The 114868-nt window shown below is 44.4% G+C and carries 112 protein-coding genes, 4 tRNA genes and 1 pseudogene (2 of these 117 running past the window's edge); 69 read left to right on the forward strand and 48 right to left on the reverse strand.

Translation table 11 applies throughout. The features are described from left to right. The 5 genes in view from AZI86_RS06705 to AZI86_RS06725 are tightly spaced (at most 59 nt apart) and all read right to left on the reverse strand, a layout consistent with a single transcriptional unit that may run on beyond the window. A protein-coding gene (locus tag AZI86_RS06705; RefSeq protein WP_061834307.1) for a peptidyl-prolyl cis-trans isomerase crosses the window boundary here: on the reverse strand, nt 1–541 show its 5' portion. It extends 428 nt beyond the left edge of the window; only the first 541 of its 969 coding nucleotides appear in the window; it begins with the start codon at nt 539–541; the stop codon falls past the left edge of the window. Nucleotides 542–553: 12 nt separating this feature from the next. Next, entirely contained in the window at nt 554–1360 is an 807-nt protein-coding gene (locus tag AZI86_RS06710; RefSeq protein WP_061834308.1) for a peptidylprolyl isomerase, read from the reverse strand. A 59-nt stretch (nt 1361–1419) separates the two neighbouring features. Next, on the reverse strand, nt 1420–2076 hold the full coding sequence (locus tag AZI86_RS06715) for a lysophospholipid acyltransferase family protein (RefSeq protein WP_061834309.1): 657 nt from the start codon (nt 2074–2076) through the stop codon (nt 1420–1422). A 2-nt stretch (nt 2077–2078) separates the two neighbouring features. Beyond that, nucleotides 2079–3047 (reverse strand): electron transfer flavoprotein subunit alpha/FixB family protein, encoded by a 969-nt coding sequence (locus tag AZI86_RS06720; protein ID WP_061834310.1) that lies wholly within the window; start codon nt 3045–3047, stop codon nt 2079–2081. A 9-nt stretch (nt 3048–3056) separates the two neighbouring features. Then, entirely contained in the window at nt 3057–3830 is a 774-nt protein-coding gene (locus tag AZI86_RS06725) for an electron transfer flavoprotein subunit beta/FixA family protein (protein WP_061834311.1), read from the reverse strand. A gap of 179 nt (nt 3831–4009) precedes the next feature. Here AZI86_RS06725 and AZI86_RS06730 point away from each other — a divergent pair, with 179 nt between their 5' ends. The 7 genes from AZI86_RS06730 (at nt 4010) to AZI86_RS06760 (ending at nt 14302) form a co-directional block, all read left to right on the forward strand. After that, the gene (locus tag AZI86_RS06730) at nt 4010–4672 is read left to right on the forward strand and encodes a succinate dehydrogenase cytochrome b subunit (RefSeq protein WP_061834312.1); all 663 of its coding nucleotides are present in this window, start codon (nt 4010–4012) and stop codon (nt 4670–4672) included. Nucleotides 4673–4684: 12 nt separating this feature from the next. Then, nucleotides 4685–6601: a fumarate reductase/succinate dehydrogenase flavoprotein subunit gene (locus AZI86_RS06735; RefSeq protein ID WP_061834313.1), complete on the forward strand. Its 1917-nt coding sequence runs from the start codon at nt 4685–4687 to the stop codon at nt 6599–6601. Between the two features lie 10 nt (nt 6602–6611). Further along, nucleotides 6612–7403, forward strand: a complete 792-nt coding sequence (locus tag AZI86_RS06740) for a succinate dehydrogenase/fumarate reductase iron-sulfur subunit (RefSeq protein WP_061834314.1) — start codon at nt 6612–6614, stop codon at nt 7401–7403. A 197-nt stretch (nt 7404–7600) separates the two neighbouring features. Next, entirely contained in the window at nt 7601–10876 is a 3276-nt protein-coding gene (locus AZI86_RS06745; protein WP_061834315.1) for a tail fiber domain-containing protein, read from the forward strand. A gap of 84 nt (nt 10877–10960) precedes the next feature. Continuing rightward, the gene (gene trpS / locus AZI86_RS06750; protein WP_061834316.1) at nt 10961–11968 is read left to right on the forward strand and encodes a tryptophan--tRNA ligase; all 1008 of its coding nucleotides are present in this window, start codon (nt 10961–10963) and stop codon (nt 11966–11968) included. A gap of 233 nt (nt 11969–12201) precedes the next feature. Continuing rightward, entirely contained in the window at nt 12202–12471 is a 270-nt protein-coding gene (locus AZI86_RS06755; RefSeq protein WP_061834317.1) for a hypothetical protein, read from the forward strand. Nucleotides 12472–12667: 196 nt separating this feature from the next. After that, complete coding sequence (locus AZI86_RS06760; protein ID WP_061834318.1) at nt 12668–14302, forward strand: S8 family serine peptidase; 1635 nt, start codon at nt 12668–12670, stop codon at nt 14300–14302. Between the two features lie 65 nt (nt 14303–14367). Here AZI86_RS06760 and AZI86_RS06765 read toward each other — a convergent pair whose 3' ends face one another. Both AZI86_RS06765 and AZI86_RS06770 read right to left on the reverse strand, forming a co-directional pair. Further along, a complete protein-coding gene (locus AZI86_RS06765; protein WP_061834319.1) occupies nt 14368–15261 on the reverse strand; it encodes an alpha/beta fold hydrolase in 894 nt (297 codons plus the stop codon). Between the two features lie 8 nt (nt 15262–15269). Next, nucleotides 15270–15956: an FHA domain-containing protein gene (locus tag AZI86_RS06770; protein WP_061834320.1), complete on the reverse strand. Its 687-nt coding sequence runs from the start codon at nt 15954–15956 to the stop codon at nt 15270–15272. 172 nt (nt 15957–16128) lie between these two features. Here AZI86_RS06770 and rpsF point away from each other — a divergent pair, with 172 nt between their 5' ends. The 4 genes from rpsF (at nt 16129) to AZI86_RS06790 (ending at nt 19057) form a co-directional block, all read left to right on the forward strand. Beyond that, a complete protein-coding gene (gene rpsF, locus AZI86_RS06775) occupies nt 16129–16593 on the forward strand; it encodes a 30S ribosomal protein S6 (RefSeq protein ID WP_061834321.1) in 465 nt (154 codons plus the stop codon). A gap of 3 nt (nt 16594–16596) precedes the next feature. Then, nucleotides 16597–17490: a DUF2232 domain-containing protein gene (locus AZI86_RS06780; RefSeq protein WP_061834322.1), complete on the forward strand. Its 894-nt coding sequence runs from the start codon at nt 16597–16599 to the stop codon at nt 17488–17490. 36 nt (nt 17491–17526) lie between these two features. Further along, nucleotides 17527–17970, forward strand: a complete 444-nt coding sequence (gene rplI, locus AZI86_RS06785) for a 50S ribosomal protein L9 (protein ID WP_061834323.1) — start codon at nt 17527–17529, stop codon at nt 17968–17970. A 193-nt stretch (nt 17971–18163) separates the two neighbouring features. After that, complete coding sequence (locus AZI86_RS06790) at nt 18164–19057, forward strand: S1 family peptidase (RefSeq protein WP_081111802.1); 894 nt, start codon at nt 18164–18166, stop codon at nt 19055–19057. 58 nt (nt 19058–19115) lie between these two features. Here the strand turns inward: AZI86_RS06790 and AZI86_RS06795 are convergent, their stop codons facing one another. From AZI86_RS06795 to AZI86_RS06815, 5 genes are all read right to left on the reverse strand, one after another. Continuing rightward, nucleotides 19116–19319, reverse strand: coding sequence for a hypothetical protein (locus AZI86_RS06795; protein WP_061834324.1), 204 nt, complete (start codon nt 19317–19319; stop codon nt 19116–19118). 128 nt (nt 19320–19447) lie between these two features. Then, complete coding sequence (locus AZI86_RS06800; RefSeq protein ID WP_061834325.1) at nt 19448–20377, reverse strand: SDR family oxidoreductase; 930 nt, start codon at nt 20375–20377, stop codon at nt 19448–19450. 15 nt (nt 20378–20392) lie between these two features. Then, nucleotides 20393–21817: a replicative DNA helicase gene (gene dnaB / locus AZI86_RS06805; protein WP_061834326.1), complete on the reverse strand. Its 1425-nt coding sequence runs from the start codon at nt 21815–21817 to the stop codon at nt 20393–20395. A 91-nt stretch (nt 21818–21908) separates the two neighbouring features. Continuing rightward, nucleotides 21909–22208: a helix-turn-helix domain-containing protein gene (locus AZI86_RS06810; protein ID WP_061834327.1), complete on the reverse strand. Its 300-nt coding sequence runs from the start codon at nt 22206–22208 to the stop codon at nt 21909–21911. A gap of 38 nt (nt 22209–22246) precedes the next feature. Next, entirely contained in the window at nt 22247–22885 is a 639-nt protein-coding gene (locus AZI86_RS06815; RefSeq protein WP_061834328.1) for a radical SAM protein, read from the reverse strand. 106 nt (nt 22886–22991) lie between these two features. Here AZI86_RS06815 and AZI86_RS06820 point away from each other — a divergent pair, with 106 nt between their 5' ends. The 10 genes from AZI86_RS06820 (at nt 22992) to AZI86_RS06865 (ending at nt 33386) form a co-directional block, all read left to right on the forward strand. Beyond that, entirely contained in the window at nt 22992–25355 is a 2364-nt protein-coding gene (locus tag AZI86_RS06820; protein ID WP_061834329.1) for a DNA translocase FtsK, read from the forward strand. Between the two features lie 71 nt (nt 25356–25426). Beyond that, nucleotides 25427–25999 carry a hypothetical protein gene (locus tag AZI86_RS06825; RefSeq protein WP_061834330.1) on the forward strand — a complete coding sequence of 191 codons (573 nt, stop codon included), beginning with the start codon at nt 25427–25429 and terminating at the stop codon, nt 25997–25999. A gap of 3 nt (nt 26000–26002) precedes the next feature. Beyond that, a complete protein-coding gene (locus tag AZI86_RS06830; protein ID WP_061834331.1) occupies nt 26003–26869 on the forward strand; it encodes a tetratricopeptide repeat protein in 867 nt (288 codons plus the stop codon). A 123-nt stretch (nt 26870–26992) separates the two neighbouring features. Then, complete coding sequence (gene dapF / locus AZI86_RS06835) at nt 26993–27847, forward strand: diaminopimelate epimerase (protein WP_061834332.1); 855 nt, start codon at nt 26993–26995, stop codon at nt 27845–27847. Beyond that, a complete protein-coding gene (gene dapA, locus AZI86_RS06840; protein ID WP_061834333.1) occupies nt 27844–28725 on the forward strand; it encodes a 4-hydroxy-tetrahydrodipicolinate synthase in 882 nt (293 codons plus the stop codon). The genes dapF and dapA overlap by 4 nt, the downstream gene beginning before the upstream one ends. After that, nucleotides 28722–29408, forward strand: coding sequence for a 4-hydroxy-tetrahydrodipicolinate reductase (locus tag AZI86_RS06845; RefSeq protein WP_061834334.1), 687 nt, complete (start codon nt 28722–28724; stop codon nt 29406–29408). Before dapA ends, AZI86_RS06845 begins: the two co-directional genes overlap by 4 nt. Next, nucleotides 29405–29914: a hypothetical protein gene (locus tag AZI86_RS06850; RefSeq protein WP_061834335.1), complete on the forward strand. Its 510-nt coding sequence runs from the start codon at nt 29405–29407 to the stop codon at nt 29912–29914. Before AZI86_RS06845 ends, AZI86_RS06850 begins: the two co-directional genes overlap by 4 nt. A 58-nt stretch (nt 29915–29972) precedes the next feature. Then, complete coding sequence (gene fsa, locus AZI86_RS06855) at nt 29973–30620, forward strand: fructose-6-phosphate aldolase (RefSeq protein WP_061834336.1); 648 nt, start codon at nt 29973–29975, stop codon at nt 30618–30620. Then, nucleotides 30621–31061: a hypothetical protein gene (locus AZI86_RS06860; protein ID WP_061834337.1), complete on the forward strand. Its 441-nt coding sequence runs from the start codon at nt 30621–30623 to the stop codon at nt 31059–31061. It begins immediately after the preceding gene. 135 nt (nt 31062–31196) lie between these two features. Next, nucleotides 31197–33386: a hypothetical protein gene (locus tag AZI86_RS06865; protein ID WP_061835084.1), complete on the forward strand. Its 2190-nt coding sequence runs from the start codon at nt 31197–31199 to the stop codon at nt 33384–33386. Here AZI86_RS06865 and murD read toward each other — a convergent pair. Beyond that, nucleotides 33369–34709 carry a UDP-N-acetylmuramoyl-L-alanine--D-glutamate ligase gene (gene murD / locus AZI86_RS06870; RefSeq protein ID WP_367613521.1) on the reverse strand — a complete coding sequence of 447 codons (1341 nt, stop codon included), beginning with the start codon at nt 34707–34709 and terminating at the stop codon, nt 33369–33371. The genes AZI86_RS06865 and murD overlap by 18 nt on opposite strands. Between murD and AZI86_RS06875 the strand changes: the two genes are divergently transcribed. The 3 genes from AZI86_RS06875 to AZI86_RS06885 all read left to right on the forward strand — a co-directional run bounded on the left by AZI86_RS06875 (nt 34700) and on the right by AZI86_RS06885 (nt 38648). Next, nucleotides 34700–36160, forward strand: a complete 1461-nt coding sequence (locus tag AZI86_RS06875; protein ID WP_061834339.1) for a metallophosphoesterase — start codon at nt 34700–34702, stop codon at nt 36158–36160. The genes murD and AZI86_RS06875 overlap by 10 nt on opposite strands. Nucleotides 36161–36255: 95 nt before the next feature. Further along, entirely contained in the window at nt 36256–36450 is a 195-nt protein-coding gene (locus AZI86_RS06880; protein ID WP_011162677.1) for a histone-like protein, read from the forward strand. A gap of 158 nt (nt 36451–36608) precedes the next feature. Further along, entirely contained in the window at nt 36609–38648 is a 2040-nt protein-coding gene (locus tag AZI86_RS06885) for a hypothetical protein (protein WP_061834340.1), read from the forward strand. Here the strand turns inward: AZI86_RS06885 and ligA are convergent. Beyond that, nucleotides 38645–40636, reverse strand: coding sequence for an NAD-dependent DNA ligase LigA (ligA, locus tag AZI86_RS06890; protein WP_061834341.1), 1992 nt, complete (start codon nt 40634–40636; stop codon nt 38645–38647). The genes AZI86_RS06885 and ligA overlap by 4 nt on opposite strands. A 92-nt stretch (nt 40637–40728) precedes the next feature. On the opposite strand from ligA, the gene gatC reads away from it, so the two are divergent. The 6 genes from gatC (at nt 40729) to AZI86_RS06920 (ending at nt 46728) form a co-directional block, all read left to right on the forward strand. Further along, nucleotides 40729–41010: an Asp-tRNA(Asn)/Glu-tRNA(Gln) amidotransferase subunit GatC gene (gene gatC / locus AZI86_RS06895; protein WP_061834342.1), complete on the forward strand. Its 282-nt coding sequence runs from the start codon at nt 40729–40731 to the stop codon at nt 41008–41010. Nucleotide 41011: 1 nt separating this feature from the next. Next, nucleotides 41012–42484 carry an Asp-tRNA(Asn)/Glu-tRNA(Gln) amidotransferase subunit GatA gene (gene gatA / locus AZI86_RS06900; RefSeq protein WP_061834343.1) on the forward strand — a complete coding sequence of 491 codons (1473 nt, stop codon included), beginning with the start codon at nt 41012–41014 and terminating at the stop codon, nt 42482–42484. Further along, nucleotides 42474–43907, forward strand: coding sequence for an Asp-tRNA(Asn)/Glu-tRNA(Gln) amidotransferase subunit GatB (gene gatB / locus AZI86_RS06905; RefSeq protein ID WP_061834344.1), 1434 nt, complete (start codon nt 42474–42476; stop codon nt 43905–43907). Before gatA ends, gatB begins: the two co-directional genes overlap by 11 nt. After that, nucleotides 43907–44818 (forward strand): Ppx/GppA phosphatase family protein, encoded by a 912-nt coding sequence (locus AZI86_RS06910; protein ID WP_061834345.1) that lies wholly within the window; start codon nt 43907–43909, stop codon nt 44816–44818. The genes gatB and AZI86_RS06910 overlap by 1 nt, the downstream gene beginning before the upstream one ends. Continuing rightward, the gene (locus AZI86_RS06915; protein WP_081111805.1) at nt 44787–45257 is read left to right on the forward strand and encodes a DUF192 domain-containing protein; all 471 of its coding nucleotides are present in this window, start codon (nt 44787–44789) and stop codon (nt 45255–45257) included. The genes AZI86_RS06910 and AZI86_RS06915 overlap by 32 nt, the downstream gene beginning before the upstream one ends. 118 nt (nt 45258–45375) lie before the next feature. Continuing rightward, a complete protein-coding gene (locus tag AZI86_RS06920) occupies nt 45376–46728 on the forward strand; it encodes an LPXTG cell wall anchor domain-containing protein (RefSeq protein WP_253715808.1) in 1353 nt (450 codons plus the stop codon). An 85-nt stretch (nt 46729–46813) separates the two neighbouring features. Here AZI86_RS06920 and AZI86_RS06925 read toward each other — a convergent pair whose 3' ends face one another. After that, the gene (locus tag AZI86_RS06925) at nt 46814–47182 is read right to left on the reverse strand and encodes a PilZ domain-containing protein (protein WP_061834347.1); all 369 of its coding nucleotides are present in this window, start codon (nt 47180–47182) and stop codon (nt 46814–46816) included. A gap of 535 nt (nt 47183–47717) precedes the next feature. Here AZI86_RS06925 and rho point away from each other — a divergent pair. The 3 genes from rho to AZI86_RS06940 all read left to right on the forward strand — a co-directional run bounded on the left by rho (nt 47718) and on the right by AZI86_RS06940 (nt 52421). Continuing rightward, nucleotides 47718–49475 (forward strand): transcription termination factor Rho, encoded by a 1758-nt coding sequence (gene rho, locus AZI86_RS06930; RefSeq protein ID WP_437340122.1) that lies wholly within the window; start codon nt 47718–47720, stop codon nt 49473–49475. 103 nt (nt 49476–49578) lie between these two features. Beyond that, on the forward strand, nt 49579–51459 hold the full coding sequence (gene htpG, locus AZI86_RS06935; protein WP_061834348.1) for a molecular chaperone HtpG: 1881 nt from the start codon (nt 49579–49581) through the stop codon (nt 51457–51459). Continuing rightward, a complete protein-coding gene (locus AZI86_RS06940; RefSeq protein ID WP_061834349.1) occupies nt 51459–52421 on the forward strand; it encodes an asparaginase in 963 nt (320 codons plus the stop codon). The genes htpG and AZI86_RS06940 overlap by 1 nt, the downstream gene beginning before the upstream one ends. Here the strand turns inward: AZI86_RS06940 and AZI86_RS06945 are convergent. Together AZI86_RS06945 and AZI86_RS06950 are read right to left on the reverse strand one after the other, a co-directional pair. Beyond that, nucleotides 52418–55183 (reverse strand): hypothetical protein, encoded by a 2766-nt coding sequence (locus tag AZI86_RS06945; protein WP_061834350.1) that lies wholly within the window; start codon nt 55181–55183, stop codon nt 52418–52420. The genes AZI86_RS06940 and AZI86_RS06945 overlap by 4 nt on opposite strands. A gap of 157 nt (nt 55184–55340) precedes the next feature. After that, nucleotides 55341–56108: a hypothetical protein gene (locus AZI86_RS06950; protein ID WP_061834351.1), complete on the reverse strand. Its 768-nt coding sequence runs from the start codon at nt 56106–56108 to the stop codon at nt 55341–55343. Nucleotides 56109–56486: 378 nt separating this feature from the next. On the opposite strand from AZI86_RS06950, the gene AZI86_RS06955 reads away from it, so the two are divergent. The 5 genes from AZI86_RS06955 (at nt 56487) to AZI86_RS06975 (ending at nt 61652) form a co-directional block, all read left to right on the forward strand. Then, nucleotides 56487–56732 (forward strand): type B 50S ribosomal protein L31, encoded by a 246-nt coding sequence (locus tag AZI86_RS06955; protein WP_061834352.1) that lies wholly within the window; start codon nt 56487–56489, stop codon nt 56730–56732. A gap of 129 nt (nt 56733–56861) precedes the next feature. After that, entirely contained in the window at nt 56862–57935 is a 1074-nt protein-coding gene (gene prfA, locus AZI86_RS06960) for a peptide chain release factor 1 (protein WP_061834353.1), read from the forward strand. A 76-nt stretch (nt 57936–58011) separates the two neighbouring features. Beyond that, on the forward strand, nt 58012–58893 hold the full coding sequence (gene prmC / locus AZI86_RS06965; RefSeq protein ID WP_061834354.1) for a peptide chain release factor N(5)-glutamine methyltransferase: 882 nt from the start codon (nt 58012–58014) through the stop codon (nt 58891–58893). Continuing rightward, nucleotides 58886–60139 (forward strand): UDP-N-acetylglucosamine 1-carboxyvinyltransferase, encoded by a 1254-nt coding sequence (gene murA / locus AZI86_RS06970; RefSeq protein WP_061834355.1) that lies wholly within the window; start codon nt 58886–58888, stop codon nt 60137–60139. The genes prmC and murA overlap by 8 nt, the downstream gene beginning before the upstream one ends. A 130-nt stretch (nt 60140–60269) precedes the next feature. After that, nucleotides 60270–61652, forward strand: a complete 1383-nt coding sequence (locus tag AZI86_RS06975) for a hypothetical protein (protein WP_061834356.1) — start codon at nt 60270–60272, stop codon at nt 61650–61652. Nucleotides 61653–61757: 105 nt separating this feature from the next. On the opposite strand, the gene AZI86_RS06980 is transcribed toward AZI86_RS06975, so the two are convergent. Further along, nucleotides 61758–62156 (reverse strand): hypothetical protein, encoded by a 399-nt coding sequence (locus tag AZI86_RS06980; protein ID WP_061834357.1) that lies wholly within the window; start codon nt 62154–62156, stop codon nt 61758–61760. Between the two features lie 273 nt (nt 62157–62429). Here AZI86_RS06980 and AZI86_RS06985 point away from each other — a divergent pair, with 273 nt between their 5' ends. The 4 genes from AZI86_RS06985 to AZI86_RS07000 all read left to right on the forward strand — a co-directional run bounded on the left by AZI86_RS06985 (nt 62430) and on the right by AZI86_RS07000 (nt 67176). Beyond that, nucleotides 62430–65309 carry a tetratricopeptide repeat protein gene (locus AZI86_RS06985; RefSeq protein WP_061834358.1) on the forward strand — a complete coding sequence of 960 codons (2880 nt, stop codon included), beginning with the start codon at nt 62430–62432 and terminating at the stop codon, nt 65307–65309. Nucleotides 65310–65337: 28 nt separating this feature from the next. Next, nucleotides 65338–65646, forward strand: coding sequence for a hypothetical protein (locus AZI86_RS06990; protein WP_061834359.1), 309 nt, complete (start codon nt 65338–65340; stop codon nt 65644–65646). Nucleotides 65647–65706: 60 nt separating this feature from the next. Further along, complete coding sequence (gene serS / locus AZI86_RS06995) at nt 65707–66999, forward strand: serine--tRNA ligase (RefSeq protein WP_061834360.1); 1293 nt, start codon at nt 65707–65709, stop codon at nt 66997–66999. 87 nt (nt 67000–67086) lie between these two features. Continuing rightward, nucleotides 67087–67176, forward strand: a tRNA-Ser gene (locus AZI86_RS07000). A gap of 36 nt (nt 67177–67212) precedes the next feature. Here AZI86_RS07000 and AZI86_RS19185 read toward each other — a convergent pair. Further along, complete coding sequence (locus tag AZI86_RS19185) at nt 67213–67365, reverse strand: hypothetical protein (RefSeq protein WP_157684650.1); 153 nt, start codon at nt 67363–67365, stop codon at nt 67213–67215. Nucleotides 67366–67467: 102 nt separating this feature from the next. Then, complete coding sequence (locus tag AZI86_RS07005; protein ID WP_061834361.1) at nt 67468–67785, reverse strand: hypothetical protein; 318 nt, start codon at nt 67783–67785, stop codon at nt 67468–67470. Nucleotides 67786–67883: 98 nt separating this feature from the next. On the opposite strand from AZI86_RS07005, the gene AZI86_RS07010 reads away from it, so the two are divergent. Then, nucleotides 67884–68522 (forward strand): DedA family protein, encoded by a 639-nt coding sequence (locus AZI86_RS07010; protein ID WP_061835087.1) that lies wholly within the window; start codon nt 67884–67886, stop codon nt 68520–68522. On the opposite strand, the gene AZI86_RS07015 is transcribed toward AZI86_RS07010, so the two are convergent. Both AZI86_RS07015 and AZI86_RS07020 read right to left on the reverse strand, forming a co-directional pair. Further along, a complete protein-coding gene (locus AZI86_RS07015; protein ID WP_061834362.1) occupies nt 68519–70486 on the reverse strand; it encodes a hypothetical protein in 1968 nt (655 codons plus the stop codon). The two genes, AZI86_RS07010 and AZI86_RS07015, sit on opposite strands and share 4 nt — an antisense overlap. Then, on the reverse strand, nt 70464–72461 hold the full coding sequence (locus AZI86_RS07020; RefSeq protein ID WP_061834363.1) for a hypothetical protein: 1998 nt from the start codon (nt 72459–72461) through the stop codon (nt 70464–70466). The genes AZI86_RS07015 and AZI86_RS07020 overlap by 23 nt, the downstream gene beginning before the upstream one ends. Nucleotides 72462–72560: 99 nt before the next feature. Here AZI86_RS07020 and AZI86_RS07025 point away from each other — a divergent pair, with 99 nt between their 5' ends. Both AZI86_RS07025 and AZI86_RS07030 read left to right on the forward strand, forming a co-directional pair. Further along, the gene (locus AZI86_RS07025) at nt 72561–72974 is read left to right on the forward strand and encodes a DUF333 domain-containing protein (RefSeq protein WP_061834364.1); all 414 of its coding nucleotides are present in this window, start codon (nt 72561–72563) and stop codon (nt 72972–72974) included. Next, nucleotides 72955–74097, forward strand: coding sequence for a hypothetical protein (locus AZI86_RS07030; RefSeq protein WP_061834365.1), 1143 nt, complete (start codon nt 72955–72957; stop codon nt 74095–74097). The genes AZI86_RS07025 and AZI86_RS07030 overlap by 20 nt, the downstream gene beginning before the upstream one ends. Before the next feature lie 6 nt (nt 74098–74103). Here the strand turns inward: AZI86_RS07030 and AZI86_RS07035 are convergent, their stop codons facing one another. Next, nucleotides 74104–74901, reverse strand: coding sequence for a TIGR02147 family protein (locus AZI86_RS07035; protein ID WP_061834366.1), 798 nt, complete (start codon nt 74899–74901; stop codon nt 74104–74106). A gap of 203 nt (nt 74902–75104) precedes the next feature. Between AZI86_RS07035 and AZI86_RS07040 the strand changes: the two genes are divergently transcribed. The 4 genes from AZI86_RS07040 (at nt 75105) to AZI86_RS07055 (ending at nt 79484) form a co-directional block, all read left to right on the forward strand. After that, complete coding sequence (locus tag AZI86_RS07040; protein WP_061834367.1) at nt 75105–75806, forward strand: sensor histidine kinase; 702 nt, start codon at nt 75105–75107, stop codon at nt 75804–75806. Nucleotides 75807–75921: 115 nt separating this feature from the next. Continuing rightward, complete coding sequence (locus AZI86_RS07045; protein ID WP_061834368.1) at nt 75922–77892, forward strand: hypothetical protein; 1971 nt, start codon at nt 75922–75924, stop codon at nt 77890–77892. 40 nt (nt 77893–77932) lie between these two features. Further along, nucleotides 77933–78445 (forward strand): preQ(1) synthase, encoded by a 513-nt coding sequence (queF, locus tag AZI86_RS07050; protein WP_061834369.1) that lies wholly within the window; start codon nt 77933–77935, stop codon nt 78443–78445. Nucleotides 78446–78476: 31 nt separating this feature from the next. Then, the gene (locus AZI86_RS07055) at nt 78477–79484 is read left to right on the forward strand and encodes an alpha/beta hydrolase family esterase (RefSeq protein WP_061834370.1); all 1008 of its coding nucleotides are present in this window, start codon (nt 78477–78479) and stop codon (nt 79482–79484) included. Here the strand turns inward: AZI86_RS07055 and AZI86_RS07060 are convergent. Beyond that, a complete protein-coding gene (locus AZI86_RS07060; RefSeq protein ID WP_061834371.1) occupies nt 79481–79837 on the reverse strand; it encodes a hypothetical protein in 357 nt (118 codons plus the stop codon). The two genes, AZI86_RS07055 and AZI86_RS07060, sit on opposite strands and share 4 nt — an antisense overlap. Before the next feature lie 219 nt (nt 79838–80056). After that, nucleotides 80057–80147 (reverse strand) — tRNA-Ser (locus AZI86_RS07065). Nucleotides 80148–80291: 144 nt separating this feature from the next. Here AZI86_RS07065 and AZI86_RS07070 point away from each other — a divergent pair. The 4 genes from AZI86_RS07070 to AZI86_RS07085 all read left to right on the forward strand — a co-directional run bounded on the left by AZI86_RS07070 (nt 80292) and on the right by AZI86_RS07085 (nt 82793). Then, nucleotides 80292–80368, forward strand: a tRNA-Arg gene (locus AZI86_RS07070). A 129-nt stretch (nt 80369–80497) separates the two neighbouring features. After that, on the forward strand, nt 80498–81475 hold the full coding sequence (locus AZI86_RS07075) for a hypothetical protein (protein ID WP_061834372.1): 978 nt from the start codon (nt 80498–80500) through the stop codon (nt 81473–81475). Next, nucleotides 81472–82275: a metallophosphoesterase family protein gene (locus AZI86_RS07080; RefSeq protein WP_061834373.1), complete on the forward strand. Its 804-nt coding sequence runs from the start codon at nt 81472–81474 to the stop codon at nt 82273–82275. The genes AZI86_RS07075 and AZI86_RS07080 overlap by 4 nt, the downstream gene beginning before the upstream one ends. Next, nucleotides 82257–82793 carry a hypothetical protein gene (locus tag AZI86_RS07085; RefSeq protein ID WP_253715809.1) on the forward strand — a complete coding sequence of 179 codons (537 nt, stop codon included), beginning with the start codon at nt 82257–82259 and terminating at the stop codon, nt 82791–82793. The genes AZI86_RS07080 and AZI86_RS07085 overlap by 19 nt, the downstream gene beginning before the upstream one ends. Nucleotide 82794: 1 nt before the next feature. On the opposite strand, the gene AZI86_RS07090 is transcribed toward AZI86_RS07085, so the two are convergent. Continuing rightward, the gene (locus AZI86_RS07090; protein ID WP_061834374.1) at nt 82795–84261 is read right to left on the reverse strand and encodes a DASS family sodium-coupled anion symporter; all 1467 of its coding nucleotides are present in this window, start codon (nt 84259–84261) and stop codon (nt 82795–82797) included. Between the two features lie 98 nt (nt 84262–84359). Between AZI86_RS07090 and AZI86_RS07095 the strand changes: the two genes are divergently transcribed. Then, complete coding sequence (locus AZI86_RS07095) at nt 84360–84812, forward strand: hypothetical protein (protein ID WP_061834375.1); 453 nt, start codon at nt 84360–84362, stop codon at nt 84810–84812. 56 nt (nt 84813–84868) lie between these two features. Then, nucleotides 84869–84944: transfer RNA gene (locus tag AZI86_RS07100), tRNA-Asn, on the forward strand. A gap of 706 nt (nt 84945–85650) precedes the next feature. Here AZI86_RS07100 and AZI86_RS19505 read toward each other — a convergent pair. Together AZI86_RS19505 and AZI86_RS07110 are read right to left on the reverse strand one after the other, a co-directional pair. Beyond that, a pseudogene (locus tag AZI86_RS19505) lies at nt 85651–86550 on the reverse strand (recombinase family protein); the annotation flags it as partial. A gap of 608 nt (nt 86551–87158) precedes the next feature. Then, a complete protein-coding gene (locus AZI86_RS07110; protein WP_061834377.1) occupies nt 87159–88139 on the reverse strand; it encodes a hypothetical protein in 981 nt (326 codons plus the stop codon). A gap of 271 nt (nt 88140–88410) precedes the next feature. Here AZI86_RS07110 and AZI86_RS07115 point away from each other — a divergent pair, with 271 nt between their 5' ends. Next, the gene (locus tag AZI86_RS07115) at nt 88411–89889 is read left to right on the forward strand and encodes a hypothetical protein (RefSeq protein ID WP_061834378.1); all 1479 of its coding nucleotides are present in this window, start codon (nt 88411–88413) and stop codon (nt 89887–89889) included. Between the two features lie 33 nt (nt 89890–89922). On the opposite strand, the gene AZI86_RS19190 is transcribed toward AZI86_RS07115, so the two are convergent. Both AZI86_RS19190 and AZI86_RS07120 read right to left on the reverse strand, forming a co-directional pair. Continuing rightward, nucleotides 89923–90072 (reverse strand): hypothetical protein, encoded by a 150-nt coding sequence (locus AZI86_RS19190; protein WP_157684651.1) that lies wholly within the window; start codon nt 90070–90072, stop codon nt 89923–89925. Between the two features lie 84 nt (nt 90073–90156). Then, nucleotides 90157–90741 (reverse strand): hypothetical protein, encoded by a 585-nt coding sequence (locus tag AZI86_RS07120; RefSeq protein ID WP_157684652.1) that lies wholly within the window; start codon nt 90739–90741, stop codon nt 90157–90159. Between the two features lie 94 nt (nt 90742–90835). Here AZI86_RS07120 and AZI86_RS07125 point away from each other — a divergent pair, with 94 nt between their 5' ends. From AZI86_RS07125 to AZI86_RS07135, 4 genes are all read left to right on the forward strand, one after another. Continuing rightward, a complete protein-coding gene (locus AZI86_RS07125; protein ID WP_061834380.1) occupies nt 90836–91306 on the forward strand; it encodes a helix-turn-helix domain-containing protein in 471 nt (156 codons plus the stop codon). Nucleotides 91307–91326: 20 nt separating this feature from the next. Further along, the gene (locus AZI86_RS07130) at nt 91327–91920 is read left to right on the forward strand and encodes an ImmA/IrrE family metallo-endopeptidase (protein WP_061834381.1); all 594 of its coding nucleotides are present in this window, start codon (nt 91327–91329) and stop codon (nt 91918–91920) included. Between the two features lie 137 nt (nt 91921–92057). Further along, nucleotides 92058–92192, forward strand: a complete 135-nt coding sequence (locus tag AZI86_RS19450) for a hypothetical protein (protein ID WP_301335743.1) — start codon at nt 92058–92060, stop codon at nt 92190–92192. Nucleotides 92193–92271: 79 nt separating this feature from the next. Then, the gene (locus AZI86_RS07135; protein ID WP_061834382.1) at nt 92272–93036 is read left to right on the forward strand and encodes a hypothetical protein; all 765 of its coding nucleotides are present in this window, start codon (nt 92272–92274) and stop codon (nt 93034–93036) included. 25 nt (nt 93037–93061) lie between these two features. Here AZI86_RS07135 and AZI86_RS07140 read toward each other — a convergent pair whose 3' ends face one another. From AZI86_RS07140 to AZI86_RS07170, 7 genes are all read right to left on the reverse strand, one after another. Continuing rightward, nucleotides 93062–93772 (reverse strand): NAD-dependent deacylase, encoded by a 711-nt coding sequence (locus tag AZI86_RS07140; protein WP_061834383.1) that lies wholly within the window; start codon nt 93770–93772, stop codon nt 93062–93064. 173 nt (nt 93773–93945) lie between these two features. After that, entirely contained in the window at nt 93946–94743 is a 798-nt protein-coding gene (locus AZI86_RS07145) for a hypothetical protein (protein WP_061834384.1), read from the reverse strand. Nucleotides 94744–94833: 90 nt separating this feature from the next. Then, nucleotides 94834–95307 carry a hypothetical protein gene (locus tag AZI86_RS07150; protein WP_061834385.1) on the reverse strand — a complete coding sequence of 158 codons (474 nt, stop codon included), beginning with the start codon at nt 95305–95307 and terminating at the stop codon, nt 94834–94836. A 16-nt stretch (nt 95308–95323) separates the two neighbouring features. Next, nucleotides 95324–96070 carry a hypothetical protein gene (locus AZI86_RS07155; RefSeq protein ID WP_061834386.1) on the reverse strand — a complete coding sequence of 249 codons (747 nt, stop codon included), beginning with the start codon at nt 96068–96070 and terminating at the stop codon, nt 95324–95326. Nucleotides 96071–96092: 22 nt separating this feature from the next. Further along, entirely contained in the window at nt 96093–96275 is a 183-nt protein-coding gene (locus AZI86_RS07160; RefSeq protein WP_061834387.1) for a hypothetical protein, read from the reverse strand. A gap of 5 nt (nt 96276–96280) precedes the next feature. Further along, nucleotides 96281–96622, reverse strand: coding sequence for a helix-turn-helix domain-containing protein (locus AZI86_RS07165; protein ID WP_061834388.1), 342 nt, complete (start codon nt 96620–96622; stop codon nt 96281–96283). A gap of 87 nt (nt 96623–96709) precedes the next feature. Next, nucleotides 96710–97321, reverse strand: coding sequence for a recombinase family protein (locus AZI86_RS07170; protein ID WP_061834389.1), 612 nt, complete (start codon nt 97319–97321; stop codon nt 96710–96712). 294 nt (nt 97322–97615) lie between these two features. Between AZI86_RS07170 and AZI86_RS07180 the strand changes: the two genes are divergently transcribed. After that, nucleotides 97616–98476 (forward strand): DUF6615 family protein, encoded by an 861-nt coding sequence (locus tag AZI86_RS07180; protein ID WP_061834391.1) that lies wholly within the window; start codon nt 97616–97618, stop codon nt 98474–98476. 109 nt (nt 98477–98585) lie between these two features. Then, entirely contained in the window at nt 98586–99770 is a 1185-nt protein-coding gene (locus tag AZI86_RS07185; RefSeq protein ID WP_061834392.1) for a protein kinase family protein, read from the forward strand. A 190-nt stretch (nt 99771–99960) separates the two neighbouring features. On the opposite strand, the gene AZI86_RS07190 is transcribed toward AZI86_RS07185, so the two are convergent. The 5 genes from AZI86_RS07190 to AZI86_RS07215 all read right to left on the reverse strand — a co-directional run bounded on the left by AZI86_RS07190 (nt 99961) and on the right by AZI86_RS07215 (nt 103794). Next, nucleotides 99961–100548 (reverse strand): hypothetical protein, encoded by a 588-nt coding sequence (locus tag AZI86_RS07190; protein WP_061834393.1) that lies wholly within the window; start codon nt 100546–100548, stop codon nt 99961–99963. Further along, a complete protein-coding gene (locus AZI86_RS07195; protein WP_061834394.1) occupies nt 100548–100907 on the reverse strand; it encodes a PadR family transcriptional regulator in 360 nt (119 codons plus the stop codon). Before AZI86_RS07195 ends, AZI86_RS07190 begins: the two co-directional genes overlap by 1 nt. 85 nt (nt 100908–100992) lie before the next feature. Beyond that, nucleotides 100993–102015: a hypothetical protein gene (locus AZI86_RS07200; protein WP_061834395.1), complete on the reverse strand. Its 1023-nt coding sequence runs from the start codon at nt 102013–102015 to the stop codon at nt 100993–100995. 81 nt (nt 102016–102096) lie between these two features. Beyond that, nucleotides 102097–102924 (reverse strand): competence protein CoiA, encoded by an 828-nt coding sequence (locus tag AZI86_RS07205; RefSeq protein ID WP_216635892.1) that lies wholly within the window; start codon nt 102922–102924, stop codon nt 102097–102099. 555 nt (nt 102925–103479) lie between these two features. Next, nucleotides 103480–103794: a hypothetical protein gene (locus tag AZI86_RS07215; protein WP_061834398.1), complete on the reverse strand. Its 315-nt coding sequence runs from the start codon at nt 103792–103794 to the stop codon at nt 103480–103482. A 221-nt stretch (nt 103795–104015) separates the two neighbouring features. On the opposite strand from AZI86_RS07215, the gene AZI86_RS07220 reads away from it, so the two are divergent. From AZI86_RS07220 to AZI86_RS07235, 4 genes are all read left to right on the forward strand, one after another. Beyond that, a complete protein-coding gene (locus AZI86_RS07220) occupies nt 104016–104519 on the forward strand; it encodes a hypothetical protein (RefSeq protein WP_061834399.1) in 504 nt (167 codons plus the stop codon). 155 nt (nt 104520–104674) lie between these two features. Then, the gene (gene groES / locus AZI86_RS07225; protein WP_096000876.1) at nt 104675–104977 is read left to right on the forward strand and encodes a co-chaperone GroES; all 303 of its coding nucleotides are present in this window, start codon (nt 104675–104677) and stop codon (nt 104975–104977) included. A 30-nt stretch (nt 104978–105007) separates the two neighbouring features. Then, nucleotides 105008–106651, forward strand: a complete 1644-nt coding sequence (groL, locus tag AZI86_RS07230; protein ID WP_061834400.1) for a chaperonin GroEL — start codon at nt 105008–105010, stop codon at nt 106649–106651. Between the two features lie 227 nt (nt 106652–106878). Then, nucleotides 106879–107262 carry a type II toxin-antitoxin system death-on-curing family toxin gene (locus AZI86_RS07235; protein ID WP_061834401.1) on the forward strand — a complete coding sequence of 128 codons (384 nt, stop codon included), beginning with the start codon at nt 106879–106881 and terminating at the stop codon, nt 107260–107262. Nucleotides 107263–107276: 14 nt separating this feature from the next. Here AZI86_RS07235 and AZI86_RS07240 read toward each other — a convergent pair whose 3' ends face one another. Then, entirely contained in the window at nt 107277–108875 is a 1599-nt protein-coding gene (locus AZI86_RS07240; RefSeq protein ID WP_096000896.1) for a hypothetical protein, read from the reverse strand. Between the two features lie 77 nt (nt 108876–108952). Between AZI86_RS07240 and AZI86_RS07245 the strand changes: the two genes are divergently transcribed. Genes AZI86_RS07245 through AZI86_RS07255 form a run of 3 tightly spaced genes read left to right on the forward strand, consistent with a single transcriptional unit; the run spans nt 108953 to nt 110744 of the window. Then, nucleotides 108953–110059, forward strand: coding sequence for a hypothetical protein (locus tag AZI86_RS07245; protein ID WP_061834402.1), 1107 nt, complete (start codon nt 108953–108955; stop codon nt 110057–110059). A gap of 45 nt (nt 110060–110104) precedes the next feature. Continuing rightward, nucleotides 110105–110497 (forward strand): response regulator, encoded by a 393-nt coding sequence (locus tag AZI86_RS07250; protein ID WP_061834403.1) that lies wholly within the window; start codon nt 110105–110107, stop codon nt 110495–110497. Then, entirely contained in the window at nt 110484–110744 is a 261-nt protein-coding gene (locus AZI86_RS07255) for a hypothetical protein (protein WP_061834404.1), read from the forward strand. The genes AZI86_RS07250 and AZI86_RS07255 overlap by 14 nt, the downstream gene beginning before the upstream one ends. A gap of 79 nt (nt 110745–110823) precedes the next feature. On the opposite strand, the gene AZI86_RS19195 is transcribed toward AZI86_RS07255, so the two are convergent. The 5 genes from AZI86_RS19195 to AZI86_RS07275 form a co-directional block, all read right to left on the reverse strand. Further along, nucleotides 110824–110997, reverse strand: coding sequence for a hypothetical protein (locus AZI86_RS19195; RefSeq protein ID WP_157684653.1), 174 nt, complete (start codon nt 110995–110997; stop codon nt 110824–110826). 204 nt (nt 110998–111201) lie between these two features. Continuing rightward, the gene (locus AZI86_RS07260; RefSeq protein ID WP_061834405.1) at nt 111202–111492 is read right to left on the reverse strand and encodes a hypothetical protein; all 291 of its coding nucleotides are present in this window, start codon (nt 111490–111492) and stop codon (nt 111202–111204) included. A 15-nt stretch (nt 111493–111507) separates the two neighbouring features. After that, nucleotides 111508–113163 (reverse strand): DUF6531 domain-containing protein, encoded by a 1656-nt coding sequence (locus AZI86_RS07265; protein ID WP_253715810.1) that lies wholly within the window; start codon nt 113161–113163, stop codon nt 111508–111510. Nucleotides 113164–113191: 28 nt separating this feature from the next. Next, nucleotides 113192–114067: a type II secretion system F family protein gene (locus AZI86_RS07270; protein WP_061834406.1), complete on the reverse strand. Its 876-nt coding sequence runs from the start codon at nt 114065–114067 to the stop codon at nt 113192–113194. A gap of 3 nt (nt 114068–114070) precedes the next feature. Beyond that, nucleotides 114071–114868, reverse strand: the 3' portion of a protein-coding gene (locus AZI86_RS07275) for an ATPase, T2SS/T4P/T4SS family (RefSeq protein ID WP_061834407.1). The gene runs 1413 nt beyond the window's last position; 798 of the gene's 2211 nt are visible here — the last part of the coding sequence; its start codon lies off the right edge, out of view; the stop codon is at nt 114071–114073.

The following is a 114868-nucleotide window of genomic DNA, read 5'->3' on the forward strand; positions in this document are numbered from 1 at the left end:
AAACACGCTCCTTGCGTTTATAGCGATCTTTGTGATCATCGTAATAGCGCTTAATTTCTTCATCGGTGACGGCCTTAACTTTTTCATTAATTTTTTTGAAAACCTCTTTTTCGATCAGTGAATAACGAAGCGCTTCGCGCCACTCTGAAAAGGAAAGATTTTCTTGGGCCAAAGCTCTGCGGAACGAAAGATCATCGGGGTAATTAGCGCGAAGTTTGTCGACTTCTTTATCTAAAGTGGTGTCAGAAATCGTGATATTTTGGGCTTGGGCCCAATCTAGCGTTAAGCTTTTTACTAAAAAGTCTTTTAAAATTTCTTCTTTAATCCGGTGAATGTTGTTTGGATCTTTGGCTGCCAAAGCATCAAACTGACGTAAACGTCGCGCCAACAAATTTGCAAACTCACGGCTGGTAAGAACGTGATCGTTCACCTTTTCTACGGGCTTGGTAGAAATCTTTTGATAGCTTGACGGACAGCCGGCCAAGGCCAGGCTTAAAAAAACAAAAAGCCCCGTCAATGCGGGGCTCTTCTTTGAAATCATAAGAGAATATCCTTACCTAATTGCGCTCGCATTCTCTTTGATTGTGTACGATTTTTTCAATTTTGCGAAATATTCATTGAAGATTTGACGTCTTTTTTCGTCAAATACAGCAGCGCGGATTTGACGCTTGTTCGCATTCTCAAAACTTCTGCGGCCTGTCAGTTTTACGATGTGGAAGCCGAACTGAGTTTCGATCAGACCGCGGACATCACCGACTTTCATAGATTGCACAGTTTCGTAGTAATTTGGCACAAGCGTTACGCGGGATTGCCAGCCGATATCCCCACCGGCTTGTTTGGATAAAGCATCGTCTGAATAAAGTTTTACTAGTTCTTCAAAAGGTCTTTTGCTTGATTTCACTTCGGACCAGATTTCTTCCGCCCGTTTTTTTGCCTCTGCAATTTGTTGCGGAGTTGCGCCAGGTTTGAACTCAATCAAGATGTGGCTGGTGCGAAGCTCTGGATTTTTTGCGTACCATGCTTGCATCTCTTTGTCGTTCACTTGGATTTTTTGGATTCTTGGTCCTAATTCGCGCTCTAAAAGGGCTTTGTACATCTCTTGGTTAAGACGTTCTAAAACGATAGGATCTTTAGCAAAACCGCGTTTTTCAGCTTCTTGCAAACCCACTTCGTAACGAATTAGGTCTTCAAGGAAAAGTTCTTTTGTTGGTGGATTCACTGATTGGGCTTTGACCTCATTAAACTTTTTATTGAACTCTTCAAGAGTGATGGTCTTTTTTCCGACCTGAGCAACGACTTCATTTTTCTGTGCAAAAGAAGTCGAGGCGATAAGCAACATGATGCTGATAATAAGTTTCATACTTTAAAAGTCCCTCTTAAAAGTTGAAGACGCGTAGTACTAAAACGCTAGCACTAGGTTTAATTATCCGCAATGAATTTACGTGCTTGGTCCCTTGCCTGGTTCAAAAGAACCTCTAACTCTAGAGCAAGGTCTGGGTTTCTTGGGTCGGCATCTCTAGCGACGGGATTCATGGGCCCAACCCAATAGATAACGACCTTCGCAAACGGTTTTGGCAGAAAGGTTTTGTTCCATGATTTTGGAAAATGAAGGGCGCGATCAACCGCCACACCTGCTGCATACACAGGTCCTGAAATCATACGCGAGATCTCAAAAACACCGGGTTTTACTTTGTATATCGGACCCTTTGGGCCGTCGACAGCAAAACTGCAATTAGCCCCGTCTTTGATTAAACGAATAAGACCCTTGAGACCTTGAACGGCCCCGCGCGAGGAAGATCCCCGACTGGTTTTTGCCCCCAACCAACCAAGAACTTTAGACATCAACTCACCGTCTTTAGATTGCGAGGCAATGGTGGCAATGCGATAGCGTTTAACGATCGAAATAAGCGCCAGCTCATCCCCGTGCCAGTGCGCGAGCACGACCGGAGTTTTACCATCTTTATTTTCTAGGGCCTTTTTTAAAGAGTCAGGTTCGATGATTCGAACCCTCCAAGTGAATGTGAGGGTTCGATAAAAGACATAAACGATAATAGGAAGTAGGTATTTCCTAAACACGATTAGTGATGAAGAGCCTTTTTGAACTCTTCCGTCAACTTAGGAACGATTTCAAGAGCGTCACCCACAATTCCATAGGTGGCTTTTTGGAAGATCGGCGCATTGGCGTCGTTATTAATCGCAACGATCACTTTTGAACCACTCATCCCTGCTAAGTGTTGAATCGCACCTGAAATACCAACGGCGATGTACAATGAGGGAGCCACTGTTTTACCAGTTTGACCCACTTGCATACCGTGAGAAACCCAGCCCGCATCAACCACCGCGCGTGAAGCACCCACGGTCGCGCCCAAAACATCTGCTAAATCATTAAGAACTTTAAAGTTAGCAGCTTCTTTAAGACCACGACCACCGCTGACGATAACGTTAGCTTCAGTCAAATCTAGCTTTTCGCTAGTTCCTTTAACGATTTCTTTGATCAAAGTTTTAAGATCTGGTTTTGCTGCTGCGTGATCAGTAACAGTTGCTGACTTGCCAGCATCCGCCGGTGCCACTGGAAGTTGATTGGCGCGCATCAAAACGATTTTTAAAGAGCAGTTTTCAAAGCTTGTTTTTGCAAAACATTTTCCAGAATACAGAGGCTTCGTAGCCACAACGTTGTCACCAGAGATATTAAGCTCTGTACAATCTGAAGCAATCCCCGCACCCAGGCGTGCCGCAACCCTTGGGAAAAGGTCTTTTCCTGTTGAAGAAGCAGAAGCAAGCAGGATGCTTGGTTTTACATTTTCAATCACGGAAACCATGTTTGCCGTGAAAAGCTCTGGATTGTATTGATCAAGGGCGCCGTCTTTAACCGTGTAAACCTCAGCGGCCCCATTTTGACCAGCGGCCGCAGTTACGTCGCCTGCGTGAGAGCCAAAAACGGCAGCCACAACTTTGTTACCAGATTTAGCCGCGGCTTGAAGAAGTTCGATCGAGCTGCGTTTAAGTTTGCCATTTGTTTGTTCGGCGAAAACTAATACTGTACCCATTTCAAACTCCTAAAGAACCTTCGCTTCGTCGCGAAGAAGAGAAACTAGTTGAGCGGCTTGAGCTGAAGAATCACCGGAAAGCATTTTTACCGGTGGCTTATCTGCTGGCAATGTAAAGCCTGTGTATTTCAATTTGATGTCTGTGGCAGGAATGTTCAAAGAGCTGAACTCAACTTCCTTAATCACTTTTTTCTTAGCTTTCATGATGCCTGGCAAACTGGCGTAACGAGGCATATTTAAACCTTTGTTGGCCGCAACCACGGCCGGAGTCATCATCTGGACAACTTCTTTAGCGCCACCTTCAACGTCGCGTTCAACCACAACGTTCTCGCCGTTGAAAGCAAATTTTGAAACCACAGTTGTGTGAGGAACATTCAAAAATTCCGCCATCATTTGGCTGACGGAAGAGGCATTGTCGTCGATCGCAAGTTTTCCAGAGAAGATGACTTTCGCACCACCTTCGGCTTTGATCACCTCGGCCAAGGCTTTTGCTGTGGAATAGTTATCCAAATTTTCCGCATTAATCACGATGGCTTCATCGGCCCCCATCGCTAAAGCGGTACGCAAAGACTCGATAACGCGAGCTTTTGGTCCAGCACTTAGAACCCAAACCTGGGACCCGGCATTGGCATCGCGAAGCTTCACCGCTTCTTCAACAGCATATTCGTCATAGGGGTTCATAACCCATTTAACGCCAGCCGTATCAATACCGTTTTGGTCCGGAGTGATTTTGATTTTCGTTTCGGTGTCGGGTACCTGCTTGATACACACAAAAATTTTCATATTTTTACCCCGTATTTTAGAGTCTTTCTTCTATCCCAAGTCCAGGAAAGGGAAAACTAAATTACATATTTAACGTGTCGCGAAACATGACGGGTATCATGGACAACTTAAGCCCCCCAGGAGTAAGTTAGTTGTAAACTTATTGAGAAAATACTTTCAACTATGAAGGGGCTTCAACCATGTTAGCATTTCTCCGATCGACTGTCGGGAAAAAGTACATTATGGGAATCTCTGGACTTGTGTGGGCAGGTTTTGTTCTTACTCACATGGCCGGGAACTTACTTATCTTCGTCAGTAACGACGCCTACAACGCCTACGGGCATGCGATCACCAGTGGAAAATTGATTTACATTGCGGAAGCGATCCTGCTTGCGGCTTTGATCACACATGTGTACCTCGCGATTTCTTTAACGGTGCAAAATCGAGCGGCTAAAGGCAGCCGGTACGCTGTTTCCGCTAAAGGCGAAAAGCGTGTCACGCTGGCATCAAGAACAATGGCGATTCAAGGTTCATTGATTTTGGTTTTTATCATTTTGCATTTGATTACTTTCAAATACGGCGCCCATTATGAAACAACGGTGAATGGGGTGCCGATGCGTGACTTGGCTCGCCTGATGGAAGAAGTCTTTCAACAACCGGGTTACGTCGTTTGGTATCTGGTGGCTCTTTTCATTCTTGGTTTCCATTTAAAACATGGCGTCGGATCGACGTTTCAATCTTTGGGTCTGATGGAAGGCACCTACCGCGATATGTGGCGCAAACTTAGCATCACTTACGGAATCATCGTGGCGGCGGGCTTTATCGCGCAGCCTATTTATCTACTCATGAGATCGATGCAATAAGGAGCAATGGCAATGGCTAACAAATTAGACAGCAAAATTCCAAGTGGTCCTATTGAGTCTAAATGGACAAAAACAAAATTTAACTACAAACTTGTCAACCCGGCAAACAAACGTAAACACACCGTTATCGTTGTCGGAACAGGGCTTGCGGGTGGCGCTGCAGCCGCAACTTTAGGAGAGCTTGGCTATAAAGTAAAAGCTTTCTGTGTGCATGAATCCCCTCGCCGTGCCCATTCAGTGGCGGCGCAAGGTGGTATCAATGCTGCGAAAAATTATCAAAATGACGGCGACTCTACTTACCGACTTTTTTATGACACCGTAAAAGGTGGTGACTTCCGTGCGCGCGAAGCGAACGTTTATCGTTTGGCGGAAGTTTCGGCAAACATCATCGATCAGATGGTGGCTCAAGGCGTGCCATTTGCTCGGGAGTACGGCGGAACACTTGCCAATCGTTCATTTGGTGGTGCGCAAGTGTCTCGTACATTCTATGCGCGTGGGCAAACAGGTCAGCAGCTTCTTCTAGGTGCTTACTCTGAAATGATGAGACAAGTAGATTCAAAAAATGTCGAGCTTTACAGCCGTCGCGAAATGCTTGATGTCGTTGTGATTGACGGAAAAGCTCGCGGCATTATCGTGCGCAATCTTTTGACGGGCGAAATTGAATCACACGAAGCCGATGCGGTTGTTATCGCTTCTGGCGGTTATTCTAACGTCTTTTTCTTATCTACGAACGCGATGAATTGTGCGGTGACCGCGGCTTGGAAGGCCCATAAGCGCGGTGCTTACTTTGCAAATCCTTGCTACACCCAAATCCATCCAACGTGCATCCCAGTGCATGGTGAAAATCAATCCAAGCTCACTTTGATGTCAGAATCACTTCGTAATGACGGACGTGTTTGGGTTCCAAAGGCTGTAGGTGATAAACGTCATCCTTCACAAATTCCAGAAAACGAACGCGATTATTACTTAGAGCGTGTCTACCCGTCTTTTGGTAATCTAGCTCCACGTGACGTGGCTTCTCGTCAGGCGAAGTATCGTTGCGATGAAGGTCGCGGTGTGAATGAATCGGGTAAAGCTGTTTACTTAGACTTTGCGGATTCTATCAAACGCTTAGGTGAAGATAAAATTTCAGAGCGTTACGGAAATCTTTTTGAAATGTATGAAAAGATCACCGGACAAAATCCTTACAAACAGCCGATGATGATCTACCCTGCTCCTCACTACACAATGGGTGGCTTGTGGGTGGATTACAATTTGGAATCAACGATCCCAGGACTTTTTGTTGCCGGCGAAGCCAACTTCTCAGATCACGGCGCGAATCGTTTGGGCGCTTCGGCATTGATGCAAGGTTTGGCTGATGGTTACTTTGTTCTTCCGTACACTTTAGGTAACTACCTTGGTGGTACAAAACTTGAAAAAGTAACAAACACACACGACGCCTTTAAATCAGCTGCTGACGGTGTTAAAAACGAAATCAGCAAACTTATGAATATCAAAGGAAACCGCACGGTGGATAGCTTCCATAAAGAGCTAGGAAATATCATGTGGGAATACTGTGGTATGGGTCGTAACGAGGCCGGGCTTAAAAAAGCGCTTCAAGAAATTCCAAAAATCAAAGAGGAATTCTGGAATAACGTACGTATTCCAGGCGATGCAAATTACCTGAACGTCGAGCTTGAAAAAGCGGGGCGCGTGGCGGATTTCATCGAGCTGGGTGAGCTTATGTGCCGTGATGCTTTAGAGCGCAAAGAGTCTTGCGGTGGTCACTATCGTGAAGAGTATCAAGTGGATGGTGAAGCAAAACGTGATGATGAAAACTTCTGTCACGTGGCCGCTTGGGAGTACACAGGAGATAATAAACCTTCCGTGCGCCATCAAGAAGAGCTGACTTTTGAAAACGTACACTTAGCAACTCGTAGCTATAAATAAGAGGCGTAAAATGTCTGGTGGAAAAAATATTAATTTGACGTTAAAAGTATGGAGACAAAAAGGCCCTAAAGATCAGGGTAAGTTTGTTGAGCTTCAAGCCAAGAACGTGTCGGAAGACGCATCTTTCCTAGAAATGTTAGATGCCGTGAATGAAGAGCTGGTTTCTAAGGGTGATGAGCCTATCGCCTTTGACCATGACTGCCGTGAGGGTATCTGTGGTGCCTGCGGATTTGTGATTGATGGCGAGGCGCACGGTCCTCAGCGTGGAACCACAGTTTGTCAGTTGCATATGCGCAACTTTAAAAACGGTGAAACCTTAACGATCGAACCTTTCCGCGCGTCACCATTTCCGGTGATTAAAGACTTGATGGTCAATCGCTCTGCTTTTGACCGTATTATTTCTTCTGGCGGATTTATTTCACAAAATGCAGGGAATGCTGTTGATGCCAATGCGATCCTGGTCCCGAAAGCAGATGCCGACGAAGCGATGTCTTCAGCAACTTGCATTGGTTGCGGTGCTTGCGTAGCGGCCTGTAAGAATGCTTCGGCGGCGTTATTTACGTCGGCAAAGATTTCTCACATGGCGTTGCTTCCACAAGGTCAGGTGGAGCGTAAAGAGCGTGCGATGCGTATGGTAGGACAAATGGATGCCGAAGGCTTTGGATCTTGCACCACCACAGGTGCTTGTGAAGTGGCTTGTCCGAAGGACATCCAGCTTACCAATATCGCTCGTATGAATCGTGAATTCTTCGTCGCTCAGACAACAAAACGCGAAAAACACAAAGACGGCGGCGCTGGATAGCGCCCCGCTCTTTGCATACTAAAGGTGTACAAATAGTAATGCTTCTTGGCTATACGAACTGTTTTCATATCTATAACCGCATTTAAATCGAGCGGTACATAATCATACCCTTAAAAAATTTCATTAAGTACCGATAAATATATTGAACTACAACTTATTGGTGTCCGAATTTTCTCGGGCCTTGTGGAACGTTCAACATGCAATACAAAAAAATATTCCTATCATTGTTGTTGAGTGTCGCCGGAGTATCGCGCTCTGCCGAGGCCGTGGTTGGAGGCACCTCGAATGCCCTCACCTATCAAGGCAGAATAATTAAATCGGACGGATCTCCCCTTCAGTATTCCAATGTCAGTTTTATTTTCCAAATCACCGATCCGGCGGGGACGTGCTTAATTTATCAAGAGCAAGTCACCGGGTACAATATGGCCAACTCAGCCGGAGTTTTTGATGTTCCGATCGGAGCAGGTACCATCGTTTGGCCAAACACAGGTTCATTTACAGTTATTGACTCGTTTAACAATGCTAAAAATTATACCTGTGGCTCTTGTTCGGGATCTAGTTGTGTGGCTGGTTCAAGCACTTATACGGCCTCGAGTGCTGATGGACGTATGTTGAGAGTTCAATTTTACGATGGTAATGGGTGGAAGTTGATTTCCCCAGATACTGCAATCAGATCAGTTCCTTTTGCTGGGTACGCACAATCGTCCCAAAAGCTTGGCGCATATGGGGCTTCTGAGTTTGTGCTAAAATCAGCAATAAATAGCGGAACTAATTGTAGCGGGGGAAGTTTTTTGACCTGGAACGCCTCTTCCCAAACCTTCGGGTGCTCTGGGGTTAGCGGAGCATCGGGTGGTACAGTGACGGATTTGACGGTTTCTTCTCCATTAAGTGTTGTCAACGGGACATCTACTCCTCACATCACTATTCAGGCTGCGTCTAACTCACAAAATGGCTATCTCACCTCTACAGATTGGACGACCTTTAACAACAAGATCGGCACCTCTTTTACATTTGCTGGGGATATAAGCGGAAACGCTTCGGCGATCTCGGTCGATAAAATTAAGAACGTTTCCATTTCCAATACGGCCCCGACTTTAAATCAGGTTCTCCAGTTTGACGGATCAAAGTGGACCGCCACAACTTTATCAACCACTACCAGTGGTTCAGCTGGCGGGGATTTGTCTGGCTTCTACCCCAATCCTTCCGTCGCAAGCGTCGGCACATCCACAGCAGCAAATATTCACAGTGCGGAAATATTAGCAAACTCCGCAACCAACACCAACACCGCCAGCACCATCGTTAAGAGAGACTCCTCAGGAAATTTTACTGCGGGCAACATCACCGCTAGTTTGACAGGTGCGGCCTCTCTGAATGTTCTAAAGACCGGGGACTCCATCAGCGGAAATCTTGTGTATGCGGCAAACACCGGAAATGTGTACACCGCTGGCTCAGGTGGCAACACTGTGACGTTGCAGGGTCCATCAACGACTATAGGTACCAGTTATATACTTAGACTGCCGACTTCGCCCGCAAGCTCTACAGGACAGGCGCTGGTGTCTGACACCTCGGGAAATCTTTCTTGGCAGTCCTTAAACACGGGAGCGGTGACTTCTGTAACGGCGACCGCTCCTTTAGTATCGAGCGGCGGCTCAGCTCCGGTGCTTTCATTGACGGGCCTCACGGGCCTGGGAACTGCAAACCAAATTTTAGCAATGAACAGTGGGGCCACGGCTTACGAATATAAAACCGTATCCGGCACAAGCAATCAGATCGTCGTGAACAACGGGGCAAACTCTATCACTTTGTCGACACCTCAAAATATTCACACCGGAGCAAGTCCAACATTCTCAGCCCTCACTCTATCTAGCTTAACGACCGCTGGGTTTGTAAAAAACAATGCTTCTGGTGTGCTTTCCGGAGGAAACGCTATTTCTCTAGGCGCAGACATCACAGGCACCCTGCCGGTCGCTAACGGAGGAACAGGCGCAACGAGCTTTGCCAACTATAGCGTAATTGCTTCAAACTCTAACGGCACCTCGCTATCCGCGGTGTCCGGAAGTACCAGCGGATCGATTTTGCAATATGGTGTGACCGGACCCATCTTTAGCACCGCTAGTTACCCCTCCACAACCGCGGCAAACCAATTGCTTTATTCTTCTGCGAATAATGTAGTTGGGGGACTTGCCACTGCGAACAGTTCCGTGTTGACCACAAATTCCTCCGGAGTGCCAAGTTTTAGTGCGCTCTCTAGCGATCTTTTTTCGCAATATGCTCGTTTAGCAGGGCGCTCTGGCGGGCAGACCCTTTATGGAGGCACTAGTTCTGGCAACTCTTTAACACTGGATTCTTCGAGCAATGCTACCAAGGGAAATATTGTACTGAACCCTTCCGGGGGCAATGTAGGGATAGGGACCCCCAGTCCTTCCGCAAAACTGGAAACAAATCTGAATTCAACCGCCGCAACTACCTCTACGGGCATCTATTCGCTCTTAAATCTCAACCCGGCAGCCAATCAGAGCGCGGGAGTGGTAAATAGTTCCATATTAGGATACGTAACCATCGATGTGGACAGCATGTATAATATTGGCGAAGTTGATGCTGTAAAGGGTTCCATTAACGACAACAGTGACAGCTCTTCAGTGGCCCTCAGTGGTATCAGATCGGACGTGCGGTCTTCAACAATGCGTACCGTGACCGAAGTTAATTCATTTATTTCTTCGGGAGATTTACAAGGGCCTACGGTTACCAACTACAACGGCATTAAAATCAATGACTCAATCAGCGGCGCGACGGTCTCTAATTGGTATGGGCTTTATGTTAAACACACGGTGAACACGTCAGGCTCAATTGCCAACCGTTATGGTGTGTACCTTGCCGCCCCAACAGGATCCGCCACCAACGACTTCGCATTTTACTCGGCCAACAACAAGCCCTCTTACTTTAGTGGCACCTTAGGTATAGGCACCACCTCGCCGTCATACACTTTGGACGTCAATGGCAGTGTCCGGGGAACAAGTGCTTACGTGAACTCATCGGATGTAAGATACAAACGTCACATATCGAATATAGAAAATGCGCTTGATAAGATTCTGCAAATTAGAGGTGTGACATTTGACTGGCGCAACAATGAATTTCCAGAAAAAAGATTTAAAGAGACTCGAGACATGGGGGTGATTGCCCAAGAGATCGAAAAAGTCTTTCCCGAAGCTGTGGTAACAGACAGGGAGGGGTATAAATCCGTGGCATATCCAGAGCTAGTGGCTCCGCTTATCAATGCCACCAAAGAGCTTTATAAAAAATGGCTTACAGACAGCGCTGAAATACATAGAGGGGTGGCGTCTAACACCATAGAATTATCTCAACTCAAGTCCGAGAAAGACAACTTAAAGGACGAGGTACAAAAACTCAAAAATGAAAACGCCGTTTTCAGAGCTCGTCTTGAGAAGCTCGAAAAAATGCTAGTAGATAGATAATTTAATCGTTCTCTAGATCATTAGCCGCTGCTGACGCGCCGTTTAGCCCTAGGCCAAATTTGGCTGATTTGTTATGGTGGCCCTATGGGAAATAAAAAAACAGTTTTAAGCGGCAGTACGGTAACAGGGGATCTAACACTAGGTAACTATATTGGTGCGATCAATAACTGGACGAAACTGCAAGACGAATATGACTGTCTTTATTTCTTGGCTGATTTGCATGCGTTGACGGTGCATCAAGATCCGGAAGTTCTTAGAAAAAGAACTTACAGTTTTTTTGCGCAGTACTTGGCGCTTGGTCTTGATCCGCAAAAGAACACGATCTTTGCGCAATCTCACGTGTACCAACATACAGAGCTTTCCTGGATTCTGACGTGCTTAACTCCGATGGGTTATTTGAATCGCATGACTCAGTTTAAAGAAAAAGCGGAAAAACATGTAAAGAACGTTAATGCTGGTTTGTTTTCTTATCCGGTTTTGATGGCCGCAGATATTCTTTTGTATCAAGCCGATTTCGTACCGGTGGGTGAAGATCAAAAACAACATTTAGAGCTTTGTCGTGATCTTGTTGGCTATTTTGAAAACCGCTACACGAAGGGTGTATTCAAAATGCCAGAGCCGATGATTCCTAAAGAAGGCGCGCGCATTATGTCTTTGCAAGATCCGACAAAGAAAATGTCTAAGACGGATGAAAACGAAAAGAATTTCATACTGTGCATTGATGACGCAAAAAAAATCGAAAAGAAAATCAAGTCCGCGGCGACAGACTCGGGAACTGAAATCAAATTTGACGTTGAAAACAAAGCCGGCGTTTCAAATCTTTTGACGATTTATTCTGTATTAAGCGGAAAATCCATCGAACAGCTTGAAAAAGACTATGAAGGCAAAATGTACGGTCACTTGAAAGTAGACCTTGCGGAAGTCGTGGTGCAAACCCTGAAACCCGTGCGCGAAAAGTATGATGATCTTATGAAAAACCAAGATCATTTAGACCAGCTTTTGCTTCAAGGTGCTGAGCGTGCGGCGATCCGGGCCGAAGCAACGATTAAGAAAGTCTACGAGGCGGTAGGCCTTGTTCCTCGTCGCTCTTAACCCATCTAGTTTTTTAATTACTTAAACATTTCATACAGATATATCCCCGCATCGGCGGGGATTGTTTTTTGTGGCGTGAAGGTTTGAAAAAAAATACGCAACACGCTTTAAATTTTTAACCTGAGCGGCGCAGCGGACCGGTCGTTTTATTTAGAGACAGCTTGGTCCCTCACCTTTGATTTTCTTCTTAAGTTCCACATCCTAGATACCGAAACCTAGACTAAGGATTGGTTATGAAGAAGATAGATCAATTGATGGCTGAATTGGGTTTCAAAAAAGATGCTCCACAAGGAGTCAAAGAAGCCTTTATCAAACATCTTATTAAAGCATCTACAGGCGTGAATGTCGCAACACCTTCTGAAAAGCGCGAGATCGCGGAATCTCCAGAAAAGGTCGTGGTATTTCAAACTCCCCAGCAGTTGAGTTTTGATTTTATAGAGACCTCGCTTGCGCCACAGTCCGGAAAACCCCGACCATCGACTAAGAAAAAAGCGGTCTCCTAGCGTTTCGCACTAGACGATGGTCTAGTTCTAACTAGACTTTCTTACTAAAATTTAAGCTTTCCCCTTTATTTTCACAAAATCCAGTAACCAGGCCCTGGACGCGTTGGTACCATTTTGGAACTGCGTGGTCGGGGAAATATTTGCCTCCTCCGCGAAGTTTTTCTCGGGATTATTTTCTCTAAGAGGGAGGGGATTTATGAAGGGGCTTATCGGAAGAGCCGCATTGGCAACGTTGGGCGCTTTGATGGTAGCAGCGAATGTTTTCGCCGCAGAACCAGAAGCAGTACCAGGAGAATTCATCGTTAAATTGAAATCTCCAATTTCATCGCAATCACTGTCAGTTCTAAGCACAGAGCTTGGATATATTAAAGACGTGATTCCAAATCAAAACATCATCGTGATCAAACGTCCGATGTTTGAGATTCAATCAACAGTTGTAAAGTCTCTTTCAGAACATCCTGATGTTGATATTATTGAACCCAATTTCATTTATCGTATTAGTAAAACTCCGAATGATCCAATGTTGGGTCAATTGTGGGGTATGAAAAACATCGGCCAACCGGACTCTCAAAAGAAAGATGGTATCGCCGGCATGGACATCAATGCTGAAAAAGCGTGGGATATTCAAACGGGTTCTCGCGACGTGATCGTTGCAGTTATCGATACAGGTGTGGATTTCAATCATCCAGATCTTAAAGACAATATGTGGACTAATGAAGCAGAATTAAAAGGTCAAGCTGGCGTTGACGATGATGGCAACGGAATCGTAGACGATATCTATGGGGCAAGTTTCGTAAATGCCAATGCTCCGACTGGAAATCCTCTTGATGATCACGGTCACGGAACTCACTGCTCTGGCACTATCGGTGCTAAAGGTGACGACGGCAAAGGTATCGTGGGCGTTGCGTGGAATGTTCGTATCATGGGCGTGAAATTCCTTTCGGCAAGCGGATCAGGAAGTCTTGATGGCGCATTGAAAGCCATTGATTACGCAACCTCTAAAGGTGCAAAAGTTCTTTCAAACTCTTGGGGTGGCGGTGGCTACTCTGAAACGCTGAAACAGGCGATCGAACGATCTAATGCGGCGGGCGCTATTTTCGTAGCGGCTGCTGGCAATGAGTCAAACAATAACGATTCAAGCCCGACTTACCCTGCTACTTATGACGTACCTAACGTCCTTTCAGTGGCGGCGGTTGATAACCGTGGTCAAATCGCTTCATTCTCTAATTATGGTAAAACAAAAGTTCACGTCGGTGCGCCGGGTGTGAATGTTTATTCATCAGTAAAGGGTGGAACATACGATTCTTGGTCTGGAACATCAATGGCGGCTCCTCACGTGTCAGGTATGGCGGCGTTGTTGGCCTCTAATGAACCGACTTTGACTGGCGTGCAAATGAAAGATCGAATTCTTGCCACGTCTCGTCCGATTGCGGGTCTTCGCGGTAAAGCTAAAGGCGGTATGGCGGATGCTTGGGCGATGTTAACAAATACAACGCCTCCACCAGATGCCAATGATCCAATCAACTGGCAAACAGTAGCGGTGTCAGTTTCTTCTCCGCACCCATACAAAGAAAAATCATCTATGGAATTCGAAGTTCGTGTTCCAGGTGCAAAGCAAGTCGCTTTGTATTTCGAAAAATTTGATACGGAAAGAGAATACGACAAAGTAGAACTTTTCGATGCTAACGGTAAAAAAGTAGCAACGATGAGCGGAAAAAATGACGATTCATTCGCAACACCCGTTGATGGTGAATACGTAAAAATCAAATTCACCTCGGATGATTCAGTCAACCGTTACGGTTTTGATATTACGAAAGCGGCTTGGAGATAATATGTTTAGGGCGAAAGCCCTAAACCCTCTTAGCTAGGAAGAGCCACTGGGAAACCGGTGGCTTTTTATTTTTTAGTCTTAGAAGGCTTTTCAACAGATTGAAGGAATTTTTCCATCTTCAGATCGGTATAGTCAGGAAAATCAAGCTGCGTGCAATGGGAGCCATAAGGAACAAGCACGAACTCAGAATGTTTAATAGTTTCTTTAAAGTGATATTGAAACCGCAGTGGAGTCACCATGTCTTTTTCGCCTGCGATCACAAGCGCGGGCACTTCGATTGTTGGTAAGACCGTTTCACCGTCGTATCTCATCAGCTCTTCAAAAAGTTTTAAAAAGACTTGCAGGTTTAAGCGCGCCACTCCACGCATGTAAACTTCGATATCTTTAAAGTGAGTGACCTTAAGATTAAATCCACCCGCGAGCGCCGCCAGATACATCGACATCGGATTATCTACGGCCATTTTCCACAGGCTATTCCACAACAGGGGTTGATGTTCGTACTGGGATTTTACGAAATAAAAAAATGGCTCCACCACATCAAGACCAAACATGCCCTTAATCGGATTTTTCGCAAAACCGTTAATAAAGGTCATCGACAAAAACACATCGGGATTCATTGCGTAGGTATTTAAAATCACGGGGGCCCCAAAGCTGTGCCCGGCGAAATGCGCTTTTTTAATTCCTAAATGTTTAAGCATTCCTAAAATATCTTTAGAAAGTGCATCCATCGTAAGCTCGTCCATGTTGATCACGGGGTTGCTTTTTTGATGGCCACGCAAATCAAAGGTAATGACCTGATAGTTATTGGCGAAGTATTCGATTTGGTGATGCCAGTGATTGATGATGCACGCAATGCCGTAAACCAGAACTAAAGGCTCTCCCTGCCCGCGCACTTCGTAATAAATCGGAGTGCCATCAAAGCTGTCGAATGTTCCTGTCGTCTTCGGTGTGGTTTGCATGAATCCTTCTATAAGTAGGACACTTTAATAAGAGTGTTTCCTAACGCGATCAAGTCCCCATCTTTAAGCATGTCGGATTTTACAGACTTCTTATTTAGGGTGACTTTGTGAGAATGAATCCGAATTTCCACAGCACCCGGGCCGGCGTGCAGTTCGAAGGCTTCTTCGGGGGCTTCTTCATCTAAAAGTTCGATGTCTAAAGAATCTGAACCTGCTTGGCGAGGGCCATAACCTAAAATAATTTCCTCATCAGTTTGGATGCCTTGAACGAATTGCAGCCTTAGTGCGGGACTAAAACTTTGCAAAGTAAGCCCGGCCGTTCTTTCCGGAGCCTGCACTTCGTGGAGGTACCCACCCAGCATTGTGCGCCACGTTATGATTCTACTAAAGTCAGCGGCCTCGGTTTCTTCAACGGTGATGACCTTAAACACGGTCCGACCCACCTCAAAGATAACTCCTGGTAATAACGCGACTTTCTTTACACGGCGGCCGTTGATGTGAAGCCCGTTAGAGGACTCCAAATCAACCATTACGAACTGTCCTTTGCTGTTTATTGCGATCTGAGCATGGGTCGAAGAAATCTTCGGGTCTTTCACGACGATATCTGACTTCGATCTTCCGATCGTCATTCCGTCTTCAATTTTAAATCGAGAGCCTTCTGCCGCGCCTTCGATGATCTCAATAAACGTAACCATTTGATTATTCTAGGACCGGATTCTTTGGTATTCAAATGCCTAATCCTTGTGCTTGGGCCTTAGCCGTGCTAAACCCTCTAAACATTTTAATAAAAGTCGTCCTTGTGTCCGTCAAAAGGCGGATGCGAAACCTGGCCCCTCAAAAGGTCAGACCAACCGAAAGGATAAGTTCATGGAACTTTCTAAAACTACTGCAAAGATGCCATACGAAGTTGTGGTTCTAATGCATCCAGATGCTACCGCTGATGAGCAAAAAGAGCTTTTCAAAAAGAATAAAGCGACTATTGAATCTTTCAAAGGTTCAATCAACTCGCTGGAAACTTGGGGAAAACGCACTCTAGCAACTCCAATTGGTAAGCTAAAAAAAGCGATTTACTTCCACTCTACATTTGAAGCGGACACTCAAGCTATCGCTGAGCTTGAGCGTACAATGCGCATCAATGATAAAGTACTTCGCTTCATGCACACTCGCTTGGACGAGCGTGTATCACTAGGCAAATTCTTGGAAGGCTTCAAAAAAGGTCTTGCGGAATCTGCAGCTCGTGAAAAAGAGCGCGAAGCAAAAATGGCTGCTCGTAAAGCCGCTTTTGCTGCAGCTAAAGCTGAGCGTTCTGACCGTTACGATAAAGGCGAGTAATAGTTGAAAGCCTCACCCCAAAAGTTCATCACAATTGCGTCTCTCTCGATTTTGTTGTCGATGCTCACTTTGGTTCTTGGGGCTCCTCTTCTACGCGTTTTACGCAAAACTTATGGTCCCCGTGCCTTTTGGATTTTGGGACTGTTGGTGACAGGGGCCGCGTGGCTCCTCAACATTCAGCCGCTCGCGCTGTTCTTAGGCTCTGTTTGGATGACTTTAGGAGCTTATACCGAATTTGAGCGCAAGGGTTTTGGATGGTGGCATTCCGGGGTGTTAGGGGTTTTGATTGGGTCACTGACTGCGGTTGGTGGACTGATTATCGTCTTCAAGCAAAGCGGGATTAACACGTACGCTGAAGTTGTGAAACTTGCGGAGCAATTTACGACGAAGGTTCAAGAGATGAACCCGATGGCGAAGTTGGACCCAGAGATTCTGATTCAGCAGCTTCCTTCAACTGTAGTGATCCTTTTAATGATCGCTTTAGGAGTGGGATTAATGTTTGAGAGAAGGGTTTTTTCATGGCTCAATTTGCCCCATGAAAAGACGGCCTCTCAGCTCAAGTTGTTAGAATATCGTGTGCCTGAATATATGGTTTGGGTTGCGATGATTGCCTTCCTTCTAACGATGGTGAGTTTTGGCGGTAAGGCCATTGCTATTCCTGCAGTGAACATAGTGAACGTTTGTATCGTTCTTTATTTCTTTCAAGGGCTGGCGGTGTTGGAGGTATTTCTGAATTCGATGAAGGCCGGTGTCTTCACCCGAATTTTGACGTACATAATCTTGGTCGGACAACTTCTGCTCGTGTTGAGCGTGGTTGGTTGGGCTGACTACTGGTTGGATTTCAGACGGCGCATTCGCAAAATGATGAAGCCCGTTGAAAACCCACCTTCGAATTAATAGCGCTTTGGTTAAGGCCAAAGTTAAGGAGATCACATGAAAGTTATTCTTCAAAAAGACGTTAAAGATGTAGGCCGTGTAGGCGAACTAGTTAACGTATCAGAAGGTTTCGCACGTAACTTCTTGTTTCCACGTAAATTGGCAGCAGAAGCTACTGAAAAACGCGTAAAAGAATACGAACACTTGAAACGTGTTGCTGAAACTAAAAAGAAAAAAGCATTGGCAGAGCGCCAAGAGCTTTTGAACAAAATCAACGGCACTACTGTGACATTCAAATTGCCAGCTGGTGAAACAGATAAGCTTTTCGGTACTGTAACAACTACAGATATTTCTAAAGAGCTTCAAAAATCTGGTTACTCAATCGATCGTCGCGACATCCACTTGGAAGAGCCGATCAAAGTATTGGGTCAACACAAAGCTTTGGTAAAATACGCTGAAGGTTTGGAAGCAAAAATCCAAATTTCTGTAGAGCGCGCTTAATAGATTTACTGACGTAAATTTTAAAAAGGGAGTCGGAAACGGCTCCCTTTTTTTATTCCTAAAATCATTCAGCCTTTGTAAATTCTTCCCGGTTAACGGTTTCCATAACAAACGCTTATGATCAGCATTTGAAAAATTGTATTGCCCTGGTTCCAAATTGGGTGTTTAACCACCCACCAAGGGGAGGGGTTCCATGAATTCCATGAATCTTTTGAAAGCTGCGGTTCTTACAAGCGTTTTATCTTTGTCAGTCATAGCGTGTTCTCAGAAAGCGCAAAACACTGAGGAAATCGCGGCAGCCGGTTCTTCTATAATCGGAGGCGTTCAAGTTGAAGCCCAAGATACAATCTCTAAATCAACGGTGGCGATCATCGCTTCGGTGACGACAGAAGATGGTAAAGAAGGCCAATTCATCTGCACAGGTTCTCTTTTAAGCGATAATGTGGTTTTGACTGCGGGTCACTGCGTTCCTACCGAAAAAGAATATAAATCTATCGCTCTTTATGTGATCTTCAGTCGCGATCTAAATAAGATGGAACGCACGGACGTTCGTTTGGTGACGGATGCTCTTATTCACCCACAATATGGATCTTCGACGGAAGGGGCGGATGCCCATGACGTAGCCGTGATTCGTTTTGCCGGAGCTAAAGCGAGCGGTTATGAAATCGCAAAATTCCTTGATGACGAATCTGTTTTAACTGAAGGTGCGGTGGTTACTTTAGCTGGTTATGGTTTGAATAAAACTGATGGGGTGAATACCGAAAGCGACAACACTCTTCGCAAAGTAAACGTTGAAGTTGCTGGTAATTTGGGAAAAAACGAAATCATACTTGATCAACAAAATGGTCGCGGTGCTTGCCACGGGGACTCTGGCGGTCCAGCATTCATCAATGTTGCCGGTGTTGAGTATGTATGGGGTGTAACAAGCCGGGGTGCTGGTAAAAATGGTGTCGACGACTGCTCTCTTGCAAGTGTTTACACAAAAGTTAAATCAGAAAGAACATTCATCAATGCGGCTTTAACTCAGTTGTCTGTAAAACCGGGCTCTCTGTCAGATCTTGATGGACTTGATGGTGAAGGAATCTAAATCCTAAATTCAATTTAGGTGTTTTTTTGAAAAGGGCGCAACAGGGGCGCCCTTTTTTCTATGCGCTGAGTTCGCGATTTTCTTCGGCAAGTTCTAAGAATACGATTTGAAGGTAGTCAGCCATTACTTCGCGCAACTCTTCTAAAGTCAGCTCGTCTTGGCTTTTTCCGTAACGTTCTAAAATTTTATTGAACTCACGCTCAACCGGATCTTGTGGAAGTCCTGTTGCTGCGATCAGTTCCTGCGTCAAACCCTTAGCCATGATCAGCCTCCGTGCTTATCAAGCGTGTCTCTATCCATGAGACGCCCTTAGCAAATCAAGAGGTTAAAGGGAACTCAACAGCAAAGAAGCAAATAGGGCCTTGGTCCAGCAAAACCGCTCTGGGCAGGCTATCGGCGCCGATGGGTGTAGTTTTTGGCCCAGTGTCGTGCGTTGGGTAAACACCAAAAAAGAAAAGGTAAAAGCAAACGGCGCGGCAGCAATCGGCGCAGGTAATAAAAAACAATAGCATCAAGTGTAACCGGCACCCATAAGGGAGGGTTTTCGGTTTTAATAACTTTTAAAATTTGTTGAGCGACCTTTTCTGGCGTCGTACGCGAGAGATTCATCATCTTTCCCACAAAGGGATTCATATTCTGATAAAAATCACTGTACGGCCCGCTCCAATTCAAAGTCGGCTCAGAATGTTTGGTGTGATAAACATTTTTGAAAGAATCGCTGTGAATGAATCCGGGTTGCACAAGTACGATCCTGACACCAAAAGGTCGCATCTCGTACCAAAGAGCCTCGGACGCCCCCTCCAGAGCGAATTTGGAGGCGGTATAGGAGGCCATCGTCGGCATCGCTAGCATCCCGCTGACCGAAGAAATATTAATGATCTTTCCGCGGCCGGTATCGCGCATATGAGGAATGCAAAGGCGAATCAAACTCATGGGGCCGAGATAATTTGTGGCTAACTGCAATTTTTCATCTTCTTCGGTCATGTGTTCCACGACCGAACGATAAGAAATGCCGGCGTTGTTAATTAAAACATCCACCCCACCCCACAGCTTTTGGATATCATTGTAAAGTCGCGAACGATCTTCTTCGCTGGTCACATCCATCGGTAAAACTTGAAAGCGATCGTTTTGGGGAAATCGAGCCCTTGCTTCTTCCAGACTTTTTTCGCGAACCGTGGCGATCACGCGATATTCATGACAGTGATAAAGCATCTGGGCTAGGGCTAAACCAATGCCGCGATTACAACCCGTCACTAAGATGACGGGTTTGAAGTTCTGATCAATATTATTTCGGCGAAACCAATACAGTACGGACTTCATAGAAATCCATCATAACTATGCAGGAGCTCCTGGGGCAAAGTTTTTAGGTCTGCCGCCCGGCATAGGAGGTGGCGCTTGTGGTGGAGGCATTTGCGCAATGCCGCCCCCACTATGACCTTCTGGTTCCGCGTCACGGAATCTATTGTACTGAGCATCGAAACGTAATTTTACTGGGCCCGTGGCACCATTACGTTGCTTACCGACGATGACTTCCGCATGACCCTGTTTGTCGGGGTTTTCTTTGTCATAGTAGTCATCACGATAAAGCATCATGATAACGTCGGCATCTTGCTCGATCGATCCGGACTCACGCAGATCCGATAACATTGGTTTTTTCTCGGTACGCCCCTCAACCCCACGATTCAGCTGGGCAAGGGCGATGATTGGAATCTGCAGTTCTTTGGCAATAGACTTTAAAGATTTTGAGATCTCTGCAACCTCTTGTTCACGCGAAGAGAACTTTTGCTTCATGCTCATCAACTGCAAGTAGTCGATCATGATAACATCAAGACCATGCTCTGCCTTTAAACGACGCGCGCGAGAACGAATCTCAAAGGGTGACATCCCTGGTGTATCATCGATGAAAATCGAAGCTTCACTAAGAGCGCTGGCCGCGTTAATCAACTTGGGCCATGCCGAATCTTGAATACGACCATTACGGATTTCACTCATGCTGACTTTGGACTCCGCAGACAACATACGCATCATCATCGATTCTTTACCCATTTCTAAAGAGAAATAAGCAACCGTCTTTTTCAGACGAAGAGCAATATGTTGAGCGACGTTCAGAGAGAACGCGGTTTTACCCATTGACGGACGAGCGGCGATAATGGTCATTTCACCCGGGTGAAGACCCGCGGTCATTTCATCAAGCTTTTTAAAGCCTGTTCCGATACCGGTGATTTCGGCTTTATTTTTATAAAGCTCTTCGATTTTTTGAATCGAAGCCTTTACGATTTCCATTGAGCCCACAAGGCCCGTTTTGGTTTTGTTTTCGCCGATTTTAAAGATCTCGGATTCCGCTTGGTCTACGAAAGACTCCACGTCCGTAAAATCTTGTTCGTAAGCTTTTTCGATCAACTGGCTATTGATTTGGATCAAACGACGTAAAGTCGCCTTGTCTTTCACGATTTTAGCGTGTGAAGAAATATTAGCTGACGAAATGGTTTTATCTAAAAGACTGATTAAGTATTCAGGCCCACCGACCATATCCATGGAACCTTCGCCCTGAAGGACGTTGGTGACCGTGATGATATCAATCGGCTGATTTTTACTGTGCAGATCTTTAATCGCGTTATAGATCTTTTGATGAGCGGGCTTATAGAAATCATCGGCCATCAAAAGATCGCCGATCTGATCTAAAGCCTCGCGGTCTAGCATTAGACCGCCCAAGATGGATTGTTCTGCCTCAAGATTCTGAGGTGGAATTCTCGTACTCATTGAACCCCTCTAAGAGTAACGAAATTAAAGACCAAGAAAAACAATTGCGGGTCAAAAACAAGTTGGTGGTTCTAAGAAGGCCCGCTGCTGCTTAATTCAATTTTTTTACGCGAATCTTGTAGTTGTCAATTTTCTTTTTAAGCGTGTTGCGGTTGATGCCAAGCATTTGTGCGGTTTTCACTTGGTTGCCGTTGTAGGCGCGAAGCGCAAGTTCAAGAAGTGGTTTTTCAACTTGTTCAATAACGACATTGTACAAACCGTTCAGTTCCACTTGAGCTTCTTTTTGTTGAGCGAAAAGAACTTCTAGCTTGCTCTTCACGAGCTTCTCTAGGCTCACGGACTGAAGATTAGCGACAAAAAGATTATCTGAACTGTTTAGGTTCGGCGTCATGGAACTCCCTAAAAATGTCTGCTTGTGTTGGTTGGAGATTATACTCCGCGTGTTTCGGGAGACCAAATATACTTATGCAGCTGCAATTGCAACCTCGCAGATGATTTTTTTTGCAGGATGCGCTCGGCCAACCAGCGTTCAGATACTTGGCCGTATGATGGGCTGTATAAAACCACAAATTTTTCGAATAAATTATGTTGACGGCAGAATTCTTCAGACCAGTTCAGATCTTCGTCAGAACAGATCACGAACTTGTACTCCGTGCTGGGTGTGGAAAAGCGAATGTTGTCCATGATGAATGAATCTGCCGCACCACTGTCTGGTGTTTTCACATCTAAAATAATCTTTACGCGTGGATCAACATGCTCGATACTTTTTGAGCCACTTGTTTCTAAAGAAACTTTATAGCCGCGATCACACAAAATCTTCATCAAAGTGTGAACTTCTTTTTGTAACAAAGGTTCGCCGCCTGTAACACACACTGCAGGCGCTTGATGCGAGTCGATTTCGTTCAAAATCTTTTCCAGATCTTGCATCTCGCCTTCATAGTACGAATATTTGGTGTCGCAATAAGTGCAGCGCAGATTGCAGGCTGTTAGGCGCACAAAGACTGTGGGAATTCCCACATAAGTCGTTTCGCCTTGAATACTATAGAAAATCTCATTTATTTTAAGCATTTGATGGGCCTGCGTTAGGACTAACTATGTGCCGTACCACAGGGCCTAGGTCAAGGTTCGCCTCCAGGAGAATGACTAACCTGGCGAAATTTCGTAAATTTTTTAAATGAACCAATTCCTTAAAAAGTTTCGACAGGATGTCATCGCAATCAGCTTTTTAGGTATCGGGCTATTCCTTGCCCTATCCCTTGCCAGCTACAATCCATTTGATCCCTCTATGAATTCGATAGGTCAGGGCCTAAAGGCGCTGAATTATTGTGGGATTGTGGGAAGCTTTTTAGCGGATCTTTTGTACCAATTCTTGGGCTTAGCCGCTTGGGTGGTGGTATTTAGCTGTTTCCGTATGTCTTATGCGGCTTTTACTGGGGAATCTTTAAACCTGAAAAACATCCGTTTTGTCTGGTCGTTGCTTTTAATTGTGAATATCGCAGCGCTCTTTAGCCTGTATTTACCGACAACCAAGCTTTTCCGGGACCAAATTTATTTAGGCGGTCTATTGGGTTTAGGTGTTTCGGCGTCATTAATGCGCGCCTTTAACTCCGTGGGCGTTCAGGTGATCTTATGGTCTGTGATGGCTGTTCTTATCGTTTTCTATTTTGAAAAATCGGTCAAAGAATTGACCGAAGCGCCCCGGGCCTTGATCGGCTATATCCGCAAAAAGAAAATTTTAGCGGCCATTGGCGCATTCTTTGGTGGAATGTTTGTTCAAGAAAAAAAGGTCAAAGTTAAAAAGACCGAAGAAAAACCAAAAGCCATCTTCCCGCTTTCGGATAAAAAATTCCTTGAAGGCAAGCCTGAACAACTGCCATTAAAATCCTTAGCCGAAGACGATGAAGAAGAAGTCGAAGAGCTGGAAGAAGAAGAAGAGGATTTTGAGGATGAAGAAACGCCGGCCTTAAAGCTTGCGCAAAAACGCAAAGTCGTGATGAAGGCCAAGCCTCCTCGTCGTATCGAAAACTGGGACATGCCAAAGCTCGGGCTATTAGAAGACCCACCAGCCTCGCGTATTAAAATTGATAAAGCCGAAATTCAGCGTAAAGCGGATTTGCTGGTAGAAAAATTAAAAAACTTTTCTATCGAAGGACAAATTCAAGATGCCAAACCAGGTCCCCTGGTTACGATGTATGAATTTAAACCAAATGCGGACGTCAAGATTTCTAAGATCTCTGAGTTGGAAGATGACTTATCACTTGCCCTTTCATCTGAATCAGTGCGCGTTGTGGGTCATATTCCGGGAACGGATGTTGTCGGTATTGAAACTGCGAACTTAAAGCGTGAAACGGTTTATTATAAAGATTTGATCGCCGAAGATCAGTTTTGGAATGACGACTTAGCCTTGCCGATGGCCGTGGGTCGTGCGGTGGATGGTGAACCTAAAGTGGTGGATCTGCGCAAGATGCCGCATTTACTGATTGCCGGTACTACAGGTTCGGGTAAGTCGGTTTTTGTCGGATCCATCATTACCGGAATGCTGTTCCGTCATTCGCCCAAAACTTTGCGTTTAGTTTTGATCGATCCAAAAATGGTCGACTTAGCGCCGTTTGCGGGTGTTCCGCATTTGATTTTGCCACATGTGACGGAGCCCAAAAAAGCGGGAACGGCGTTAAAGTGGGCCGTGCGCGAAATGGAAAAGCGTTACAAATCGCTTTCTAAGTTCGGTGTCGGAAAAATTGAAGCGTTTAATGAAAAAACCGCGGGTCTTTCGAAAGACCAAATTGAAGAACACGAAAAAACCAATTTGGAATTAGAAGAGGGCAAAGCAAAACTAGATCAGTATTATTACCAACCACTTCCATATATCGTGATTGTCGTGGATGAGTTGGCCGATCTGATGATCGTTGAAAAACAAAATATTGAAGAGCCGATTCAGCGTTTAACGCAAAAAGCGCGTGCTTGCGGTATTCATCTTATTTTGGCCACACAATCTCCGCGTAAAGACGTGGTGACGGGTTTAATTAAGACGAATATTCCAGGTCGTGTGGCCTTAAAGGTCGCTTCTAAAATGGACTCGCGAATTATCATCGATGACTCCGGCGCGGAGCGCATGCTTCCAAACGGTGACATGCTTTTCCAAGCGCCAGGTGTCGGTAAACCCACTCGCCATCACGGTCCCTATTTGTCAGATAAAGAAATTGGCAATGTCGTTAAACATTGGGCGGATCAGGCAGAGCCTGAATATGACCCATTAGCAATGAAAGCCCTGGATGGTTTCTCTGGTGACGGAGCAGAAGCCGGGGGCGATGGCGGCGGCGGATTTGAAGAAGAAGAATACGACGAGCGTTATGATGAAATCTTAGCGTGGGCATCAGGACAAAAGGAAATTTCCGCATCCCTCATCCAGCGTAAATTCCGTTTGGGCTATCCACGGGCCGCGCGCATGATTGAACTGTTTGAAAAAGAAGGTGTTGTGGGCCCGGCGAATGGCAGCAAGCCGCGTCAAGTTTTAGTAAGTAGTTTTAGCGATCGGTGATTTGAGACTTGACCGTACCTCCCTTGGTCGTGGTGTGATTAAAACACTAAAAACCATTCAAGGAGGATTTTATGGTAAAGGCTTTAATCGCCGCTCTAGGTCTAGCGTTTTCATTGAACGCAGTTGCTGCACCATCTGCAGTAGAAGTAGTAACGTCTCTTCAACAACAAGCGATCATGGATCAAGCTCAAACAATGGGTTTGGACTGGAAAGTTGGCGACCGCGCTGACTACAGCATCGACATGGGTTTCATCAAAGGAACTATGGTCATGTCTGTCACTCAAATTGTTGCTGAAGGTATCTGGATGACTCAAGATGCTGATCTTGGTTTCGCTGGAAAACAAAAAATTGAAACTTTGATGGATCCAAACACGGGTGAAATCAAAAAAATGCTAGTTAACGGTAAAGAGCAAGCTCCACCAAAACAAGATGTTGAAATCATCGAAGTTAAAGAGGACAAAATCACGGTTCCTGCTGGTACTTTCGAGTGCATCCACGCACGTCTTAAAAACAAAGAAGACAACTCCGAAATCAACGCATGGATCAACCCACAAATCGTTCCACTTTCTGGAATGTTGAAACAAGTTGCTCCAAGCCAATTCGGTAACGTGACTGTTCTATTGAAATCTTTCAAAAAGAACTAATTAATGCGTTTACGTATGATAAGAGCCGTCCTTGCGACGGCTCTTTCATTTTCTAGTGTTGTTGTTTTGGCTCAAAGTAAAATGTCCCGCTCGGAAACCTATAAGGACATCATCGAAAAAGCCTACAACTTGAGTCTGCAAAAAGATCGACAGCAGGCTTTAAATATTCTTATGTCTGCTTTGCAGAAAGAGTCTCGTCCCGCCGCGGTGGCGGAAATCAAAAAAGCCGTCGATGAAATCGCGCATATTTTTTTTAGTGATAAAGCCCAGCAGTTATATGAGTCCGGAGTTTCTTTAAGAAAAAATGAACTTCCGCAGTCGTATGACAAGCTGATTGAAGCTTCGCGCATTGAACCTGACAACTTTGCTATTGCGGAAGAGCTGGCTCGGGTTATGATCGCGCGTAATGACTGTAAAAACGCACAAGAAACTGTCCAAAAGCAGCTTAACACAGTTAAGCATGATGAAGATCTTAAGCTCACGCTGGCTCAATCGTTGGCCTGCCAGGATAAATGGGCCGAATACCAAAAAGTTTTTGAGTCCTTTCCGGTAAAGAAGTCGCCGAATATGAAATATTGGCTCGCTTTGGAAGTTGAAAAGAACATGAGCTCTAAAAGTATGACCAAGGCTCAAGAAAACCTGGCGAGTCTTAAAAAAGCCGACGAAAAGTACCCCGAAGCATTCTATTGGAGCTGGCGTTTTGACATGGCTCAAAAGCGTTCAAACTTAGAAGAAGCTCAGAAATACGTGATGACCTGCAAAAACATTTCAGCCAACCAGTATAGACAGTATATGATAGACCCCATGCTCTGCCGACGCATTATTGAAGTCGAAGCCGAGATGAAGGGCGCTAATGGAAGACCTGAATAAAAAAATCATATTCCTTGGACTATCTTTATTGATCGCCGGCTGCGGCGTTAAAGGTAAACCAAACCCGCCGAAAAACCCGCCTCCTTTAGGTCGTGGGGAGCCGATGTATAAAGGCAATGGACGATGAAGTTCGCTTCAGGTTTAGCAATGACCAAGATGTCGGGGGCTGGGAACACATTTGCATTAATTGATGCGCGTGAAGGATCCGCATTTGCTAAACAAGAAGCTGGGTTAAAAAATTCTCGCCGTGAACTTGTGAAAAAAATCTGCAGTATCGTTGATGGAGTTTCAACCGACGGTGTTTTATTTATCGGCACAGGATCCTCTGGTTTTGACTTTAACTGGGATTTTTACAACTCAGATGGTTCTACGGCAGAGATGTGTGGAAACGCGGCTCGATGTGCCGCTCGATTTGTGGCAGATGGCTTGGGTTTTTCTTCCGCAGTGGTAAAGTTTAAAACAGGTGCCGGCCTTATCACGACGGAGTCCTTACCCGACCGCCGTATTCGCGTAATTATGTCGCCGGTAAAAATCGTGAATGAAAACTTAGAGCTTAAAACTCACACCGGTGCTTCAGAAAAGTTTTTTTTCGTAAATACCGGAGTTCCTCACTTAGTACAAAAAATTCACAACTTGGCAGACAGAGCAAATTTAAAAGAAATGGCCAAAGAGGTTCGTTCGCACACAGATCTTGGTCCCGCGGGATCGAATGTGACTTTCTATGTGGAAACATCCTCTGGAAAAATTGAGGCAGTGACTTACGAGCGCGGTGTTGAAGATTACACTCTGGCTTGTGGAACCGGAGCTGTTGCCGCGGCCATGGCTCACGCGAAAGAATCTAACAAAGAACATATCGAAGTGAAAATGCCGGGCGGACTTTTGGAGGTGGACTTCCCGTCTGCGGATCCGCATCCGCGGATGACGGGCGAAGCCGTGGCTATAGCTGATTTAATTTTTAATACAGAGGTATTTAGATGAAAAATTTCAAAGGGACTTTTACCGCCCTCGCAACCCCGTTTAAAGACGACAAGATTGATTATAAATCTTTAGATCGTCTTTTAAAGCAGCAACTTGAAGGGGGCGTCGACGGTTTTGTTGTGAATGGTACGACCGCGGAAAGTCCAACGCTTACTTCGGCGGAAGTGGCAGAACTTTATAAACATATCCGCAGTTTTGTTGGCGCGTCGGTCCCTCTGGTTGTGGGAACAGGTTCTAACAGCACAGCTAAGACCATCGAGGACTCGCAAAAAGCAGAACAATGGGGCGCGGATGCGTTGTTAGTCGTTGTGCCTTATTACAACAAACCACCGCAACGCGGGCTTGTTGAACATTTTAAAAAAGTAGCAAGCTCGGTGAAAATTCCGACAATTCTATATAATGTTCCGGGCCGTACGATCACGTCGCTTTCTACGGAATCCATTTTAGAACTTTCTAAAACTCCTGGTGTGGTCGGAATTAAAGAGGCTAGCGGCAAGGTTGATTTTGACGCCGAGATTGCACATGTCTGCGGCTCAAACTTTGTTCTGCTTTCGGGCGATGACGGTACTTATGTGGAATTTTTAGGAGTGGGCGGCCACGGAGTTATTTCGGTTGCTAGCCACGTGATTCCGAAACAAATGGTTCAGTGGAAAAAATGGGTGGCCGAAGGTCAAATCACGCAAGCCCGCCAGGACATCCAAAAATACATGAAGCTGATTGATTTGCTTTTCACCGAAGCAAATCCCATCCCGGTAAAAAAAGCGTTACAGCTGATGGGGATTTTTGAATCAGCAACGATGCGTCTGCCATTGATGGAGCTTACTCCTGTACATACGGAAGCTTTGAAAACTGAAATGCATAATCTAGGACTATTGTGAAAAAATTAAAAATCGGAATTGTCGGCGTCAACGGACGCATGGGTCAGGAAATTGCCAAGGTTGTAGAGCAAAGCGCTCATGATTTGTTTTATGCCCTGACTCGCGACGTGAAGCTAGATGAAAAGAAAGCGGCCAAAGTAGATGTATGGATTGATTTTACTTCTCCGCAAGCTTTGAAGTCCGTTTTACAAATGGCAGAAAAATATAAAAAGCCCGTGGTATGCGGAACGACAGGATTTTCCGCAGCGGAAAAAAAGCTTTTGGAAACATATTCTAAAAAGATTCCGGTTTTGTGGTCGTCAAACATGAGCTTGGGTGTAGCCTTACTAAATGAAGCTTTGAAGTCCTTTGCGGCGGTTTCTGATTTTGATTTTCAAATCGAAGAATTTCACCACAACAAGAAAAAAGATAAGCCTTCAGGCACGGCCATTACTCTGCAAGAAAATCTGGAAAAAGCCGTTGGACGTAAATTGCCAGAGCCGTTAGCGATTCGTGGGGGCGGTATTTTTGGTGTTCATAAAATTTACGCCATGAGCGATGAAGAGGTTCTTATGTTTGAACACACCGCTTTAAATCGCGCCGTTTTTGCCAAAGGCTCTGTGCAAGCGGCAGAATGGCTGGTTAAACAAAAGCCCGGACTTTACGGAATTCGCGATGTTCTTTTTGGGAAGAAGGCAAAATGAATGGAGGACCTCATAATGCCTTAATTTACCTCGCCATAGACCTTGTTGGCGGCGTAGAAAAAGCAAAAGAGATTTTAAAAAAGCTCTCTGAGGTTGGTGAGATCGCCGCGATTTCGTCGGTGTATAAAAGATTTCTGACACCCGAACAAAAAGATATCAGTGCGCGCATTGAATTTGTGGTTCGTCTGGAAACAGCCCGCAATGTGGATCAGGTTTTACATTTGATCCTTTCATTTTGCCAAGATGGACAGCCGGGACTAAATCGACAAAGCTTTGCGGAGCTCACGTTGCTTGCCTTTGATGATTTGATTTTGATGTCACCAAAACTGACACTTCCCCACCCGCAAATGCACCAAGATCCGCTGATTATTCGGGCGGCGGCGGAAGCGTGGGGTCAATATGCGCACCCCATCTACGAGAAAAACTTAAGTGAATTGTCAAAGAACGCGGCGCCCGCAAAGCAGGCGGAGTTTTATATGCAGGGAAAAAGCCTGGTTGATTTTTAGGCCCTGCCAACGTACAAATTGGGTATCTTAAAAACCCACACCCCTTAAGGGAGATTCCATGAAGTTTTTCATCGACACAGCTGAAATTGAAGAGATCCGCCAAGCCAATATGCGTGGTTGGGTTGATGGCGTAACGACAAACCCCTCTTTGATCGCAAAATCTGGAAAAGACTTTCACACTGTGATCAAAGAAATCTGCAAAGAAATCTCTGGACCTGTGTCTGCCGAAGTTATCAGCTTGCAACACGAAGAAATGTTCCGCGAAGGCAAAGAGCTAGCGAAACTGGCGTCAAACGTCGTAGTTAAAGTTCCTATGTGTGAAGATGGTATGATCGCCGTTAAGAAATTCACGGCAGAAGGCATCAAGACTAACGTCACGTTGGTATTTTCTCCCATGCAAGCGTTGTTGGCTGCTAAAGCCGGAGCAACGATGGTTTCACCGTTCGTAGGGCGCCTTGATGATATTGGCGTTGAAGGTATGACCATGGTTGATCAGGTTATCCAAATGTACCAAAACTATGATTTCCAGACAGAAGTATTGGTAGCCAGCGTGCGCAGCCCGATGCATATCCAAATTGCCGCGGAAATGGGGGCCGATATCGCAACGATTCCATTTAAAGTCATGCAACAAATGACCCATCATCCACTGACAGATAAAGGTATTAAGATGTTTATGGACGATTGGAACAAGGCCCAAAAGAAATAAATGAAAAAGACACTTTGCTTTCTAGCGATCTCATTCTCTCTGCTTTTGTCCAGTTGTCGAACTGGAGGGGTGATTTTGCGCGAAACGCCATTAAGTGTCAGTGAGACTCGCCGTACGATTGTGTCAGTTATCGGCGAGCCGCGATCGGTCAGTCAGAACGGTCGCGAAATCATTTCCAAATTTTATGATCGCAAAGATAAAGCCATTCCCCGCATGGAAATGGCCAAAGAACGCTATTACACGCATGTTACTGTTTTAGGTGATCGTCGTCCTTATGACATTCAGGTAGATGTCCTGGTCGAAGGTCGCAATCCTGATGGAGCATTTGAGGTGATAGGACGCGATGACAACAAAGCCACGATAATAGCGGAAAAGCTGCGTCAGGCACTTAACCAAAGTCGCGACACCCGTAACGTTATTGACGACTTCAGATCATTCTAAATACGATAGAGTTAAGAGTAGTCAGGATTGACTAACCTTTTGAAGAGGTGAAACTTGCAAGGAATGCGGCTCAAGCGGCTTATACCGTTTGTTGTTTTAGCTTTGGGCATATTCTGGTCAAGCTCCATGGGGGGCTTGCGGTTCACCCCTATTTACGAAGCTCTTAGTATTAAAGCGCAAAAAAATTCTCCGCCCCACATCGCCTTTGAAGAGCTTATTGAATCAGAACGCATCCAAAAAACAGCGCAAATGCAAATAGAGCCGGTACGTGTAGTTTTACTTGGATCAGATAAAAATTCTTCTGCTCCTTTATATAGTCAACGTGTGCAACTTGCAGAGATGGTGATCACAAAAAATGTTGAAACTCTTCACCATGCGACCACACAAGTAGCCTCTCTTCCCTCGCAAGATGCCAACTACACGGTGGCTTCAGAAGGTTCCACTTCTTGGATGAGTGAGCTTCCGCGCGAACAAGCTCATCGTTTACGCGAAGCTAATCAGCGCAGCGAAGTTCTAAATCAAGATTGGACCTCAGGAACGACATGGGCCGAAATGGCTAAAGACGTATTAGAAAAATCTGGTGCATTAAAAGAACAAGCACCTGCGGCTAGCACAAATAAAGTTTATGTCGCCTCCACGGACGCTAATGGACAAGTTCGCACTCGCCCATCACAAGCGCATGTCAGTGTTAGGGATGACGGCGGAAATAATAATTATAAAGACTACGAAGCCACATTTGCTTCTCCGGAAGATGAAAAAAGATACCTAGCCTCAATTGCTAACAAAACAGAGACAGCAGGTGAATCGGCGGGCTCAACAACTATTGCCAGTGTCGACTATGATAGATTCAAAGGGGCTAGCACCGTCGCGGATTTGCCGACGTTCTTAAGAATTCAAGGGCCTCTTGAAATCACGGGTGGCTTGGCAGTTACTAATGAACACCATATTGAAGTTCGTCGCAGCGACGAGGGTGTTTTAAAGGAATTAGGAAAAGTTGATTTAACTCAAGGTCTTTATAATATCCAAGTGGAAGGATCCACCGGAACTATCTTGGCTCGCCTTGTGAGCAAAGAAGGCAAGATCATGGGAGAAGGCTCTTTCCGTCTTAGTCAGTTGGCGATAGCTAAAGGCTTTAATCAAGGTCCGAAAATTAAAATTACTCCGCAACCGGATTTTTCAGGCGTAACTACAAGCGCTTATAATCCCGCGGTGATGGACAGTGCGCCGGCAAATACTCGAGTTACTTTTGTTAAAGGGGCTAGCGAAGTTTTAGCAAAAAAAGATGGCCTTGTGGCTATGGATAATGTTGCCAAAGGATCAAGCACGATCTTGCGGGCGGCCGCGCCTAAGCATTTGCAAACGGCATCAATTATTGTATCAGGTCAAGAATTCAAAGCACCCCTTTATCCGGAAACCATGATCGCGGCGTTACAAGACATCGTATCCCAACAGCGCGCCACATCGTTTGAAGGTGCGCCAACAATCGTCTGGGGAAAAACAAGTCTTGATGGTAAACCCGTCTCGGGAATCACTGTCAGTGTGGAATCCGATCCAAGTTTGCAGCCAGTTTACTTTGATCAATTCATGATTCCAAATCCACAACTTCAAGCTACCAGCGAGAACGGAATTTTTGCGTTCGTATCTGTAACGCCAGGATTTCACTCGTTACTAGCGACTCGCGGAGATGCGATCTTTGGTTATCAAAACGTGATGGTTGAAGAAGGTTCGGTGGCTTTAGGTGATGTGGAAGCCACGATGAAGTTTGAATCTGTTCCAATGCGCGTTTATGACGCCTTTACCGGTGAAGGAAGAGCGGCGCAAATTACGATGCAAAGCCTTTCAGACGAACTGGAAGTCAAAGACGGTTTAGCGATGATCAATCTACCGCAGATCAGTCGTTTAGGAATGATGCGCGTTCAGCCTGAAGGCTCCGACTATGTAGCAGCAAGATATATTTATAACGATAAAGACGCCTTCGTGCATCTACCCCTGGTTCACTGGTCATGGCTAAGTGCGATTAAGACATACTTAAAGATTGATGATGCGCCCAGCGCAGGGTTCATCGTGGGTTTTGTTCCGGATGAAAACTTTGAGGTTTATCTTGCGGGATATGATCAGTTTGATGCCCGACATATTGTTTATTTTGATATGCAAGGTCGCATTCTGCAAAACCGTAAAGGGATCGCGGGCGGCGGATTTATTCTTTACAATGTTCCCGAAGACACCCACGAAGTTGTTGTGGTGGGGGAGCGCACGCAGAAAATTTATTCTCGCGTGATCCCGGTTGATGCAAACTCTTTATCTGTATTAAACTTCCGCGAATAGTTTCACGCGAGATTTAAAAAAATCACCGCGATCTTCAAAAGATTTAAATTCATCCCAACTGGTTCCGCCAGGACTTAATAAGACCGTGTCACCGGCGCGAGCTTCTTTAAAAACATGATCTAAGGCCTCACCTAATTTTTCGTAAGAGGAGCCCGGAAGGCCGGACTTTTCTTTAGCAAGATCACGGCATTCGCCGAAGAAAACAAAAACACAGTCAGAATAGTTTTTTAAAGACGCTAAATCTTGCCAAGGCAGGCTTTTGTTTCGACCACCTAAAAGCATAAACATGCGACCGTTTTTTTCTTTAGTTTGATGAGCCGCTTCAGCCGCAATAAGAACGCTATCCATAGCGGTGGCTTTACTGTCGTTAATAAAACGAATGGATTTAAAATTTCCGACATTTTCAAGACGATGAACAAGGCCACCGAAATTCTTCATTCCATCAAACGCTTTTTGGGGCCAACCTGCGGCTAAGGCAATGGTAGCCGCAAGCGCTAAGTTGTCTTGATTGTGCTTACCAATCAGCCGCGCTTCTTCAAGATGCAAAGATTTTAGGAGCACATCATCTTTAGATACTACGCGCACCTTGGGCGATGCATTTTTTTCTGAATAACTAACCAGGTCACCGCCGCCGCTATTTAAGAACATATTTTTTGCGGTCATTGAAAGAATGTTCCATTTAGTTTGGTAATAATCTTCAAGACTGTCATAACGCTCAAGATGATTTGAAGTCAGATAGGTGATCGCCGAAAACTCTAAGCGCAGGTTTTCGCAGTTTTCTAACTGATAACTAGAAAGCTCTAAAACCACCCAGTCCGCGCGAGAACGTTTTCCCTCTAAAACCTCAACGGCGTATTGAGAAAAAGGAATTCCTAAGTTTCCGCCCACAAATCCTGAAGAAGAAAAGGCTTGCAAGCCGGCACCGATGAGGGAAACGGTCGTACTTTTTCCGACTGATCCTGTAACGCCAATGATTTTTTCGCTCTCAAGGCACGAGCACGCCAAAGAAAGTTCGCTTGTAATCTTCACCCCTGTGGTTTTAGCTCTTTGAATCCAATCGAGACCCAAAGGCACGCCGGGAGAAACGACCAGAGTCATGGGCTTACCTTGGTCCATTAAAACCTGAGGATCGTTGAAGTTAGCCGTGGGAAGTTTGGTATCAAACGTAAGAATTAAGCTAGGATCGACTCCATTGAGCAAAAGAAGCTGTTTTGCTGCCTCGCCACTTCTTGCCATGCCTACAATTGCGATTGGTGTTTTCAGGTTCTTGATAAATGTGCTCATCTCGAGGATCATATTCTTGGGAGGAAGCTTTGCCCACATCTTTTTCACAAGCCTTACCGGATTTTAAATCAGCAACTCACACGGCTATTATTAGCGATTTGCATCTTTGTGAAGCAGAGCCGGAAAATCCTAAATATCCGCTATGGAAGAAATTTAAAACTCGAGAATTCTTTTATGACGATATTTTTGAAAACTTCTTAAAACACTGTGAAGAAAAAGCCCAAAACCGCCCGGTGGAACTTGTTTTAAACGGAGATATTTTTGATTTTGATAGTGTTCTAAATTTACCCGAAGAGCCGGTATTTAACGTGAGCTGGATTGAGCGCCATCGCGGCCTTCATCCTCGCGAAGAACGTTCGCGCCATAAAATCGAAGTTATTTTAAAAGACCATGCAGAGTTTGTGCGCGCCCTAAGAGATTTTATCGTGCGCGGAAATCGTGCCGTTTTTGTTATTGGAAACCATGACCTGGAACTTCATTATCCAAGCGTCCAAGAAGAAATCTTGAGGCATTTGCATTTGCCAGAAGACAAGCGCCAAGAAGTGCGATTTGTTGAATGGTTTTATATCAGCAACCAAGACACATTGATTGAACATGGCAATCAATACGATCCTTATTGTATGTGTGAGGATCCGGTAAATCCCTACGTTCGGGGTTACAACTATGTTTCGCTAAAGTTGCCGTTTGGGAACTTGGCTTGTCGTTACATAATGAATGGGATGGGATTTTTTAATCCGCATGTGGATTCAAATTACATCATGACTTTGCCTCAATACGTTCGCTTCTTTTTTAAATATGTGGCAAAGGCGCAACCCGGATTGATCTTAACTTGGTTTTGGGGATCATTAGCGACTTTAGTTCATACGTTCTTTGATCGATTGTCGTCCCCGATTCGCAATCCCCTCAAAATCGAAGATCACGTTTCTTCTATTGCCGAAAGGGCGAACGCGGAACCGAGAATGGTGCGAGAGCTTAAGGAGCTTTTTGCCGCCCCGGCAGCCAGCAATCCGTTCTTATTAATGCGCGAACTTTGGCTAGACCGGGCTTTTATAATTTTTGTGGCCTTCTTTTTGATCTTTCAGCTGATGGCGTTTATTCGTTCGGTATATGAAATTTCGTTTTTTTGGGCGTTTATTCCCCTCTTTTTGTTGTTACCGTTTTTCTTGTTTTACAGTAAATCAATTGCCTCCCTTGTGTCCGGATACAAAGAGCCGGATGATCGCACACTGGCAATGGCCAGCGCGATTACCAAAGCGCAGCGCATCGTATTTGGACATACCCACCATGCACGGCACGAAATTATTGGTTCGGTTGAGCATTTGAACAGTGGTTGTTGGTCGCCGGCATTTTTGGATGTGGAATGTACTAAGCCACTGGATCAGAAAACCTTTGTGTGGATTTCACCTGGTGAAAACGGACCTCGCCAAGCCGAGCTGTTTAAATTCATTGATGGGAAATCAGAGCTTTTGACCAACCCGGGTCGCACATAAACATTGTGCGGCGCAAAAGGGATTTCATATTGTCATTCCTAGGACCCTATGCAACCCTTTTATTGTTTTAAACACAAGGATGGAGAGGTTTAATCATGGCAGAAGTACTTGTTGTCACCAGCAAAGTAAAAAAACTTATCAAAGAAAAAGGTCAAATGAACACCTCTGCTGAGACAATTGATGTTCTTAGCAAGGCGATCGAACAACTTTGCTTAAAAGGTGTTGAAAGCGCGAAAGCGGACGGTCGTAAGACAGTTATGGCTCGCGATATCGTTATCGATCATCTTTAATTTTTAAAATTTAAAGACGTTAAAAAACCCGCACCGATAAACGGTGGCGGGTTTTTTAGTTTTAAAGCCCGGAGCTTTTCGACCAAGGTCCAGTGTCTCAAGTGAGTGCATGTTTAATCCGATAAAATGAACTGAATAATTTTATCTGAGGACTAGTCATGAAGATGATGTTGGTTTTATTGGTACTTGTAGGGGGATCACCATTTGCGTGGGCAAATGATCTTTTTTATAAACCAACCGACAAAATCACCTTCACTTACGAAGAGTTCCGTAAGCTTTCGCCAGAACATCAAGCCCAATGGATTCAAGAACTTCGCAACTTTAATCGCAACGTCGACCTTATAATAGATGGCCAGCGTTTGACGGCGAAAAAACCAAAATATTGGTCCTTCATTGAAAATCTAAATTTAAAACTAAAGCCCGCAAATGCCGGCTTCTGCGCTTTGACTTCTGCGATGCTTGGACCGATGGAAGCGACGGCTCAGGACAAGAGCTGTTTTTTAAGAAAATACGTTCGCAATCAGCAGCCCGTGGTGTGTGTAATCTGTAAAACCAACGGCTTAGAAATTCTTAATAAGTGTGCGTTGAACGATAGAAAAAATCCAAGCAACACCGCCAACGGCATTCTTGCCGAGATTAATAGTAAAGAAAGTAAAGATGCAAAACTGACCATCGGTGCAGAGCTTCTGACGGAGCAAGTAGATAAAATTAATAAAGAAGGACATGCGAGTATCGAAACCAAATATCTTGCGCCTAACCCCCAAGCTATTTCGGGCGATAAAAAACCAGCGGGAACGGAATCAACAACGACCGTTGAAAAATTCCCTGTCGCGGTTAAAGGTGACCGTGTGGTTAAGTCTACCAAAACGGAGACTATCGTAACCCCACCAGTCGTGACATCTACAGACGAAAAAAGAGAACTGACGGCAGATGCCATCAGAGCCTCTTACGAAAGACAAGCGGCGGCAAAGGCTGCCATCACGGAAAAAGCAGCGTCGGTAAGCACGGAACGTAAAGAGACTGTGACTACCGCTAAAGGCCCTCGCTTACCAAGAGCAAAACAGTTGGGTGGAACAGGAAAGGCGGAAGCCTGTCAGGTAAGCCGAAGAGTCACGGCTGGCGTCAGAGAAATCTGCATGATTTGCCCGGGTGATGCCGTGAGTGGAGCCAAAGTTTGTACGGCTGAAAATAGCGACTCTAATAAAGTAGCTAAAAATTTGATTTCTGGCTTTAGTAAAAAAGACTATGAAGGCTCAAAAGTTAATATCGATGAAAAATCGCTGACAGAGTTAGTTGCAGTTACTAAGGGTGAAGCCGCAGATGTGAGCACCGAGACTCGCAATCGTCTGGGTATCAAGGGAGAGCTAAGCGAAGGGGCCGTTAACTTTGAAGCCCCAATCCTAAGAAGAAGAGTTATTACCGAAACGGTCACCACAGGCGCTGCCCCACTGCCCGTAACGAAGATATTGCCAGATAATACAGTGGTAGATTCAAAAAGTGTTGTAGAGCCAGGACCACTTTCCACCATTGAAAAGCGCGATGAAAATAATAAAGTTATTGAGCGTGTCAGCAACGATCCAAAAGTTGAAAACTTCCGTCGTCGTAATTTGCAAGACGTGGGTGATCGTGATGGAAATGAAAGTATAGACACTGACGAATTAACAAGAACAGATCGTTTGGCTTGTATTTATGCTGGATGGGCGGTTGAAAATGTTTCTAAGTGCAGCCCCATCTCTGAAAGATCCATCAACGATCCATCAGGAAAAAAGATCACGTATTCTTGTAAACGTGATGGTCAAACTTCAGAATCAACTATTTATGGTTCAAACGAAGACGGATCTACATCCGTTCTTTGTAATCCGGTGATTTTTGGTTTGCTCGAAGGAAAGCCTATTTGTATTAAAACCGCAAAAAATGCGACTGAAATCTGCGCAAGTTTAGCGCCCAAGGCAGATCAAGCTTTGGATTTTGCAAAACAAAACCCCAAAGAATACCGCTCACTCACCCGTCGCGTGGAACTGCTGTGCCAATCTGATGTCGACAAATTAAGAGAGCATTTTGTTAAACGTGGCAAGCCCGCGTCGCAAATTAACAATTCCATCAAAGATTTAAGTACCACCTGTCAGCACTTGCGCACCCGTATGGCGCAGTTGATGGAAGCAAATAACAATGCAAGTCCCGATGCCGGAACTCGCTAAAGCATTTTCTGTAAGTCGTCCCAGGAGATAATGGCGACCCCCAGGCTTTGAGCTTTTTCAACCTTAGAGCCCGGATCATCCCCGACGACAAGATAACTTAATTTTGAAGACACAGATCCCAGAATTTTGCCGCCGTTTTTTTCAATGATGTCTTTGGCGTCATCACGTTTTATGGGCAATGTGCCGGTGATTAAAAAACTCTTCCCGGAAAGTGGTCCGCTTTCTGCGCGCACCGGATTTGCGATGTTAACGCCCAAATCCAACATGTCGCGGACCTCTTGGACCAATTCTAGATTTGATGTCCAAGCGCCGATGGCCTTAGCGACCTTAGGCCCAATTTCAGGGACCGCCAAAAGATCTTCTTCGCTGGCCTTTAAGAAATTATCAATGGTGATAAAGTGATCAGCCAGATGCTTGGCGGTTTGCTCGCCGACAAAACGAATTCCCAAGGCAAAAATGAATCGCGCTAAGGTAGGTTTTTTACTTCCCTCGATGCTTTTTATAATGTTGTCTGCGGATTTATCGCCTTGGCGATCTAAGTTTAAAATATCTTCTTTCGTAATGCGATAGAAGTCTGAAAACCTAGAAAGCAATTTGTTATCAACCAACGTTTCAATCAGACGATCGCCGACTTTATCGATGTTCATGGCGCGTCTGGCGACAAAGTGTTTTAGGGATTCTTTCACGACCGCGATACAAAGTGGATTTGGGCAACGAGAGACCACCTCGTCCTCATTTTTTATTACTTCAGTGCCGCACACGGGACAATTCTTGGGAATAAAAAACGGAACACTGTTTTTTGGACGTTTTTCTAAAATCACCGAAACCACTTCGGGTATTACGTCACCGGCTCTTTGGATAACGATAGTGTCCCCAATGCGCACATCCTTGCGATTAATTTCGTCTTGGTTATGAAGTGTGGCGTTGGTTACCGTGACGCCACCGACTTTAACGGGCTTCATGATAGCAACCGGCGTTAAGGCCCCCGTGCGGCCCACTTGAATGACGATATTTTCTATGATGGTGGTGGACTGCTCAGGTTTAAATTTTGCGGCCGTTGCCCAGCGTGGGCTGCGGGCCACAAGCCCCAAGTCATCTTGCAGACGGAGTGAGTTCACTTTTACCACGATCCCGTCGATATCAAACGGAAGTTCAGGTCGAAGTTTCTCGACGTCGTGATAATAATCCACGACGGCTTGTGCCCCTTTACAAATGCGCACGAGCTCAGTGTTGCGCAAAGTAGGCAGACCGACTTCGGCAAAATAATCTTGAATGGATTTTTGTGTAGCAAACTCAATGCCGTCTGTGGCACCAAGAGCATAGGCATAAAACCTTAAAGGTCTTGAAGCCGTGATGCGCGAATCTAGCTGGCGCACGGACCCCGCCGAAGCATTCCTTGGGTTGGCAAAAGTCTGCTGACCGTTTTCTTGTTGAGCCTCATTTAAACGTGCAAAATCTTGTTTTAACATTAAAACTTCCCCGCGAACCTCTAATAGTTCGGGGGGGGTTTTCGTTGAAAGCTTTAAAGGTAAACTTTTGATGGTGCGAATATTTTGGGTGACGTCTTCACCGACTGTCCCATCACCGCGGGTCAAGGCTTTCACGAAGCGTCCTCCTTCATAGATCAGCTCCATGGAAAGGCCGTCGAACTTGGGTTCGCAAAGATATTCGATATCTTCGCTTTGATTTAAGAACTTTTTTACCCGTTCATCGAAGTCAAAAATGTCCTCAGGTGAATAACTATTGGCAAGAGACAACATCGGAAGGCGATGAGCGGCCTTTTCAAAGGCACTTAAAGGGGTGGATCCCACGCGTTGAGAGGGGGAATCTGAAATATCAAAGGACGCGTTCTTTTTTTCAAGCTCCAAAAGCTCATTGAAAAGTTTGTCGTATTCAAAATCCGTGATCTCGGGATTGTCCATGACGTGATAAAGATAATCATGGTGAGCAATAAGTTTTTTTAATTCTTCATGGCGCTTTTTGGACATTACAGTAACTTATCATTCTTAAAGGTCTAGTCACGAGCCGCTGCATCGAGCAATGCGTGACCTCTTTGCAATTTCGCCTGTAGGCTAAGGGCATGATTGATAAAAAAACCATCGAAAATGTAGCAAAATTGGCCCGCCTAAAAATTTCAGAGTCTGAGGCCCAGGAGTTCAGTCAACAGTTGGCAAAAGCCCTAGAACATTTTGCTAAAATCAGCCAAATCAACACCGAAGGTGTTGAAGCCCTAGTTACACCGACTGAAATTGAAGCTTATTGGCGCGAAGATGTCGTTGAACAAAATTATTCCGCAGAAGAAATGACTGCAAATGCGCCTGAAAAGTCAGGTCATCTTTTTAAAGTTCCGCCGGTGGTTTAATATGGATTTATTGAAAGCCTCTTTTTCTGACATTGCCGAAGCCGTTACATCTAAAGCCATCAGCGCAAAGGAAGTAAGTTCTTTCTTTCTTAAAAGAGCTCAGAGCTTAAATCCTAGAATCAACGCGATCACCTCGTTTAACGATCACGCCCTCGCGGAAGCAGAAAAGATTGATGAAAAAATCGCCAAGAAAGAAAGTGTCGGTCCATTAGCCGGAGTTCCTTTTGGAATTAAAGAGATGTTTTGCACTAAGGGCTTAAAGACCACGGCCGCTTCTAAAATGCTAGCGAACTTTGTGCCGCCTTATGACGCCACGGCCGTGGAACGACTTAAAAACGCGGGAGCCATCGTTCTTGGAAAATTAAATCAAGATGAGTTCGCGATGGGGTCTTCCAACGAAAACTCCCTTCACGGTGTCGTTCGCAATCCTTGGGATGTGACTTGTGTGCCGGGGGGCTCTTCCGGAGGATCTGCCGCCGCACAAGCCTCGCGGCTCATGGCGGGAACTTTGGGAACAGATACGGGTGGCTCGATTCGCCAGCCCGCCCATTTTTGTGGGGTGGTCGGGGTTAAACCCACTTATGGACGAGTCAGTCGTTTTGGAATCATCGCCTATGCCTCTTCATTAGACCAAGCGGGGCCGATTGTGAGTTCAGTGAAAGATGCCGCTTTATCATTAGAAGTTATTTCTGGATTTGATAAGAACGATGGCACAACATCACAAAAAGCGGTGCCCGCGTGGTCAAAGCAATTAAATGAAAATGTAAAAGGTTTGAAGGTCGGTCTTTTAAAACAGTGCATGAGTGGAGCGTTAAACGCCGACGTGCAAAAAGCTGTGGATAACTCGCTGGATATCTTAAAAAAGTCCGGGGCTGAGATCGTGGAAGTCTCGGTCCCGCTGATCGAGTATGCCGTCCCGGTTTATTATTTAATTGCCGCAAGTGAGGCCTCATCAAATTTAGCTAGATACGACGGTGTGAAGTACGGATATCGCGCCGAATTTAAAAATCTTTCGGCGATCCCTCTAGAAGATTTTTATGGAGAAACTCGAGGGCAGGGCTTCGGGGCCGAAGTAAAACGTCGGATCATGTTAGGAACCTACTGTCTTTCAAGCGGTTATTATGACGCCTACTATACGAAGGCCGGCCAAGTGCGACGCCTGATGGTGCAACAATATCAAGAGGCGTTTAAATCTTGTGACGTTATTCTAAGTCCGGTCACCACTTCCACGGCTTTTAAAATCGGCGAAAGAATTTCTGATCCGTTAGCGATGTACTTAAATGATATCTTTACGACGTCAACAAATCTAGCCGGTCTTCCAGGGATGAGTGTTCCGTTTTCACTTTCTGCTGAAGGATTACCTATCGGAATACAGCTAACTGCCAATCATTTTGATGAACAGCGCATGTTGAACGTAGGATTGGCCCTGGAAAACGCGTCATCGGTGAGAGGAAAAAATCCAAATGTCTTTTAGAGGGTTTGAAGCCGTCATCGGGATTGAAATTCACGTGCAACTAAGCACCCAGTCTAAAATATTTTCTGGTGATTCCACGCAATTCAATGCGGGGGATAACGAAAATACGTCCCCGGTCAGCGTGGGGATGCCCGGCAGTCTGCCCGTGCTCAACCGCAAGGCGGTTGAGTATTCTATTAAAACCGGCTTAGCCTTGGGCTGTAGGATTCGGGAAAAATCGGTCTTTGCGCGAAAAAATTATTTTTATCCCGATCTTGCTAAGGGTTATCAGATTTCGCAATATGACCAGCCAATCTGTGAAGACGGTGAAATAACTTTTAAAGTTAATGGAGAATCAAAAACAGTTTCCATCACACGTGCGCATATGGAAGAAGACGCTGGTAAATCAAACCATCACGGCGATTATACGTTAATTAATTATAATCGTGCGGGCATCCCGTTATTAGAAATCGTTTCGGGTCCTGATATGCATTCTGCCCAAGAAGCCGCCGAATATGCGCGCACCATTCGTCAAATTGTGCGCTATCTTGATGTTTGCGACGGCAATCTGGAAGAAGGTTCTTTAAGATGCGACTGCAATGTCTCCGTCCGCAAAGTCGGTGAAAAGAAACTGGGAACAAAAGTAGAATTAAAAAATATAAACTCATTTCGTTTTGTCGAAAAGGCCATTGAGTATGAAATCGAGCGTCAGATTGATGCCGTCGAAAGAAATGAAGCCATCATTCAAGAAACGCGTTTGTGGGACCCAGATAAGAACCGCACTTTTTCGATGCGCACCAAGGAAAACGCACAAGACTATCGCTATTTCCCTGACCCGGACTTGTTGCCGGTGACCGTTTCAAAAGAGATGATTGAAAAGTACCGCCAAAGCTTACCAGAACTACCTATTGCACGTGCAAAGAGATTTCAGGAAGAACAGGGTTTGCCGGAGCTCGACGCCTCGGTATTAACGACCGAAAAACCATTGGCCGATTTTTACGAAGCGGCAGCCAAGGTTTCTAAGAACTTCAAATCGACATCCAACTGGATCATGACGGAAGTTTTGCGCGAGCTCAATACTGCTAACAAGCTGATTCAAGATTCACCCATTAAGCCGGAACAGTTAGGTCAAATGATCGCCCTGATCGATAAGGGCGAGATCTCGGGTAAGATGGCAAAAACAGTTTTCCAGGAAATGTGGGCCAGCGGGAAAGATCCTGCGACCATAGTTAAAGAAAAGGGCTTAGTGCAAATTTCCGATGCCGGCGCGATTGAAAAATTGGTGGAAGAGGTTTTAGCGCAAAATGCGCAAGCCGTGGATGATCACCGCACCGGCAAGAAAAAAAATCTATTTGGATTTTTCGTCGGAGCTGTTATGAAAGCCTCCAAGGGCCAGGCAAATCCCGATATGGTAAATAAGATTCTGCAGGAGAAACTGAAGTAATGAAGGTCGCTGCGTTAGATTTAGGAACAAATACTTTCTTGTGCCTTATTGCTGAGGGAAATGAGAAAGAGGGCATTACCAAAGTTTATAAGGACTTAATGCAAGTCGTGCGTTTAGGCCAAGACATTGATAAGACCAAGCGCCTTCATCCCGAAGCATTAAAAAGAGCTCGCACCTGCTTAGAAGAATTTAAAAAAGAAATCGACGCGCAAAAGGTAGATAAAATTTTAGCGATGGCAACCTCGGCCGCACGAGATGCTGAAAACGGTGAAGAGCTTTTTAATATCGGTAAAGACTTAGGTATCCCCATTGAAATTATTCCCGGCGAGGATGAAGCGCGCATCACTTATCAGGGTGCCACCACGGGACGAGCGGCCGAAGGAAAAACCTTGTTGGTGGTTGATGTCGGCGGCGGTTCGACGGAATTTATTTTAGGAAAAGGAAATCAGATTCTTTTCGGTGAAAGCCTCAATATTGGTGGGGTTCGTTTGACGGAAAGACATGTGACCCACCAACCGATCTCTGAAAAAGATCAGGCGGCCGTTAACGAACACATTCAAAAAGAACTGGCGACCATTTTGCCGGAATTAAAAAAACACGACATCGATGAAGTCATTACCGTGGCCGGAACACCGACCTCGCTTGTGGCGATTGAGGTCGGTGGTTTTGATGAAAAAAAAGTGGACGGATATCAGCTGCCAAGAGAGCGATTAAAGTACTGGGTGGATGAATTTGCAAACACATCTGTGGAAGTAAAAAAAACGAAATACCAATTAGGTGGTCGCGCGGATATTATTTTTGCCGGCGCCTCAATTCTTTTAAAGGCTCTTGAAAGCTTAAATAAAAATACTATGGTAGTATCAACTAAAGGAGTTCGTTATGGCGTCGCGCTTGAGATGCTTCGTAAATAAAAGCCTCGCCCTTCTATTAGTTGCATTTGTTTTTCTGACAGGCAGCTATTCTTTCGCGGCGAGTGAATTTCAAAAGAAAAAAATCACCCTCGGAACCAAGACCTTGGTCGTGGAAATTGCCGAAACTCCTGCCCAGCATGAACGTGGACTTATGTTTAGGAACAAGCTTGGCGAAAATGACGGCATGTTATTTATCTTTGACGGAGAACAAACACGCTTTTTCTGGATGAAGAACACATTCATTGATCTTTCTATTGGATATTTTGATGGTTCGGGATCTTTGATCGATATCCAGGAAATGAAGTCGGGCAAAGGGATTCCGGACGCCGCCCTTGCCTCATACCCCAGTAGTAAGCCCGCCAAGTATGCTTTAGAAATGAATAAGGGTTGGTTTTCGAAAAATAAGATAAAATTGGGTACTAAATTGAAAATTAAGTAGCCCCTAAGTCTAGGGCTCTTGTTATTAGTGTTTGCCGACCCAATAGCTTGTGTTTTAGATTTATTAGTAAGGCTTTATTGAAACAGTATGTTTCATAGCATCAATCAAGGATGAAGATATGATGAAAAAACTAGTTATCGTGCTGGCGTTCTTAGGTCTTGTTTTACAAACAAGCTGTACGTCTAAAGACAGCCAACCGGAATCTGAAGTTGCTGCAGATTACGATTCAGCTGACCTCGAAAAGCTTGAGGGCGATGAAGCTCTGGAAATCGCGGGCGCTGACAACATGGCGAGCGACCAACTTCCTGAAGATGCTCTTGGCGAAACTACCACGACCACCGAGACAACCACCACTACTACTGAAACAAATCCCGGAGACAGCCTAGCAACAACCGAGCAAGTGGATGTTGCAACAAATACGGAAACGCTTCCGGCAGATCCGTTTGCAGAATCTTCACCATCAATTGACGCGCCATCTGATACTTCCACAACGATCGTCGATGCACCTACTTCATCATCTCCCGATCAAACGGCCATGGTTGAAAGTTCTACCAGCACAGAGACTCACACGACCATCACCGAAACAGAGGCTCCGAAAAAACCACTTCCGTCTTTGCAAAAAGTGGCAATGACTCCCTGGAAAGTGGGCGGAACTCTTTACAACACGGTTTATTTCGCGCGTCCTGGAGACACCCTTAAATCCATCAGCCAAACGATCTATGGATCTAGTAATAAAGTGTCGGAACTTAAAAAAGGGAACACGATGTTTGAAAGCCGCGGTGTAAAACCGGGCGATAAAGTGTATTACAACTCGCCTCACCGTCCAGATGACGCGGCTAAAGTGATCACTTATTTTGAAGATAACGGGATCGCTCCAGAAACATACGTTGCTAAAGAAGGCGACAATATTCGAAATATCGCTCCGCAACTTTTGGGTTACCCGCAAGCATGGAAAGAACTTTGGGCAAGTAACTCAGTGGATTCAAAACAAGAAATCCCTGCAGGTACTGAGCTTCGTTATTGGAAAGGCAGCCCAGTAGCCGCGGCTCCGCCGGCGCCAATGCCAGAAATGGCTCAGTCGCAACCTCCGCAAGAGGCATTGCCACCGCCGCCGGATATGCCACCACAAGATATGGCGCAAGCTCCGCCACCAGACATGGGTCAGCCGATGGGAGACCTTCCTCCTCCGCCGGACCAAGCCAGCATGGATATGCCACCTCCACCGCCGCCGATGGATATGGCTCAGCAAGAAGTTCCACCACCGCCACCACCTCCGCCAGCGGACCTGAATCCGCCGCACCAAGCTTCAACTGAAGAAGCGGCTCAGGGAATGGATAACGACACAACGATGGCTTTAGGAATCGTGGGTCTTGCGGCGGCTGGCTTAGCACTTCTGATCGTGGTCAGAAAAAAGCGTAAGCAAAAAGAGCTTGAGCAACAAGGTCTAGATAACACTCATGTCGGTACGTAAGTATAAAACGAAGTGATTAAAAAATAAAAAAGAGCGAGTAACAACTCGCTCTTTTTTTATTTCCCGTTTAAAGAGGAAACTCTAATTAGCCTACTTTTTTAAAGATCGTATCCATCAAAGAACGATTTTCAGTACGGCTGTTTTCTACGAAATAGATGAGATCATCGATGATTTGCACATCGCGATTGTTTGTCGGCATGAACTTCACGCCACAACCTGCTGAATTTTTCCAAATGACGTGCGCAGCAACTTTACGCTCGCGGCCAGCAACGATAAACACTAAATTGAGTTTTTCATTGGCCCGAACATCGGCACCTTCGAACTCCAAAAAAGCTCCGGAAAGGCTGATATTTTTAAGCGTACCTTTGGCTTCTTCACGCGCATAGTTGCGTTTGAAAGAAACTTCGAGATTCAGAGGTGTTCTAGGGGCTGGTACTGAAACAGTATCCTCCACGTTGGACTCCTTATGCTTAACATTTAACGATTCGTGATAATAACCTTTCGGAATTGGCCTAAAAAAATGTAGAGCTGTGAGGGGGAAAATTTTAAAAATGACTTAAAAAAGGGCAAAACTAGACTGAGGACGGTTCATTGTTAAACGCCTAATAAAACTACGATTTTCTTGAACTGTTAAGCAACATAAAGCAGTTGGGGTTTCTAAGGTCGAGTCCCATTTCGAGCCATCTTAAAGATGTAATGGAAAAAATCGGGAGGATTAAGATTCGCAATAAACCTTTATTTCTAAGGGGTTTCAAATAGTTACATAATTTTCCAAGATTCGAGCCTTATTCGCAAAACAGGGTCCATATTGCTCCCGATGGATTTCCGATTGACAGTCTAGCGAGCTTCAAGGAATAGTGAGGGCAAGCAAAACAAGTTAGATCCAATCGGATCAACCTCAAAAGGGATCTCTAAGGGATTTCGCATTAGAGACTGTCGTAAAGACGCCCCCACTTATTTCTTTATTTAATCCTACAAGGAGAAAATGTTTGTCTGAACCCAAAGATTCACAAGGTGTTGAAGTAGTTAAAAAACGTGGTCGCACAAAAGCAGCTGCCGAAGAAACTCCTGCCCCAGCCGCTGTAGCGCCAACTCCTCCCCCGGCGCCAGAACCCGTTGCTGCCGCAGCGCCACAAGCACCCGAAGCCGCAACTCCTCCTCCTGCAGCAAACCCCCCGGCTTCAAACAATGAAGATCGCCCACAAAGACAAGATCGTCCGCAGCATCAGCACCAACAACGTCGCGACTTCCGCCCCAATAACCGCGATAATAGAAATGATCGCAATGATCGCGGTGGACACCGTCATGGTGGTGACCGTGACCGCGGTGGGGATCGCGGTAATAACCAACGTCGTGACTTCCGTAATGATCGCAACGACCGTCATCGCGATGAAGGTCAACCAGGTGGTGATGATGTTCACGCAACACCTCCAGCACAAACTCAAGATGTGGACTTGGCAGATATCCAGTTAACCGATGAAGAAAAAAGCTGGTTGTCTTCAAAGGACTTAAAGTCAAAAAACATCACGCAGCTCACAGAGCTGGCAACTAAACTTAAAATTGAAAATGCCGCTGGTCTTCGCCGTCAAGACATGATCTTTGAGATCTTGAAACGTGCAGCAAAACTTGGACAGGATATTTACGGTTCAGGTGTTCTTGAAATCCTGCCCGATGGTTACGGTTTCTTGCGCTCGCCGGATTACAACTATCTTCCAGGTCCGGATGATATCTATGTTTCTCCGTCACAAATTCGTCGCTTCGGTTTAAGAACCGGTGACACGGTAACGGGAACAGTTCGTCCACCTAAAGAAGGCGAACGATACTTTGCTTTATTAAAAGTTGATTCATTGAACTTTGAAACAACTGAAAAAGGTAAAGATAAAATCCTTTTTGACAACTTAACGCCGCTTTATCCAAATGAGCGCCTTAAGCTTGAACACAGCCCTGGCGAATACACAACACGTGTTGTGGATTTGATGGCTCCACTTGGAAAGGGTCAACGTGCCCTTATTGTGGCACCGCCAAGAACTGGTAAAACAGTTTTGATGCAACAAATTGCCAATGCAATTACTCACAATCATCCCGAAGTTAAATTGATCGTACTATTGATCGATGAACGTCCGGAAGAGGTGACGGACATGCAACGCACCGTTAAGGGTGAAGTTGTGTCGTCAACATTTGATGAGCCACCCACTCGCCACGTTCAGGTTGCAGAAATGGTCATCGAAAAAGCAAAACGTTTGGTTGAACACAAGCATGACGTTGTTATCTTGTTAGACTCTATCACTCGTTTAGCGCGTGCTTACAATACGGTTGTTCCGCCTTCTGGTAAGATCTTATCGGGTGGTGTGGATTCCAATGCCCTTCACAAACCAAAGCGTTTCTTCGGCGCGGCTCGTAATATCGAAGAAGGTGGATCATTAACAATCATCGCGACCGCGTTGATCGATACCGGTTCTCGTATGGATGAGGTTATCTTCGAGGAATTTAAAGGTACTGGTAATGCCGAGATCCACTTGGATCGTAAGCTTATGGAGAAACGTATCTTCCCTTGTATGGACATCAACAAATCAGGAACTCGTAAAGAGGACTTGCTGGTTGAAAAAGGCGATCTGAACCGTCTGTGGATCTTGCGTAAGGTTCTTGCGCCAATGAATCCGATCGACGCGATGGAGTTCTTGTTGGATAAAGTGGAAAACACGAAAACCAATACGGACTTCTTGAAAGCCATGTCGGGTCCAGGTTAAAAATAAAACAAAAAGGAGGCCGCAAGCCTCCTTTTTTTATTCTAAGACTTGCCAAAACTTATTTCGGCCTTACATTAGCCCTATTGAAAAAGGAGCTTTTGTTATGGCTAAAACGGTTCAGAATTTTAACGCGGAAATTAAGCAACTTTTAGATATTGTTATTCACTCGCTGTATTCGCAAAAAGAGATTTTTTTGCGTGAACTTTTGTCCAATGCCTCGGACGCAATTGATAAATTAAAATTTCAATCCCTGACCAATTCTTCGATCTTACCTGCTGGCTGGGAACCCCAGATCCGCCTGGTTCCCAACAAAGAATCAAAAACCCTGAGCATTATTGATAATGGGATCGGCATGACCACGGCCGAGGTCAACGAATTCATCGGAACGATCGCGCGTTCTGGTGCTAAAGCCTTTATGAAAATGAATGAAGAAAATAAAACTAAGCCAGAGCTTATTGGGCAGTTCGGTGTCGGTTTCTATTCAGCTTTTATGGTGGCGGACCGCGTGACTTTGCATACCCAAAAAGCCGGTGAGAATGACGGCACTGTGTGGGAATCAACAGGAGATGGAACTTATTCAATTGATCAAGTACCACGCCCTGAAGGCACGGGCACGACCCTCACACTTCATCTTAAAGAATTTAAGAACGAGGATGAGGTTTCCGATTTCACCGATGCGTGGGTTTTAAAATCTCTGGTAAAAAAATATTCTGACTTCATCGCCTTTCCGATCAAGATGAAAAACGACAAAGGCGAAGAAGAAACTTTGAACTCACAAAAAGCTCTGTGGCTGCGTTCGCCCTCGGAAGTGACGGCCGAGGAACACAAAGAGTTCTATCAACATCTTAGCCATGACTGGAATGAGCCGCTTAAAACGATTCATTATAAAGCCGAAGGCACGATGGAATTTAATGCGTTATTATATATCCCAACCAAAAAGCCTTGGAATTTTAATACGGGCGACATGGCTTACGGATTAAGCCTTTACATTAAGCGTGTCTTTATCATGGCTGACTGCAAGGATCTTTTGCCGACGTATCTTAGATTTGTAAAAGGCCTGGTAGATAGCAGTGATCTTTCGCTGAATGTTTCCCGTGAGCTTTTGCAACAAGATCGTCAGGTTACACAAATTCGTAAAAACGTGACCACAAAAATTTTGAGCACTTTGAAAGAGCTTCTTTTAAAGGACAGATCTGCTTATGAAAACTTTTGGAATGAGTTTGGCGCAACTTTAAAAGAAGGCTTGCCCGCAGATCCAGGCAACAAAGAAAAACTTCAAGACCTTTGTTTATTTCATTCGACTCATTCAGATAAGATGACAACGCTTGAAGAATACGTCGGTCGCATGAAGAACGAACAAAAAGAAATTTTCTATATCACGGGCGACAACTTGGCGCAGATTCGCAACAGTCCTTATTTGGAGCGATTAAATGAAAAAGGTTTTGAAGTTCTTTTACTGGTAGACACGGTCGACGAGTGGATGATCGAAGCCTTAAGAGAATATAAAGAAAAGAAACTTCAATCTATCACCAAAGAAGGCTTAGATCTGGACACGGCCGAAGAAAAGGCTCGTCATGAAGAAGAAAAAAAGCAGTCGGAGGTCACGTTAAAGCCTGTTTTAGAAGTGATGAAAAAAACTTTGGAAAGTCAGGTTAAAGATGTCGTTATTTCGGATCGATTAACAACGACACCGGTGTGCCTTGTTTCTGCTTCGAATGATCCATCAGCGCACTTGCAAAAGCTGATGTCCCGTTTGGGACAAGAGCAGTCCATGATGAATGCGAAACGCATTATGGAAATTAATCCTAAGCATCCGGTATTCCAAAAAATGCTTGAAGCTGGCGCCGATCAGCAAGCAAAGTGGGCTGAAATTTTATACAACCAAGCCTTACTTACTGAAGGATCGGCCCTGCCAGATCCAGTGAAATTTTCCCACCAAATCGCCGATCTTATGATCCAGGCCGCATCAGGTGTAAAACACTGATGAAAATTGTTGTGGAACGTGGGTCCCATGTTGAATCAATGCACCAAGTTTCGTACGTGGTCATGGATCCTCAAGGAAAAATCTTAGACTCTTCAGGCGATGTTGAAGAAAAGTTTTTCCCGCGTTCCGCAATTAAGATGATTCAGGTTTTACCCTTAGTTCGGTTTAAAAGGGAACGGGGTCTTCCGTCATCACCTCATGAATTAGCGTGTGCTTGCGCTTCCCACGCAGGTGAGAAGGTTCACATCGAGATCGTTTCTAGCTGGTTAGAACGGCTCTCACTTAAAGAGTCGCATTTGATTTGTGGGGCGCATCTTCCGTTTAATGAAACGGCCGCGAAATTCTTTATCCAAAATAATGAAGCCCCCACTCGTTTGCATAACAACTGCTCTGGTAAACATACCGGCATGCTTGAATGGGCGCGGCTTTTAAATGCGTCCGTGGAAAATTACGCGGATATCAATCATCCCGTACAACAATCCATTCGTACGGAAATGCAGACGATGGCAGAAATTAAAATGCAAAACGAAGACTGGGCGATTGATGGTTGCGGAATTCCCGCCTGGCGAATGCCGTTAAAAAATATTGCGACAATGCTATGGCATTTTTCTTCCGAAGCGGCGATCAAGGGATCCGCTGAGGAAGAAGTGTTTCAAGCGTGCGTGCAAAATCCAGTTTTAACCGCCGGAAGTGATGAGTTCTGCACACAGGCCATGAAGCAGCTTTCAGGAGAAGTTTTTTTAAAAGTCGGCGCTGAAGGTTTTATGACCGCGATATTACCCCACCGAAAAAAAGTGATCGTCCTTAAAGTTCACGACGGAGCAGAACGAGCGTCCGAAGTGGCAATCAGCCATTTGCTGGCACGCCATGTTCCCGAAATGAAAACGGCCCTTTCCGCGTGGACAGAGCCTCCCCTTTTTAACTGGGCGGGAACGGCTGTGGGTAGGATCAAGGCGATCTAAAGACGATTTGCAATGAAATCTTTGATCTCCGGATTCTTGAATTCAGTCGCTAATGCTTTTATTTTTTGTACTTTTTCTAGATCACTCATCCCTAAGCCGAGGTGAAAATACATCAAGGTTTGTGTAAGGCCAAAGGAGCTAAATTTTTTTTCTTTGAGGTTCTTTTTGATTAAACCATAAAAATCAGATCCGCCGCTGTATTTTAAACACTCGTCGCTCGCCAAATTCTTTTCCACGAACTCTAGGCAGATAGACGCGGCCTTTTCCGGAGCTTGGAATAATAGGGCATCAAAAAGAAAGTTTTGACCATCGTCCGGTACGATATTCTTTCGTAGTTCTGTATTTATCGTATCGTCATTTAGATCAACCATGCGTAAAATTCCACTGGCGGTATAACGATCTTTACTCACAGCCAGCTTTACATCCGTATTTAGCTTTTTACGATCTTTATACATTTTGAGAATCGTTTCGAAGCTGTACCGCGGTGAAGATTGCCGGGCGAAAAGTAAAATCGTGTAAAGTTCTTTAACGCTTGAAACCGTTTCTTTAAACTGAACCATATTCTTGGTAATTTCAAGATTTGGAAAGTCTGATGCTTCAAAGAGCGGAAGACGATTGTCAAAATCAGCCAAGAGATAATTAAAAAGTCCCATAGTGACGGACTTTCTTTCGGCGAGATTGCCAGACTCTGCGCAATTAGAAAAATAGTTCTGGGCGGTTATTTGAACGACCATAACGTTATCTTCTTTAATGCGATTTACCACCGCCTTAGACAAGACAGAACAATACTCTGAAGCGGAGCGAGTTCGCTTCAAGATTTCAAAATATTTCTTCAAAGCATCGAAGGAGATATTTAATTGTTCGTTATTGATGACCTTAGTGCGAATATTGTTAATAACCTCTGCCGAAATTCGGCTCGATTTATCTAATGACTTGATAGCGACATCTCCACCAGGGGTGACCACAAATGAGAAATCAACCAGGGCTAACTGAACCTGTGGGTCGGCGAATACGGGATTGTTATTATCAATATTTCTTTCTAAAGTTTCTGCAACAGGGCTGCCAAGGCTGTCTGGTTTTTTCATAGCTCTGTTGATCAAATCTAAAATCATCGGCGCGTCTAAGCGGACGTAACAGCCGATATTCGCTAAATATTGCGTGTCTTCAATGAGGCCCGTATTTAGATTTTTGACCGGGATTAAAGGTCGGTGTTCCTCAGTTTCACAAAGAATTTGATTTTGAAATTCACTAAGAATTTTTGAAGCATCATTCAGCTTCAGTTCTTTGTAAAGTCGTCCCGATCCGGATTCAGGGATCGCGATATTTCGGAAAAGCAAATTGTAAGCTCCAGACATTCGGCTATCATTTTTCGCGAACTCTTGAAATTCTTTAAGGGCCTTAAAAAAGAACCCCTCATTATAAAGTGCTAAGCAGCTCATTGCCTCAACAAACTCTTCGTCTTTCCAGCGTGCGGCCGGTATGGTTTTTTCATCAATGCTAACTTTCAACGAATTGGACTGAGCATAAGAACAGATGAAATCTTTTTGATCGATACTAAAATCGCGATCCAAAGGCCCTAAAAGGTAAGAGACGATTTTTTGAGAATATTCTTCCTTCGGAAGCCAGCCAAAAAAATTCATAAATGTTAAAATTTTAAGCTGGACTGACAGCATCGAAGTGTCGCGTTTTTCGATGATGTGATGAAGCGAAGCCTTCAGGCGCTTGTCTCCCATGATCTTTTCTAAGGGCTCAAACTCTTTGTCTTCCCACTCATGCCCGCTGGCCGTGACTTGGCTCAGCCATTCGTTGATGGCCGGTAGGAACTGAAATGATTTTTCGGATCTTAAAGAAGAGGCCACCCAGTTTGCTTTTTGGGTCAAACTGACTTTAGGATTATTCAGATAGCACACGGGCATTTGATCGCCATTAAATTCTTTGGCGCCAGTGGACTGAGTTAAAGCAGTGCCCTTAAGCGCTTTTCCGAAAAGTTCATTAAACCCGCTGTTAAGATCATTGAGACCTTTTAAAGAATAGTACTGCTGGGGATTGATGGATTTAAAATAGCTTGTTAATAGCGGCTTTACGGTTTTCCCGGAAGGACCCACAGAATCAAAGCCATAGATTCTTGAAGCTCCACGGAAAACTCGGCGCATGCGGTCTGCGTAAGAATCGCCTAATGGGGAATAGCGGAATGCGACGATTTGCTCAGCCTGATCAGCGCTAAAGCCATCCTGCAAGAGCACGGCACGGTATTGTTCAGGCGTGCGGTGATCGCGACTTTTGCCAGCTAAGGTGTTGCAACCAAACAAATAGACCTCTTTAGGTTTTTGCAAAACCCCCGAACAAGCAGAGTCGCAGGACTTTTTTTCAAGTTCTTCCATGGAAAGATTCAATCCTGAGCTACCAAAAAAGCTGCCACCGAAATGGCCTGAAATCAGAAGCACATCGCAGCTGATCTTTTGTCGGCAGGCGCGACCTAAAAATTGCGCCTCATCGGCGACAGCTTGGGTTTCTATCGTGTCGGTTTCATCTTCCGGAAGCTCTGTCAGCTCAATGAAATTGGCGTTTTTTTCACCGATGTGCTTTTTGAAAAGTTCAATTTCATCATTGGAATTGATCGTGATGCTGCATATGTTGGGTTTGCCATTAGAAACGGCTGCAGCCCCAAAAGCATAAGATTGAAAGGCCAAGCATACGAACGCAACCATCGAAAAATAGAATTGTTTTTTCATCCCCAGTTTCAAAGCAGGTTCTATGCCCATACTTTGAGGGCTTTATATACGCCAAGCCGTTTATATGCGTAATAGGCATATATCGGTGACATTTTACAGGGGACTTGCCCCAAAATGGCACAGCTCAACAACTAAAAAGGGGATGAGCAATCATCCCCTTTTTAGTTAGAACTTTTGAAATTTAAAACTATGTTTTATTGGCCTTCGCCGTCATCTCGATCATCATCGTTTCGATTTGTTCAAGGTCGGTTTCGGTGATTTCATAAACTTGTTTGTCGCCCACTTTTGCCAAGATGGCTTCAAACAAATCTTTTTTAAAGAATGAAAGCACGTTTCCTGATTGATACTCGCGCTCCTTTTCATCGTAAAGACCTAAGAACGTTTCATCACGGAACCAGGATTGTTTGTTCGCTTTTTGGATAGTTGCAAGCTCGGAATCGCTTGGATCGCGTTGCAGGAACTCAAAGAAGAATCCTGAAGATTTGCTGCCCGGTAAGAACCACTCGCCAGAGAAAACTTGGATCAAGTTTTCGTGATCGTCTTTTAAGATCGGGGTTACGAATTGAACCCCACGCTCAACACAGTGTTTGTGGAAAGCGATCAAATCTGGAGTGCGCAAAGCCAAATGCTGAACGTGGGCCACGGCATCGTGACCTTCAAGCATGGTGCGAACATGTGAAGGTGTTCCCGCGGGCTCAGAAGGTTGAACCAATGCGAAGATGGTGTTGAGTGGATCATTTTTTTCTTTTGGTTGCCATTCGCCCAAGCGGGTGGCGTAGGTCATAGAAACGTCTTTTTGGCCGTCTTTCCCTTTACGCTTTTTTTCATACAAAAGATCTTCAGGAGTTGTTCCGAAAATAATACGGAAAACCACATAAGACATGATGTAAAGTTTTGGGTGGAAAAGCATCGTCGTATGATCGATGGTAAAGTTCTGAAAAGGATGTTTTTTCATCACGGGCTCCCCTTAAAGTTATTTAAACAAAACGTGATCTTAGGCGGTCATTTTCTCTAGTGCAAGAGCTCTGCCCGGCGTGACGGCAAGTCCCACGGGATTCCCACCCGGGGGGTTGGTTGCCGAGGTCCAATTTTTAAAATGAGTTTAACAATTGGAGTTGGCCCAGCGAAAGGGGGGGTGATTAATTTTGCGACTCCACTTAAGTAATTGAAATTATGCGGAAAAATATCGCATACTACACCTGGCAGGAGGGTTGCTTGGGGGTTGCTTGCTGCCAAAAAAAGCAGCGATTAATACTCGACACAGGGGGTCCCCTGTGTTACATCCTTTGAGCTTACGACCTATAGTTTTAGAAAATTTAGAAGGAAATCGGTCATGAAACAAAACATTCATCCAAAAGTTAACACAGTGGTATTCAAAGATATCTCTTGTGATTTCTCTTTCTTGGGCACTTCAACTCTTCACTCTAACGAAAAAGTTAAATGGGAAGATGGCCAAGAATATCCATTGATCAAAGTTGAGATCTCTTCTGAATCTCACCCTTTCTACACTGGTAAACAACGTGTAATGGATACTGAAGGTCGTATCGACCGTTTCAAAAAACGTTACGGCAAAAAGTAAATTCCAGACCTCCGTTCGGAGGACTTGTTTGCATGAAATGCGGTTCAAAATTCGAACCGCATTTTCATTTCCGATACTGGCGTTTTAGAATATCATCTTGAAGTACCAACAGATTTAGAGGCGGTTCTAATGTTTTCGAAGTTAGATGAGGTGGAATCTCGTTATGAAGAAGTCAACATGGCTCTTCAAAGACCGGATATTGCTTCCAATCAAACTCAGTACCGCGCTTTGATGAAGGAACTAGGCAATCTGGAAAAGATTGTTTTGGTTTATCGTGACTACAAAAAGAAAACTGAAAATCTAAAAGCCAGCAAAGAGCTTTTAACCGCAGAACAAGACGCTGAAATGCGTGAAATGATCCGCGAAGAAGTTAAAGAGCTTGAAGCGGCTTTGCCAGATCTTGAACAACAGCTAAAAATCGCTTTGATCCCTAAAGATCCTAACGATGATAAGAATATCATCCTAGAAATCCGTGCGGGCGCTGGTGGGGATGAGGCCTCGTTGTTTGCCGATGAACTTTTCCGCGGATATATGCACTATGCTTCACATCAGGGCTGGAAAGTCGAAATGCTTTCTTTTTCTGAAGGCAATGCCGGTGGCGCCAAAGAGATCATCGCAAGTATTTCTGGCGACTCAGTTTTCAGCAAACTGAAATTTGAATCTGGCGTACACCGTGTTCAGCGCGTTCCCAAAACGGAAGCCGCGGGACGTATTCACACGTCAACAGTTACGGTGGCCGTGATTCCTGAAGTGGAAATCAATGAAATCAAGATCCCGATGTCCGATGTGCGCATTGAAACCATGAGATCGCAAGGTTCGGGTGGTCAATCGGTCAATAGAACAGAATCGGCAGTTCGTGTGGTCCATATCCCCACAGGTATTGACGTAAAATGCCAAGAAGGTAAATCCCAATCGGCCAATCGTGAGCGGGCCTTCCAAATCCTTTACGCTAAATTACAGCAAATCGAAGACGACAGAGCTCGTAAAGAGGCTTCGGATGTGCGTTTAGATCAAATCGGTACTGGCGACCGTTCAGAGCGTATCCGTACTTACAACTTCCCTCAAACCCGCATCACTGATCACCGTATTGGTCTTACGATCCATCAATTGGATCAGGTGATGAGTGGCGAGTTCGAATACCTTATTGATCCATTGGTTGCTAACTTCCAAGCGGAAGCTTTAAAGCGCCAAACAAACAACTAAGAACGGTCCGGCTCTTAAGCGCTTTGAATTTGGGGCTTTTAAATGCTTTCTATCTGGAGTAGCTTATTGTTTAAGAATGAAGCTCAAAGAGATCCTGGATAAAACCACCCAATTTTTTAAAGACAAAGGCATTGAAACTCCGCGCCTGGATGCGGAATTGCTTTTGGCTCATGGATTAAAATTAGAGCGCATTCAACTTTACCTAAAATTCGATCAACCGATGAAAGAAGACGAGCTTGCGACTTTGCGCGAACTCGTTCGTCGTCGTGCTCAAGGCGAGCCGGTAGCTTATATTTTGGGTTACCGGGAATTTTATAAATATCGATTTGAAGTGAATAACCATGTGTTGATTCCTCGTCCTGAGACAGAGCATGTGATTGAAGAAGTTTTGGCCTGGGCGAAAGATCAAAAGTCGGATTTAGGTTTGATAGATTTAGGATTTGGTTCAGGTTGTATTGGCTTAACCTTGTTAAAAGAACTGCCTCAGGCGAAGCTCGTGGCCGTAGATATCTCCGCGGAAGCTTCGGCAGTTGCTAAGCGTAATGCCGAAAGCTTGGGCGTCCAAGATCGTGTCCGCTTCGTCAATGCGGATGCCGCAAATAGTGATGCGGTCTTGACGGCTTACAAAGAGTTAACTGGCAACGACAAAATAGATGTCTTAGTCTCTAATCCACCTTACATCGCTAGCGATGACCCGCAGGTAGAAGCGAACGTGAAAAAGTTCGAACCAAACCTGGCGCTTTTTGCTGATGATCAGGGACTAGCGCTACTAAAAAACTGGTCTAAGATTTATTCCTCGCATCTAGCGGCTAAAGCTTGCGTGGTGATGGAAATGGGAATGACTCAAGGATCTGTGATGAAAGATTATTTTTCTAATTTCAATGTGTTCAGTGAAGTGAAGGTGATTAAAGACCTTGCGGGTTTAGATCGCCTGATATGTGGAGTAAAAAATGGATAAAATGGTAGTGATGGGCAATGGCCCACTTAATGGAACAGTGGCAGCAAGTGGTGCAAAGAATGCAGCGTTGCCGTTGTTATTTTCAACATTGTTAGCTGAAGGCGAACATGTGTTTTCAAATGTCCCAAAACTAAAGGACATTGAATCCACATCTGCGCTTTTAGAAAGTTTAGGATGTACGACTCGCTGGGATGGCGACAAGTTCATCGTGAAGGTTTCAAAGATTGATTCTTATGAAGCCAGTTATGACCTGGTTCGCAAGATGCGCGCCAGTTTCTTGTGTATGGGACCCCTGCTTGCAAAATATGGCGAGGCCGTCGTGTCTCAACCCGGTGGTTGCGCGATCGGCAGTCGTCCGATTGATTTGCATTTAGATGGCTTTAAAGCCCTAGGCGCTGAGATCACGCAAAAAGAAGGTTACGTTCATGCGCAAGCAAAACGCCTTAAAGGCGGAAACTTTTTATTTGAAACCGTCACCGTGGGCGGCACTGAAAATGTGATGATGGCAGCGACTTTGGCGGAAGGACGAACAGTCTTAGAAAACGCCGCCAAAGAACCAGAAATCGTAGATCTTGCTGATTACCTTATTAAAATGGGCGCAAAAATCACGGGTCATGGGACAAGTGTCATCACTATTGATGGGGTTGAAAAATTAAAGCCTGCAGCTCATTCTGTTATGCCCGACCGTATCGAAGCGGGAACATTGCTTATCGCCGGCGCGATCACTAAAGGTGAAGTGACCGTGACAAAATGTATCCCGGCGCACTTAGAGCAATTAATCGCAAAAATGCGTGAAAGCGGATTTAAGATCGACACAACTAAAGACACAATGACAGTTCACAAGACCAACTCTTGGGAGGCTGTTGATATCACGACAGCTCCTCACCCACTTTTTGCAACCGATCTTCAAGCCCAATACATGGCTTTGATGACTGTGGCCGAAGGAAGATGTGTTATCACGGAAACCGTTTTTGAAAATCGCTTTATGCACGTTCAAGAGTTGATTCGCTTAGGTGCAGATATCACTCCGAAAACTCGCGTGGCGGTGGTGCGTGGTAAGCCGGGTCAGTTGACTGGTGCCCCAGTGATGGCAACAGACTTGCGTGCCAGTGCCTCATTGGTTCTTGCCGGCATGGTGGCCAGTGGTGAAACGGTGGTAAATCGTATTTACCATTTGGATCGTGGATACGAAAAGTTGGAAGATAAACTTTCAAGCCTGGGCGCTAAAATCCGCCGTATTGAATAAAGAGCTTTCAGGCTCCCGCTTCAGTGCCCAAATTGGGCGGGGGTTTGAAGTTTTAGGTGTATAAAATCCTGACACTCGCGAGGGGCGCTTGCCCAATGATAAATTCCTTCCTTTGACAGAGGGAGTTTTAATGAATGTTCGCACGTCCTCCGCAGCAGTTCTTTCTTTTGTTCTAATATCTTCAAATGCTTTTGCTCACGGTGCTTATCGAGATATTTGGCAAAACTCTGAATCGACAATTCAGTCATTCAAAAATGTTTCTAAATGTACGGAAAGAGTGTGGCCAGGTTTATCCTGGAAGGGCTATTCATTTCTTTCTGTGAATAATACCAAAGACCTTCAAGTGGCCTATGACGTGGATACCAATGAGACATATCGCATTTCTTTAAAAGATCTAGAAAACGCTAAAGGCGCATATCAGTCGTACGACTTTTTTAAAAGTAATGGAAAAGACTGGGTGTCTGTGAACGAAAGTTTTGTAAAACGGGGTGCAGGCAAGCAGGCGTTGTTTGCCCTTGGGGCGCATGAAAGCTTTCACTATATCGGGCAAAGAGGTTGGGCTTATAAAGAAGGCCGAGGAGGCCGTGGCACTGATATCCCCGTTCGCTGGGAACCTCGTTTTTATCGTGCAAAGCTTTACGCCAACTTGCGCGAAGCTTTTTTAAAGCCTTCAACACAACAAGAGGCTTTGGGGAAAGCCTCGTTCTGGTTTAATAAATGGAAAACAGAGTTTCCGGCCGAAGTTCTTGCCGCGACGGACGGTTATGAAGGAACGGCGAAATATGCTGATCATATTTCTCAAGGACTTGCGATTCATGGATGTAAGGCGACAGAAGAACAGTTGGCTCAAGTAGCTCGCGATTCTGTAGAGACCTCGCCGATCTTCAGGGACTTTATAAAATCTGATGGCGGGCTTGCCGCTGATCTTGAGGGTTACCCGATCGGCGCAGTGGCGTCGTTCCTATTAAGATGGCAATTTTCCGTAGATGGCTGGCAGTCGCGCGTGGCTTTAAAAGCAGATACTCCGTTGGAAATTCTTCTGGAAAACGTGGCACCCCTAAAGGATGATTTGTTAGCAAGCGAAACTGCGAAATTTATTAAATCTGCAGTTGCTGAGCAAAAGATCGTGGATGATTATATTGGCGATACGATAAATAAGCTTAAAGGCGACTATGTAGTTGTCTTAATTCCCCAAGACTACAAGCCTGGTGCCACTGGCTACTCGGGGTTTTATAACGATACCCAAAATGACTTCAGATACAGCATCTTGTCTCAGGCGTTGATGCTTAAAGGTAAGGCCGGATATTTCCGTACGGCTGAAAATGCCGTGCAGTTTTCTGGAACATCGTCTCCTTGCCAAGCCTGGGGATGGCAATTTGTGGTTGCCGCTGATGAACTTAAAGTTTCTGGTGACGCAGGATTTGTGCAAAGCCTTAAGATCGTCGGCCAAGCCAAAGGGTCTTTGAAAACCTCTTCAAAAAATTCCGTAAAATACTTTTGCGTGGGTGAGTAGAAAAAGAAAAAGGCCTAACAGGAGGGGGTCCGTAGGCCTTTTTAAGAGAAAAAAACAAGTCTCAGCCACCGGAGGGGATGGGGCTGAGACCCTATGATCAGAAGACTATTGAGTAATCTCCTTGATACCGAACACAAAGAAGATAACCGATTTGCTCTCAGAGTCGAAGCCAGGGAGGGGGTCCACAACTTCGTACCCAATATTGGGAGCAAGATGATGTTCAAGTTCAATACCACTCATCATAACTTTAGAACCAACAAAAGGTGTTAGATCCATTTGTGACTTCAATACGAAGAAAGTTTGCTGATCATCCATCGCCAACACTAGCGACCCATCAGCCAAAGCCACAACTTCACCAACATGTGTTTTGTAGTTATAATTTTGAAGATCCGTGTTCGCAGTTTCGTAATCTTGTGCATTGTTTGGAAGTACACCTGCGCGTGCAACAGCGGAAATCGCTAGTACGGCTATGATGTAGACTGCTATCAATGCGTTTCGAATCACGAAGAACCTCTCCCCAAAAAAACAACTGACGAAATCCTCTAAAGCAAGGCGTGTGCCAAACTGATACAGGTGTTAGGTCGGGTTATTTTTCATTTGAGGTGCGGAATTCGATCGACCCAACTCAATTCGGAACCAAAGCCAATTCCAAACTGGGTCGAAGGTTCTACTTTGGAACCATTTTAATGCGTACAAGCGCGACTTAAGGACAGACCTTAAAGCCTAGGCCCCAAGGCCATGGTCGTTTGTCAAATACCCCAGTATAATCAGGTGTCTATGTCGCGTATACAAGTCACTTGGGTCGTAAAAACAGGAAGGGGTCAGGTCAAAGGACCTTACTCCACAGAAGCCATTCTTAAAATGATTGGTGAGGGTGTTTTTTCGGGTCAAGAGATGATCTCTAAACTTCCCGACGGACAGTGGACTCTCATTTCTAAAGAACCTTCTTTTTACGACAAACTTTTGGAAGCCCTTGAAGGTGTTGTCGATGTGGATCCGCGAAAAGCGCAAAAGATGGAAGCGGAAACGGTTATTATCCGTCCTCCCCGTCAACAGCGAAATGATCCGTTAAATTCTGGAAATCCATCTTTATCTGGTATCGGCAATAGCCAACCAAAACCCAAAGTGGATGTTTACGAGCAAGCCCCAGTGGCGCCGGCGATGCCGTTACCCCAGACAAATCCGAATTCGGCCCACGAGGATTCCGTGATCGAGCTTTCCAACGTCAGCGAACACGCTAAAAAACTGATGATGGAAAATATCAAGATTCCATTGATTGCTTTAGCATTGATATTGCTAGTGGGCGTTTACTTCTTTTTAGACGACGGACCGGCTGATGGTGAAAAGATCCATCTTTTGGCGCCGAAAAAACCGACGGCGACACTTTCGGATGCTCAAGTAAAAGAAAAATTGAACGAAGCTTTATTTGCGATGGAGCAAGACACGTTTGAGTCCTACTATGCGGCCCAGAACAAACTTGTTTCTATAGTTGAAGGGTCACCTCTTAATATAGAAGTGCGCGCCCTTCTTTGTGTCGTCTATAAGGAGCTGTGGCCCTATGCTTATCAAGACGCGCAAGATATCAAAGCAGTGGCGGGATTAACTCAAGCCACAAGGGCTTTGAATGTCGTCAGTCCTTTTGGTCAAGTTTGTGAAGCGATCAAGCTTTTAACCTCGGGCCGCTTCAAAGAGGCCAAAGGTGTCGTTGAAGCGACGTTAGAAAGTAATGAACCATTTTCGCTGCTCCCCGTTTTATATTCTTTAAAAGCCGAACTTTTAGAGGGCGAAAAAGACTTTATGAACGCTGCCCCTTATTATGAAAAATCAGCTCAGCTTTGGGATAAATGGCTGCATCCTGTTTCTGCTTTGGGTCGCGTTTATATGCAGCAAGGTGATTATGCCTCAGCGTCGGCGGTGCTTAGCAAGGTGATTAAGAAAAATCCAAAACATCGTGAAGCAAAAATTCAAATGGGTATTATTGAATACCGTGGATTTAAAAAGATTGATGCAGCTTACGAATACTTACACACCTCTTTAGAAACGAAAGGGCGAGTCAATAAGCTGATTGAGTCTGAAGGCTATGCGGTTCTTGCAGAAATTTATGTTTTGCGGGGTGAAAAACCAAAAGCTCTTTCGGTGGCGGAAAAAGGATTTTCTTTAAATCCGAACAACTCGGAACTTCGTCAGTTGGTGATTCGCTTAGGTGGTTCGGATAAAGTTAAAGACAAAGGTCAAAATACCGAATTGATTTATGTCGGCGATCAGTACATGCGCCAGGGGGATTATTTAGCCGCTCAAGCGGAATACAAAGCTGCGTTTGAAGTCGATCCCAAAAACGGAACGGCCGCGATGAAGGCCGCTAAAGCGTTGTGGCAGCTAAATCAAAGTTTTGAGGCCATTGAGTGGTTAAATAAAGCGATTAAGGCCGAGCCCAAATTGTTGTCCGCTTATGTCCTGCAAGCTGACTATATGTCACAGCGTTTTGATTTTTTAAACGCGACTCAAGTTTTAACTAATGCCACCCGTATTGCGCCCACCAATTACGAAGTATTGCGTGGACTTGCTTTGCTTGAATACCGCAAAAACAATATGCAAGGGGCGATTAATTACGCCATTCGCGCGATGAAAAATTATGATGGCGATATCGAAACTTATATCTTGTTATCAAAGGCAAATGGGGTGCTGACTCGATCCATTATGCCCCTTAACAAGAAAGAAATTGAGCGCAAAGAAAATTCAGCTAAAGATGCCATTCGTTATGCCACGAAATCGGTGGAAATCGACGCGACCAATCCTGAGGCACAAATTAATTACGCGAAAACCTTGGCCCAGGCCAATGGGGTTGATTCGGGAATTGCCTATTTAAATGAACTGATCAAACGCTTTTCGTACACGATTGAATATCGAATTGCTTTAGCGGAAGTGTATAAGTCTGAAGACCGTTACAGCCAAGCCAAAGAGATCTATGAAAAGATCAATGAAATCGAGCCACGAAATAAAAAAGCCTGGCTAGGTTTGGGCGAATGCGAAAAGGCGATGGGCTTAAATGATAAAGCACTTCGGTCTTTTTTAAGCGCGGCGGCCTTAGATCCCACAGATGGTGAAGCGTTATTCCAAGCCGGAAAGCTGTACTTAGAAACCAGCCGCTTTGAAGAGGCTATCAACCAATTTAAGCGGGTTCAAAGATTGAATCCGAACTATCCGCGAACGTGGTATTACATTGGTAAGTCGGCCTTTTCGGCCGGGGATTTTGCGACGGCCTTAGAGGCCTCGAAGTCGGAAAAAAGATTAAACCCCAATGTGGCCGATTCTTATATTCTGGCCGCTGAAGTCTATACCGCAAGAAAACAATTTGGCGAATGCGCGGGAGAATATTCCCAAGCCATGAAGCTGCGCCCACAAGGGGCCGAGATTTATGTCAAAGCAGCGACTTGTTATCGTCAATCGGGTTCACTAGATGTCGCGGAAGATATGTTGGCCTTAGCCGCCGATCGAGAAAGTGGCTATGCCGAAATCTATCGGGAGCAAGGGGCGGTTTATGAACTTAAAGGGGATGCTCGCTCTGCGGCAAAATCTTATTATAAATATTTAGGACTCTCCCCAAATGCATTGGATCGTGCTGAAATAGAGAACAAGATTTCAAGACTCGGCAACTAGAGAGCGGGACTAGGGAAGGATCACAGCCATGGGAATCGGCGATAAAATGAGAGGTTTTGCAACCAGCGCACAGGACGGCGTTAAGTCCTCAACTCTTTCATTGATGCATATATCGGTGCGCTTGATCACGGGTCTTTTTCTAGGATTGGTTTTGGGGCTTATTGGTCAAGAACTTTTGGGATATGGTACTTTTGCTCTCATCTTCGTGATGGTTGTCGTTATTGGCTTGATCATGAAGTTTATGAGTGGCTGGTCGATGGGGAAAATTTTGATCTTTGATCTCATTTGCATCTTGGTCGCCATGTTACTGCGCATGTACATCCTAGTTGCACCTTAAAAAATACATTCTGCCATACATACTTTTGTGCTATCTGTTCTGAACGGAAGAGGAACTTTTATGATTGATATTAAACTTCTAGAGAAAAAAGCTGAAACTGGAACATCTTATTACGATGAATATAAGCAAAGTTTGATCAATCGTGGAGCGTCCGCGGACATCTTAGATACCGTGATGGGTCTTAGTAAAAAACGCCGTGAGATGATCACGGAGGCCGAAACGGCAAAAGCCAATCAAAACAAACTCAGCGGTGAAATTGGCAAACTAAAACGCGAGGGCAAAGATGCTTCGGCGATTTTAGCAGAAGTTGATAAACTAAAAAGCACGGTTAAAGATCTTGAAGCGAAAGCCGCGGAAGCGGATCTTGAAGTGACGAATTTGCTTTTGACGATGCCAAATAAACCGCACAGCTCTGTTCCGGTGGGGTCTGACGAAAAAGGAAATAAAATCCTTAAGACTGTCGGAACGCCGACAAGTTTTTCTTTTAAAGCAAAAGAGCATTTTGAGTTGGGTGAAAAATTAAACATCATCGATTTTGAACGCGCGGGTAAAACAACCGGAACTCGCTTTGCCTTTCTTAAGGGCGCGGCCGCGGCGATGGAGCGTGGCTTGATCCAGTTTATGATGGATCTGCACTCTCAAAAACATGGTTACACAGAAATGATTCCGCCATTCATGGTGAACAGCAACAGCTTGTTGGGCACGGGGCAGTTTCCAAAATTTAAAGAAGATGTTTTTAACTTAAGCGGGACAGATCTTTATTTGATTCCGACGGCGGAAGTGCCGGTCACTAACTATTATAACAACGAAATTTTGGATGAAAAAGATTTGCCACAAAGTTTCTGCGCGTATTCTCCATGCTTCCGTTCAGAGGCCGGCAGTGCGGGCCGTGATACAAGGGGTTTAATCCGTCAGCATCAGTTCGATAAGGTTGAGTTGATGACCTTCTGTCACCCGGATAAATCTTATGAGGTGCACGAGGCGTTGACCACGCATGCAGAACAGGTCCTTTTGGATTTAGAGCTTCCATTCCGTCGTATGCTTTTGTGTACGGGGGATATGGGTTTTGGAGCAGCGAAAACGCACGATTTAGAAGTGTGGTTGCCGGGTCAGGGGGCTTATCGCGAGATTAGCTCATGCTCTAACTTTGAAGATTTCCAAGCAAGAAGAGCGAATATTCGCTTCCGCTCGGCCGGTGGAAAGCCGCAATTTGTGCATACATTGAATGGATCGGGCTTAGCGGTGGGCAGAACTCTTGTCGCCATCTTAGAAAACAACCAACGCGAAGACGGTTCAATCGCCATTCCAAAGGCACTGCAAAAATATATGGCAGGAAAAACCGAAATCCGCTAAAAGGTGCCTGGCTATTTTTTCTGGCTATGCCGCGTCAAGAGCAACAACTGCTTGAATACCTTCGTCAAAACCCATAAAACGGTCGACGGAGAGTTGGTAGAGCGGTTGAATACACCAGTCTTGAAAACTGGCAGCCCTTCGCGGGGCTCGAGGGTTCGAATCCCTCACTCTCCGCCATTTAAAAACCCGCCTTGCAGCGGGTTTTTTCGTTTCTTATCTAGAGCCAAATACTAAAGCGATACAAACTGTGATGATAATTGGAACTAATGCGTACAATGCAAAAGGCGCCATTTCGCGCGCAGACTCGGCGGCATTTTTTGCTTTTCGTTCGCTAGCTGGTAATGTCTCATTATGTGAACTGTTCATTTCGAACCTCCGGAAATAATGATAAGCGGTAAACGATTGATTTTCAATACCACTACGGACATGAGACGAGCCTAAATTACTCATCTCACGTCTTTAGAATTTCTACTTTTGACGGCAGTTTTGAATTTCATCATTGATGAAATCAAAACGCAGTTGGGCCAACATCAAAATTTCTCTGTTTTCAGTGATGTGAGAAGTGGCAAAGCCTTTAGCTTCAGTTTGGATGATTTTTCCACCTTGTTGATAAGAGCGGCTCACCGTCATGTAAGGAACTTTAGCACTTCCTAAAGTGATGGTTTCAATTTTGATGACTCTGTCAGGAAGTCCAGAATCCCCAACTTTGCAATTGTAAGTGCCGTCTTTGTAGGCCAACGCTGTTGAAGTAATTAGTGTCGCAAGAACGCAAATGATAGCTTTCATGGTTATCTCCTATGGGCCCTATCAGATCATAATCTGACGTGCTGTCATCAGGAATTTTCTTGCCCTTCGCACCAAATCCGTCGATCTTTAAACCCATGATGGAATTTATCGATATCATGCTACATCTGGATAAACACATTCCTGAATGGATTGTGTTTTTTGGCCCATGGCTTTACGTAATCATGTTCTTAGTGATCTTTGCTGAGACCGGATTGGTAGTTACGCCATTCTTACCTGGGGACTCATTGCTATTTGCCTTGGGGGCTTTTACCACAATGGAAGGTGGCTTAAACCTTTGGGTGCTTTTAATATCGCTGACGATTGCGGGAATTTTGGGTGATACCGTCAACTATCACGTCGGTAAATATCTGGGACCAAAAGTTTTCGAAGGTAACTCTCGCATTTTCAAAAAATCATACTTGGAACAAACCCACGCCTTTTATGCAAAATGGGGAGCCTTCACGATTGTGGCGGCTCGCTTTGCGCCGATCGTTCGCACCTTTGCTCCGTTTGTCGCGGGTATCGGCGGGATGGATTATCGCAAATTCATCGTCTACAATATTTTTGGTGCAATATTGTGGGTTTTCACATTTATTTTAGCGGGCCATTTCTTTGGAAATCTTCCGATTGTTCAAAGAAACTTCCACATCGTGATCTTTGGTGTGATTGGCGTTTCTTTATTGCCTATGGTGTGGCCGTGGGTATCTTCGAAATTACAAAAAAAACCGTCGGTTTAAGCGGCGGTTTTTTTATTTCTTAATCTCTCCATATAAGGACTTGCGGCAAAGAATACGGGATCGGCGGCCTGATAGTGATCTAAGATATTCTGTAAAGCGTATTCGCCGGATTTACGAGCTAAAGGATTCGGACTGGTTAACAGCCTTTCTAAAGCACGCATCAAATCTTCATTAAGTTGCTGTTTGGCGACTTCAACAATGGTATCGGCGGCGACTCGATTGTTCGGGGAATACATTTTCTCCCAGATTTTACGTGCGGGATATCCGTAACCACCTAGGACCAAGATAGCATTGGCTTGAACGCGTGCATCTTTATGATCTAAAAGTTGAACCAAAGATTTAGTCATTGTTGGTGGAGCTTGTTCTTTTGAAATCACTCGTCCCACAAGGCTTACAAGCGCTGAAAGGGATCGTGTCCCTAAAAGATTCTCACCTTCAGAGTGGATAAAGTGTTCTAGGGCTAGATCAATTTCTTTAATGACCGCGTCACTTGTTTTGTGAAAGTGGAATGGTTTTAGGGCCGCAAGAATTTCTTCAACTTCTGAATCGCGCTTGGTCACGGCCATAAGACGAGCTTTTTTTAGTACAAAAAGAAGATGGCTGTCGCTACGGAAATAAGACAGGCGATCCCATTGCTTTGATTCATAAGCCCATTCGATCGAGTTAAAATCGCGCGAGCGGCAGATCATAGATTCTTCTTTAAAACCTTTAAGCTGATTCATTTTACGATCAAAGATAAAAGCTAAGCCGTCGACATTTGCGGAAGCCTCACTAAAGAACGCCATGACCTGGTGACTTTTATCATCAATCAGCGATAGCAGTCTCACCGATTCAATCAGCGGCAAGCCGCTTAATGCGTGTCCTTCATCAAGGGCGGTAAACCGCATCGTTCCGCGAGCAAAAGAGGCTTTTAGCTTAAAGTAATGACCTGCTTCCGGAGGCAAAGAATCTTCAATGATTTTTGCCTCTGCAAAAAGATCCCGAATACACGCGGCGGCCAGAGCTTCGCTTGAAAGGCCGTTAGCCATATCATCTTTAAAATGAAAAACGATTTCGTCACCCACGAATTGATAAATCAAACCATCATAGCGTTCGATCACATCGCGAGCTTTGGCGAAATACTTATTTAAAATTTCAATGAGATATTTATCAGATTTTTCTAAAAAGATCTGAGTATACCCATTTAGATCAACCCGGCACATCGTCGCTTGAAAAGTGTATGGAGGCTTGTTCCCACTTTTAAGCTCATGGCGCAATGCGGGCCCTACCGTTTCGCCGTAGGTTTCACTAAGTTCGGCCAAACGAACACGTTCGCCTTCAAAGCCTTTAGAGGCGTTGATCAGTGCGTGTGCCTCCGCGGAAGTGGCCTTGATGTTTTGGATTTCTTCGCGGGTGGTGCTAGTGGAGAGTGCTTTGGAGAGGCTGATGATGTCTTTAAGAAGCATGAAAACGATCAGTGCCACAATGGAGGTGACAATGGCGATATCTTGGACATACATCCATTTCATTAAGAGTGCTTGGTTCCAAATTAACTTGGAGCGATTTTGGAAGACACCTACAGTTAATTTAACGTCTAAGATATTAATAGTGCGAAAAGCTAAGTCTTCATTTTCAAGAATACGACCGTATTCCTGATAGTCCACATTAATGCCGTCCAGATTATTAAAATTATTGTACCAAGCCAGAACTCCTGATGGGCTTTGCACTATATAGAAATCGATAAAATTAACAGCTCGCGCTTTTTCTAAGTTAGATTTAAGGGCATCATAGCTTTCAGACACCATTAGCGGTGCCAATGATTCCTGTACGTAAGTCATCGACCGTTGTCGGTCTGAAATAATCATGTCTGCGACATCTTTGGCGGTTTTATAGAACACCAAGCCGGTGACGACCACGTAAGATATCCAGAATGCCAGCACGATTAGAATAACGACGGGTTTTTTACTTTTTGTTTTGGCGAACAAATCGTACCTCGTCGTCTAAGAATCTAACTTCACCCCTTCTCGCGCCATAGGAATTCCCTCTTGTATCAATGATCGTGATACTGTGAGTTTCAAGCTGGCGTATAAATCCAGGATCTTTGAGTCGTTGTTTGGTTTCTTGATATTCACGTTGAGAGATAAATGATACATACTCGTCCTGTGAACCTGTCTGAGAGGTGCCGCCACCGTTGCCACGATTTACGTTAGCTGGCTGTCTTTGGGTGTTTTGATTGCTAGCGCCAAGAGATACCTGCTGGTTGCTCCCCACTGGATTAACTTGTGCGGCGCCAGAGTCAGGCCGTTGAGAATTAAGGCCCGCTGCTTGAGGTATATTACCAGAAGTTTCTGCGGCTGAAGGCAGACTTCTAGACTCAGAGGCAGGTAGGCGGCTATTTTGAACTTGTGAAGAAGAAGCATCAGCACGTGTCGCCACCGCAGGTTTCTGTGAATCCAAAGTGATGCTTTCAACGACAGTTTCATCGGCACCGATTTTATTTCTCGAAATCAAACCACCTGTAGAACCAGTTTTGGCAACTGCGCTTGTCGTTCCTGTCGCTTGCGCGGTCGAAGCAATTTCACGAATCTGATTTTTGGCCTGTGCCAATGAGGCAGCTGCCTGCGTATTCATCGCACCGGCAATATTATTTGCCGTCGCTAAGATTCCGCTGCTTTGAGATGTGGATTTGGAATACGCATTCGAAATGCCAGTCTCGGTTTTTTGATGGTTTGTATAAATAGTTTCAGATAAAGCCTCGCTTGATGGAATCTTTGTCTGAGCGACAGTCATGGATTTTGGAATGTTGGCCGAAGTATCAGAACTGGCGTTGACAGCGCTCTTGTATACCTCAGAGGTTTGATTTGAAGTAACTTTCGTCTCGGTACCCTTTTTATTATTTGAAGCTGTTTGGGTTGACTTTACGTCAGGAATGGCTATTTTTGCATCTTCCTTTTTTGAATTTTCGGCTTGTGCTTGTTTGGCAATTGAAACACTAGCCGGAGTGGTACCCGTGCTAGCTTCCGATAGATTTGCGAGCGACTCCCCCGCAATGCCTTTATTTAGGTTTTCGCAATTTGTAGTAATCTGCTTAACGCTAGCCTCGGAAAAAAGGCCAACTTTGTGCAGCATCTCATGTTCAATTTTATCAGAACTAACACCGTAGTTTTTGACTGTGTCTGCAACGGTGACATTGATCTTTCCGCCTTCAACAGTGGAAATACCCGGCTGCTTTCCTCGTCTCTCGTCGACACTTTCGCACGTAATTAGCGGCTTTGTTTTTTCTGTGTCCTTCAGAAGCTTAGCTCTCTCCAGCGTGTAAGCCGTTTTAAGGACCTCTAGAGACAAGTCGTTCTCTTTCCCAGCAGGGAAAGTATTTCTAAATTTAGGCTCAGCAAGGCATTTTGAAATTTTGTCTTGTCCCTTTAGGAATTTTGTTAAGGACGAGCCAAGTAAATTATATCCAGAACCCAGAGTTTTTTTGCAGGATTCGTCAATAAGCGAGATGGCGATTGAGTTAGTAAAAAGGTTTTCGAAGCCGTCGTAAGAAGCTAGCTCTTTTTTTAATGGCTCGGACGACGTGGGACATTTATCATCGGGAGAAAAATGCATTAGAAATTTGCTTCGGGTTTGAGAAAACTCTAGGGATAAATTTGAACCTTCTTTAACATACAATATCTCAACGACATCTTTTTCATAAATTTTTCTAATAAAGAGTTGGGACACATCGGCCTTATCGAATTTTACGTCGACCATCAGCTCATCTTTTTTAACGCGCCAAAAATCTATTTTGCCGTCAAGATCTACGTCGAATCTCTGGTCCTCATATCCGTCTGAATACAAAACAAATTTTCCGGGTTTCTGCTCGGGGTTTAGGACTGCTAAGCCAAATTGATCAACAGCGGGATGCCCGGCCCCGAATGCGTTTTGTAAAAATATGACTAAGGAGATGGCTACTTTCACCTAATTCTTTTCGGAAGTTATCAGTAAAATTGAATACATATCTATAAATTGCTGGACGTTTGCCCAGGGGAAAAACTTGTTGTTTCTCTTTATGAGACAATGAAAGAAAATTTTTATATGAACATTAGAAATATAGCACTTATAGGGCTATTACTTACTCTGAGTAATCCGGTTTTAGCCAAGGACATAATACTTAAGAGATACATTCCTGCTAAAAAAGCCTCAATAGAAGTTAAGGCTGTAAGCTTTAAAGGATTTAGAATATCCAAAAATTGCGGTGGTAAAGAGCCCATGACTTGCATGGCGTGGAAATCCACCAGCATTAAAATTCAAAATAGAACGTCTGCCTCGGTTCCCCTGGTGGGTCATCCCGCCGCTAGAAACTGTCAAGATTTGCAAGGGGTGAGTTTAATTTTTCTGGATGATAAAAAAAATGAAGTCGATTATTGCGTTTTCAGAGACGAGTCATTTATAAATTCGTGGGATCTATATCATGCAACTAATAAAAATTAGTCTTTTTTGCCTGATCGCCCAGTTTGCATGGGGCCAACAAAAAGGTGAATATGGTTTGAACCCTGTTCAGGTTGGTGAAAGTGTCGGCGAATTCGAGATATCGGACATGCCAAGAGTTCGCAGCCAAGACAGCTTGGGAATTTGTTATTCGTTTGCCGCAGCAACCTTACTTGACCGGCAGACATGCGTGGATAACCCAGATAAGATAAAGAAGTGCTCTGAAATGCCCGACAATTTTCGCGTGTCTCCTATCGATATGGCCCGCTTTGCGAGTATGCCCGAAGAGGGAAAATCTCGAGATGTAAGAGATAATTATTCGGGCATTAGCGAGTCCGGAAAGCTAGATCTTACCCTAATAAATGCACTTGAAGCGGGTTCTATTGCTAGCGAAGCATGTGCTCCATTCTATCAAATTGTTGCGAATAATCCTGATCCCGTGAAAAGGGAGGAAATCGAAAGGAATTTTTGGCAAAGATTAAGACATTTATACGAGAAATCCAAGGCCAAGCCGGGATGTTCAGATTGTGAAATTGAAACCGCTACTGCTATCGACAATTTTAGAAAAGATTTTGCGTTGAAATCCACGAATGAGGAAATTCTTCGAGCTTTTGGCCAAGATACCTTTGCTAAGTTTCTAGATAAAGCGTTAATTCCAGAAGACTGTAATTTTGCGGGATTGGCGGAAACCAATCCAAAGTATAAGGTTAAAATATATCCGCCCGCAGACTTGCCAAGGAAACCCGGTAAACAATACGACGATAGTTATGAGAAATTGATTGGTCAGATAAAAACTATTCTGAAAGAAAAAAAAGTGCCGATGGGACTTAATTTTTGTGCTCAACAAGGACCATTGACCTTTAAAAGTTTAAAGGAATGTTCGCCCAAACCGGATGAAACATCTTCTGTGACCGGCTTTGGCCACAGCTTAGTCATTAGCGGCTATCGCAAAATCTGTAAGACTAAAAACCCAGAAAACTGCTATGAGGCCTTGAAAGTCGAAAATTCGTGGGGCCAGCAGTGGCAGGACGACAATAATAAAGGCTGGGTTGACGCCAAAGAGCTCTTGAAAAGAAGTTTCTTTGCCAAGGCTTCCCTCACATGGCTCGAAAAAAGAGCACAGTAAAGATCGCTAATACTCAAACCAATCAATATTCAAACAATAAGAAACCTCAGGCGTCTCTGTTAACGATGCATTAATCCGTTTAATCTCCTCCAAAAGCTCTCCACGCAAGCGAACCGCGGCGTCGTGGGAGATCGCCATGGGGCAAGTATAGTGCAAATGTGTATCGCGGTAATAATCCATGCGATGGATGGCGCGTTGGCGCCAGTTTTGGTGGTGGCGCAAGATAAGTGGATGATTGGCATCGATGTGCGAATAACCGCGGCGATAATGAAGGCCTTCGTCGTCTTTGCGTAAGAAGTCGATATCTAATAAAAACTGAACAACGGTTTCGATTTTTTCTTCGGATAAATTTAACTTAGCCGCGATGTCTTTGATGGATTTGCCGTTTGCTGTGGGAACTAAATTGCGAACGCCAGTGTAAACCCAACTGCTGTAATAGGTGGCTTTTTGTTCTTCGGTCAGATGCGCGCGCGTGCTGACCTTCGCAGAAACTTGTTCAGCCTCTTTACGCATCTTGCGGATTTTTGCGCCGATGCGGTTTTTTAACTTCACCGTGCCGGCGCGGCCTAAATCTACAAGTAAGAAAAAATAGTCGGTTTCTTTTTCAGTAAAACCCACGTGCAAGGCCACTTCATAAGCTTGTTCTTGGGAAAGCTGCTTCACCTCGGACAATACTTGGGTCAAAAACGAGGTGCTCATCCCCGTCGCCTGAAGCAGCTCTTTACGGATTTTAGGGGAGTTGTCTTCCCGGGCCAGATAGGTCTTTAAATAGGCTCTATAGTCGTCGTATTCGAATATATTCATTCCCAGGCTCCATTTAAGCATTCCCGTAAACATCAGATCGTCTAAATTTTAGTCAGGTTTAGGGCCGAAATCCATCTCTATTGTGGGGAGGTCCGGGAGTGTCCGTTTACCGTCCGTAAAAAAAACGGCCGAATTTTAAACCCCAAGTAAGTCGAGAAAAAAACGCCGCGAAGTTATTTTTGTTTCACGAAATGGAGTGCAAAATGAACTTCGAAACTACACAAAAGCTGACTGAAGAGACTATGAAACTAGTTAAGCAAGCGGCTCACGATATCCGCTCGCCACTTTCAGTTTTAAGCTTGATCGCGTGCTCTGATAAAGTAGAGATGTGTGAAGAGTCAAGAGAGCTTGTTCGCACGGCCATCAAAAGAATTAACGATATCGCCGCCGAACTTTTGGCAGCTCAAGCAAATAACAACAACAAACAAGAAGTAAAAATTTCAGATAAAAAAGTATCAGTGAAGTCCTTGGTGGACGCGATCGTTTTAGAAAAACAAGTATTAGCCGCGGCCAAAAATGTTGAATTCAAAGTCGTATATAAAGGAGCAAAAAACGTAAACCTGCCAGACTTAGGCGGAAAATTTGAAAGAGCTCTTTCAAACCTTTTAGATAACGCGCTGGAGGCAATTGTAAATAAGGCCGGCAAGATCGTGATTTCGATCACCGAAAAAATGGGAAAGATTTTTTTAAGAATCACCGACAACGGCAAAGGCATTCCACAAGCGATCCTGGCATGTATCGGTACTGAAGGATTTAGCTATGGTAAGCAAAAGAAAATCAGCGGATTTGGTTTAGGTGTGTTTCAAGCCAAATCAGTTGCGGAATCTATCGGCGGCGCTTTAAAGCTTCACAGCCTAGAAGGCCGCGGCACCACAGTTCTTATGGAATTGCCATCGGTTGTGTAGAGCGGTCTTGCGTCATTATGTGGAGCATGTGTATTGCGGCAGAACTTCCGTACTAATGTCGGGGCAAAGGCTTTTAGGACTCCTCTCTGGAACATTTCTTATAGAAAATAATCAGATGGATCGTTTTACGTCGTTATTTTCACTTCTCGTTTCAATTCTATTTTTAAGCGCTTGCGTGCATCCAGTAAAACCTATCCCTCGTGATATTGCTTCGCTGAACGAAGCTGGTAAAGTGGCTGGAATTTGGGTTTTACAAGGGACATCTTCTACCCGTGGTCCTTATAACGGTGAACTTGAGTTGCGTCCGTCACATGACGGAACTTTTGATGTTGTCCGTATTGTTACTTATATCAATTATTTTTACGACGGACTTCGCGTTCAAGAAGTATGGACAGGAAAAGCCGTTCCAGACACCGACACATTGACGTTGTCGTATGATCTTCGTCAAGGCGAATACATAACTAAACTGGGGGAAACTTCTAAATCAACTAGAGATTTACAAACCCCCCTGACCGTCGCGATGCGATTTTTACCGACACCCGCAGGACTGGCTGCGCAGTTTTCCGATATGAAGGTTTCAGAATACTCAGAGTGGTTAACGACCAGTAGACCTTTAGAAGCACAACCATTGTGGAGAGGAGAAAACCAGACAATAAGTGCGCAAGGAAAAACTATTCCAGCCACAGAACGAAAAAAAATTCGTGAGGCGCAAAAGATTCTTAACTTTACAAAAGACTCGTTTATTCAAAATTATAAAAGCAGACCCCAATTTAAAAATGAATTACCGGAGATTTTTGTCGAAGGTGTTGATCAGGGATTTTACCGCAGCAATAAAGATATTATCAGACTGGTAAATAAAATAACGGATGATGCTACGATCATGGAAGCGGTCTTAAGACAAAATGCCTACATGCCTTCACCTAAAGAAAAGGCCCTTCGTTATGATGACTCCATTGAAAAAAGAAATTTCAGTCCGGCGAATCTAGTCGTGGTGCGCAAGGCCGTGCAGAACAATCTGAATGTCTTTAGTGAAGATCCTGATGCTGCGTTCACGACCGGAATGTATTTAGCGTCCCAAGCGATGCGCTTTAAGGTGACGCAAGAAATGCAAAGCATGCAAAACATGAAGCGTGCCTTGAGTGGATTGCGTGGATTGACTGAAATTTCTAAAGAACAAATGCAAATCGCAAGTGTTATGGCCCCGGCCCCCCCAGATCTTCCCGAAGGTTGGATTCAAGGGACGGGAGGCTATCAAAAGTTTATTTGGACCCCAGGCAATCAAAAACAAAGTTTCATTGGAATGCTACACGGCCTTACTTGGGCTGCGATCGTGACACCAAGATCCGAATCTGACGTGTGGATGAATTTGCATGAAATTTTAAAAGAGCTAAATAAAAAAGATCTAGGCGTTCTTTCAGAAAATTTGCGAGCAACGTTAGAAGGTTTAAATGCCCTTGTCCTCGAAGACGGCTCAGCCCAAATTAGATTTTCAAATATGCGCGCCTCGCAAAAAGGCTTTTATTGGAACGGAAACGCGGATTGGGCGCGAGAATTTGAAAGCCTTTTAGAAGCGGTAAATAATATCCAGCTTGCGACCGCACTTAATAATATTTCGGCAGTAAAAGAATGGAAAAAATATTTAGCAGATGAAGGGCAAGTCTATGGCCCGATCCAACGACCTTTACGAATCCTTGCGAACTTTGGTTTCGGGGGAGCGAAAGACGATGGGAATACTTCGTCTGACGGCGTAAATGAAGCCTTGAGGGCATTAAACGAAGTGCCTTACCCGCGGCCTCGCCTGGATGTGAGAATTGATCATTCTGGGGACCCGGCCTGGGTGGCGTCCCCGGTACCAAGAAATTATTGGACGGTGACGGCTAAGAACTCAAAGTCCGTCGTCAGCTATTATCAAGGCTTACAGCAGATCCCTATTTATAAGCTCCCCGCAGTCACTAGCCGCTTTATCTGGAAAGAAGACGCCTTTCAGTATCAAGGCAAGGGCACGGGGGATATTGAGGCCACCGGCGTGGATTACGTTTATGCCTACTGGCTAGCGCGTTTTTGTGGAGTTTCCAACCTCCAGTAATATGTGGATAAGTCTGGGGAGTCTGTGGTAAAAGGCCGCCATGAAGAAAAAAACCGGCCGCGACCCTAAAGAGTTAAAAGATTTCGCCCTAGGTGAAAATGAAACCAAATATCCTGAAACATATGCTCCAGAAATTCTAGAGGCGTTTGATAATAAAAACCCGGGCAAAATTTCCTGGACGACGTTTGTTTGTACTGAGTTTACTTCTCTGTGTCCAAAGACGGGGCAGCCTGATTTTGCAAAAATTTTCGTGAACTATATCGCTGATAAAAAGATGGTCGAATCTAAGTCATTGAAACTTTATCTTTTCAGCTTCCGTAACCATGGCGACTTCCACGAAGACTGCGTGCAAACGATTTGTGATGATTTAGTAAAACTAATGAAGCCCAAATATATCGAAGTTATTGGGGAGTTTACTCCACGCGGAGGCATTGCGATTTATCCTTACGCAAGCTTTGCGACCAAGGACAAGTTCTTCCAAGATCTTTATAAGAAACGCTTAAGCGAATATGCTCCGGGCAAATACTCCATGGAGCTCTCTAAACTTTATTGACCGCTAAACAGATGACGGCGACAGTTGATATATGAAAACTGTCGCCTTATTTATTCTTTCGCTCTGTTTGCTTGTCACTTTTCCTGCGCATTCAGGGCCCCTTCGTGATCTGATCAAAGATCGCTGGGTTCAAAAACAAAAAAATAAGCCTGCCCCGGAAGCTCGCGAAGATATCAAGACGCCTCTAACACCTGGTGATTATACTTTTAAGATTTTATCTAGCGGTGAGCCGCGCTATTACAAGCTGCATGTTCCAAAAAGCTATGACGCCAAAAAGCCCACGCCGCTGATGTTTGCGATCCACGGTGGTGGCGGCAACATGGAAATACAAGCGGACGATAAATATTATGGCCAAATAACTAAGTCTGAGTCGGTGGGATATATCGTGGCCTTCCCGAATGGCTCAAGCCCATTTCAAAGTGGAAAAGTAGCCACGTGGAATGCCGGAGCCTGCTGTGGACAAGCCAGAGACAATAAGATCAATGACGTTCAATTCTTTAAAGACATGGTTAAGACAATTTCCGGGCAGCTGAATATTGATCCTAAAAGAATCTATGCCGTGGGCATGTCCAATGGCGGGATGATGGCGTATCGTCTGGCTTGTGAAATGTCCGACACCTTCGCGGGCATTGCTTCAGTGGCAGGTACGGACAACACGATAGAATGCAAACCTAAGCGTTCGATTTCAGTTTTGCACATTCACGCTAAGGATGATGATCACGTTCTTTTTGGTGGGGGTGCTGGCAAAAAGGCTTTTAAGGATCTTTCTGCTGTAACGGAATTTAAATCTGTTCCTGATACAATTCAAAAATGGGTTTCACTCAATGCCTGCAAGTCAGGTGCAAGAAAGGTCTTAGAAAAAAATGGAGCTTTTTGTGAACGTTATACCGGCTGTAAGTCTGAAACAGCGGTGCAACTTTGTGTGACTGAGGGCGGAGGGCATTCTTGGCCAGGAGGCACAAAGCCTCGAGCTGGAGCCGGAGCGACTCCGTCCACAGCTATTTCTGCGAACGAAGTCATCTGGGACTTTTTTAATTAATTGCAGATACGGGAATCTGTTGAAGTCACAGAAAGCAATTCGTAGGGATTGAAAGCGGGATTGCTGACTTGATATTTCTTAATTTTTACTCTTACCTGTTTGTTAACGATGGTTTGCTCGTCGTTACCTAAGTAAGAAACTGCGAATACGGCCGTGTAAACGTAGTCATGAATACCTTGATCTACAGCGATTTCTTGGATGCTAACATTTTCAAGCTTGAAGTTAGCGTCTGTTGGTAAAGTGCATTTTTCTAAAGCCGCTTCAACCATCAAAGATTCAACTTCATAGTTAAAAGTTTTAGCGAAAGCAGATGCTGATAAAGATAAAGCGGCGACAAGAACTAGTTTCAACATAAATTCTCCGATTGGTTATTTGTGAACACCTGATACCCGAGAAGTTGCCGAAACTCGTGTTAGGATTTCGTTCCAGGAAAAAAATCCATGACTTGGGCTTCTGGGCGACTCAATGCTCACGACTCTCTGTTGTAAAACGCTAAATTCTTACCGGAAGTTCTTGATGAAATACCTGAGTTTTTTTTGTATTAAATAGGCGCAGACTATATCGGATTAAAATGGCGGAGAAGGAGGGATTCGAACCCTCGGTACACTTTTGGTGTACGAGCATTTAGCAAACGCTTGGTTTCAGCCACTCACCCACCTCTCCGCGGACGATTTAACGTGCTGAAGGTAAGAAATTGCCATAGGCGCCCCCCATAATCAAGGATTAGCCCGGGTTCTTTTTGTAAATTTCGCAAGAATGCTTGCTTTTTGTCTGGCCGCGGACTATCAATACGTCTCCTTTACACGTGCACTCGTAGCTCAGCTGGATAGAGTACTTGACTACGAATCAAGTGGTCAGAGGTTCGAATCCTCTCGAGTGCACCATTTTTCTCCCTTTAGTCATTCCCGGAACGACAATCAGTTTTGACCCCAAAATGTATATTTTCATTTGACGCACAGCTCATATTTCTAAGGAATAGCTGTACCCACGTTTGAGCCGTAAAATGCTATGAAATGAAATTGCTAAAATATTCAGCAGCCAGCGTGTGTGCGGTCTTCTTGTTTGTTGGGGGGGCCGTCGCGGCGCCTTTGGGGACTATTCCATTTATCGATACGCAGTTTTTAAGGATCATCTTAGATCTTAGATCGGACCTGTGGAGATCCCCCTATTCTTATAAGGCCTCACCCATACGCATCATAAACGGAGAGTTTCGTATTCCGGTCGCTTATGGGGATTCTTGGAATATCTCGGCGAATATTTCAAATGAAAGTCTGAGCCTTAGCAATACCGAGTTTCACGTCGCTGATCGCGACGTCTTCATTGGTAATAATTTGCAGACGCAATCCATTGGTTTAGGTATTAATAAGACCTTCAGTGATAGTTCGGTTTTAATGTTTATGGGGGCTTATGCCACGGCCAGTGATAATCCCTATGCCGAACCTCGGGATCGCTGGTTTGAGGGTAATTTGGTTTACAGATCCAAATCACTAGGGAGTTACAAATATATTTTAGCCGTGAATCAGTCTGCCAATCGGGGCTTGGCGAATGATCGACCGTTTCCTTATTTAGGGGTTATTTTTCAGCCCAATGATAACTTTGAAGTTCATGTTGGTTTTCCGTTCATGCGGATCCTTTGGCAAAAGGAAAATGATTGGCGAAGAATTGCACATGTCACTCCATTTGGAGCGTACTTTGATATCGAAAAAAATCTTACGGATGACTTTGTTTATCATGGTCGCGCCGAGTACGCCATTCGATCGTATCTTTATAAAAACCGCTTAGAAGATGAAACGCGTCTCTACTTTCAAGAAATGAGCCTTGAAGGTGGTATCAGAAAAGAACTGACGGTGACGACAACAGTCGGGCTGGCCCTCGGTTATGCATTCGATCGTCGTTTGTACGAGTCGAGATCTGTTTATGAACCTCGGGAAGCAAAAACGGCATTAGATTCTGATCTTTACGGCCGCCTTCGATTGGAATTCAACTTATGATTCAGTTTATTTTTCTTTGCTGCTTATTTTTTGTGACAAGCTCTTGCGCGCCCTTTGTGGATTCACCCTTTTCAGATCAACTTCTAAGACCCGACCGAAATATCAATCAAAAGTCCATTGATTCATTGGGGGATATTGAGGCGGACGGCACCATTCGCATTGCCCTATTTGCAGACCCCCATCAGAACTATAAAGATTTAGATCGCGTGCTTTTTGAAATCAACCAAGAGACTGCCATTGATTTTGTTGTCGGTTTAGGAGACTACACCAATAGTGGTTATAATTTAGAATATGACCAATTTATTTCAGCGTTAGATTCCATTCGTTTCCCACGCATGATGGTGATCGGTAATCATGACTCGGTGGGTGCGGGGCCCGAGCTATTTAAAAAAGCATTTGGGCCGGTGAACTTTTATTTTGAAAGCACTTCGCACAGATATATTTTTTTTAACGGCAATAACTGGGAAAATCCCGATGACTTTGATCCTAGCTGGTTGAAGTCTGCCGTGGATGGAACCAGTAAAAAAATTATTTTATTTTCACACGTGCCGATCATGGATGCAGAACGGTTTAAAGATGACGTTTTAGCCACCATGCAGGGAATTATCGCGGATCCTAAGGTGCAGCTTTCACTCAACGGTCATAACCACGTTTATCAATTAACGACATCTAACAGCACTATACTTTTGCAGGTCGGGCGTGTTGAAGGCCACCATTGGGTGATCTTAGAAATTCAAGGAAACAATCTTTGCATTAAGCGCATGGACAACTCGGAGTCAGATTGCAGAACCTTAAAATAACAATCCTTATCTTCAGTTTTTTCTTTAGTCTGCCGGCATTCAGCTCGGAATGGCGTGCGGTCTTGGAGCGTGCGGGATTTTTAGGAAAATATGCATTAGGTGTCAGCTATGAACCCACATTAAATCATGCGGTGGACTATCTTTTAGGTGCCTATCAAATTGGGGGAGAGAATTTTTATCAATCTAATTTCATGTACCGTTATTCTCGTTGGCATGTGCCGGTGCATGGACATTCTTGGAGGCCTTTGCAGATGGGGGCGTTCATGGTGGTAGCAATGAACAATGACCGATACTTTATGAAATCTCCAGATCAATATCCAGAATCCAATTATTATGATTTTACTGCTGTTCGCTATGGCATTGAATTCGGCTCGACGTTCACGTTTTTCCCAAGCCGACTGGGATTGGGTTATCATTTAAGAGTTTTTGATAATGGGGTGGTCGCGATTTTTAATAATTCAAATCGCGATTTGCAATATTATATTTCTTCAGGGATCTCGTTGCAGTATTTGTTTTAAATTACCAGTAACCTAAAATCTTCCACCACACGGCGCAACCCACGGCCCAAACCATCAGATTTACGACACTGGTGACTAGTCCCCATTTCCACCACTCCCCCATCGTGACGTAACCCGCACCAAATAAAACAGGGGCAGAGCCTGTTCCGTAATGAGTGATTGAAGCACACAGTGACGAGGCAAAGCCTAAGAAAAGTCCAAACATCAAAGGCGGCGCGCCTAACGCCACACCCACGCCAAAAAAGGACGCAAACAGGGCGGAGATATGGGCGGTGTTGCTGGCAAAGAAATAGTGAATGTAAACGTAAATCAAAACTAAAATGACAGAGGCCTCAACCCAGCCTAAGCCCATGTCTTTGATGGTGCCCTGGATCTCGGTAGAAAACCATGTGATGACACCCAGTTTGTTTAAAAACGTGGCCATCATCACCAAAGATGCAAACCAAGTCACCGTATCCCAAGCGCCTTTTTCTTTTAAAAGGTCATCCCAAGTCAAAACGCCGCTAAATAATAAAACACCTAAACCCACAAAGGCCGCCGCCGTGGGATCAATAGCAAATAAAGGATCGCTAGAAATTAAACTGGGCACCCCCGCCCACAATGCTAAAAGAAGAGCGAAGACGCCGACCATGATCCACTCATCAAGTTTTAACGGACCCATGGCGGCTAATTTTTCGCGCGCAAATTGGGAAGCATTCGGTGTTGATTTAATTTCTGGCGGATAAAGTTTAAATAAAACCCACGGAATAATCAGAATGGCTAAAACTCCGGGGACGAAAGCAGCAATGGCCCAGTCGGCCCAGCTCACGGTGACTCCAGAAATATCTTTGATGCCGCTTGTGACTAAAGGATTCGGAGCCGTGGCGGTGATAAACATGGCGGAGGTAATAATATTAATTTGGTAAGCGACCAATGTAAGAAACGCACCCAGCTTTAAGCGAGAGGCTTCATCGGGAAAAGATCCCATTGATTCCGAAATAGATCGATTGATAGGATACATCACTCCGCCACCACGAGCCGTATTACTTGGCATGACAGGTGAAAGGACAAGCTCTGCAAGCGAAAGACCGTAACTGATACCCAAAGTTTTTTTGCCAAAGACGCGCACGAAATAGTAAGCCACGCGTGCACCAAGACCAGTTTTGATAAATCCACGCGAAATAAAAAACGCAATACCAATCAACCAAATCAAAGTATTTGAAAAACCACTTAAAGCATCGGCCATGGCTTTGCCGGGATTTCCAGGATTGGTAACTTGAGAAATACCGACGCAAAGAATTCCGATAATTGCGGCACCACCAATGGGTAAAGCCTTGCCGATGATAGCCACAATAGTGCCGATAAAAATTCCGAGCAATCGCCAAGCATTGATATCGACACTTTCGGGAGGTGGAATAATAAACCAGAAGGCCATGGTGACCACAAAAGCGATGATGGCTGGCAAGACTTTTACGTGGGGCAGTTTCATAAGTGTCTCCAAGATGATTAAACAATTTTTGATCGCTAAAAATATGAAAGCAATCTTTAATCTAGACGCGTTTAAAATATGAAGGTTAAATCCATGTTATGAAGATTTCATTTTTTGCAAAAATCGGAATGTTGTTTGTAGCCTTAGCTGGTGTCTTATACATGATGCGAGGTTTGAATTCTGCTGACGTCAGCGAAAAACTGACGGACCCGGATAACACTCTTAATTTATTGTTAGGTGGCGACGAGAAAGTCACCAACTGGTGTCCACCTGAAACTGTGGCCGTGGAGTTTTATGGGGATGACGGGAATGTGTCGCAGACGTTTAGTTCCGCGGTGGACATAAGCTCGATGTGCGAGATTTTAGTGGGCTCCTTTAACAACGACGGGATCGATGAAAAGACCTACACCAAGCGTTTGGTGGCGAAATCAAAAGCGGGTGACGCCACGGTATTAGAGCAAATTCCGGAAAAACCCATCTTTCGGGTGCAGGGTTTGCCCTTCAGATCACCTATGTTGCTTAAAAATATGGCAAATCCAGCTAAACCCTAGCTGAAATCTGTTTGACAGGCGGGGCGGTTTTGCCCTAATTTAGCGATTCACCGAGTTCAGAAGTAGCTCAGTCGGTAGAGCAAGCGGCTGTTAACCGCTGGGTCGGGGGTTCGAGTCCCTCCTTCTGAGCCATTTTTCTTTTAGTCGAACTTTTGTCCTCATCGTTATAATTCCTTGGCACAAAGTCATAAAAAAGCTCTAGCTTGTTTGAGTAAACGACAATTTTGGGTATCAGTGTTTGAATAATTTGTTTCTTTTCCAAGTCACACCTCTTGTCGAAATCTTTCAACGCGTTTTCTAAAAGTTCGCGCACTTTTGTGTCATGGTATTGATTCTCTAAGATAGATCGTTCTGCATTAAGAGCTGCAACTTCGATTTGCAACCCAGCGAGTTCAATTTCAAGCTTCTCCTTTTCATCACTAATGATTTTAGCAACTGCAACTAGGTTTGGTCCGCCTTTGATTGCTTCTGTGCGCAGTTGGTCCTCAAGATTGGTGCGAGCTCTCATTAGTGTCGTTCCATTTTTCTTAAGCAATTTTAACTTCTGGTCTATCTCTAATGATCTAGCGTTCCTCTGATCAAAATTCGATTCGATTACTTTCTTTAAAATCCCCGAGTCTTTCAAAAAGGACCGAACACGTGTACACACAATTCTTTCAATTTCTTCTTTAGAGATCCTGAATTCTTTACCTGTCCTATCTTCGTAGTATAAGTTTGCACCTCCCTTTGCGGAGGCCCCAGTAATCTTACTGCCGTCAGGTTTCTGAAGAATTCCTGAAAGAAGATAGACGTTCGCTCCTGGGGAAGTTTTCAATTTCTTTTGCTTGTTCCTACTCAATAGGTTTTGAACCTCCAACCAAACCTCTCTCGGAACAACGGGACCTTCAGCTGAGGTGTATCCGTAGTCCCAAGTAACATATCCTTCAGAGTCTTGTTCGCGAGGAAACTGATTCCATGTGTCTTTGAATCTGTTCATACCACTTAGTTTCTTTGAACAGAGCAGAGCTCTTAGTGTTTTAGGTGTAAAGAATTCACCGCCTAAAACACGCGGCGGTATGATTGTGCCGTGCTTATCAATCTTTTCCTTAGTTGTATTAGCCTTAGTTCTGAAATTTTTCTGTTTGCAAAATTCTACTGTGGCTTTCAAAGAACCAAGCTCTAGAAATTTGTTAAAAATTTCGATGACGATCTTTTGCTCCTCACGATTAATTACATAGAATCCAGCTTTCGTGGGATGCTTATCAAGTCCTAGTACAGGCTTCGTAGACGTGTCCTTACCATTATTAAATCGAGCTTCTCTGCCCTTCTTAGCGATCTTTTCAGTGAGCTCCAAAGAATAGTCTTCAGCCATGAAGTTCTTTAGAGTGAACGAAAGACGCTTACTACGATCTTTAAGATCTACAAGCCCAGATTCATATTCATAAACTTCGACGCCAAATTTATCTGCGAGGCGTACCATTTTCTGATTAAACATGGAGTCGCGTGATAGACGGTCAATCTTTTCAACGACAAAAAAATCAATCTGTTCACTTATGATAGCTTCCTGAAGGTTATGAAGTTCTTTTCGGGAATGAATGGACTCGGCTCGTCCACTAGCTTCCTCCTGCACCTGCTTAACGATATGGTATCGGTAACGGCTTTCGGAGGACCGCTGCTCGGCCCAGCGCAGTAACATATTCTTCTGTTGCTCCAGTGAGCCATGCTGAGTGTTTGCTTGAGCTGCAGTCGATACTCGCATAAACGCCCACCCAACTTTTATCGATTTTTCAGAGTTCACGATATTCCCCGTTACGATTAAAAGATTTCCGAACCAGGTCTTGAAGTAAACCTTCCAACTGAATTGTTGTCTGATTTCTCTCAGGCAGCGAGACCGACGTCACTTTCATTGCGTGGATCGGCAAGACCTTTGTAATCCGCACGCCTTTTCCTGGCGCGAATTTTTTATGTGCCTGATTACGCGAAGTTTTCTTTTTTAACAACATGCAAGACTTGCAATGACTGTCATGTCGGAATCCTTTTTTGTAGAATTCGTTAAGTGACTTATAAGCTTTGCAAGTCCGGCATTGCTTTTCCTTGGTGATTAAACTCATTCTAGGCCCTCGAAGTGTAGCTGATGAGGAAGCGGATACTGCGCTGGCTGCAAATATCGTCTGGACTTTTTTGGCCGTGCTACCACCCTTTTTTTGTATGATCTTGGGCTAGCGGTCTTAAAAAATAGCTGGGTATTAGGTCTTACATAGAATTGAAATGGTTTTCTTGTTTTCAACTGATGGCTCCTTGTTATGGAGTCAACGTTGCCTCACCTGCATAGAAGCTCTTAGTACATCCGAACTAAAGTTCGGCGCGTCAGATCTCCCAATGAGTTCTCAGCATCTGTGCATATCCGTCAAATGGAATGTGACTTCGTCCTTCTTCAGAAGACGGACTATCAGGTGAGAAGAAATCATAAATGTCATTTTCAACTAGACGACTTAAGAGCTCTGAGGTTTTTTTGTTGGCGTTTACGTTCGGCTTAAGATTCTTGTTTCTTCTATAAAAATCAAGGAGTGAAAACGGATAATAGGTTCCGGCAAAATCTTTCAATAGGGGATAAAAAATTTGATCTTTATAGATCTGTACCTCGAGAATTTTTCTAATGGCTTCAGCATCCATACGACCAGCAAAGGCCTTTGGTCGCATTTCTTCATTAGTAAGTTTAAGAATGTGGTGAATAATAAAGGCACAATCCCAATTGTTGAGCAAGACGGGGCGACCGTCTGACTCACCAAAGCTTTCTTGGCATATTGCCGATGCCCATAGTTGAATTAAAAAGTTTTTGGTAGTTTTGGCTGTTGTGTACCTATCTCGTGGATGGAATATGCCATTGCCATTGATGGTGTTAAAGTCACTTAAAGCTACTTGCCGCGAAGACATGACCTTCGTACCTGTTGAAAAGTACACGCTTGAAAACAGATTCTTCGTATCTGATATAAAGCCTAGCTGAGTTCCTGGTCCAAACACAATACGTGCATCGGACGCTAGGCCACGTTTGTAATAGGTTTGGAGCTTTTGAACTTCCTTGAATAGGCGGTTGGCTGCCGCGATCTTAGCTGTGTAATCATTGACTAAAATCTCTGAGTCTTTAAATAAAAATTTCGCTAAGCGATTGATCCGTACATTGTCATCTGCGTGGTGTCCGTTCACATTTGAATGAAACTTCCATGAAAACTTCTTTTTATCGCTATGCTTGATAATTCCATCATCGGCGATTTCTTTAAGCTTGGCACCAAACTCCGAAAGCGGTTGCTGAGAGGCTAACGTGGAAAATAGGTCGTCGTTTCTTTTCATATCGCAACTCCGTGGCACGGTATTATTTAACACCTTTAAAAGAGGCAACGATAAAACCCCTAAAACACATTTTTCGGTTAGGAGGTTTGACGCCGCAAAATTGATCTTCGAGCTCCTAAGACGTTTTGAATAAGTGCGCTATTACAGTTTGAGAAACAAAACTAGCTTCTAATTTGGAAGTAGTAAGTGTCAGACGGGAAAAGTCCGGTCTCACCAAATTCGTTTTATAAGTGCTTGATTATTCGTAACATTTCACTTGGAAGGTTTAATTATGATTTCTTTTATTAAAGATGGTCCTACAGATGGTTTATTGGAGGTTGTTGAAACAAATAGTTTTATTAGATGCTCGGTAGATGCCGGTCGATCTAGATTTGTGACTTCTTTAACCCGGCTTCTGGATACGGGCTTCAAACCCACAATTGTGACGCAGGACCGTCTAAATGCTGCCATTGCCTCCGGTTCAGTGGTGCCAGCCATTAGGAGTATTGATCAGGTGTATGTGCAATTGATAGGTACCAATTCTAGCGAAGGTGAAAAGATGAAGAGGTTGATCGACTCAATTTTGGTCGCCAGAACTTCTTATCAAGTTCCGTATATTCAGCTTTCCCCGACAGAGGTGCAGTCGCCAATTCTGAAAAATAAATTTAACCACTGCTATGTTACTCCTCACAAAGGTTCTCCAAAGCCAACCTTGTGCGTTGGTTTTAAATTTAACCCAACAGTCCAAGTATTAAATGGCTTTCGTGATACCAAGTTCTGGAAAAAATACACTACACCACGTGCTGCAGCCTCTGGCGCCATCAAACGAAACCTATTTCTTCCGCAATATCTTCAGTTGCCTGATGGTTTCAACTTTGCGTCTGAGGTAAGATCTTGCTTGGAAGATTTCGAGACTGATTTGGGGGAAGTAGCGAGTTTGATTGATCTTGTTGCGGATTTTGAAATCACCTGGAGTTTAAAAATTATTCAAGCTGAGTTCTACACCGACTATCTCACCGAAGATCCAGCGGGAACATATTTTCGACTGGCAAGTTTCACGCCATATAACGGTGCCGCCCCTGTAGAATCTTACAATAATAAGAGACAGTTTTTATCAGTTGTTACTTACAACGGAGAGAAAAATATTTGTACTGAGGAAAGATATTGCGCTTTAACCGCATTTCCCAAAGCAGACAATACTCATGATAGTGGAGCCGTAGTTCGCTATGAGATCAGAAAATACCTTGGTAGGAAAGGTTCAAATCTTATAGTGGAGTTTCCAGACCTGAATGATCTTTCGACCCACGCGACCTTCAATATGCGCTGGTTGATTGTGGACTATCTACGTATGGTTCTTAAACCGCTTAGACTTTCAGATAACAACTTCAACAACCTGTTAGTTAGTGGGAGAACCGATTGCGCTTCGCCTAGTTTTGAGGTGACTAATGAGCTTCTTGATAATCAGGGCATTGGAAACTTAATTACTATTAAGTACTATACGAAATCGGGACCGCCTACAAAGTCTGGAAAGATTAATCATCATCCACGAATTTCTCTGATTCTAAACTCACGAGCTTACGAGGTTATGTATGCTACGGGGATTTTCTCTGACATTCTGATAGGTAAAGTCAGCAAGGTTGGAAAATCTGAATTCAAAAGTCTGGATGATAACTCTTCAGAATACTTTAGAAGAGAATTAAAGCGAGTCATTGATCTAAAGAAAAACTTTTTGCCAGAAGGTGCGACGACTGTTAAACGCAAACGTCGGTAAGCAATATTTGGAACCTTTATGGACCGTCTACACTTAATGAAGTGGGAGAGTGTTTTCTTCAAGTTCTTTAAGCTCTACGGAGGCGACAAGTTCTATCGCCTTAGGTCTTAAATTCTTATATGTATTTAAATCGCCGGACTCAAGTGCGTGAAACATCGCTATTAAGATTTGCTGAAGAGTCATTTGTCCTCCGTTGGTTTCGTACTATGCAAAAACACCAGCCAACTACAAGTGATTATAGTATGCCTGGCGTTCGCATGCCGGACTTCAAATGAGTTTGCCATTCAAAAAGTATTGCAAATCGTGCTTGAGACTCATGTCGGCTTCGTATTTTTGCAGAAACCCATGGTGTTTCAACAGTGGATGAATTATTCGGTAGGTTCGTTCACATCGTGGTCTATTGCGGAACGGTGCCGCCTTAGTAGCTTCGCTTTCAAGAAGCCACAGAGCAAACATCAAAACAAGTTTGGTCGTCGAATGTTCCATTGAACACACGTCCTTGCTGAGGTCCCTGAAAAAATCTTCGACTTTAATCCGTTTTGATGGTGTTGGTAGGATCACGGGTTGCGGTCTTTTGACACCAATTGAGGATTCAATTCTTTCCCAAAAGTGGGTGTCTCGGCGAAACGACGCTAGGACCTTGGCACCTTTGGTGGTCCTCTCAAAGTCAGACCATGAAGCTAGAATTTTTTGGTCCGAATCCTTGCGGTCCTCGTCGCAGAGTGTTTGAGTACGGAAGTAGCGTAATGCAGTTTCCAGATAAACCTTCATACGTAGTTCTAGAGTGTCGTCACGTTTCACATGATCAATGACCTCATCAAACAAATCACTTGTATGTATTCCGTGCGCCATAGTTAAGGTATGCATCATTGACGCATCAATTTACATATAATTTACACTACGCTGCGCGGCAAGCGAGGTTCTTTCTATTACATACAGAGTCAAGGTGATATCCTTTTTACGCCAGTGGCGTAAAAAAGAGCTTGATATTTACGCCATTGGCGTAAAAACTAAAATCAGAAACTTCTCGGGGGAAAGAATGCAAAAATTTGGGGACATGCTGAAGAGGCTAAGAATAGAAGCGGAAATAACTCTTAGAGAGTTATCTGCGCATCTTAATATAACTCCATCTTACTTGAGTGATGTTGAGCAGGGAAGGAAGAGACCTTTTAATCAAAAAAAGATCGCTAACCTTGCTGATTTGTTGGGAGTTGCTGCTGAGCCGCTACAGAAAGCGGCTGCGAAGGAAAAGGATATGATTGAGATTCCTCTATCTAATAACAGACATGCGGGATCGTTGGCGTTCGCTCTTGCGAGGTCTGATGATTCAATATTTGAAGATAGTGAAATTCAGGAATCTATCGAGAAGTTGACTGCTAAGTTGAATGCAAAAGTAAAAAGAAAGAAAAAGAAATAATTGATCGTTCTGGAGGGGACATGAAGGTATTTCAAGTAGATCCAAGGAGTAAAGCCACGCTTGAAGCGTCAGCGCTTGAAACTTTGGAGGAGTTTAACCGGGGGTTGCTTAAAAGACCGCAACCTTTAGACATTGAAAAACTTGTCGAGTTTTATATGCCGCAAAGTTTTGGCTGGCATTTGGATCCTCAAGAAACTCTTCATCCAGGTGTCGAAGGTTATTGTGATCCAAAAACTAAGACCCTGGTCATTCCAGAAATCACACTTGAGTCCCTATCATCAGATGGTCGTTCCCGATTCACTGTCGCGCACGAGTTTGCGCATGTTAAGGAACACCGGGAACAAATGAAAGAACGGATGCTTGAGTACGATGAAAATTCCGAAAGACTCTACCGAAGAAGTAGATCGGAAATCGTTGTTTACCGTGACCCAGAATGGCAAGCGAACTTCCTCGGCGGGGCATTGCTGATGCCTGAAGTTCATGTGATTGAAATGTTACATGCAGCACGAGGTCCGTCTTCCCGTTTAGCACAAAGAATGGCTATGATCTTTAACGTTTCGTTGCAAGCAGCAACAGTAAGAATGAATGCAGTATGGAAATCGCATTTTGAATAAAAAAAAGGTTACATAAACCTTCTCAGGAAGATTTAGTAACCCATAACCTGACATAAGCTGTTAAGCCTTTACCACGGTTCCGCAATTCCAACGGTAGAGTATCTTAGCTTCTTCTGTCAACCACGGAAGGAGGGGATATGAAAAAACGATCCTCTGTTCGTAATCCGAATCCATCGGGCAAACGAGTCTTTCGCAGATACTTCAAGCATTGGAGATCTGGGAAGACTTATGATGCCTGGGATTATGGTTACAAATCTTGGCCAATTGGTTAAGCAATAACCCATAGCCGACCCGCCAGCAAGGGAGCCTGAGATTCCTTGCTGGAACGTCGCTACGATAGCAGGTCAAACAATGACAAATTACACACCGGAGACGATTGAAAGTGCGACGTGGGGACTTTCTAAAGAAGTTGCGATTGCGTGCACTGAGGCAGCGCTTCAAGCAGTTCCGTTCGGTGGACTTGTGTTCAAGGCTTTGGTAGCGGGAGCTGAAGGCGCGATAGCCTTTCGCAATGAGCAACAAGCTAGAGACATGATGCGGATGTTGAACGAAAGGTTAGATATCCTTGAACAGCATAACCTTACTTCCCGCTCGAGTCTTGCCAACAATTCGGTTTATCAGCAGGTAGCACAGGATCGTCTGTTGAATTTGACCGCCCTAGATACCAATGATGATCTTTCAATTTCGGCAAACATGATCGCAGTATGTTCATTGATTACTGGTGCTGATCCCAAAGACAAGTATGTATTAAGAGCATTGACGGTCCTCACCGGCACGGACTTTAGGATACTCACCGAGTTAAAACGACATCGTATTCGCCAGGCGGAGCAGATTGATGCTTTGCCGATAGTCGCGAAAAATGATCCGAATCATAAGGACTATAACGCGATTGAAAAAGAGATTGCTTTGAAGTTTTATGACGCAGTCTACGAGATCACCGGAATCAAAAGCTTCACGCACATTGTACGAAAGCTGCACGATGTAGGTCTTACCGAACCGTTGGCGGGAGTGTCCCTTTTTGAGGAGGGCGATGATAATCTCGCGCCACCAAAAATGACGGAAGTTGGTGAATATTTTCTAGATTTATACAATCGAACCGTGAACGCAGGTTCTTGAATTCAAAAAAGGCTTAGTTGAGATTTTATCTTAGTGTTACCGGATTAAGCAATCGATCTACAAGTGATGGAAGAACCTCGGTGGAAGAACCTCGAAGAACTTCATCAAAATATTTAGATTTTTCAGTCGGTGCTAAATTCACTTCGATCTTCAAAGCCTGACTTGCGAGATGAACAAATCCGGCAGCTGGATACACTACTCCACTTGTTCCAACAGCAATGAAGATATCTGCGGCTCGTACAAGGTCTTCAATCAATCCCAAGAAATGGGGACTTTCGCCAAACCAAACTATATCTGGTCTTAACATCCCGACATGCCCACAGAACTTACAAACACTTGTTACGCTGAGATCGTTGGACCAGAACATGCTTTGATTACACGCTTCGCATAGTACCTGATTGAGTTGACCGTGCATATTCAGCACCTTCTTGGAACCGGCCTGCCAGTGAAGATCATCAACATTTTGAGAAATCAGGTGAAAGTTCCCAGGCCACGCCGCTTCCAATTCTGAGAGAGCAAGATGAGCTGCGTTGGGTTTGATGTTGGAATCTTTAAGTTGTCTTCTACGAACGTTATAGAAGTTATGCACCAGATCTGGACAAGATCTAAATGCTTCTAGTGAAGCAACTTCTTCAATCCGATGATTCTCCCAAAGTCCGTTGGCATCGCGGAAAGTTTGAACTCCCGAGTCTGCTGAGATTCCCGCGCCAGTCAAAACTAGCAAATTCCCACTCATTGCAAACCTCAATGAAGTTTTTCTTCGATATGTGGATCGGGAACACCATTAGGGCATAATAGATTCGCGAGCTCATCAAAGATCGCAAATTTTATCGTTATCTTTCTTATAGTCTTCTTTCGGAATAGCTTTATCTTTTTCATCACGCCTTCCAATAAAATAGGCAAATGGAATTAAGCAACTTTTCTTTTGATTGGGGACTTTCTATAAAGCCCCTCTTTATTTAATTTTTTTTCCCATATGCTGAATGCCTCAGCTCGGTTAAATGTGGCTTGTTCTTGGTACATTGACCAAGTTAGCTCTACCTTTTCATCTTCAGACATGAAGCTCCACATTTTCTGGGACAGGGCTTTCTCGTAATCGTCTTCCTTATTTAAAGACATCAGAAAGGTAAGTAAATGATGGATGGGCATGTGCCTTGTCATTTTCTTCAATAGATCATCTTCTAGAGATAGTGATTTAGAAATCAGTGTCCTTGGACCCGCGTGTTTAGATAACTTCCTTTCGACATCTTTAATAAAAGCAATATTAACACTGTTCTTTTCTATATTCGGACAATTTTCGTACCAAACTTTACGAAGGCCGCTATACAAGGCATCGACCTTGGAAATCTCAGGTCTATCTGCATTATCTAATGCGAGGGCAGCAGCGTGGCAGCATGTCTGAACTTTGAATCCATGCAGCTTCGCCAAATAGAAATGTTCAATTATTCTGATAGATGTATTGCTGCAACCCCAAGGCTTTGCTGAGATCATAAAAAGTTCTTTGAATTGCTCATGACTAACCACTTCCGTGTTAAGCGTTTGCATAACTCGGACAATAGTTGCGACACTCTCTGTGTCACTCAATGAACCAAGTATCCAAGACTCATTGGGTGAAAGCAGCTGCTGCTCGATCATCGAAGGCCCAATTCTATTTAGCTCCATTTCAAGAAGTGCCAAGGTCTGTATTAAATGCAAATTTTTATCCATAAAAATTCCCTCTTAAGCGGCAGGAAAATGCTCGTTTGTTGGCCGGATTGCAAACACCTGTGATTACACCGGCCATTTTCTTAGCGCCGGTTAACTAGCCATACCGACAAATTTTAGGATCTCGTCGCGATTCCATGCCATGTACAAAGCGGCAACCTGCGCTGCTGCAAGCAACCAGTTTCGTGCAAAGCTTGAAAAATAAACATTTGAAGTTCCGCAATCATAGAGGGCAACCACCAAATAACAGATCTCAAAATAATAAAACGGTAGATTGCTGCTCGAACTGCAAACTATCACGCCAACAAACAAGCACCAAAACGCTCTCGGTGCGACAAAGAACGCAGCGATAATAGGAAGGAACAAGCCCGGCAACAGAAGGAGCGACGATTCACCAACCTTAAAAGTTACATACAGCAGAACCGCGTTCACACATAGGACTGCCATTGTTGCTTGGTTAGAACTAGATGCTTTAGAGGAGTAAAATCCCAAGCCCTCAATTGCTAGAGCAGTGCCTCCGACTATAGCCGCGTCCTTTGCAACTTCTTTAATTTCATTTTCTTTCATAGAGCACCCACCGTATTTAGTTACTATTCTGATCCGACGCGCGTTTAATCATTAACAAATCTGAAATTGGGTCGTACTGACGGCCATTTTTGCTGTCCTGTTTTGCTGGTGGAGAGGCAACATCGCGTTGTCTTAAAGCTTCTTCTTGAGCCACATCTCTGTAATTTTCCAATTCCTCCGTGTTGTACTTCGGTTTGAAATCACGCGGATAAGCTTCGATTAGACTTGCTACTGTTCCCTCCCAATCAGAAGGAGGGGTAAAAGATTCTGAACCCCAATTAGACGCACCCGCATCGACGGTGGATCTTCCTTGAACGGCAACAATGACTTCAGCTGTGTTGCTATCTAAAAGGGAAATGTATTGATGGCATACGTTCTGATAGGGTGCGCTACTGAAAGTAAAGAAAGGTTTTTTCTTATAGCATTGCGAGTGAGCAACGGCCACGCTACCGCAGCCATATAACTTTCCATATAGGGAATACTTTTCGCGATCTGAAAATCTATCCACTTCTTTGCGATGAACCATATCTTGTTCACGTTTGATTGACTGAAGACCCCTAGCTCGGTCAACGACCATGAACTTATTTGCACGAACCAGCGCGGTCGTGATTGAGACTGAATCCTGAGTGCTGATTCCATCAGGTACGAGACAAATCCTCATTGATTTATCTGACCAGGGACTTCGCACTGGCGGGGAACTACAACCTAAGATATTCAAAAGTCCAAAACAGATAACAATATTAAGAGCGCGACTGAAATTCATACCGACTCCTTTTTATATTTTGTTACAGAAGAGATGCTGGCGATTCGCCTTTAACTACCAAAGTGCCGTGAAAGTTATAGGTGTTGCCACCTTTCAGGTATCCAACGATGATCCCCATCTTGTTCAAGACGTTCACTCGATCAGACTTTTCATCCAAAAAGTACAACACCCGACCTAGGCTATCTTTAACTTCTCGTTTTCCCATGTGGCCTACTTTCTGTTTTTTAGACGTAAACGTTTTGCAGAAATTAAGAACAATCCAGACAGGTTAGCTTCATCAACGATATCGTAGAGTTCTGAGATATCTGGTAGAACAACAGGTTCCTTCTTCCCAGTGAGTAACCATTGGAAATCACAATTAACACCACGAGAAAATCTCAGGACAGCTTCTAAATCCTGCGGGGCACTCCCACTTAACCACATCGAAAACGTGCTCGGTGCAACGTTAGCAATTTCTGCTGCCGCTCTCCCGGTTAGACCCCGGTCAGCGATTACCTTCTTAAGGTTGGCGGCAAATACTGCACCTGTTGTGTTGCGCTTTGCTTTGCTCATACAAAATTATTCGGTGAAACTAAGTTTAATCTCAAAATCTATTCATAGTTACGTTTATGAATTGAGTTTTTGAACGGAAGTTCGATCCTACTTGATTCCGGATTTTATTCTCTTCTTTATGATTGCCTGCACAGTCGCCCTGCTGACCGTAGTTACAGTTCTCGAGATTTCACGTGTGGACACTCCTCGGCCATGCATTTCCATTATAGTATCTTCAATTTCAGAATTGATTTTGGTGGGACGACCTAGTTTTTTACCCTTTAATTTTGCAACTGCGAGAGCGACCCTAGTCCTTTCCCGTAAAATTTCCAGCTCAAACTGGGCGAGTGCAAGCATGACATGCAACATAAGGTCACTCTGTGGGCTGTTGCCGGACAGATCCAAGTTTTCACGGATAGTCACTATGCCCTTGCCTTGTTTTCTTAGTCCTTCCACGAGTTTTAGTACGTGGCTCAAGGAGCGACCGAGACGATCGACGGCGGCGACCATCAGAACATCAGCGTCTGCGGTAACCATGGCAGCGAGTGCCTTCCGAAGCTGTGGTCTATCTTCGACACTTCCACTTGCGTGCTCGATAAATTCGCCAACAATCTTGAAGTCCCTTAATTCACACTGCTTGCGCATCGGCACTAGTTGATTTTGAATATTAAGGTCAATTATCGATACCCGAACGTATAAGATCACTTTTCTTTGTTTCATTAAGTTATTGTATCATGCGCGGCATTATGATGTAATATTTCATAATACATGTAATAATTCGAGACAGAGGTGGCGGTGGCATTCATTTACAGTCCTCCAAGGCGGAGGTTCTTCAAAGGCGAAAAGAAGAACGTGTCATTTCGGCTTCCAAAAGACATGATTAGTTATTACGAGGAACTTGCAAAAGAATCGGGCCTCACACTCACTGATATTCTTATCGATGTTCTTGATCAGGCGGCTGACTCCCTAAATAAACATCCGCTTAAAAACAATAGATCAAAAAGGTAGAGAATAATGAATTTAGTTCAGCGGATTTTAGATTGGACCATTCAGATGGTAAAAAGGCGGTTTCCAAATTTACCTGTCTTCGCACCACCGCCGATTATACCACCACCCAAGCCGACCCTCTGCCAGGCCTTTCAGACTCTTTCAAAAGACGTGTACGCTAAGCTGAGAAGTGCCTCAGCCGTTGGATTTGAACTCTCGGAACCAACCGTAACTGAATTGTGCCTAGAGCAAATCGGGACTCAATATCCTGACCGCGTCCGCGTAGTGAAATTCACTGGAACGGCTGAGGGAAAGAACGGTGCTGACTGGGAATGGTTGTTCGTGGGAAAATCCCATCATTTCAAACTTAGAGTTCAGGCCAAAAAGCTTTATCTAAAAGATATGGAGTATGGTGCGCTAAAATCTTCGGATGCTGATGCACAATGCGACAAGCTGATTAAAAGCGCTAACAAAGACCAATCATTCCCTCTGTATGTATTTTATAACTCTAACCTAGAAGACTTGACCGGCAATGTTTGGCGATGCGGAAGCTATTCTATGAATATAGATCTTCTAGGCTGTACTACGATGTCTGCCTACAGCATACGGGAATCAATTAAAAATAATCAGATTGATCTTGCAGACTTACTGCCGAAACAAGATCCGTGGAGCTGCCTGGTTTGCTGTACGCTTGGAAGTGGGAACCGATCGAGTGAACTTCATGAACAGGTTAAAAAGCGTATTGAGTTTGCATACGCTGATGATGAAGTCGAAATTCCAGAGCTAATTCCCAATGAAAAGCTTCCTTACTATGTGGGAACGGGTAACTATGTAAATGACGGTCCAGAGGGCCTTGCGGGTGTACTCATTATAAGAGATAGCGAGTGATCTAATTTAGACCAACAGCTAGCTATTAATGTGCAATTTGAGCATAAAGAAAAGTTTATTTATACCGACTTAGTGTCTATGCGAAAACACCTTCTGGCTCTTGAAAAAAATGACTGTAGATAATTTTATTGAAGCTCAAGCGCGTGATTTAAAGGAGAAGGGACTTATCAGTCCTGAGTATAATGACTTATATAAAGGGGTCAAAAACGAACAACTAAAGGTTATCTTTGCGTCGCTACACTCGCAGTATGTAAATTTATTTAAAACCATGAATGAACGCCTGCCAACACGAGGAGACACAGCGCACTTCTGGGCAGGTCCAAGTAGGGGTTTAATATTTGCGATAGAGATGGCAATAAGCCTAAGACGTGCACTCAAAGACTCAGAATATGCTTTTGACATCGATGAGTACCATTCTAAACTTTTTGAAAAATGCCAGAACTTCCTTAAGGCAAGTGGTGGTAGCTTGATACCAGAGCATACCGATAAAGTTGATCTCTACTACACCTTACCTATATTCACTCCGTCCTCATCGCAAAAAATATCCCGCAAAGACAATATTTTTCATGCCTCGTTAAAACATATTGGTGGCGGATCTTACGCAAACATCTTCAAGTTTCATGATGAGGTGTTTCAGCATACGTTTGCTTTAAAGCAGGCAAAAAAAGATCTGACATTTAAGGAACGGGAACGATTTAAACGTGAGTTTGACGAAATGAAGAAGCTTTCATCTCCTTACGTTTTGGAAGTATATTCCTTTGACGAAACACGCTTCGAGTATTTTATGGAGTACATGGATTACTCCCTCCATTCATATTTTGAAAAGTACAATGCGACGATAAAACAAGACCTTCGGAAAAGTATCATCCTACAAGCTTTGAAAGGGTTTTCTTACCTCCACTCAAAAAATCTGATACATCGTGATATCAGCCCAAAGAACGTCTTATTAAAAATCTATGATGATGTAATCGTCGTAAAGATTTCTGACTTCGGATTGGTGAAGATTCCTGACAGCACTTTAACTTCTGTTAATACCGAGATGAAAGGCTACTTTAATGATCCCGCTTTGGTCACCGAAGGCTTTGATAACTATAATGTTACTCATGAAACCTACGCACTAACAAAACTGGTGTTTTACATTCTTACGGGAAAAACTAATACAGCTAAGATTTCTGATCCAAATCTCGTTGTTTTCGTTAAGAAGGGCCTCAACCCAGACAACACTCAGCGGTACCAAAGCGTCGAGCAAGTATCTGAAGCATTCAAAGAGTTGTCTAAGAAAATGGGCATTTAAGTAATATTAAAAAACACATTACAATTCATTAAGTAGCGATTCCAGTCAATCCGCAAAGGAAAAGCGCTAAAGCCAGAGCTTATGAGATCCGAGGACGTAAATATACTAATCAAAGAACTATTCTAGGAGCTCCTAAAAGCTCCGAAATCCTAATCTGATGTCTAGCGAAAGTCTCCGAAAAGATAAAAGATCACTTAACGAACTTCTCTATGACTTCTTTAATTCCCAATGCCTTCATTAAAAACGGTCCGACAGAGGTAACAATGACCATTAATAATTGAAAAGAATACCAAAAATCAACGTATGCACGACAATGCTTTTTTATAATTTCAGATCGGAAGACTTCTTCGATATCCCCGAATGTTCTCTCGATCTTGGCTGGTTCTACACATAACAGTGCGAGCTTCTCTAAAAATAGAGTTTTTGGCAGTTGAGCCTGTTCTTGTTGAATTCCTTGAAAGAATTCTGTGGCAGAAACTACATCGTCAACCATACCGGAAAAAAGAGAGTTGTACCATTTAGCGTAACGTTTAGGATTTGCCTCACTGAATGTTCCAAATATCATTTGGAATTCATGTGCAGTAATAGACTTTCCCAATAGATTTTCCAGATCTTGTCGGTCGTCCACGCCTGGCTTTCTGATGTCCGCATGAACAATTCGATTTCTAATCTCCGCCCATACGTGAGCATCTAAAAGCAGATTCTCTTTGTTCTCGAAATTTTTTGATAAGTCTTTCATTTTAATATGTGGGATCTTCTGCCATTTAGATTTTCCCATTAGCCGACCTCAATCCAACGAATGATGATTTTTTTGAGGCTGGGCACTAAATCAAGAAATCCGATGCGCTCAAGTGCTCTGTAAGACTGAGACAAAGCTTTTTCGCCAAGACCCGTGACTTGAAAATACATTTTCGCGCGTCCTCCGCGCTCTTCCGTTGCTTCACCCTTGCGCGAAGTTACGAAACCTTTCGCTTCAAGGCGATCTAGAGTTTTATAAATTGTTGCGACTGAATATTCTTTACCACTCGCCTTATTGATGCCAGCACGAATTTCCACTCCATACGCATCATTAGCTCTGCGCATGATTGAAGTAAGAATATATTTTTCAAGATCACCAAGGTAGATTTGTTCTTCCACTGGAACCTCCCTAGACTTCGATATCTTAGACATTGTCTAGGATATGTCAACTGGTCGAGGCTCAGCGCGTTGTTAATGTAGTGAACTATGGTGGATATGCGTATATTCCTACAACATGACTTTCGCAGTTTTCACATAAATTTTTATCTGAAATCTCCTCAGGAGGCTTAACGGAGGGTGATGTCCAATACTCTGCGCAAAAATCACATTTCCAGAAATCTAATACCTTGAGGCATTGCAAGCAGAGGCCTTCTTGAGAACCCGAGTATTCTTTAAGATCAGATATTTCATCAGAATTACAGGAACAACTCTGATCGTGTGCGAGTGGAGTTGTGGCGGGAAAATCGATTAGACATTCGCCGAGGCACCGTACGAAGTCATTTAATATCAATGTATGGCGATCACAAGTAGGACAAACTCCGTATTTAGTGGGTGAGTCTACGATCACATCCTCATCGCAGATTAAACAGTGGACGTTCTTTCCGTCTTTGCTTAAAAACGCAAAATGATGCAAACACTGAGGACATGGACGTACAATAGGGATGAACCGATTGGGGTCCGCAAGCAACGTCTCGGGCTTTTCACACTGGTCTAAAACTTCAATTCGAGCAGCCGCATCAAAGTAAAATTCGTAACCTCGCGGATCTATTGCATCGATCAGTCTGGACAAAACTTTATGAAAGAACGGGGCAATCACTAGCGCAACATATGCGTCTGTGAAGTGAACCGATCCGTGTTCAGACTTATTTCTTTCTTTCCTCATTGCTTCGATCACATCGAAGTTTTCTTTCAAGAACTCAAACTTCGGATTCGCAGCCTCTAAAACGTATAGCAATTTTGGCAATTCGCTGGCTGGCTTAGTCGAAATGTCATCGAAACTCTTTTTTTCTCCCCAGCCCCCCGACAAATCAGCCGTGTTTGCCAACAAAAGATATGGACTGTGAGTAGCGATCTGAGATTTTAGTAACAACTCAAAACAGTGGAAAAATTCCCTCAGGGAAGCTTCCTTGTGCTCCGTGAGGTCGTCAGACGTCAAAAGTGCTAGTGCCAATTTTCCAGATTTTATTCCTTTAGTAAAAAAAGCCTTACTAAATTCTTTTCCCTCCATACTCACCTCGCAATAAACATTAAGATGTTTTCTTCTAAAAAAGTAAAGTGCTTTGAGGGGATCTAGTCTAAAGCTCAGAGTTCAGGAGTTTTTTAATTTAAACGGATTATCCGCAATCTTTTTTACGTCTACTTCAAGCATGCAGTCGCGAAGGAACTGCACTTTGGATATAAGGCGGAGGATCTTCAAATTCGTATTGCCATATTGTTCGAGGCGACAAAGCCACTCCTCACCGAAGTCCAAATACACTGGAACTGTTGCCTCGATCCAGGTTGTGCGTGGCTTCTTCCATACGTATTGATGTTGACCTCTGTAAGCAAGTTTTAACTCTCGCTCAATGTGATGTGTTCCCTCTACATATACCCAACTGGAAGCATCTGGGTTTTGTGACTTACGATAAAATAATCCCGAGATGGTTCCCTCAAGTCCCCACTCTGCTTTATACCAAACCAGATCTTGAGCAATATCACTGTCATGATGTGGTAGCATGTGTGCCAGCCGAAAGTTATTGCGGAAAGGTTTTGCATCAACTATCCAAACAAGATTTTTATAAAATCTTTCTCTTGCAAGGCGCTCTAGATCAGTAATTTGGGAGTGTTGAACTTCAATATAAATTCCCGAAGGTGTTTTAATATCAGCCCTGTGTATTTCGCCGTCCACTGCATGATGAGTAACTTCGCGGCACTCAGCAGGAAAAAGTTCTTTCCATGCTCTATGCCAGGCAGTCTCATTTTCCCACCACGAATCACATTGAACACGATTTTCATGTGCCCAGTGATGAATAACTTTGGATCCGCACTTGGCACGCACAATTAATCCACATCCGGGACATATTCCCTTTAACCCTTTGGTGGCTTCAGCTCTTGTATTGTCTACCAATGCGTATTGCATCTCGCGAAGGTAATTCAAAAAGTAATTCTTTTTCAGTTCTTAAATGATTTAGCGCCCCGCATTGCTATGTGCGTTTAGGATCTTCATGACGGTCGTTGCATGCCAACGCGAATCCTTATTTTTGGTTGGCGTTTCCCAATTATTTAAAAGCTCAGAGATCCTTTGATAACTGAATCCCTTGTTTCGCAGTCGAAGCATTTTTTCAATCATCAAAAGTTCAGATCTACACGGAACGAGGTTTCCATGTAGGAGTTTTTGTCCGTAGGGTATTTGGGCGGCGCGTAGGTTTCTAGCAACATCTATTTCGCGCAATGCAATCCTATTAAGCTTTAAATGACGTACAATGGTAGATCTGGAGGAAAAACAGATGTCCGCTATTTGCTGGGTAGAAAGCTCTTCAACCAGGTATTTTTCTCGGAGGAAACTTGCATCTTTTTGGCGGGGTTTTGCGAAAAACGTAATACTATCAACAAGATGATACGCGGAGGAAAGCCTGGTTCGAGTATTGTATGCATGGTGAGCCATTTTGTTTTTTATTTGAAAGCCACGTTAATAGCGTGGCTTTTTTGTTTTCTAATCTCCGAACTTAACACCCATGCTTGGCGTGGCGCCGCTTTTTAACCCTTGAGCATTGTCCATCTGTGCTTCGCGCAGACAAGCGGCGTATCCAGAATCTTGTTCTTTATATTGAACGCCTGTTTTGCTTACACAATTCGAAGAAAACTTAACACTTGCTCCGCCAGGTTTCGTTGGGCGATCTAAGTCTTTAAACTGATTCATGTCCATGGTCTCATAGCCTTCTTTGACCGGAACTTTTGTGTTTTTGGTTTCAGTTTGTGCGAACGAAAAAAGTGGAGCAATAAGAATTAATGCGAAAAGAATTTTCATATAACCTCGGGATTGTTTGTTAATTTTAAATCAGCTTTCGCAAAAGCTGTCATCACTATATAAAAAAATCCTGTAAAGCGTGTTTCGTCTCAAAGTAACACAATTGGTCCCCAATTTCGCCTCAAATGCAATATATGCGTTTATGGGGACCTAATCACGGGCACAAGCCTTGTACTATCCGTGCCCGTAGCAAAAGATCAGTACGTGTTTTAGGAGTTTTCATGCGCGCTTTAGTTATTATCGCTTTACTAGCTTTGGGGTCTGCCCTTCCTTTGAAGGCGGCGGCCGATATTAAAAGCTATAAAGAATGGAAAACCGAACGCGTTTTAGGAACTCAAACCCGCATCACTTCTATTAAAAATCAGATCGACACTCGAAAAGCCGTTCGTGCGGCCGTGGTTTCTCAAGATCCCAATTTGCGCGCGGGTCGAGGCACTCTGGAAGCGGCATCTACCGGGGACTACACAGTTGAAAAGTTAGAACGCCAATTAAAAATGGAGCAATACAACCTAGAATTAGCCCAAGATCTGTCCGTGACGGATTATTTCGCGGGTTATTTGACGAAGGTTCAAAATAAGAAAGCCGCCTTTGCGGAAGTCGCGGGCAAATTATCGGCTGAAGAGGTTGCGGAGCTGATGAATGCGTATGCGAATTCTGTGTTCGGTGCTCATGCTTCGGATCTTCCGGCGAGTGCTGTAAATATCGAAAAAGCGTCCGGAAAATAATCCCTTAAATCAGCACCTTAATTCGTCGCGTCTAAAAGAGCAGATTCCCGTCTGCGTCGGCCATACAAAATTTCAAGTCCGTACCTTGACACCCTTCACATAGAGTTCATATTACCTCCTACAGAATAAAAAACCCTAATTGGAGGCATTCTAATATGGCTAAGAACGAAATCGGCGTTCGCCCTCTTCATGACAGAATTTTGGTTCGCAGAATGGCGGAAGAAGAAAAAACCGCTGGCGGACTTTTCATCCCAGACACAGCTAAAGAAAAACCACAACGTGGTGAAATCATCGCGACTGGTAAAGGTCGTATCACTGAAGACGGAAAAATTTTGCCGTTGGAAGTAAAAGTTGGCGATAAAGTTCTTTTCGGACGCTACTCAGGCACGGAATTAAAACTTGAAGGCCAAGAATTCCTAATGATGCGCGAAGAAGACATCCTAGGCGTATTCAACTAATTTTTTGAAATTTAATAACGGAGAAATATAATGAGTAAAGTATTAGTATTCTCAGAAGACGCTCGTGCGAACATCCTTAAAGGTGTTAACACTCTTGCGAATGCAGTAAAAGTAACTCTTGGACCTAAAGGTCGCAACGTAGTTATCGACAAATCTTTCGGTTCACCACTTATCACTAAAGACGGTGTGACTGTTGCTAAAGAAATCGAACTTGAAAACAAATTTGAAAACATGGGCGCGCAGATGGTTAAAGAAGTTGCTTCTAAAACCAATGACGAAGCCGGTGACGGTACAACAACAGCAACTGTTCTTGCGCAAGCGATCTATCGCGAAGGTGCGAAACTAGTTTCTGCAGGTCACAACCCAATGTCTATCAAACGTGGTATCGACAAAGCTGTTGGTATCGTGATTGAAGAGCTTAAAGCGATGTCTAAACCTGTTAAAGGTTCAAACGAAGTTGCTCAAGTTGGTGCGATCTCTGCAAACAACGATAAAGAAATCGGAACTATGCTTGCAGATGCGATGGATAAAGTAGGCCGTGAAGGCGTTATCACTATCGAAGAATCAAAAACTGCTAAAACTGAAGTAACAACTGTTGAAGGTATGCAATTTGACCGTGGTTACCTTTCTCCATACTTCGTAACTAACGCAGAAAGAATGGAAGCGGTTCTTGAAAACGCTTATGTTCTTGTTTACGACAAAAAAATCTCTTCAATGAAAGACATGATTTCTATTCTTGAAGGCGTTGCAAAACAAGGTCGTCAATTGTTGATCATCGCAGAAGACGTTGAAGGTGAAGCATTGGCTACTTTGGTAGTTAATAAACTTCGCGGAACTCTTCACATTGCTGCGGTTAAGGCTCCAGGCTTTGGTGATCGTCGTAAAGCTATGCTTGAAGATATCGCTATCTTGACTGGCGCGAAGGTGATCTCTGAAGATATCGGCCGCAAACTAGAGCAAGCTACTGTTGCTGACCTAGGTGTTGCAAAACGCATCGTTGTCGATAAAGACAACACAACTGTGATCGATGGCGCTGGTAAAAAAGCAGACATCCAAGGTCGCGTTGCTGCTATCAAAGCACAAATCGAAGAAACTTCTTCTGACTACGATAAAGAAAAATTGAAAGAGCGTTTAGCGAAATTGGCTGGCGGCGTAGCTGTTATCCACGTTGGTGCTCCTTCTGAAGTCGAAATGAAAGAGAAAAAACACCGTGTAGAAGACGCTTTGAACGCGACTCGCGCGGCGGTTGAAGAAGGTATCGTCGCTGGTGGTGGTACTGCTTTGCTTCGCGCTTCTGCAAAAATCGACAAATCTAAATTCTCTGAAGAAGAGCAATTTGGTGCGGTTATCATCAAACGTGCTTGTGAAGAGCCAATCCGTCAAATCGCGGCGAATGCGGGTCTTGATGGCGCGATCGTTTTAGATCGTATCCTTCAAAACAAATCAAACACTTGGGGTTTCAACGCATACTCTGATGAATACACAGATCTAATTAAAGATGGTGTTATCGATCCAGTTAAAGTTGTTCGTTGTGCATTGACGAACGCAGCGTCTGTATCTTCATTGATGCTTACTACTGAAACTATGATTGCTGAAGCTCCGAAAAAAGATGCTCCAGCAGCTATGCCTGGTGGCGATCACCACGGCATGGGTGGTATGGGCGGCATGATGTAGTCGGCCGTGAGGCCGCAGAGCGCAGGCGCCTTCGGGCGCCGGACTGAAGCAGCTTCTTGAAAACCCCTGTTTTTACAGGGGTTTTTTTGTGTCCATCGAAGCATCTCGGGAATTGTGTCGGAAGCGGTTAAAGAATACATCGCCAAGGCTCAGGTTCGTCCTGCATTTCGTTCTGCCATGGATGAAGTTCTTGATGACCATGCTGAATTATTGCAGCGGTTGGCGAAGTGAAGGTCACTCTTTATCCCACACTCAGTGAAGTTTTAGAGCTTCATCGCATTCTTATTGAACGCTTTGGGGGCTCTAGTGGTATTCGTGATCTGGGGTTGCTACAAAGTGCATTGATGCGCCCGCAGACGGGTTATTATTCTACATTATCGCTTGAGGCGGCGGCCTTGTTACAAAGCCTTTGTCAGAGCCCCGCATTCCTTGATGGGAATAAGCGCGTGGCCTTTGCGGTCACGGCGATTTTTTTGCGCATGAATGGATATCGTCTTAAGGTTGATGCGGATAATGGTGAAAGGTTTCTAATCGATCAAGTCATTGGCAAAAAAGCGGCGATTGAAGAGATTGCCGCTTGGCTTGAAAAATATATGCGTGCGGTGAAATAGACGGCCCTGCAAATTTAAAACAGATATTGAACCCCACCCATGATGGTCATGAGCTTATGGGTCACGGTTGAAGCCGATTCCGTGCGTGAGCCGGTACCGTTGAAATCAGAACTATAGCTTTCCACCAAGATTTCCCCACGAATCTTAAATCGTGGCTGCATTCGGTAATCACCAAAGAAACTAAATGAATTAATTTTATTCGATGAAGACGAACCGCTGGTTTTGTTTTCACTCATTGAGGTACTTAAGTAAAAATCAAGTTTGGCGCCAATTTCAAAAGGAACTTCTTCGGATATTGGGAACTGCCCGCCTAAACCCAACGCCATGCCACTGTATTTCATCGAAGTGTAAGCCGTGGGGGTGCTGTCATCGGCGGTAAAATTGGTATTGATATATCCCAAAGACACTTGCAGCTTGGGCCCAAAGAAGTCGTTAGTTAGCAGGAAATTATAGCCCGCATTTACCGCGTATTGCCCCATGGCGACGTTTAACTTGCTTGGGGAAGAACCTGCCAAGGTATTTTCAATCGCGATCACAGCTTGGCGTAATTGAGCACCGACGTACCATTCAGGATTTAACCAGAACTCACCGCGCGCCATAATGTTTGGCGCCATGTTGTCGCTGCCCGAAATGGATCCCGATGAAAGCAATGTCGCATTTTGTGTGTATTGAGTGATCCCCGCTAACAATTCAATCTTGCCGTATTGTGGGGGCATTGTTGGCAACCACTCTTGAGGATTTTCCCCAAAGGCCACATCCTTATCCGGCCGTGTGGTGACGTCTTGTAAGATCTTTCCTGAAGGGGTGACCACAGGAATGGCGTATTTCACAAATTCATCCGGCATCACTTTGGCGCCGACAGAAATAACGCCGGGTTCTTTTTCCATTTCGATATTACCAAAGCTTAAATACGGTTCGACTTTAAAAAGTCTTACGCGCCCTAGGACTTCTTTTTCGGTACTAACCATGAAATGCAATTTCGGATGGCGATTTACTTTTATAATTTGCACAACCGAAACGCTGCTTTCATTTTTTAGCCCGTAATTGCTGCCCAGATTTAAAGTCACCTGTTGGCCACGTCGGCTCATGATCACACCACGGAAAGGCATGCGGGACTTGATATTTTCAAACATGCGACGGGCTTCCGCACGGATTTGGACGGTTTCAAAATTTTTTAAATCGGTTGCTGATTCTTGTAATAAAGGCCAGCCATCGCGACCCACAAATAAGGTCATGGTGATCGAAATACCACGCGGTCCGCGAATGATACGTGTGGCAAGAGCGGCCTCACTTTGCGTGTTTTGCAAAACAGATTTTACATCTTGGGGACGCTCATCTAAAAATTCCGTTTTGATATTAAGATCTTTTGGATAGGCCGCTAAAGACCATTGCTTGTCATCGTTCAGCGCATTTTGCAGCTCTTCATCCACCGGACGAGCGTAAATTCCGCCGACGTTGTCAGAGGTCGGGACTAAGACGATCGACTTAATTGCTAGGTCTTGATCGATAGCACTTATGTAAGCATTCTGGGCATTCGTCTGGGCGTGAGCCATAGAAAAAATGAAAGACGAGGCAAGGACAACGCTGACAAAAGTGTGCAGAATTATTTTCATAGATTTATTGTGCATGCTCTCTGAAAACTCGTCAATTTGACGTCAAGTAATTCGGACCGAGAGCCGAAATATTTCTTATGAAAATCGGCAAAATTTTATTCGTGATGATGATTGTTTCTTCCACCTCTTACGCCCAAGTAGGTCTAGAAGGTTTTTCTTCAGGACGCTATGAAGTTCGTAAGACAAAACCGACGCATCGTAAGCCGACATCAGAAGGCCCCGCCGAGACAAAAACGGAAACGACGACTTCAACGGCCGTCGCTCCTGGTGCGGCAGCCACGACAACAATGACTACGACGGTTGCAACACCAACACCCGTGACCGAGGCATCGCCGACGCCGACGGTGGTGGCGACTACAAGTGCTGCGGTGGAAGCTCAAGAGCCTAGTATTTCTGAACAAGCCGAGAGCTTGTTTTCTAGCAAAGCTGAAAAGGTCTATGACTTTTATCGAGTCCAGGTTCATCCGGATGACGTGCGTAACAATAAAGTCGAATTAGAAGTGATGCCGGTGATCGGTTATACGGATTCACAATCAAATTATTCTTATCGGGATTATCAAAGCCTATTTGAGGCATTAAAGATTAAGACCAACGTATGGTTTACGCCGTTAATCGGTGTGAGCGGTCAACTGATGTTCTCATTTGCGGCGGACATGGATTCTGTTTCGGGATCTTCTAGAGTGCCGACGAAATATGAATACTTAGATTTGGGCATTAACTTCCGCCGATTCTTTGGGGTGTCTCGTCTTTCAAACTCAATGGAATTTGCTGTTCTTTATAGCGACAGCAAGGTGAATGTTGAAAGCGACAACACCTCTCGGCCGCGTCTTAAAACAAGCGGATTTGGTATGGCTCTTAAAGCTCGCGTTCCGACGTCTGAAAGTTATGCTTGGACATTTGGGGGATCTTTTTATCCGCGCCTGCAACACTCTGAATCTGAAACGGGCGTGGATATTAAATCAGGAACTTCTGACGAAAACATTCGTTTGGGTGTGGATTTAGGCGGTGAATTTAAGTTTACTCGCGAAAGCCAACTCATTTGGAATTTGGGTCTTAGCACAGAAAAAAACACCTTTGATGGTGCGGCCTCGTTGCCAGATCCACATACTTCGGCAACACCTGATAATGTCAGCGTTACGAATTCGTTAATTATGTTTTCCCTGGGCTATCGTTGGGGCCATTAGAAAACAACTCATCAAAGTCATTTGAAGGTCCTATAATGAAACGGTATGAAATATCGTTTCTTGGTTGTCGATGACGCCGGCTTTTTAAGAGAGATCATAAAAAATATCCTGGTAGATGCTGGGGGAGTTTGCATTGGTGAAGCTTCTAACGGAGACGAAGCCATCGCACTTGTCCAAGCGACTCTACCCGATCTGGTGATTTTGGATATGGTCATGCCTCATCGCAATGGCATTCAAACGGCGCAAGCGATCAAAGAACTTCATCCCGAAATGAAAATCATCGGCTGTTCGACGATTGACGAAGAGGCGATTATTCAAAAGGCATGTACGTCGGGTTTTGATGCTTACGTGACCAAGCCATTTTCTAAAGAAGATATTGTTCAAAATGTTTTAAAGGTCTTTCCTCATCTAGGAGAATCCATAAATGGAAGAACTTAAGTTCGTTGTGAAGTGTTTCGTTTTCACGATGCTGTTAGTTGTTTTGATGCAGGTGAAAGTGGGCGGATATTCTATTGAAGCACATTCGTTTCACTGGCTTCGCAAATCAACGATCTCGCAATATATTCAAAGTGCGGCGGCTGGCGGGGCTATGGCTTTGCGTAATTTGGGTCGTACCGTGAAAGACGGCGTGGCAAGCACCGTTGATGGGTATCAAGAAGGCGCCCACGAAAAGGCGATCAGGTAAGGGGTCGGGAGAGCAACTCTTTGCACTTCGGCTTCGCCGAAGTAAGGGGGATAAGTTACTCTCCCGTGGGGGGCTTGATCTATTTAGTACCAGTGCGCACGGTAGCGCTGGTGCCTGAGTTCGAACTTGCTATTACCTTTGTATTATCCAAGATGCCAATTGAAGCCTGGTGATTGCACTTGGGCTGCGCAAATGCTCCCGAGGCGATCATCGTCATCGCCAAAGCGATACCAAAATTTACTAATCTCTTCATAACAACTCCTTTGATGAGTTTAAAAATAATAAACCTGTTCAAAGGAAGACTATTGCAGCGGTTGTGCCAGAATTTGTGTCTTGAAATGAGACATTATCTAGAATGAGACATTTATCAGATCAAATAAAAAGGGCCTTGGTGTCCCAAAGCCCTTTTAGGTTAACGATTGTATAAAAAGTGAACGATTTCAAAGTGGGGCCGGGGCTACTGAGCTCCAGATTGCGCTTTTTGTGAAGGATCGCTGCTCGTGCCGCCTTTGCGGAAGGTGGTATCCTCTTGCATGCGGATTCGCTTTAAACGCGCTTCGCATTCCTTACAGCCGGTGCCGGTCGCCGCTACATTAGCTTGTGTTTCGGCCCCAAAAGAGCGACCCATATTTTCATTTGGATCATCGCCCGTCGCATTTACGCGATTCGGATTTTCCTCTTGAGCATAAGAGAAAGTGCTTGAGAAACCTAGAACCAACATCATCGAAAGTGCTAAGATTTTTTTCATATATTCACCGTCTCCTTACAGATACAACTCTGCAGTTGCAGGGGCTATAACATCTAGCAAATTATTGAATGTGCTGGCAACTTGCATTGCGACGGAAGGTCCTTCTTTGCTATCTACTTTATTTATTTCACCATTAGATTTGTAACTAACCACGATCGTTCCTAATCCTGGGCGGGTTACTACCGATGGCTTGCCATAACGCTCTTCGTATTCGATTTTAACGACCTTTTTGGCCTGATCGGTGATCGTCGCAATACGACCGCGATTATCGTAAGTCATATTGATCTTTTGACCATCGCTATTTTGGGCGAAAGCCAAATTACCCTTACCGTCATACTTAAACTGTGAGGTTTTAGTAGAGATCTTAGCGCCCTTCTCGTTAAAGAAGTTCGTTGTTACGGAGCTTACTTTTTTAATCTTAGGATCATATTCATAGTTCATACGTGCGGTTGGACTGGCTTTAACTTTAACCAAACCATCTGGGTAGTACTCATAAGAAATACGTTCGGCATTTCGACGGATAGAAATCGGTTTGCCAAAGACTTCATGGTAGCTGATGTCTGTCACGCTGCCATTAACCGTTGTCATAACACGTTGTAAGAAATACTGACCGTCAGGGCGTTGTTGATGCCAGAATTCGTATTTATTGTCGGCCATCACTTCTTTGCCGCAAGTTTTCTTAACTGTCGACCAATAATGATTTTTTGGATCGTTTTGTGAGAACTCGTACTTATAAGACTCTAAGCATTTGTCACGATCGGTAAAACCTAAAACCCAGTCATTCTTTTTATCGTACTTAACGGCGATAAAAGTTTTATCTGGCCATGTAGCTTTAGTCAGGTTGTGGAGCTCGTCGTATTCAAAGGTGTAGGTCTTGCCCCAAGCATTTTTTACCCATGATAAGTCATCTAGGTTTGCAAATTTGAATTCAACCAAAAGGCCGTTCGGGCCCGAGATCGATTTCACCTTTTTATTTTGATAATATTTAAACGAAAGACGGCGACTGTTATTGTCTTGGATTGTCGCAATGACGTCTTTATCGTATTCGAACTTTAAGAAGTTGCCGTTTTTATCGTATATATGCGTGAGCTTCCCTTGAGGACTGAAGCGCTGCGCACTTCCATCTGGCATATTGCGAGTGTAATAAGTTTTATTGAAAACAAAATTTTCGACTTCACGACCGTTGGCAAAGAATTTAGTACCTTCACGAACGGGAACCGCAACGCCATATTGGGTAGCGTATTCCGAACGAGCATTGTCATCTTCAAGAAGCTGAGTTTTCAAAGCAGCCAGCGATGATTCTGTCACGCCTACTTTCTTCTGAGCTCTCATTTTGGTGATAATTTGACTGATTGTATTATCAACGTCTTTGCGAGTCACTTCGCGAGGAGAAAAGGTGATCTCCATACCGCCGCCGCATTCTTTAACTTTGATATTGCCTTCGGCATTTACTTCCATCGAAGTTTCAAAATCAGAACACCAGCCGAAACCAAACATGCCGTTGAATAGCGAACGGCTGTTATAAGTGCGCACGACTTTTAAATCGTAACCACTTCCCGGAACGTCCATGTCGATCCAGGTGTTTGAATAGTTAGCATTTTTCATGTCTACAAGAGCAAATGCTTGCGCCGAGAAAAGAAAGGCGAACGCCGCCAGAGCTTTCTTCATCATTATTGGTACCTCATCCTTGACTGACAAACTACACTTTGATGGTAACAAGCTTTTTGATGACTACGCCACCGATTATTTGAAGAGCTAGCATCGCAAAGAGTAACACTAGACCTAGGGTTGTGCTGAACATGGGTTTGATGAAAGCCGGATCCACCATGAAAAAGACGCCCATAAGGATAAATGGAATGATAGAAACGATAATTCCCTGCATAAGACCTTGAGCAGTCAGGGCTTGAATTTTTTTCTCAACTTTTTGTCTCTCGCGGATTGTTATGACGATGGTCTGGAAAGTTTCCGCTAAGTTACCACCAGTTTCCTTTAAGATATTAATGGCAGTTACGAACATTTGTACGTCAGGACGTGGAATGCGCTCTCCAAGATCGTTTAAAGCACTTTCAAAGCTATCACCGACTTGCATTTGATATAAAACTTGCGAGAACTCTTGGCTGATGGGGTTTCCCATAATCTCAACCACACGCTTCATGGACTCTTGGGGATTGGAGCCTGCTTTAATACCGTTGGCCATGATAGTCAGGCCATCCACCATTTGATCCACGAAGGCCGTACAACGTTTTTCATAAATCAAACGAATCACTAAAAGCGGAAGCTGCCACCCAGCAATTGTTAACGACGCACCAAAGATGAAACCCATGATGACATTGGGCCAGAACACTAAAAATGCCAAGGCACCCACGCCGAAACTGCATAGCAGAATCAAGATGGTTACACGTCTTTCGTTCACATCCATGCCCATCACGCGCATCAACTTCAGAACTTGATCTCGTTGACCAAGACTGCGCTTATGCAGCCATGCAATGGTTTTATCGGCCCATAGGATCACGATGACAAATACGCAAATGCCAAAGATGGGAATCATGATCCATTCGTTAAACAAAAAGCTCATGGCCTATCCCGATTTTTTCACCGGAGCAACGCCTGGCATTTTAGGCATGGTTGCAATGGGTGGTTTGGCCGGACCGCTGCCCGGAGCGTTGGTGGTCGGATCATTACCAAAGATCTCGCGTGGGATGGTAACACCCTTATCGCTGAGTTTTTGGATAAAGCTGGGGATAGTACCAGTAGCTTGGAAGATTCCTTGGATTTTTCTGTTTTTGTCGTAACCAGTTTCTTTAAATCTAAAGATCTCAGCTAGCGTGACAACATCACCCTGCATGCCGGCGACTTCCGTGATGCTAAGGATTTTACGGCTACCATCAGATAGACGTGAAATCTGCACGATCAAATTCACCGCACCGGCAATTTGTTCGCGAATTGCCCGCACGGGAAGATCCATGCCTGACATCATACAAAGTGTTTCTAAACGAGCAATACATTCACGCGGGCTGTTGGCATGTGTGGTGGTCATGGAACCATCATGGCCTGTGTTCATCGCTTGAAGCATGTCTAGCGCGGCCCCGTCACGGCACTCACCCACGATGATGCGATCAGGACGCATACGTAAGGAGTTCTTAATCAAGTCTCGAATCGAAATGGCGTTGGTGCCTTCCATGGAAGCCGGGCGAGTCTCCAGGCGCACCACGTGTTCTTGTTGCAATTGAAGCTCGGCCGCGTCCTCGACTGTGATGACGCGCTCATTGGCGGGGATGTAAGAAGAAAGCATGTTCAGTAAAGATGTTTTACCTGAACCGGTACCACCAGAAATAACAACATTCAGACCGTTTTCAACACAGATGCGTAAGAAGTC

The organism is Bdellovibrio bacteriovorus (assembly GCF_001592735.1).
Lineage (GTDB): Bacteria > Bdellovibrionota > Bdellovibrionia > Bdellovibrionales > Bdellovibrionaceae > Bdellovibrio > Bdellovibrio bacteriovorus_D.

Coding starts and splice junctions, on each gene's coding strand:
- AZI86_RS06710 (WP_061834308.1), bottom strand. CDS start 1,360: ATGAAACTTATTATCAGCATCATGTTGCTTATCGCCTCGACTTCTTTT.
- AZI86_RS06720 (WP_061834310.1), bottom strand. CDS start 3,047: ATGGGTACAGTATTAGTTTTCGCCGAACAAACAAATGGCAAACTTAAA.
- AZI86_RS06725 (WP_061834311.1), bottom strand. CDS start 3,830: ATGAAAATTTTTGTGTGTATCAAGCAGGTACCCGACACCGAAACGAAA.
- AZI86_RS06730 (WP_061834312.1), top strand. CDS start 4,010: ATGTTAGCATTTCTCCGATCGACTGTCGGGAAAAAGTACATTATGGGA.
- AZI86_RS06735 (WP_061834313.1), top strand. CDS start 4,685: ATGGCTAACAAATTAGACAGCAAAATTCCAAGTGGTCCTATTGAGTCT.
- AZI86_RS06740 (WP_061834314.1), top strand. CDS start 6,612: ATGTCTGGTGGAAAAAATATTAATTTGACGTTAAAAGTATGGAGACAA.
- AZI86_RS06745 (WP_061834315.1), top strand. CDS start 7,601: ATGCAATACAAAAAAATATTCCTATCATTGTTGTTGAGTGTCGCCGGA.
- trpS (WP_061834316.1), top strand. CDS start 10,961: ATGGGAAATAAAAAAACAGTTTTAAGCGGCAGTACGGTAACAGGGGAT.
- AZI86_RS06755 (WP_061834317.1), top strand. CDS start 12,202: ATGAAGAAGATAGATCAATTGATGGCTGAATTGGGTTTCAAAAAAGAT.
- AZI86_RS06760 (WP_061834318.1), top strand. CDS start 12,668: ATGAAGGGGCTTATCGGAAGAGCCGCATTGGCAACGTTGGGCGCTTTG.
- AZI86_RS06765 (WP_061834319.1), bottom strand. CDS start 15,261: ATGCAAACCACACCGAAGACGACAGGAACATTCGACAGCTTTGATGGC.
- AZI86_RS06770 (WP_061834320.1), bottom strand. CDS start 15,956: ATGGTTACGTTTATTGAGATCATCGAAGGCGCGGCAGAAGGCTCTCGA.
- rpsF (WP_061834321.1), top strand. CDS start 16,129: ATGGAACTTTCTAAAACTACTGCAAAGATGCCATACGAAGTTGTGGTT.
- rplI (WP_061834323.1), top strand. CDS start 17,527: ATGAAAGTTATTCTTCAAAAAGACGTTAAAGATGTAGGCCGTGTAGGC.
- AZI86_RS06790 (WP_081111802.1), top strand. CDS start 18,164: ATGAATTCCATGAATCTTTTGAAAGCTGCGGTTCTTACAAGCGTTTTA.
- AZI86_RS06795 (WP_061834324.1), bottom strand. CDS start 19,319: ATGGCTAAGGGTTTGACGCAGGAACTGATCGCAGCAACAGGACTTCCA.
- AZI86_RS06800 (WP_061834325.1), bottom strand. CDS start 20,377: ATGAAGTCCGTACTGTATTGGTTTCGCCGAAATAATATTGATCAGAAC.
- dnaB (WP_061834326.1), bottom strand. CDS start 21,817: ATGAGTACGAGAATTCCACCTCAGAATCTTGAGGCAGAACAATCCATC.
- AZI86_RS06810 (WP_061834327.1), bottom strand. CDS start 22,208: ATGACGCCGAACCTAAACAGTTCAGATAATCTTTTTGTCGCTAATCTT.
- AZI86_RS06815 (WP_061834328.1), bottom strand. CDS start 22,885: ATGCTTAAAATAAATGAGATTTTCTATAGTATTCAAGGCGAAACGACT.
- AZI86_RS06820 (WP_061834329.1), top strand. CDS start 22,992: ATGAACCAATTCCTTAAAAAGTTTCGACAGGATGTCATCGCAATCAGC.
- AZI86_RS06825 (WP_061834330.1), top strand. CDS start 25,427: ATGGTAAAGGCTTTAATCGCCGCTCTAGGTCTAGCGTTTTCATTGAAC.
- AZI86_RS06830 (WP_061834331.1), top strand. CDS start 26,003: ATGCGTTTACGTATGATAAGAGCCGTCCTTGCGACGGCTCTTTCATTT.
- dapF (WP_061834332.1), top strand. CDS start 26,993: ATGAAGTTCGCTTCAGGTTTAGCAATGACCAAGATGTCGGGGGCTGGG.
- dapA (WP_061834333.1), top strand. CDS start 27,844: ATGAAAAATTTCAAAGGGACTTTTACCGCCCTCGCAACCCCGTTTAAA.
- AZI86_RS06850 (WP_061834335.1), top strand. CDS start 29,405: ATGAATGGAGGACCTCATAATGCCTTAATTTACCTCGCCATAGACCTT.
- fsa (WP_061834336.1), top strand. CDS start 29,973: ATGAAGTTTTTCATCGACACAGCTGAAATTGAAGAGATCCGCCAAGCC.
- AZI86_RS06860 (WP_061834337.1), top strand. CDS start 30,621: ATGAAAAAGACACTTTGCTTTCTAGCGATCTCATTCTCTCTGCTTTTG.
- murD (WP_367613521.1), bottom strand. CDS start 34,709: ATGTGGGCAAAGCTTCCTCCCAAGAATATGATCCTCGAGATGAGCACA.
- AZI86_RS06880 (WP_011162677.1), top strand. CDS start 36,256: ATGGCAGAAGTACTTGTTGTCACCAGCAAAGTAAAAAAACTTATCAAA.
- AZI86_RS06885 (WP_061834340.1), top strand. CDS start 36,609: ATGAAGATGATGTTGGTTTTATTGGTACTTGTAGGGGGATCACCATTT.
- ligA (WP_061834341.1), bottom strand. CDS start 40,636: ATGTCCAAAAAGCGCCATGAAGAATTAAAAAAACTTATTGCTCACCAT.
- gatC (WP_061834342.1), top strand. CDS start 40,729: ATGATTGATAAAAAAACCATCGAAAATGTAGCAAAATTGGCCCGCCTA.
- gatA (WP_061834343.1), top strand. CDS start 41,012: ATGGATTTATTGAAAGCCTCTTTTTCTGACATTGCCGAAGCCGTTACA.
- gatB (WP_061834344.1), top strand. CDS start 42,474: ATGTCTTTTAGAGGGTTTGAAGCCGTCATCGGGATTGAAATTCACGTG.
- AZI86_RS06910 (WP_061834345.1), top strand. CDS start 43,907: ATGAAGGTCGCTGCGTTAGATTTAGGAACAAATACTTTCTTGTGCCTT.
- AZI86_RS06915 (WP_081111805.1), top strand. CDS start 44,787: ATGGCGTCGCGCTTGAGATGCTTCGTAAATAAAAGCCTCGCCCTTCTA.
- AZI86_RS06920 (WP_253715808.1), top strand. CDS start 45,376: ATGATGAAAAAACTAGTTATCGTGCTGGCGTTCTTAGGTCTTGTTTTA.
- htpG (WP_061834348.1), top strand. CDS start 49,579: ATGGCTAAAACGGTTCAGAATTTTAACGCGGAAATTAAGCAACTTTTA.
- AZI86_RS06940 (WP_061834349.1), top strand. CDS start 51,459: ATGAAAATTGTTGTGGAACGTGGGTCCCATGTTGAATCAATGCACCAA.
- AZI86_RS06945 (WP_061834350.1), bottom strand. CDS start 55,183: ATGGGCATAGAACCTGCTTTGAAACTGGGGATGAAAAAACAATTCTAT.
- AZI86_RS06950 (WP_061834351.1), bottom strand. CDS start 56,108: ATGAAAAAACATCCTTTTCAGAACTTTACCATCGATCATACGACGATG.
- AZI86_RS06955 (WP_061834352.1), top strand. CDS start 56,487: ATGAAACAAAACATTCATCCAAAAGTTAACACAGTGGTATTCAAAGAT.
- prfA (WP_061834353.1), top strand. CDS start 56,862: ATGTTTTCGAAGTTAGATGAGGTGGAATCTCGTTATGAAGAAGTCAAC.
- prmC (WP_061834354.1), top strand. CDS start 58,012: ATGAAGCTCAAAGAGATCCTGGATAAAACCACCCAATTTTTTAAAGAC.
- murA (WP_061834355.1), top strand. CDS start 58,886: ATGGATAAAATGGTAGTGATGGGCAATGGCCCACTTAATGGAACAGTG.
- AZI86_RS06975 (WP_061834356.1), top strand. CDS start 60,270: ATGAATGTTCGCACGTCCTCCGCAGCAGTTCTTTCTTTTGTTCTAATA.
- AZI86_RS06985 (WP_061834358.1), top strand. CDS start 62,430: ATGTCGCGTATACAAGTCACTTGGGTCGTAAAAACAGGAAGGGGTCAG.
- AZI86_RS06990 (WP_061834359.1), top strand. CDS start 65,338: ATGGGAATCGGCGATAAAATGAGAGGTTTTGCAACCAGCGCACAGGAC.
- serS (WP_061834360.1), top strand. CDS start 65,707: ATGATTGATATTAAACTTCTAGAGAAAAAAGCTGAAACTGGAACATCT.
- AZI86_RS19185 (WP_157684650.1), bottom strand. CDS start 67,365: ATGAACAGTTCACATAATGAGACATTACCAGCTAGCGAACGAAAAGCA.
- AZI86_RS07005 (WP_061834361.1), bottom strand. CDS start 67,785: ATGAAAGCTATCATTTGCGTTCTTGCGACACTAATTACTTCAACAGCG.
- AZI86_RS07010 (WP_061835087.1), top strand. CDS start 67,884: ATGGAATTTATCGATATCATGCTACATCTGGATAAACACATTCCTGAA.
- AZI86_RS07025 (WP_061834364.1), top strand. CDS start 72,561: ATGAAAGAAAATTTTTATATGAACATTAGAAATATAGCACTTATAGGG.
- AZI86_RS07030 (WP_061834365.1), top strand. CDS start 72,955: ATGCAACTAATAAAAATTAGTCTTTTTTGCCTGATCGCCCAGTTTGCA.
- AZI86_RS07035 (WP_061834366.1), bottom strand. CDS start 74,901: ATGAATATATTCGAATACGACGACTATAGAGCCTATTTAAAGACCTAT.
- AZI86_RS07040 (WP_061834367.1), top strand. CDS start 75,105: ATGAACTTCGAAACTACACAAAAGCTGACTGAAGAGACTATGAAACTA.
- AZI86_RS07045 (WP_061834368.1), top strand. CDS start 75,922: ATGGATCGTTTTACGTCGTTATTTTCACTTCTCGTTTCAATTCTATTT.
- queF (WP_061834369.1), top strand. CDS start 77,933: ATGAAGAAAAAAACCGGCCGCGACCCTAAAGAGTTAAAAGATTTCGCC.
- AZI86_RS07055 (WP_061834370.1), top strand. CDS start 78,477: ATGAAAACTGTCGCCTTATTTATTCTTTCGCTCTGTTTGCTTGTCACT.
- AZI86_RS07060 (WP_061834371.1), bottom strand. CDS start 79,837: ATGTTGAAACTAGTTCTTGTCGCCGCTTTATCTTTATCAGCATCTGCT.
- AZI86_RS07075 (WP_061834372.1), top strand. CDS start 80,498: ATGAAATTGCTAAAATATTCAGCAGCCAGCGTGTGTGCGGTCTTCTTG.
- AZI86_RS07080 (WP_061834373.1), top strand. CDS start 81,472: ATGATTCAGTTTATTTTTCTTTGCTGCTTATTTTTTGTGACAAGCTCT.
- AZI86_RS07090 (WP_061834374.1), bottom strand. CDS start 84,261: ATGAAACTGCCCCACGTAAAAGTCTTGCCAGCCATCATCGCTTTTGTG.
- AZI86_RS07095 (WP_061834375.1), top strand. CDS start 84,360: ATGAAGATTTCATTTTTTGCAAAAATCGGAATGTTGTTTGTAGCCTTA.
- AZI86_RS07110 (WP_061834377.1), bottom strand. CDS start 88,139: ATGAAAAGAAACGACGACCTATTTTCCACGTTAGCCTCTCAGCAACCG.
- AZI86_RS07115 (WP_061834378.1), top strand. CDS start 88,411: ATGATTTCTTTTATTAAAGATGGTCCTACAGATGGTTTATTGGAGGTT.
- AZI86_RS19190 (WP_157684651.1), bottom strand. CDS start 90,072: ATGACTCTTCAGCAAATCTTAATAGCGATGTTTCACGCACTTGAGTCC.
- AZI86_RS07120 (WP_157684652.1), bottom strand. CDS start 90,741: ATGGCGCACGGAATACATACAAGTGATTTGTTTGATGAGGTCATTGAT.
- AZI86_RS07130 (WP_061834381.1), top strand. CDS start 91,327: ATGAAGGTATTTCAAGTAGATCCAAGGAGTAAAGCCACGCTTGAAGCG.
- AZI86_RS19450 (WP_301335743.1), top strand. CDS start 92,058: ATGAAAAAACGATCCTCTGTTCGTAATCCGAATCCATCGGGCAAACGA.
- AZI86_RS07135 (WP_061834382.1), top strand. CDS start 92,272: ATGACAAATTACACACCGGAGACGATTGAAAGTGCGACGTGGGGACTT.
- AZI86_RS07140 (WP_061834383.1), bottom strand. CDS start 93,772: ATGAGTGGGAATTTGCTAGTTTTGACTGGCGCGGGAATCTCAGCAGAC.
- AZI86_RS07145 (WP_061834384.1), bottom strand. CDS start 94,743: ATGGATAAAAATTTGCATTTAATACAGACCTTGGCACTTCTTGAAATG.
- AZI86_RS07150 (WP_061834385.1), bottom strand. CDS start 95,307: ATGAAAGAAAATGAAATTAAAGAAGTTGCAAAGGACGCGGCTATAGTC.
- AZI86_RS07155 (WP_061834386.1), bottom strand. CDS start 96,070: ATGAATTTCAGTCGCGCTCTTAATATTGTTATCTGTTTTGGACTTTTG.
- AZI86_RS07160 (WP_061834387.1), bottom strand. CDS start 96,275: ATGGGAAAACGAGAAGTTAAAGATAGCCTAGGTCGGGTGTTGTACTTT.
- AZI86_RS07165 (WP_061834388.1), bottom strand. CDS start 96,622: ATGAGCAAAGCAAAGCGCAACACAACAGGTGCAGTATTTGCCGCCAAC.
- AZI86_RS07170 (WP_061834389.1), bottom strand. CDS start 97,321: ATGAAACAAAGAAAAGTGATCTTATACGTTCGGGTATCGATAATTGAC.
- AZI86_RS07180 (WP_061834391.1), top strand. CDS start 97,616: ATGAATTTAGTTCAGCGGATTTTAGATTGGACCATTCAGATGGTAAAA.
- AZI86_RS07185 (WP_061834392.1), top strand. CDS start 98,586: ATGACTGTAGATAATTTTATTGAAGCTCAAGCGCGTGATTTAAAGGAG.
- AZI86_RS07190 (WP_061834393.1), bottom strand. CDS start 100,548: ATGGGAAAATCTAAATGGCAGAAGATCCCACATATTAAAATGAAAGAC.
- AZI86_RS07200 (WP_061834395.1), bottom strand. CDS start 102,015: ATGGAGGGAAAAGAATTTAGTAAGGCTTTTTTTACTAAAGGAATAAAA.
- AZI86_RS07215 (WP_061834398.1), bottom strand. CDS start 103,794: ATGAAAATTCTTTTCGCATTAATTCTTATTGCTCCACTTTTTTCGTTC.
- AZI86_RS07220 (WP_061834399.1), top strand. CDS start 104,016: ATGCGCGCTTTAGTTATTATCGCTTTACTAGCTTTGGGGTCTGCCCTT.
- groES (WP_096000876.1), top strand. CDS start 104,675: ATGGCTAAGAACGAAATCGGCGTTCGCCCTCTTCATGACAGAATTTTG.
- groL (WP_061834400.1), top strand. CDS start 105,008: ATGAGTAAAGTATTAGTATTCTCAGAAGACGCTCGTGCGAACATCCTT.
- AZI86_RS07240 (WP_096000896.1), bottom strand. CDS start 108,875: ATGAAAATAATTCTGCACACTTTTGTCAGCGTTGTCCTTGCCTCGTCT.
- AZI86_RS07245 (WP_061834402.1), top strand. CDS start 108,953: ATGAAAATCGGCAAAATTTTATTCGTGATGATGATTGTTTCTTCCACC.
- AZI86_RS07250 (WP_061834403.1), top strand. CDS start 110,105: ATGAAATATCGTTTCTTGGTTGTCGATGACGCCGGCTTTTTAAGAGAG.
- AZI86_RS07255 (WP_061834404.1), top strand. CDS start 110,484: ATGGAAGAACTTAAGTTCGTTGTGAAGTGTTTCGTTTTCACGATGCTG.
- AZI86_RS19195 (WP_157684653.1), bottom strand. CDS start 110,997: ATGAAGAGATTAGTAAATTTTGGTATCGCTTTGGCGATGACGATGATC.
- AZI86_RS07260 (WP_061834405.1), bottom strand. CDS start 111,492: ATGAAAAAAATCTTAGCACTTTCGATGATGTTGGTTCTAGGTTTCTCA.
- AZI86_RS07265 (WP_253715810.1), bottom strand. CDS start 113,163: ATGATGAAGAAAGCTCTGGCGGCGTTCGCCTTTCTTTTCTCGGCGCAA.
- AZI86_RS07270 (WP_061834406.1), bottom strand. CDS start 114,067: ATGAGCTTTTTGTTTAACGAATGGATCATGATTCCCATCTTTGGCATT.